General features: G+C 71.5%; 86 protein-coding genes and 1 pseudogene. 35 read left to right on the top strand and 52 right to left on the bottom strand.

From position 1 onward, the window contains the following. The first annotated feature begins 81 nt into the window (after nucleotides 1-81). From AN215_RS02880 to AN215_RS02900, 5 genes are all read left to right on the top strand, one after another. On the top strand, nucleotides 82-1,035 hold the full coding sequence (locus tag AN215_RS02880; protein WP_070012345.1) for an MBL fold metallo-hydrolase: 954 nt from the start codon (nucleotides 82-84) through the stop codon (nucleotides 1,033-1,035). A 222-nt stretch (nucleotides 1,036-1,257) separates the two neighbouring features. Then, nucleotides 1,258-2,280 (top strand): phosphotransferase family protein, encoded by a 1,023-nt coding sequence (locus tag AN215_RS02885; protein WP_070012344.1) that lies wholly within the window; start codon nucleotides 1,258-1,260, stop codon nucleotides 2,278-2,280. 5 nt (nucleotides 2,281-2,285) lie between these two features. Further along, entirely contained in the window at nucleotides 2,286-3,512 is a 1,227-nt protein-coding gene (locus AN215_RS02890; RefSeq protein ID WP_070031095.1) for an acyl-CoA dehydrogenase family protein, read from the top strand. Between the two features lie 301 nt (nucleotides 3,513-3,813). Further along, on the top strand, nucleotides 3,814-4,023 hold the full coding sequence (locus AN215_RS02895; RefSeq protein WP_070012342.1) for a S1 RNA-binding domain-containing protein: 210 nt from the start codon (nucleotides 3,814-3,816) through the stop codon (nucleotides 4,021-4,023). A gap of 209 nt (nucleotides 4,024-4,232) precedes the next feature. After that, complete coding sequence (locus AN215_RS02900; RefSeq protein ID WP_070012341.1) at nucleotides 4,233-4,592, top strand: hypothetical protein; 360 nt, start codon at nucleotides 4,233-4,235, stop codon at nucleotides 4,590-4,592. Between the two features lie 205 nt (nucleotides 4,593-4,797). On the opposite strand, the gene AN215_RS02905 is transcribed toward AN215_RS02900, so the two are convergent. From AN215_RS02905 to AN215_RS02920, 4 genes are all read right to left on the bottom strand, one after another. Continuing rightward, on the bottom strand, nucleotides 4,798-5,799 hold the full coding sequence (locus AN215_RS02905) for an NADPH:quinone oxidoreductase family protein (protein WP_070012340.1): 1,002 nt from the start codon (nucleotides 5,797-5,799) through the stop codon (nucleotides 4,798-4,800). A 178-nt stretch (nucleotides 5,800-5,977) separates the two neighbouring features. Then, a complete protein-coding gene (locus tag AN215_RS02910) occupies nucleotides 5,978-6,595 on the bottom strand; it encodes a TetR/AcrR family transcriptional regulator (RefSeq protein ID WP_420856207.1) in 618 nt (205 codons plus the stop codon). Nucleotides 6,596-6,758: 163 nt separating this feature from the next. Beyond that, nucleotides 6,759-8,417: an AMP-binding protein gene (locus tag AN215_RS02915; protein ID WP_420856206.1), complete on the bottom strand. Its 1,659-nt coding sequence runs from the start codon at nucleotides 8,415-8,417 to the stop codon at nucleotides 6,759-6,761. Nucleotides 8,418-8,419: 2 nt separating this feature from the next. Then, nucleotides 8,420-9,286, bottom strand: a complete 867-nt coding sequence (locus tag AN215_RS02920) for an SDR family NAD(P)-dependent oxidoreductase (protein ID WP_079122626.1) — start codon at nucleotides 9,284-9,286, stop codon at nucleotides 8,420-8,422. A gap of 950 nt (nucleotides 9,287-10,236) precedes the next feature. Between AN215_RS02920 and AN215_RS02925 the strand changes: the two genes are divergently transcribed. Together AN215_RS02925 and AN215_RS02930 are read left to right on the top strand one after the other, a co-directional pair. Beyond that, entirely contained in the window at nucleotides 10,237-10,743 is a 507-nt protein-coding gene (locus tag AN215_RS02925; protein ID WP_245694166.1) for a hypothetical protein, read from the top strand. A gap of 145 nt (nucleotides 10,744-10,888) precedes the next feature. After that, nucleotides 10,889-11,350 carry a MaoC family dehydratase gene (locus AN215_RS02930; protein WP_070012338.1) on the top strand — a complete coding sequence of 154 codons (462 nt, stop codon included), beginning with the start codon at nucleotides 10,889-10,891 and terminating at the stop codon, nucleotides 11,348-11,350. On the opposite strand, the gene AN215_RS02935 is transcribed toward AN215_RS02930, so the two are convergent. Next, nucleotides 11,331-11,999 (bottom strand): TetR/AcrR family transcriptional regulator, encoded by a 669-nt coding sequence (locus AN215_RS02935; protein WP_070012337.1) that lies wholly within the window; start codon nucleotides 11,997-11,999, stop codon nucleotides 11,331-11,333. The genes AN215_RS02930 and AN215_RS02935 overlap by 20 nt on opposite strands. A 236-nt stretch (nucleotides 12,000-12,235) precedes the next feature. Between AN215_RS02935 and AN215_RS02940 the strand changes: the two genes are divergently transcribed. Continuing rightward, nucleotides 12,236-12,859, top strand: coding sequence for a TetR/AcrR family transcriptional regulator (locus AN215_RS02940; protein WP_070012336.1), 624 nt, complete (start codon nucleotides 12,236-12,238; stop codon nucleotides 12,857-12,859). 44 nt (nucleotides 12,860-12,903) lie between these two features. Here AN215_RS02940 and AN215_RS02945 read toward each other — a convergent pair whose 3' ends face one another. Next, nucleotides 12,904-13,650: an ABC transporter permease gene (locus tag AN215_RS02945; protein ID WP_070012537.1), complete on the bottom strand. Its 747-nt coding sequence runs from the start codon at nucleotides 13,648-13,650 to the stop codon at nucleotides 12,904-12,906. A 58-nt stretch (nucleotides 13,651-13,708) separates the two neighbouring features. Continuing rightward, entirely contained in the window at nucleotides 13,709-14,701 is a 993-nt protein-coding gene (locus tag AN215_RS02950; RefSeq protein ID WP_070012335.1) for an ATP-binding cassette domain-containing protein, read from the bottom strand. 96 nt (nucleotides 14,702-14,797) lie between these two features. Between AN215_RS02950 and AN215_RS02955 the strand changes: the two genes are divergently transcribed. Beyond that, on the top strand, nucleotides 14,798-15,574 hold the full coding sequence (locus tag AN215_RS02955; protein ID WP_070012334.1) for a TetR/AcrR family transcriptional regulator: 777 nt from the start codon (nucleotides 14,798-14,800) through the stop codon (nucleotides 15,572-15,574). A 79-nt stretch (nucleotides 15,575-15,653) separates the two neighbouring features. On the opposite strand, the gene AN215_RS02960 is transcribed toward AN215_RS02955, so the two are convergent. The 4 genes from AN215_RS02960 to AN215_RS02975 all read right to left on the bottom strand — a co-directional run bounded on the left by AN215_RS02960 (nucleotide 15,654) and on the right by AN215_RS02975 (nucleotide 22,181). Continuing rightward, the gene (locus AN215_RS02960) at nucleotides 15,654-16,739 is read right to left on the bottom strand and encodes a zinc-binding dehydrogenase (RefSeq protein ID WP_070012333.1); all 1,086 of its coding nucleotides are present in this window, start codon (nucleotides 16,737-16,739) and stop codon (nucleotides 15,654-15,656) included. Between the two features lie 66 nt (nucleotides 16,740-16,805). After that, entirely contained in the window at nucleotides 16,806-18,224 is a 1,419-nt protein-coding gene (locus tag AN215_RS02965) for an aldehyde dehydrogenase family protein (protein WP_070012332.1), read from the bottom strand. A 31-nt stretch (nucleotides 18,225-18,255) separates the two neighbouring features. After that, complete coding sequence (locus AN215_RS02970; protein ID WP_079122646.1) at nucleotides 18,256-19,674, bottom strand: MFS transporter; 1,419 nt, start codon at nucleotides 19,672-19,674, stop codon at nucleotides 18,256-18,258. A gap of 98 nt (nucleotides 19,675-19,772) precedes the next feature. Then, on the bottom strand, nucleotides 19,773-22,181 hold the full coding sequence (locus tag AN215_RS02975; protein WP_079122627.1) for a molybdopterin oxidoreductase family protein: 2,409 nt from the start codon (nucleotides 22,179-22,181) through the stop codon (nucleotides 19,773-19,775). Between the two features lie 267 nt (nucleotides 22,182-22,448). Between AN215_RS02975 and hmgA the strand changes: the two genes are divergently transcribed. From hmgA to AN215_RS02990, 3 genes are all read left to right on the top strand, one after another. Then, on the top strand, nucleotides 22,449-23,804 hold the full coding sequence (gene hmgA, locus AN215_RS02980) for a homogentisate 1,2-dioxygenase (protein ID WP_070012330.1): 1,356 nt from the start codon (nucleotides 22,449-22,451) through the stop codon (nucleotides 23,802-23,804). Nucleotides 23,805-23,818: 14 nt separating this feature from the next. Next, on the top strand, nucleotides 23,819-24,571 hold the full coding sequence (locus AN215_RS02985) for a GntR family transcriptional regulator (protein WP_070012329.1): 753 nt from the start codon (nucleotides 23,819-23,821) through the stop codon (nucleotides 24,569-24,571). 167 nt (nucleotides 24,572-24,738) lie between these two features. Then, on the top strand, nucleotides 24,739-25,950 hold the full coding sequence (locus AN215_RS02990; RefSeq protein WP_171904114.1) for a type ISP restriction/modification enzyme: 1,212 nt from the start codon (nucleotides 24,739-24,741) through the stop codon (nucleotides 25,948-25,950). Nucleotides 25,951-26,127: 177 nt separating this feature from the next. On the opposite strand, the gene AN215_RS02995 is transcribed toward AN215_RS02990, so the two are convergent. Beyond that, nucleotides 26,128-26,394 (bottom strand): hypothetical protein, encoded by a 267-nt coding sequence (locus AN215_RS02995; protein ID WP_070012327.1) that lies wholly within the window; start codon nucleotides 26,392-26,394, stop codon nucleotides 26,128-26,130. Nucleotides 26,395-26,602: 208 nt separating this feature from the next. Here AN215_RS02995 and AN215_RS03000 point away from each other — a divergent pair, with 208 nt between their 5' ends. Together AN215_RS03000 and ybiA are read left to right on the top strand one after the other, a co-directional pair. Then, nucleotides 26,603-27,754: a DUF5925 domain-containing protein gene (locus AN215_RS03000; protein ID WP_079122628.1), complete on the top strand. Its 1,152-nt coding sequence runs from the start codon at nucleotides 26,603-26,605 to the stop codon at nucleotides 27,752-27,754. 119 nt (nucleotides 27,755-27,873) lie between these two features. Continuing rightward, a complete protein-coding gene (ybiA, locus tag AN215_RS03005; RefSeq protein ID WP_070012326.1) occupies nucleotides 27,874-28,440 on the top strand; it encodes a riboflavin biosynthesis intermediates N-glycosidase in 567 nt (188 codons plus the stop codon). An 82-nt stretch (nucleotides 28,441-28,522) separates the two neighbouring features. Here the strand turns inward: ybiA and AN215_RS03010 are convergent, their stop codons facing one another. After that, a complete protein-coding gene (locus AN215_RS03010; protein WP_070012325.1) occupies nucleotides 28,523-28,894 on the bottom strand; it encodes a GntR family transcriptional regulator in 372 nt (123 codons plus the stop codon). 137 nt (nucleotides 28,895-29,031) lie between these two features. Here AN215_RS03010 and AN215_RS03015 point away from each other — a divergent pair, with 137 nt between their 5' ends. After that, nucleotides 29,032-29,961 carry a GNAT family N-acetyltransferase gene (locus AN215_RS03015; protein ID WP_070012324.1) on the top strand — a complete coding sequence of 310 codons (930 nt, stop codon included), beginning with the start codon at nucleotides 29,032-29,034 and terminating at the stop codon, nucleotides 29,959-29,961. Between the two features lie 55 nt (nucleotides 29,962-30,016). On the opposite strand, the gene AN215_RS03020 is transcribed toward AN215_RS03015, so the two are convergent. Both AN215_RS03020 and AN215_RS03025 read right to left on the bottom strand, forming a co-directional pair. Further along, complete coding sequence (locus tag AN215_RS03020; RefSeq protein ID WP_070012323.1) at nucleotides 30,017-31,213, bottom strand: MarP family serine protease; 1,197 nt, start codon at nucleotides 31,211-31,213, stop codon at nucleotides 30,017-30,019. A 417-nt stretch (nucleotides 31,214-31,630) separates the two neighbouring features. Then, nucleotides 31,631-32,236: an AMIN-like domain-containing (lipo)protein gene (locus tag AN215_RS03025; RefSeq protein WP_245694168.1), complete on the bottom strand. Its 606-nt coding sequence runs from the start codon at nucleotides 32,234-32,236 to the stop codon at nucleotides 31,631-31,633. Nucleotides 32,237-32,563: 327 nt separating this feature from the next. Between AN215_RS03025 and AN215_RS03030 the strand changes: the two genes are divergently transcribed. After that, nucleotides 32,564-33,568, top strand: a complete 1,005-nt coding sequence (locus AN215_RS03030) for a lytic polysaccharide monooxygenase auxiliary activity family 9 protein (protein WP_070012322.1) — start codon at nucleotides 32,564-32,566, stop codon at nucleotides 33,566-33,568. A gap of 455 nt (nucleotides 33,569-34,023) precedes the next feature. On the opposite strand, the gene AN215_RS03035 is transcribed toward AN215_RS03030, so the two are convergent. Further along, a complete protein-coding gene (locus AN215_RS03035; RefSeq protein ID WP_245694170.1) occupies nucleotides 34,024-35,034 on the bottom strand; it encodes an esterase/lipase family protein in 1,011 nt (336 codons plus the stop codon). 271 nt (nucleotides 35,035-35,305) lie between these two features. Here AN215_RS03035 and AN215_RS03040 point away from each other — a divergent pair, with 271 nt between their 5' ends. Beyond that, nucleotides 35,306-36,133, top strand: a complete 828-nt coding sequence (locus AN215_RS03040; protein ID WP_070012321.1) for an RNA methyltransferase — start codon at nucleotides 35,306-35,308, stop codon at nucleotides 36,131-36,133. A 101-nt stretch (nucleotides 36,134-36,234) separates the two neighbouring features. Further along, on the top strand, nucleotides 36,235-36,693 hold the full coding sequence (locus AN215_RS03045) for a pyridoxamine 5'-phosphate oxidase family protein (RefSeq protein WP_070012320.1): 459 nt from the start codon (nucleotides 36,235-36,237) through the stop codon (nucleotides 36,691-36,693). Nucleotides 36,694-36,791: 98 nt separating this feature from the next. On the opposite strand, the gene AN215_RS03050 is transcribed toward AN215_RS03045, so the two are convergent. Then, entirely contained in the window at nucleotides 36,792-37,133 is a 342-nt protein-coding gene (locus AN215_RS03050; RefSeq protein ID WP_070012319.1) for an ArsR/SmtB family transcription factor, read from the bottom strand. Nucleotides 37,134-37,186: 53 nt separating this feature from the next. On the opposite strand from AN215_RS03050, the gene AN215_RS03055 reads away from it, so the two are divergent. After that, entirely contained in the window at nucleotides 37,187-37,954 is a 768-nt protein-coding gene (locus AN215_RS03055) for an SDR family NAD(P)-dependent oxidoreductase (protein ID WP_070012318.1), read from the top strand. Nucleotides 37,955-38,110: 156 nt separating this feature from the next. On the opposite strand, the gene AN215_RS03060 is transcribed toward AN215_RS03055, so the two are convergent. Continuing rightward, nucleotides 38,111-39,127, bottom strand: a complete 1,017-nt coding sequence (locus AN215_RS03060) for a DNA polymerase Y family protein (RefSeq protein WP_070012317.1) — start codon at nucleotides 39,125-39,127, stop codon at nucleotides 38,111-38,113. Then, on the bottom strand, nucleotides 39,124-42,693 hold the full coding sequence (locus tag AN215_RS03065) for a DNA polymerase III subunit alpha (protein ID WP_070012533.1): 3,570 nt from the start codon (nucleotides 42,691-42,693) through the stop codon (nucleotides 39,124-39,126). The genes AN215_RS03060 and AN215_RS03065 overlap by 4 nt, the downstream gene beginning before the upstream one ends. A gap of 258 nt (nucleotides 42,694-42,951) precedes the next feature. Here AN215_RS03065 and AN215_RS03070 point away from each other — a divergent pair, with 258 nt between their 5' ends. Continuing rightward, nucleotides 42,952-43,725: a metallophosphoesterase family protein gene (locus AN215_RS03070; RefSeq protein ID WP_070012316.1), complete on the top strand. Its 774-nt coding sequence runs from the start codon at nucleotides 42,952-42,954 to the stop codon at nucleotides 43,723-43,725. A gap of 147 nt (nucleotides 43,726-43,872) precedes the next feature. Then, nucleotides 43,873-44,895, top strand: coding sequence for an aspartate-semialdehyde dehydrogenase (locus AN215_RS03075; protein WP_070012315.1), 1,023 nt, complete (start codon nucleotides 43,873-43,875; stop codon nucleotides 44,893-44,895). A 124-nt stretch (nucleotides 44,896-45,019) separates the two neighbouring features. Here AN215_RS03075 and AN215_RS03080 read toward each other — a convergent pair whose 3' ends face one another. After that, complete coding sequence (locus AN215_RS03080) at nucleotides 45,020-46,063, bottom strand: S1 family peptidase (protein ID WP_070012532.1); 1,044 nt, start codon at nucleotides 46,061-46,063, stop codon at nucleotides 45,020-45,022. A gap of 1,010 nt (nucleotides 46,064-47,073) precedes the next feature. Between AN215_RS03080 and AN215_RS03085 the strand changes: the two genes are divergently transcribed. Continuing rightward, nucleotides 47,074-47,520, top strand: a complete 447-nt coding sequence (locus AN215_RS03085; RefSeq protein WP_070012314.1) for a cell division protein SepF — start codon at nucleotides 47,074-47,076, stop codon at nucleotides 47,518-47,520. Nucleotides 47,521-47,625: 105 nt separating this feature from the next. On the opposite strand, the gene AN215_RS03090 is transcribed toward AN215_RS03085, so the two are convergent. Further along, on the bottom strand, nucleotides 47,626-49,575 hold the full coding sequence (locus AN215_RS03090) for an MFS transporter (protein ID WP_079122630.1): 1,950 nt from the start codon (nucleotides 49,573-49,575) through the stop codon (nucleotides 47,626-47,628). Nucleotides 49,576-50,071: 496 nt separating this feature from the next. Here AN215_RS03090 and AN215_RS03095 point away from each other — a divergent pair, with 496 nt between their 5' ends. Then, a complete protein-coding gene (locus AN215_RS03095) occupies nucleotides 50,072-51,139 on the top strand; it encodes a phosphatase PAP2 family protein (protein ID WP_070012313.1) in 1,068 nt (355 codons plus the stop codon). A gap of 113 nt (nucleotides 51,140-51,252) precedes the next feature. Here the strand turns inward: AN215_RS03095 and AN215_RS03100 are convergent, their stop codons facing one another. The 5 genes from AN215_RS03100 to AN215_RS03120 form a co-directional block, all read right to left on the bottom strand. After that, nucleotides 51,253-51,474 (bottom strand): hypothetical protein, encoded by a 222-nt coding sequence (locus AN215_RS03100; protein WP_070012312.1) that lies wholly within the window; start codon nucleotides 51,472-51,474, stop codon nucleotides 51,253-51,255. A 420-nt stretch (nucleotides 51,475-51,894) separates the two neighbouring features. Then, nucleotides 51,895-52,860, bottom strand: a complete 966-nt coding sequence (locus tag AN215_RS03105; protein WP_070012311.1) for a helix-turn-helix transcriptional regulator — start codon at nucleotides 52,858-52,860, stop codon at nucleotides 51,895-51,897. Nucleotides 52,861-52,937: 77 nt separating this feature from the next. After that, complete coding sequence (locus AN215_RS03110) at nucleotides 52,938-53,108, bottom strand: hydrophobic protein (protein WP_070012310.1); 171 nt, start codon at nucleotides 53,106-53,108, stop codon at nucleotides 52,938-52,940. Between the two features lie 43 nt (nucleotides 53,109-53,151). Further along, a complete protein-coding gene (locus tag AN215_RS03115) occupies nucleotides 53,152-54,384 on the bottom strand; it encodes a hypothetical protein (RefSeq protein ID WP_338057906.1) in 1,233 nt (410 codons plus the stop codon). Continuing rightward, nucleotides 54,381-55,643, bottom strand: coding sequence for a glycosyltransferase family 4 protein (locus tag AN215_RS03120; protein ID WP_070031097.1), 1,263 nt, complete (start codon nucleotides 55,641-55,643; stop codon nucleotides 54,381-54,383). The genes AN215_RS03115 and AN215_RS03120 overlap by 4 nt, the downstream gene beginning before the upstream one ends. Before the next feature lie 295 nt (nucleotides 55,644-55,938). Between AN215_RS03120 and AN215_RS03125 the strand changes: the two genes are divergently transcribed. Both AN215_RS03125 and AN215_RS03130 read left to right on the top strand, forming a co-directional pair. Continuing rightward, nucleotides 55,939-57,018, top strand: a complete 1,080-nt coding sequence (locus tag AN215_RS03125) for a DUF8842 C-terminal domain-containing protein (RefSeq protein ID WP_070031098.1) — start codon at nucleotides 55,939-55,941, stop codon at nucleotides 57,016-57,018. Nucleotides 57,019-57,216: 198 nt separating this feature from the next. Then, nucleotides 57,217-57,501: a hypothetical protein gene (locus tag AN215_RS03130; protein WP_070012305.1), complete on the top strand. Its 285-nt coding sequence runs from the start codon at nucleotides 57,217-57,219 to the stop codon at nucleotides 57,499-57,501. A 115-nt stretch (nucleotides 57,502-57,616) separates the two neighbouring features. Here the strand turns inward: AN215_RS03130 and der are convergent, their stop codons facing one another. From der to pyrG, 14 genes are all read right to left on the bottom strand, one after another. Continuing rightward, nucleotides 57,617-59,095: a ribosome biogenesis GTPase Der gene (gene der, locus AN215_RS03135; protein WP_070012304.1), complete on the bottom strand. Its 1,479-nt coding sequence runs from the start codon at nucleotides 59,093-59,095 to the stop codon at nucleotides 57,617-57,619. A gap of 123 nt (nucleotides 59,096-59,218) precedes the next feature. Continuing rightward, a complete protein-coding gene (locus AN215_RS03140) occupies nucleotides 59,219-59,875 on the bottom strand; it encodes a lysophospholipid acyltransferase family protein (RefSeq protein WP_070012303.1) in 657 nt (218 codons plus the stop codon). Then, nucleotides 59,872-60,582: a (d)CMP kinase gene (gene cmk, locus AN215_RS03145; protein ID WP_070012302.1), complete on the bottom strand. Its 711-nt coding sequence runs from the start codon at nucleotides 60,580-60,582 to the stop codon at nucleotides 59,872-59,874. The genes AN215_RS03140 and cmk overlap by 4 nt, the downstream gene beginning before the upstream one ends. Nucleotides 60,583-60,832: 250 nt before the next feature. Then, complete coding sequence (locus AN215_RS03150) at nucleotides 60,833-61,921, bottom strand: prephenate dehydrogenase (protein ID WP_070012301.1); 1,089 nt, start codon at nucleotides 61,919-61,921, stop codon at nucleotides 60,833-60,835. Further along, nucleotides 61,921-62,283, bottom strand: a complete 363-nt coding sequence (gene aroH, locus AN215_RS03155; RefSeq protein WP_070012300.1) for a chorismate mutase — start codon at nucleotides 62,281-62,283, stop codon at nucleotides 61,921-61,923. Before aroH ends, AN215_RS03150 begins: the two co-directional genes overlap by 1 nt. A gap of 190 nt (nucleotides 62,284-62,473) precedes the next feature. Next, a complete protein-coding gene (locus tag AN215_RS03160; RefSeq protein WP_070031099.1) occupies nucleotides 62,474-63,760 on the bottom strand; it encodes a pseudouridine synthase in 1,287 nt (428 codons plus the stop codon). Beyond that, the gene (gene scpB / locus AN215_RS03165) at nucleotides 63,760-64,365 is read right to left on the bottom strand and encodes an SMC-Scp complex subunit ScpB (RefSeq protein WP_070012530.1); all 606 of its coding nucleotides are present in this window, start codon (nucleotides 64,363-64,365) and stop codon (nucleotides 63,760-63,762) included. The genes AN215_RS03160 and scpB overlap by 1 nt, the downstream gene beginning before the upstream one ends. A gap of 275 nt (nucleotides 64,366-64,640) precedes the next feature. Next, a complete protein-coding gene (locus AN215_RS03170) occupies nucleotides 64,641-65,972 on the bottom strand; it encodes a segregation and condensation protein A (protein WP_070012299.1) in 1,332 nt (443 codons plus the stop codon). A 91-nt stretch (nucleotides 65,973-66,063) separates the two neighbouring features. Beyond that, a complete protein-coding gene (locus AN215_RS03175) occupies nucleotides 66,064-66,909 on the bottom strand; it encodes a hypothetical protein (RefSeq protein ID WP_070012298.1) in 846 nt (281 codons plus the stop codon). Then, a complete protein-coding gene (locus AN215_RS03180) occupies nucleotides 66,906-68,099 on the bottom strand; it encodes a ParA family protein (RefSeq protein WP_079122633.1) in 1,194 nt (397 codons plus the stop codon). Before AN215_RS03180 ends, AN215_RS03175 begins: the two co-directional genes overlap by 4 nt. A gap of 396 nt (nucleotides 68,100-68,495) precedes the next feature. Next, nucleotides 68,496-69,611 carry an alanine dehydrogenase gene (gene ald, locus AN215_RS03185; RefSeq protein WP_070012529.1) on the bottom strand — a complete coding sequence of 372 codons (1,116 nt, stop codon included), beginning with the start codon at nucleotides 69,609-69,611 and terminating at the stop codon, nucleotides 68,496-68,498. A gap of 226 nt (nucleotides 69,612-69,837) precedes the next feature. Continuing rightward, nucleotides 69,838-71,820, bottom strand: a complete 1,983-nt coding sequence (locus tag AN215_RS03190; protein WP_079122649.1) for a tetratricopeptide repeat protein — start codon at nucleotides 71,818-71,820, stop codon at nucleotides 69,838-69,840. Between the two features lie 488 nt (nucleotides 71,821-72,308). After that, complete coding sequence (locus AN215_RS03195; protein ID WP_245694173.1) at nucleotides 72,309-72,968, bottom strand: NUDIX domain-containing protein; 660 nt, start codon at nucleotides 72,966-72,968, stop codon at nucleotides 72,309-72,311. An 18-nt stretch (nucleotides 72,969-72,986) separates the two neighbouring features. Continuing rightward, nucleotides 72,987-74,624 (bottom strand): CTP synthase, encoded by a 1,638-nt coding sequence (pyrG, locus tag AN215_RS03200; RefSeq protein WP_107374257.1) that lies wholly within the window; start codon nucleotides 74,622-74,624, stop codon nucleotides 72,987-72,989. Nucleotides 74,625-75,110: 486 nt separating this feature from the next. On the opposite strand from pyrG, the gene AN215_RS03205 reads away from it, so the two are divergent. After that, nucleotides 75,111-76,925, top strand: coding sequence for a glycoside hydrolase family 15 protein (locus tag AN215_RS03205; RefSeq protein WP_070012526.1), 1,815 nt, complete (start codon nucleotides 75,111-75,113; stop codon nucleotides 76,923-76,925). A 202-nt stretch (nucleotides 76,926-77,127) separates the two neighbouring features. On the opposite strand, the gene AN215_RS03210 is transcribed toward AN215_RS03205, so the two are convergent. Together AN215_RS03210 and AN215_RS03215 are read right to left on the bottom strand one after the other, a co-directional pair. After that, nucleotides 77,128-78,300, bottom strand: coding sequence for a beta-1,3-glucanase family protein (locus tag AN215_RS03210; RefSeq protein WP_070012295.1), 1,173 nt, complete (start codon nucleotides 78,298-78,300; stop codon nucleotides 77,128-77,130). Then, nucleotides 78,297-79,256: a glycoside hydrolase family 16 protein gene (locus AN215_RS03215; protein WP_070012294.1), complete on the bottom strand. Its 960-nt coding sequence runs from the start codon at nucleotides 79,254-79,256 to the stop codon at nucleotides 78,297-78,299. Before AN215_RS03215 ends, AN215_RS03210 begins: the two co-directional genes overlap by 4 nt. A gap of 148 nt (nucleotides 79,257-79,404) precedes the next feature. On the opposite strand from AN215_RS03215, the gene AN215_RS03220 reads away from it, so the two are divergent. Next, nucleotides 79,405-80,418 carry a LacI family DNA-binding transcriptional regulator gene (locus AN215_RS03220; protein ID WP_245694177.1) on the top strand — a complete coding sequence of 338 codons (1,014 nt, stop codon included), beginning with the start codon at nucleotides 79,405-79,407 and terminating at the stop codon, nucleotides 80,416-80,418. Nucleotides 80,419-80,488: 70 nt separating this feature from the next. On the opposite strand, the gene AN215_RS03225 is transcribed toward AN215_RS03220, so the two are convergent. The 8 genes from AN215_RS03225 to AN215_RS03260 all read right to left on the bottom strand — a co-directional run bounded on the left by AN215_RS03225 (nucleotide 80,489) and on the right by AN215_RS03260 (nucleotide 89,448). Then, complete coding sequence (locus AN215_RS03225) at nucleotides 80,489-81,655, bottom strand: glycosyltransferase family 4 protein (protein ID WP_070012292.1); 1,167 nt, start codon at nucleotides 81,653-81,655, stop codon at nucleotides 80,489-80,491. Between the two features lie 407 nt (nucleotides 81,656-82,062). After that, nucleotides 82,063-83,823, bottom strand: coding sequence for a DNA repair protein RecN (gene recN, locus AN215_RS03230; RefSeq protein WP_070012291.1), 1,761 nt, complete (start codon nucleotides 83,821-83,823; stop codon nucleotides 82,063-82,065). Nucleotides 83,824-84,059: 236 nt separating this feature from the next. After that, nucleotides 84,060-84,965 carry an NAD kinase gene (locus AN215_RS03235; RefSeq protein WP_070012290.1) on the bottom strand — a complete coding sequence of 302 codons (906 nt, stop codon included), beginning with the start codon at nucleotides 84,963-84,965 and terminating at the stop codon, nucleotides 84,060-84,062. Then, entirely contained in the window at nucleotides 84,962-85,768 is an 807-nt protein-coding gene (locus AN215_RS03240; protein WP_070012289.1) for a TlyA family RNA methyltransferase, read from the bottom strand. The genes AN215_RS03235 and AN215_RS03240 overlap by 4 nt, the downstream gene beginning before the upstream one ends. Nucleotides 85,769-85,771: 3 nt before the next feature. Next, nucleotides 85,772-86,359 carry a hypothetical protein gene (locus AN215_RS30810; protein WP_420856201.1) on the bottom strand — a complete coding sequence of 196 codons (588 nt, stop codon included), beginning with the start codon at nucleotides 86,357-86,359 and terminating at the stop codon, nucleotides 85,772-85,774. Between the two features lie 55 nt (nucleotides 86,360-86,414). Next, complete coding sequence (locus tag AN215_RS03250) at nucleotides 86,415-87,377, bottom strand: ABC transporter ATP-binding protein (protein ID WP_245694179.1); 963 nt, start codon at nucleotides 87,375-87,377, stop codon at nucleotides 86,415-86,417. Between the two features lie 62 nt (nucleotides 87,378-87,439). Then, the gene (locus AN215_RS03255; protein ID WP_070012287.1) at nucleotides 87,440-88,471 is read right to left on the bottom strand and encodes a FecCD family ABC transporter permease; all 1,032 of its coding nucleotides are present in this window, start codon (nucleotides 88,469-88,471) and stop codon (nucleotides 87,440-87,442) included. Then, the gene (locus AN215_RS03260) at nucleotides 88,468-89,448 is read right to left on the bottom strand and encodes a FecCD family ABC transporter permease (protein ID WP_070012524.1); all 981 of its coding nucleotides are present in this window, start codon (nucleotides 89,446-89,448) and stop codon (nucleotides 88,468-88,470) included. The genes AN215_RS03255 and AN215_RS03260 overlap by 4 nt, the downstream gene beginning before the upstream one ends. Nucleotides 89,449-89,750: 302 nt before the next feature. Here AN215_RS03260 and AN215_RS03265 point away from each other — a divergent pair, with 302 nt between their 5' ends. The 3 genes and pseudogenes from AN215_RS03265 to AN215_RS03270 all read left to right on the top strand — a co-directional run bounded on the left by AN215_RS03265 (nucleotide 89,751) and on the right by AN215_RS03270 (nucleotide 92,545). Continuing rightward, a complete protein-coding gene (locus AN215_RS03265) occupies nucleotides 89,751-90,782 on the top strand; it encodes an ABC transporter substrate-binding protein (protein WP_070012286.1) in 1,032 nt (343 codons plus the stop codon). Between the two features lie 176 nt (nucleotides 90,783-90,958). Continuing rightward, nucleotides 90,959-91,312 (top strand): annotated as a pseudogene (locus tag AN215_RS28330) (siderophore-interacting protein); the annotation flags it as partial. 312 nt (nucleotides 91,313-91,624) lie between these two features. After that, on the top strand, nucleotides 91,625-92,545 hold the full coding sequence (locus tag AN215_RS03270) for a siderophore-interacting protein (protein ID WP_070012285.1): 921 nt from the start codon (nucleotides 91,625-91,627) through the stop codon (nucleotides 92,543-92,545). Nucleotides 92,546-92,730: 185 nt separating this feature from the next. Here AN215_RS03270 and AN215_RS03275 read toward each other — a convergent pair whose 3' ends face one another. Continuing rightward, complete coding sequence (locus tag AN215_RS03275; protein WP_070012284.1) at nucleotides 92,731-93,777, bottom strand: HAD hydrolase-like protein; 1,047 nt, start codon at nucleotides 93,775-93,777, stop codon at nucleotides 92,731-92,733. Between the two features lie 137 nt (nucleotides 93,778-93,914). Between AN215_RS03275 and AN215_RS03280 the strand changes: the two genes are divergently transcribed. From AN215_RS03280 to AN215_RS03300, 5 genes are all read left to right on the top strand, one after another. Then, nucleotides 93,915-95,201 carry a DUF1015 family protein gene (locus AN215_RS03280; RefSeq protein WP_070012283.1) on the top strand — a complete coding sequence of 429 codons (1,287 nt, stop codon included), beginning with the start codon at nucleotides 93,915-93,917 and terminating at the stop codon, nucleotides 95,199-95,201. Nucleotides 95,202-95,429: 228 nt separating this feature from the next. After that, complete coding sequence (locus AN215_RS03285; RefSeq protein ID WP_070012282.1) at nucleotides 95,430-96,956, top strand: pyridoxal phosphate-dependent decarboxylase family protein; 1,527 nt, start codon at nucleotides 95,430-95,432, stop codon at nucleotides 96,954-96,956. Next, entirely contained in the window at nucleotides 96,953-98,347 is a 1,395-nt protein-coding gene (locus AN215_RS03290; RefSeq protein ID WP_476755941.1) for a lysine N(6)-hydroxylase/L-ornithine N(5)-oxygenase family protein, read from the top strand. Before AN215_RS03285 ends, AN215_RS03290 begins: the two co-directional genes overlap by 4 nt. Then, nucleotides 98,347-99,009, top strand: coding sequence for a GNAT family N-acetyltransferase (locus AN215_RS03295; RefSeq protein ID WP_079122635.1), 663 nt, complete (start codon nucleotides 98,347-98,349; stop codon nucleotides 99,007-99,009). Before AN215_RS03290 ends, AN215_RS03295 begins: the two co-directional genes overlap by 1 nt. Continuing rightward, nucleotides 99,006-100,823 (top strand): IucA/IucC family protein, encoded by a 1,818-nt coding sequence (locus AN215_RS03300; RefSeq protein ID WP_070012280.1) that lies wholly within the window; start codon nucleotides 99,006-99,008, stop codon nucleotides 100,821-100,823. The genes AN215_RS03295 and AN215_RS03300 overlap by 4 nt, the downstream gene beginning before the upstream one ends. Before the next feature lie 75 nt (nucleotides 100,824-100,898). Here the strand turns inward: AN215_RS03300 and AN215_RS30010 are convergent, their stop codons facing one another. Next, entirely contained in the window at nucleotides 100,899-101,633 is a 735-nt protein-coding gene (locus AN215_RS30010) for a tetratricopeptide repeat protein (RefSeq protein ID WP_070012279.1), read from the bottom strand. Nucleotides 101,634-102,367 lie beyond the last annotated feature (734 nt).

A 102,367-nucleotide genomic window follows, 5' to 3' on the forward strand; every position in this document is an offset into this window, starting at 1 on the left:
GGGCTTCCGGGCACCGGGGCACCCCCGGACACAGGGCGGAGAGAACGAGGGAGAGAGCAGCGCATGACGTCTGCGTCAGCGATGGAGGCAGGCGGGAGCAGCGAGCCGCCGTCCCCGGATCCGTACGAGCCGGGCGAGCCGTACACCGAGCAGATCGCCGAGGGCGTCCACGCCTACGTGCAGCCCGACGGGGGCTGGTGCCTCAACAACGCGGGCTGGGTCAGCGACGGCGGGGCGGCACTGCTCGTGGACACGGCCGCCACCCACCGCCGGGCCGCGGCCCTGCGCGAGACGCTCCTGGAGAGCGGCGCACCCGCACCGTCCACCGTCGTCAACACGCACCACCACGGCGACCACACCTACGGCAACGCGCTCTTCACGCCCCGTGCGACGGTCGTCGGCCACGAGGCATGCCGCCGGGAGACGCTGGCCGCGGGCCGCCAACTCCACGCGATCTGGCCGGGCGTGGACTTCGGCGACATCGAGATATCCGCTCCGTCCCTCACCTTCCGCGACGAACTCACCCTGCACACAGGCGGGATCGAGGTACGTCTGCTGCACCCGGGTGTCGCGCACACAACGGGCGACACCGTCGTGTGGCTGCCGGAGCAGTCCGTCGTCTTCACCGGCGACATCGTCTTCAATCACGGCACCCCGTTCGTTCCCATGGGTTCGCTCAGCGGTTCGCTGCAGGCGCTGGACCGGTTGCGGTCGCTGGGTGCGCGCACCGTCGTCCCCGGTCACGGACCCCTCGCGGGGCCGGAGGTGTACGACACGGTGGAGCGCTATCTGCGGTACGTCGGCGAGCTGGCCCGTGCGGCACACGCGCGGGGCCGCACTCCGCTGGAGGCGGCACGGGAGGCGCAGCCCGGCGAGTTCGCCGAACTGGCCGAGAACGAACGGCTGGTGGCCAATCTCCACCGCGCCTACGCCGAACTGGAAGGACGTCCCCACGGCGAACCGCTCGACATGCTCGCCGTCTGGGCCGACATGGAGCAGATGAACGGCGGCAGGCCGGTCGCGTGCCACGCCTGAGTTGCGGCCCGCGCCGGAGAGCACGCGTACGGCTGCCTCCGTGCCCCCTGCCGGACGGTTCTCGCGGTCGGTCTGCGGAATGCTTCAGTGGTGGTTCTCGTCACATGCGGGGCTTTCCGCGCAGCCGGCCGCCGTTCACCCCTAGACGCCATACCGACTAGTCGGCATGATCGTGCCGAACCAGCCGCCGCCCCGCCGATCCACACCAAGGAGCGCGCACGCATGAGCAAGGAGAATCCGCCCGGGCTCGATCCCGAGCGGCTCGCCGCACATCTGGACCGGGAACGCCCGGGCCTGGTGCGGGGGCCGCTGCGGGCCGAGGTCATCCAGGGCGGCCGGTCGAACCTCACCTACCGGGTGACCGACGGTGCCGGCCGCTGGGTCGTGCGGCGCCCGCCGCTGGGCCATGTGCTGGCAACGGCGCACGACATGAGCCGCGAGTACCGCGTGATCAGCGCACTGCGCGGCACGGACGTGCCGGTCCCCGGGACGGTGCTGCTGTGCGAGGACGAGGACGTGCTCGGAGCGCCCTTCTACGTCATGGAGCAGGTCGAGGGCACCCCGTACCGTACGGCCGGTGAGCTGGCCGCGATCGGACCGGAGCGCACCCGCGCACTGGCGCTGGCGCTGCCCGACACGCTGGTGGCACTGCACTCCGTCGACCCGGAGAGCGTCGGGCTGGGGGACTTCGGGCGCCCGGAGGGCTTCCTGGAGCGGCAGCTGCGCCGCTGGGGCAAGCAACTCGACGCGTCCCGCAGCCGGGAACTGGACGGAATCGACGAACTGCACGCCTCACTGGGCGGGCAGCTGCCCGACTCCCCCGAACCGTCCGTCGTGCACGGCGACTTCAGACTCGACAACGTACTGGCGGGTGCGGACGACCGGATCGCCGCCGTGCTGGACTGGGAGATGTCCACGCTCGGTGATCCGCTGACCGACCTGGGCCTGCTGGTGATGTACAGCGAACCGCTCAACGTCCCCGACGCGCCGGTGAGTTCGACGGCCGAGGCTCCCGGGCACCCCTCGCCACAGGAGCTGATCGAGCGGTACGCGGAAGGCTCGGGGCGCGACGTGTCACGCATCAACTGGTACACGGCGTTCGCCTGGTTCAAGCTCGCGGTGATCCTGGAGGGCATCCACTACCGCTACACACTGGGCCAGACCGTCGGGCCCGGCTTCGACCGGATAGGCGGCCTCGTCCCGGTCTTCATCGACAACGGACTCACCACGCTGCGGAAGGGATGAGGTCAGTGGACTTCGCATTCGACGCCCGAACGGAAGAGCTGCGCAAGAAGCTCCAGGCCTTCATGGACGAGCACGTCTATCCGGCGGAGGCCGTCGCCGACGAGCAGCGCGCCGGTCTGGAGTCGCCGTGGGAGACTCCGCCGGTCGTGGAGGAGCTGAAGCAGAAGGCACGCAAGTACGGCCTGTGGAACCTGTTCCTGCCCGACCGCACCTACGGGGCGGGGCTGACGAACCTCCAGTACGCGCCGCTCGCGGAGATCCTCGGCCGCAGCCCGCGCCTGGCGCCGACGGCCGTCAACTGCGCCGCCCCGGACACCGGGAACATGGAGGTGCTCACGGAGTTCGGGAACGCCGAGCAGCGCAGGCAGTGGCTGGAGCCGCTGCTCAGCGGCGAGATCCGCTCCGGCTTCGCGATGACCGAGCCGGACGTCGCCTCGTCCGACGCGACCAACATCGAGACCCGCATCAGGCGTGACGGCGACGACTACGTCATCTCCGGCCGCAAGTGGTTCATCTCGGGTGCCATGAACCCCGATTGCAAGATCTTCATCGTCATGGGCAAGACCGACCCCGACAACCCGGACAGCCGCCGCCAGCAGTCGATGGTGCTGGTGCCGAGGGACACCCCGGGTCTCGAAGTGCGCCGCGCGATGCGGGTCTACGGCTACGAGGACCACTACCACGGCGGCCACGCCGAGATGATCTTCGACGGCGCGCGGGTGCCGCGCAGCAATCTCATCGGCGAGGAGGGCGGTGGTTTCGCCATCGCGCAGGCACGCCTCGGGCCGGGCCGAATCCACCACTGCATGCGGCTGATCGGCATGGCGGAGCGCGCCGTGGAGCTCATGTGCCACCGGGCGCAGGGCCGTTCGGCCTTCGGCAGGCCGCTGGCCGAGCAGGGCGTGGTGCGGGAGTGGATCGCCGACGCGCGCGTTCAGATCGAGCAGCTGAGGCTGCTGGTGCTCAAGACGGCGTGGCTGATGGACACCGTCGGCAACAAGGGCGCTCACACCGAGATCCAGGCCATCAAGATCGCCACTCCGCGTGCGGTCGTGGACATCCTCGACAAGGCGGTCCAGCTGCACGGCGCGGGCGGTGTCAGCCAGGACTTCCCCCTGGCGGAGCTGTGGGCCGCGGCCCGTACGCTCCAACTGGCCGACGGCCCGGACGAGGTGCATCAGCGCTCCCTGGCACGACGGGAGCTGAAGCGGCACGCCGCCGGCCAGGGGTGACCCCCGTCCGCGCCGCGCCGGTCCGGCGGGCCGGACCGGCGCGGAGGACCAAGATTCCCGCAGGTGCCGGGGCCGGGCGAAGCGCCCCGGCCCCGGCACCTGCTTGACGGGAGATCTCGCGTTCCTTTCAAGTGCCGCATCCGCTAAGGTCGTTCACATGACTGCCGGGTCGGCCGTGGGCCGCACACAGATCGGGTACCCGGCCGGCGTTTGATCACCGCGCGGGCGAGAGGCCCGCCCCCGTCACGAGAAGCGCGTACAGCACACGTACAGCCACTCGTGATGTGAAGGAGGTGAGTTCATGAGCTGGCAGGAATTCCTCGCCCGTCACCAGGCCGGTGACGTCATCGAAGGCGTGGTCACGCAGGAAGTGCCCTTCGGTTCCTTCGTCGAGTACGAAGGCGTGACCGGTCTCGCGTATCAGGAGTCCTGGCCCGTAGGCACGCGCGTCTCGGTCCGCATCCTGGAGATCGACCCCGAGAAGCAGCGGTTCAGCCTGGCCTCTGCCTGACGACGCTCAGGCCCGACGGTCTGGCGTGAGCGCTGCGTGACGTAGGCGCGGCCTGATGAAGCGCCGGTCCGGGGGAAGAGGACTCCCCCGGACCGGCGCCTGGCATTGTCCCTCCCCTCCTCCCCCACCGGAACTCCCGTGTCCTGCAACGGCCCATCGCGCAGCGGCCGAGAGCCGCCGCCCGCGCACACAGGCAGCAGGCGCAAGCCGTGGACCAGCCTGCCGCGGACCGTGACGGCGGGCTCGAGAACGTGCTCGGCGGCAAGGTGACCGCCACCGCGAGCCTGCCGGGCGGATTCTCCGAAGGCGTCGCCGCCCGGCTGGAGTTGAGCGACGGCCGGAGGGCGTTCGCGAAGGCCGCCGACGTGACGGCCGCCCCCGCGGAGGGCGCCACCCACCGGCGTGAGGGCGTGGTGGCGAGCCGACTGCCGTCCGGGGCGCCCGCGCCCCGGCTGCTGGGCATCCATGACGACGGTGAATGGGTGGCGCTGGTCTTCGAGCAGGCCGCCGGGGACTCCCCGTCCAGCCGTGGCGCGAGGACGAACTTGCACGCGTACTCGGCTCCATGACAGGCCTGGCTGAGCACCTGACTCCGGCACCGCGGCCGGAAGTGGCCCGCTCCGCACCGCGGTTGGGCAGCCGGGCGCGGCTCGCCGGTGATACGCGGGCGATGGGGAAGCTGGTGCAGGCCGCTTCCGGAGCCGAGCCCGTCGTCAATTCGCCCGTGCGATACCGAAGTCCCGGCCCGGGGCGGCCGGCCGCACGGCCCCACGCTCACGGCTGGATGACCACGCGCCCCGTCGTGATGCCGTCGAAGACGCGCTGGACCGCGCTCGCCCCCTCCTCCAGCGGCAGACGTTCACTGATGTGCGGCTTGACCGAGCCGTCCGCCGCCAGGGCGGTCAGCTCCTCGTGGCAGGCCTGCACCGCCGCCGGGTCCTTGGTGTTGTACAGGCCCCAGTGGAGGCCCAGGACGGAGTAGTTCTTGATCAGCGCGTGGTTGAGGCCGGGCGTGGGGACGGCGCCGCTCGCGAAACCGACCACGAGGATGCGGCCTTCGAAGGCGATGCACTTGACCGACTTCGCGTAGGCGTCGCCGCCGACCGGGTCGTAGACGACGTCCGCGCCACGCCCGTCGGTTGCGTCCTTCACGGCGGCCACGATGTCGTCCTCGCGCCGGTCCACGACCACGTCGCAGCCCAGCTCACGCGCCGTCTCCGCCTTTGACCTGCCGCCGACGACGCCGATGACACGGGCGCCCGCGGCCTTGCCGAGCTGTACGGCCGCGCTGCCCACACCGCCCGCCGCAGCGTGCACGAGCAGAGTCTCCCCCGGCTGGAGCCGGGCCCGGCGGTGCAGCCCGAACCAGCCCGTCTGGTAGCCGATGTGGAGCGCGGCGGCCTCGGCGTCGTCCAGTGCCTCGGGCGCCTTGCGTACGCTCGCCGCGCTCACGAGCGTACGTTCCGCGAAACCGCCCATGGGAAGGGCGGGCTGGGCGATGACGCGGTCACCGGCCGCGGGTGCGTCGCCCCCCGGGGTGCCCTCCGCACCCTCGCCCACGGCGAGGACCTCGCCGCACAGCTCCACGCCGGGCGTGAACGGGAACGGCGGCTTGACCTGGTATTCGCCCCGGCACAGCAGCGCGTCGGGGAAGTTGACGGCGGCGGCGCGCACCCGTACGAGCACCTCGCCCGCGCCGGGTTCCGGGTCGGGAATGTCCTCCAGCCGCATCACCTCGCGCGGCTCGCCGTTCTTGTGGACGCGCCATGCCTTCACCGGTGCTACCTCCGGAACGTAGTTGCCTGATTGTTCTTCGCTCGTCCCGCGACCGGCCGCCGTCCTGCGAGGACGGCCGCTCGCCGCGTACGGGCCCGCGTCGGTACGGGCCCGGGTGCACGCTCATACCCAGCCGCGCAGCACTGCATGACGCCTCCCGCATGACCGCGGGCCCCGGTCAGGGCCTCAGCGCCCGCAGCAGCAGGTCCGCGAGATGGTCCGCGACCTCCTGCGGCCCGAGGCGTCCGTCGGGCCTGTACCAGGTGCTCAGGTGGTGGACGGAGCCGAAGTGGTAGTCCACGACCAGGTCCGCGGGCGTGGCCGCGTTGAACACGCCGCTGCGCTGCCCCTCGGCGACCAGGTCGCGGAAGCGTTCGTGGTAATGGCGGCGCTCCGCCCGCACCTGCTTCTGCTTCTCGGGGCTGAGCTGGTGCATGGAGCGGAAGAAGATCAGTGCGTCGTCGAGGTTCTCGATGGTGGTGACGACGACGTCGGCGGCGGCCCGGCGCAGCCGCTCCTCGACGGGCTCCTGCGCGTCGGCGTAAGCGTCAAGGCGGTCCTGCTGGAGCCGGAGCAGCCGCCCGTAGATCTCGTGCAGCAGATCGTCCTTGGAGCCGAAGTAGTGGTAGAGGGCGCCCTTGGTGACCCCGGCCGCCTCGACTATCTCCTGCACCGACGTGCGGTCGTAGCCTCGCTCGGAGAACAGCCGCGTGGCGGCGGCCATCAGCCGCTGCGGTACGGGCGCGGGGGCCGGAGCCGCCTCCCCGGCCACGTCCCCGGCCGTCTCCCCAGGCACGTCCGCAGCCGATTCCGCAGCCGCGCCGGGCGCCGTGCCGCCGGCACCTCTCCTGCCGTGGGCGCCGGTGCGGGGCGCCGTTCCAGATGTGGCCATGTGCCCTCACCTGCCTCTCTCAGTGCGCCTGCTCACCGCGTACTCCGCGCCGGCCGCCGCCGTCTCGTCACTTGCCGCTGTCACCGCGGGAACGCAGTTCCCGCCGGAGGATCTTCCCACTGGTCGTCTTGGGCAGGTCGCCCAGGATCTCGATCTCGCGCGGGTACTTGTACGCCGCCAGCCGCTCCCTGCAGTGGCCGATCAGCTCCTGCGGTACGGCCGCCGCGCCCGGGCGGAGGCTGACGTACGCCTTGACCGACTCGCCCCGGTATTCGTCGCCGACGCCCACGACGGCCGCCTCCCGCACCGCGGGATGGCCGTAGAGGACGTCTTCGACCTCGCGCGGCCAGACCTTGAACCCCGAGGCATTGATCATGTCCTTCTTGCGGTCGACGACGTAGAGCCAGCCGTCGGCGTCCATGAACCCGATGTCGCCGGTGAGAAGTTCACCGCCGGGTACCGCCGCGGCGGACTCCTCCGGCCTGCGCCAGTATCCGGGCACCACCTGGGGTCCTCGTACGGTGATCTCGCCGTGCTCCCCCAGAGGTACGGGCCTGCCCTCGTCGTCGACGATGCGTACGACCGTGTCCGGTCCCGGCACCCCCACCGCCAGCGTGCCCGACTCCGGGTCGACGGGTGCCTGCCGCCCCGGCGGCACCGACGCGCACGGCGCGGTGCACTCGGTGAGCCCGTAGCCGTTGCTCAGATACGGGCCGAAGCCCGCCCCGAACTTCTCCACCAGCGCGGGCGGCAGCGGCGCACCGCCCGAGGAGAGATGACGGAAGGAGGCGAAGTGCTCACGCGTGGCGTGCGGGTGCGCCGCCAGCGCCATGTAGGCGGTGGACGGGCCGACGGTGTAGGCCGGACGGTGCTCCATGAACGCGTCCAGCACGACGCCGGCCTCGAAGCGGTACGCGAGAGCGAGGGTGCCGCGGCCGACGACGCAGGCGGACAGCTCGCAGACCATGCCGGTGATGTGGAACAGCGGTGCGAGGACGAAGATGCAGGCGCCGTCGGGCAGTTGGAGTCCCGTGTGCTGACGCTCGGCGTTGTAGGCGATGTTCGCGTGGGTGTTCATCGCGCCCTTGGGCGTGCCGCTCGTGCCGGACGTGTAGCTGATCAACGCCGTGTCGGCGCCGGTCAGTTCACGTCCCCCCGGGGACGTGCCGCCCGCTCGCGCGACCGTGAGCAGGTCGTCCGTGTCCTCGGCGGGGGCGGCTCGCTCGAAATCCAGTACGCGCGGGTCGTCCCGCGACTGCAGGTCCCGTTCGCAGGCGGTCAGCACCATGCGTACGGGCGAATCGGCCGCCGTCGCCCGCAGATACTGCTCCCAGGCTCGCTCGTCGCACACCAGCGCCGTCGCCTCGGCGTCGTGGAGCACGTGTGCGACTTCGCCTGCCTTGTACATGGGGTTGACGGGCACCACCACCGCACCCGCCTTCCACGCGCCCAGCAGCGCGAGCACGAAGTGCGGGCTGTTCTGCAGCATCAGCGCGAGCCGGTCACCGTGCTGGAAGCCCCGTCCGGCGAGGTGCGCGGCCACTCCGTCGGAGAGGGCGTCCGCATCGCGGTAGCTGACGTGGCCGTCGAAGTAGGCGAGGGCGGTGCGGTCGGGGACGGTGCGTACGGCTTCGCGGAAGGCGTGCAGCACGGTCTCCGGCGGGTGCACGGGGGCTCGCTGCACGTCGTTGAGCTGCTTCAGCCACGGCTTGTCCTCGTACGTCACCGTCAACGTGCCGTCCCCTTCGCGGCGTCGGCGGGGCCCGTCCCTGCCGCGGCGGCGTCATGGTGCCCGGCCGGCTCCCGGCCGCCGGTTGCCTCCTGGGCCTCCTGGGCGAGCAGGGACTCCAGCTTGCGCTGCATCTTGTTCATGCCGCCCAGCCAGTGGTCGGGGTCGCCCGCGCGTGCCGCGTAGAAGCCCGCGGTCTCGGGATGCGGCAGTACGAGGAAGCGCCGTGACCGCATCGCCTCGAAGAGGGAGTCGGCGACGTCCTCCGGTTCGATCGCGGTCTCCGCGAGCACCAGGTCACCGGCGGTTCCTGTCGCGGCCAGCATGTCGGTGCGTACGCCCTGCGGGCACACGGCATGCACGTCGATGCCACGGTGCTTGTAGGTCACCGACAGCCACTCGGCGAAGGCGAGAGCGGCGTGCTTGGTCACGCTGTAGGGAGCCGATCCGAGCATGGTGAGCAGCCCGGCCGCCGAGACAGTCGCGACGAACCGCCCCCGGCCCTGTTCCAGCCACCCGGGCACCAGTTCGCGTGCGGCCCGCACGTGCGCCATCACGTTGACGTCCCAGGCGTTCTCCCACAGCTCTTCGCCCGCTTCCGGGCCGCCGTGGTGCCCAACGCCCGCGTTGGCGCAGAAGGTGTCGATCGTGCCGCCCAGGGCTTCGCGGGCGACCGGCACGATCGACGAGGCGTCGCCGGGCACCGCGACGGCGCCGATCTCCTCGGCGACCGCCCCGGCCTTGGCGGCGTCGAGGTCGTTGACGGCGACCCGGGCGCCCTCGGCCGCGAAACGGCGGGCCATCGCCGCCCCGATGCCGCCGCCCCCTCCGGTGACGACCACTGTGCTGCCGCGCAAAGACTCCATCCCCGCAACTCCCCTTCGCACTCTCACTCCGGCTCTCCCCGCGGCGGCAGACTAACCAGTCGGTATGGCCGGGGGAAGAGGAGAACCGCTTCCCGGATGCGGGAGAGGGCCGGCGCCAGGACGTGACCGGCGCCGCAGGCAGGTCCGGCGCCGCATCGCTGACCAGGGACTTCACCGCCCGGGACCCGCGGGCGGGGGGCAGGTCCCGCGGCCGGCGCCCGGCACGTGGTGACGGGAGTCACCGGCAAGGGCATGTGCCCCGTGACCCCGGGCAATCATCATCAGGCCGAAGGAACGCCCGAAGTCCGGCGCCCCGGAGGCGTCTTCGAGGCGCGCGTCCCGGGGCCGCGGACGGCGGAGCCGGCGATTCCGGGAAACGTCTTCGCGAACTCCTCACCGGCCTCCGCTCACCGGCCTCCGCGCCGACCGGGAAGTCGCCCCTTGCCACCTGGCCGGCAGTTCCGAATACGGACCGAATGGGGCACCGCGCGACGGTGATCGTCTCCCTGTCCACCCGGTGGTTTCCTCTCCACCCTGCGGCAGTCATTACTCGCCGGACACCGCGCGGGAGACGTCGGCGGGAACGTTTCGGCGCCAACCGGCCGCGAGCCCGCCCTCGTTGGCACACCCGGACCGGATCATGTATCCGTGCAGGCAGAGAGCACATTTCCTCCGTGCTCCTCCACCGCGGACTCACGCGTCAGAGCCCTTCGTTGCGAGGCCTTCACGACTGATGAGAGTTCTGTGAGAAGTCATGAGAACCACGTGAGAATTCCCGCGGGGGGCGAGTGCCCGCGTGATGCGGGGGTAGTTCACGAGCCCGGGAAGGCCGGTGGAGCGGAACGCCCGGACAACCTGAAATAAATGACTTCGCAACGGGGGGATCCGATTGCGCGGCACTTACGTCATATCGCCGACGAGTCGGGTCCACTCCGTCGGAGGTGGGATGATTGGCCGGTTTCAGAGCCCTCGCAGAGCAGGTACGCGACGCAGACAGGGCACCCTCCCAGCGTCGCCAGGCGTTGCGTAAATGCCTGGAGCGCTTCGCCCCGTACGGGCACCGCGCGACGTGGCAGCACCTGTGCGCCCGCGCCGGTTTCGGCCCCGACGACCGCGAACCCGACCCGGAGCTGCTGATCGCCGCCCTCGAAGAGCTCGAGGAAGCGCGGTCGGTGTGGCTGGAGTACGAGTCGCAGGTCGCGATGCGCCGCAGAGCCGAGAAGCGCCACGGCATCAGACAGCCGGCGCCGCACGACGAATGGCACCGCCTGACGTGGGGCGGCAGGTCGCTGCTTCCCTGTGACCCGTCGACGCCGCCCACGCCGCGGCTTGCGGACGTGCTGCGCCGGATGATCACCGCCATGGACAAGGACGTCGGCAAGGACGTCCTCCGCCTTGCCGGCCGCGGCCGCGGGCTGCGCCCCGGACTCGGTTCGATGGCCGCCTCGCAGGGCTGACCCTCAACCGGCAGGACGACAGCGCCACGACAACAGCACAGGACCTCCCGCCCCCTACGGGCGTTGACACGCGCGACGACGCCGCAGCATGCTGAGCGGGCGCTTAGCAACCGGCGGCGCGACACGCATGCGGGAGGTTGTACGGATGGCGGAGCCCCGGGTCTTCACCTCGACCGACGAACTGGTGGCCGCGGTCGGCCAGGAACTCGGCGTCAGCGACTGGCTGGAGATCGACCAGAAGCAGATCGACCTGTTCGCGGACGCGACGGGCGACCACCAGTGGATCCACGTCGACCCGGCACGCGCGAAGGACGGCCCCTTCGGTACGACCATCGCGCACGGCTATCTGACGCTCTCGCTGCTGCCCGCCCTCGTACCGCAGATCATGCGCGTCGAGGGGATCCGGATGGGCGTCAACTACGGCGTGAACAAGGTGCGTTTCCCCGCGCCCGTGCCGGTCGGCTCACGGCTGCGCGCACGGGCGGAACTCGTCGACGTCACGGAGGCCGGCGGCGGAGTGCAGGTCGCCGCGAAGGTGACGATCGAGCGTGAGGGCGGCGACAAGCCGGTGTGCGTCGCGGAAAGCCTCAGCCGGTACTTCTGGTAGCGGGACCCTGGCCGTCCCGCGCACCCTGCGGGGCGACCATGCGCAGGACGAGATCGGCGTAGAGGGTGCCGATCTCGTCCGGTGTTCTGCGGCCCGAGGGGCTGTACCAGCGGGCGACGTCGATGCAGAGGGACATCACCGCGAGCGTCGTGCCGCGGATGTCGGCGACCTCGAACTCGCCGGAGGCGTCCCCGCTCTCCAGTACTCCGCGGAGGATCTCCTCGCTGCGGCGCCGCAGTCCGACGATCTCCTCGTAGTGCTCCTCGCCGAGCGCGGCCAGTTCGTACTGCACGACGCGTGCGGTGGTGTGGTGCTCGGCGTGCCAGCGCACGAAAAGCCGCACGGCGCGGCCCAGCCGTTCGGCGTCGCTGCCGCCGCCGTCCGCTGCCTCGGCCAGCACGCCGACGGAGCGCTCGTGCCCGACCTTGCTGATCTGGAAGAGGAGCTCTTCCTTGGTCTTGTAGTGGATGTAGAGAGCGGCGGGACTCATGCCCGCACGGCTCGCGATGTCGCGGGTGGTGGTGGCGTGGAAGCCGCGCTCGGCGAACGCCTCCACGGCACCCAGCAGCAGCCGCCGGGCGGCGTCCGGGGAGACCCCCTCGAAGGACTCGTCGGCTGCGGCGACCCGGGGTTCCGCTTGCGATGCCATGCCTGTGCCCTTCCCGTCGACGGTCGAACACCATACATCGACGGCTGAGCAGATGCTTAGAGCGCCCGTCACCGGGGCCGGGCGGGGGCGCGGACGGGAGTCTGCGAACGGGGGCCGGGTGCGGGGCTCGTGGGCGGCGCCCGGTCGGACCCCGGGCGGGACCCGGCGGTCCGGGAACCGGCCGCGGGAAACAATCAGCGCTAGTTTTCAGCCGCGGCCGCCCTACCATTCAACACATGGCCAGACCGTCCAAGCCGCTGCTCAGCCGTGAGCGGATCGTCGCGTGCGCGCTGGCACTCGTGGACGCGGAGGGGCTGCAGGCGGTCTCCACGAGGCGCCTCGCCGCCGAACTCGGCGTTAGCGGGCCCTCCCTCTACAACCACTTCCGCAACAAGGACGAGATCCTCGACGCCGCCGCCGACACCGTCTGCGCGCAGGTCGAGGTGTCGATGTTCGCCGACGGGACGGACTGGCGGCAGGCCCTGGTGGAGTGGGCGCGCTCCTACCGTGCGGCTCTCGGCGCGCACCCGAACATCGTGCCGTTCCTGGCGCAGGGCCCAGGGCGGCGCCCCAGCCAGTTGCGGATGGCCGACGCGGTCTTCGGCGGGATGACCGAAGCGGGCTGGCCCAAGGCACAAGCCACCCATATCGGCGCGCTCATGCGCTACTTCGTGGCCGGCTCGGCGCTCGGTTCGTTCGCCCGCGGCTTCGTCGGCGACGCGTCGCTGTACGAGGACGACTACCCGCACCTGGACCAGGCGCATCTGCTGGCCAGGCACCAACGGTGGGTCGACGACGGCGCGTTCGAGACCGGCCTGCACGCCATCGTCGACGGCCTGGCCGCCCGCTTCCCGGGCTGAACCACCGGTCCGGCCCGGGCGCGGAGCGGCCCGCGGTCGCCGCCTCAGGCGGTACGGCGGCGGAAGAGCACGACGCTGAGCACGACCGCGACCACGGTGATGCCCGCACACCAGGCGGCCGCCGTCCACGCCGCCGATCCGGCCGGAGTGCCGTGCAGCAGGCCCCGCAGCGTGTCGACGACCGGGGTGACGGGCTGGTTCGCCGCGAAGCTCTGCACCCAGCCCGGCATGGAACCGACCGGCACGAAGCCGTTGCTCGCGTACGGCAGGAACATGATCGCGAAGCTGAATCCGCTGGCGCCCTCCGGCGTCCTGGCCAGCAGCCCGAACACCGCCGCCAGCCACGAGACCGCGAACACGAACATGGCCAGCACACCGGCGATCCCGGTCCACGCGAGCACACCCGCCTGCGACCGGAAGCCGATCAGGAACGCCGTGGCCAGCACCAGCGCCGACGCGCAGCCGCATCGCACCAGGCTCGAGACGACATGCCCCGCCAGCACCGATCCGCCGGACACCCCCATCGAACGGAAGCGGTCGACGATTCCCTCGCTCATATCCCGCGTGACGCTCGTCGCCGTGAGGGCGGAGACGAATCCCGTACACATCAGCAGCACGCCGGGGAGTACGAAGTCGACGTACTGCTCGGTCGGCGTCTCGATCGCGCCGCCGAACAGGTAGACGAACAGCAGCATGATCATGACGGGCAGGATGAGGGAGGTCAGGAACCCGTCGACCTCTCTCAGCGTCAGCCGTACGCTGCGCCTCGACATCGTGAACGTCTCGTGCAGCGGCGCCAGTCGCCGGGCCTCCTCCAAGGGGCGGCCGGCCTCGCGCGTCACCGTCAGCTCAGACATGTGCGGCCTCCTCCGTGTCACCGCGCACCTGACTCTCCGCACCGCTTCCGGACGCGGCGGCCCGCCCGGTCAGCGCGATGAAGACGTCGTCGAGGGTGGCCCCGTGCGTGCTGAAGTACTCGACGGCGTCACGTGAGGGGTCGAACTCGTCGAGCAGGGCCCGTACTTGGGCCGCCGTCCCGTCCGTGGCGACGCTGAGCTTCCGCTCCTCCGCGTCGGCCGCGATCACTCGCGCACCCAGTCCGGCACGCAGCCGCCCGAACGCGGCGCGGTCGGCAGCCGTCAGGTCCAGCCTGTGCCCGCCGGCCTGCTGCTTGAGCTGAGCGGGAGTGCCGTCGGCGACGATCCGGCCTCCGTCGAGCACCGTGACCCGGTCGGCGAGCCGGTCCGCCTCCTCCAGGTACTGCGTGGTCAGCAGAACGGTCACTCCGGACCGTGCGAGGTCCGAGATGACGGACCACATGCTCTGCCTGCTGCGTACGTCGAGACCCGTGGTCGGCTCGTCGAGGAAGATCACCGAGGGTTCGCCGACGAGTCCCGCGGCGATGTCCAGTCTGCGGCGCATGCCGCCGGAGTACGTCCTGACCCTCCGTCCGGCGGCGCGGGAGAGGTCGAACCGCTCCAGCAGTCCGGCGGCGCGCGACTTCGCAGCACGCCGGGGCATCCCGGCCAACTCGGCCATCATGCACAGGTTCTCCATGCCGGTCTGCAGATCGTCGAGCGCCGCGTACTGCCCGGTGAGGCTGATCCTGCGGCGCACCTTGCCGCGCTCCCGCCGGACGTCGTACCCGGCCACGGTCGCCTGCCCGGCGTCCATCGCGCTCAGCGTGGCCAGAATGCGCACCATCGTCGTCTTGCCCGCGCCGTTCGGACCGAGGAGCGCGGCCACGCTGCCGCGCCGCACCGCGAGGTCCACACCGTCGAGAACGCGCAGCGCTCCATAGGACTTCGTCACCCCCACCGCTTCGATCGCCGTGTCGGGCATCGCGCCACCCCCTTCTTCTGCGTATGGAATACGCATTACCTACTGTGTAGGGTATACGCAGAAGAACGGTTGTCAAACGGCTCATGAAGCAGGGCGATGAACGAGAACACCACGACCGGACTGCCCTCCAGCGTCGAGCTGGCCTGGGGCTTCCGGGAGCAGCCCAAGAAGGGGCCCAAGCGTGCGCTGACGCTCGCCGGGGTCGTCGAGGCCGGTGCCGCAGTGGCGGACTCGGAAGGGCTCGGCTCGGTCTCGATGAACAGGGTGGCGGGCGAACTCGGCGTCTCGACCATGTCGCTCTACCGGTACGTCTCCGCCAAGGAGGAGCTCGTCACGCTGATGGCCGACGCGGTGTCCGGCCCGGCGCCCGCGCCCGTGGAGGACGAGAACTGGCGGGCGGGGCTGGTCCGTTGGGGCATGGAGTACGTGGCGGTCGCACGCCGCCATCCGTGGATCGCCGAAGTGCCCGTCAGCGGACCGCCCGTGACGCCCAACTCCGTCAAGTGGATGGAGGCCGGGCTGCGCTGCCTGCGTGCCGCGGGGCTGGGCCCCGGCGAACAGATGGCCGCGCTGCTGCTGATCAGCCAGTACGTGCGCAGCCAGGCGCTGCTGGAGAGCCAGCTGGCCGCCGCGATGTCGGCGTCAGGCGACACCGACGAGACCCTCCTCCCCCGCTACAGCCGGCAGCTCGCGATGCTGACCGGGCGTCAGGAATTCCCCGCGCTGCACGAGGTCCTGGACGCCGGGGTCTTCGACGGGACGGACGAGGACCAGGACGTGGACTTCCGCTTCGGCCTGGAGCGCATCCTGGACGGCATCGAGGTGTACCTCGGGCGGACACCGGACGTGCCGGACGCCGCCTCGGGACCCTGAAACGGCGGCTGCGCCGGCCGGCCCCCAGTCCCTGTCCTTCGGATCTCCGCGGGATCCACGAAGATCCAAACGACAGGCCCTAGTCGAAGACGACCAGCGCACGGCCCCCGCGCCCCGCGAGCATCGCGTCGAAGGCCGCCGGAATGTCCTCCAGGCCGATCCGCTCCGTCACCAGCGCGCCCAGGTCGAGCCGTCCCCGGCGTACGTGCTCGGCGAGCACCGGAAGATCCCGTGCCGGGTCGCAGTTGCCGTAGACGCAGCCGCTGAGGGTGCGGGCGAAGTGGAAGATCTCCAGGGCGGAGAGCCGCACCTGCTCCTCCTTGCCGCCGACGCCGACGACGGTCGTACGGCCGCCGCGCCGCGTGGAGTTCCACGCGGTACGGATGGTCTCGGCGCGGCCGACGCACTCGACGGCGACGTCCGCGCCGAAGCCGCCCGTGAGCTTCCGGATCTCCTTCGCGGTGGTGTCGGAGGCGGTCAGATAACCGGTCGCTCCCGCCCCCCGGGCCAACTCCTCCTTCTCCGGGGAGACGTCGACCGCGATCACCTCTCCCGCTCCGGCCAGCCTCGCCGACTGGATCACGGCCAGGCCGACGCCGCCCACCCCGAAGACGGCCACGGACTCCCCTGCTCGCACGCGGGCGCTGTGGTGCACCGCCCCGTATCCGGTCAGGACCGCGCAGCCCAGCAGGGCGGCGTCCGTGAGCGGCACCCCGGCGGGCAGCGGCAGCACGCAGCGGGACGAGACGACGGTCTCCTCCGCGAAGGCCGCGGAGGAGAGGCCGGGGTAGATGTCCTCGCCCGCGTTCGTGCGCGCGTAGGGGACCGTCGTCCCGGCGTTCGCGTTCACGCACAGCCACGGCTCGGCGAGCGTGCCGCAGAAGTGGCATTCCCCGCAGGAGGGCGCCCAGTTGAGGACGACCTGGTCACCGGGCGCATGCCCCTCGACCCCTTCGCCGACGGCCACGACGGTGCCCGCGCCCTCGTGGCCCAGCACGGCCGGTACGGGCTGGCGCAGCGTGCCGTTGGAGAGCGAGAGGTCGGAGTGGCAGACGCCCGCGGCCGCCAGACGCACCCGGACCTGGCCCGGCCCTGGACCGGGCAGATCGATGCCGGTGACGTCGAGCGGCGTTCCGACGGCGGAGAGTACGGCGGCGCGGACCATGTCGGGCTCCTGGCAAGTGAGTTCCGGCTGAGGAAGTGGTGCTGGGGACTGAACTCCTGAACTCCGTCAGAACTGGAGGGACTTGGTCTGCAGGTACTCCCCCAGTCCGTGCCGGCCCAGCTCCCTGCCGACTCCGGACTGCTTGTACCCCCCGAACGGCGCGAGCGGGTTGAAGCGGCCGCCGTTGATGTCGACCTGCCCCGTCTCCAGCCTGCGGGCGAAGGCGACGGCCTCCTCCTCGTCCTTCGCCCAGACGGCGCCTGCCAGTCCGTAGACGCTGTCGTTCGCGATGCGGACGGCGTCGTCCACGTCCTCGTACTTCAGGATGGACAGCACCGGGCCGAAGATCTCCTCCCGGGCGATGGTCATCCCCGGCGTCACGTCGGCGAAGACGGTCGGGCGTACGTAGCAGCCCTCCTCGTATCCCTCGGGAGCGCCGGGGCCGCCCGCCGCGAGCCTCGCGCCCTCCTCGACGCCCTTGGCGATGAAGCCGGTGACACGTGCGTGCTGCTTGGCGTTGACGACGGGCCCGATCCGCGTCGTCTCCTCCTTGGGATCGCCCGGCACGTACTTCCCGACGGCCTCGGCGGCGATGCGCACCGCCTCGTCGTAGTGCTCGGAGTCGACGAGCATGCGGGTCCAGGCGCTGCAAGTCTGGCCGGAGTTGGCCATGACGTTGGCGACGCCCTTGTTGACGGCCTTGGTCAGATCCGCACCCGGCAGGATGACGTTGGCGGACTTGCCGCCCAGTTCGAGCGCGACGCGTTTGACGGACCCGCCCGCGGCCGAGCCGATCTGCCGTCCGACGGCGGTGGACCCGGTGAAGGAGACCAGGTCGACGCCCTCGTGCGCGGCCAGCGCCTGCCCCGCGACGGGGCCGAAGCCGGTCACGAGATTGAACACACCCGCGGGCAGGCCGGCTTCGTGCACGGCCTCGGCGAACAGCTGGGCCACGAGCGGCGTGTCCTCCGCCGGCTTGAGCACCACGGTGCACCCGGCGGCGAAGGCGGGGGCGGCCTTGGCGACGATCTGATGCAGCGGGTAGTTCCACGGGGTGATCGCGCCGACGACGCCCACCGGCTCGTAAAAGACACGGGAGTTGCCGATCTCCTCCTCGAAGGGGTAGTCGGCCGCCAGCTTCGCGTAGCTTCCGCAGACCGCGACCGGCACACTGGCGTGCACCGCCTGGGAGAAGGCCAGCGGGGAGCCCAGTTCCGCGGTGACGGTCTCGGCGATCTCCTGGTGGCGGGCCTTGAGGACGTCGTGCAACGCGCCCAGCAGCGCCGCGCGTTCGGCGGGCGGGGTCGCGGCCCAGCCGGGGAACGCGGCGCGCGCGGCCCGAACCGCCGCGGCCACGTCGTCCGCACCGCCCGCCGGCACGGTCCCGATGACGGTGCCGTCCGCCGGATTGGTGACTTCGAGCTTCTCCGTGGCCGCCGCCGGCCGCCACGCGCCGTCGATGTACATACCGTCGTGTGCCTGCATGGACCCAAACTAGCGCCGCTAGTTTGAGGTGTCAGTACGGCGGCGGGTGCCGTGGGTCACCCGCGGCCCCGGCACTCCCCGTTGGCGACGGTCGCCGCCCTCCCGCCGCGGTCACCGTCACCGACGCCGTCGCCGTCTGGGTTTGCGTCGCGGTGTCCGTGGGGGTGTCCGTCGGGTGTCCGTCCCGGGGCGCGACGACGTGGCCGCCGCCGCGCCCGTCGCGGTGCCCTGCGGGGTGTGCGTCCCGGTGGCCCGTTTTCCGCCCCGCACCTGCCTCGGACGTACGGGCCCGTACCCGCGCGGCCGTCCCCGCGGCCCCCATCAGCACGACCCCGAGCAGCACGAACGGCGCGGCGGCCCCGCCCGCCCCCGCGAGCAGACCGGCGCCGGCGGGAGCGGCGACCTGGCCGAGCCGGTTGCCGGTCAGCCGCAGCGCCAGCGCCGTCGACCGTGCACTGTGGGGCGCGGCCTGTACGACCGTGCTCATCGTCAGCGGCTGGCCGGCCCCGAGGCAGAACCCGAGCAGCACCAGCGCCGCGGCGAGCGCCCACACCGGAACCGGCACGGCCAGCAGCACGCACAGCGCGCCCGCGGCGAGGCAGCTGAGGACGAGCAGCAACTGCCTGCCCAGCCGGGCCGTCATCCGGGGAAGCACGAGACGCGACAGCACGGACGCCGCGGCCCGCAGGCTGAGCAGCAGACCCACCACGCCCGGTGCGATGCCCCGCTCCTCGCCGACGACCGGCAGATAGGCGGTGAGGACGTCCGTGGTGGAGAGGACGGCGAGGGACGCGAAGATGCCCGCGGGGACTCCGCGGGCCCGCAGGATGCCCAGGACCGGCACCGGCGCGGAGGGAGCGGACGGTGCGGAGGGCGCGGACCGAGCTCCGCCGTCCGCGCGGTCACTGCCGTGGGTGCGCCGGGCGGCACGGCCCTCGATGCGCCACAGCGTCGCGTACGAGCAGAGCGTCAGCACCCCGGAGCCGAACAGGGCGATGGCGCTGCCGTGTTCACCCGGTCCTGGCCCGCCGGCGGACGCGCCCGCGCCCGCCCCGCCCACGAGCAGGCCGGACAGCAGGGGCCCGATGAGCTGGCCCATGGAGCCGCCGACGGTGAAGTGCCCGAAGTTGCGGTCGTACTCGTCCGGGCCGCTCTGCCGCGCCACGAGCGACTGCGCGCCGATCATGAACACCAGGTGCCCGAGACCCAGCAGGGTGCTCCACGCGGCGAGGAGGACGAGGGAGGGCGCCGTGGCCGCCAGCGCACATCCGGCGGCTATGACGGCGGCCCCGACGGGCAGCAGCGGAGCGCACCGCCGCGTGTCGGTGCGCCGCCCGAGCGGCACGGCGACGACCAGCGGCAGCAGCGCGAAGGCCGCGGTGATGACGCCGACGGCACGGGGACCGGCGCCGAGTTCCAGCGCGTGGTAGGACACGGCGGGCCGCGCCATGCTCACCGCGCCCTGCAGGAAGGTGAAGGAGACGATCAGGCGCAGCAGCCAGCGGCGCGGCGGCACGGGGGACGGCTCCTGGGGCGGAGGCGCAGGAGTCACCCGGAACCCGGAACGGCTGCGGCTCCGGCAGCGGCGTCAGCAGCGTCAGAGTCCCCGGCCGCTGCGGAACCGCCCGCCGCCCCAGGACCGCCAGCTCCGGCAGGCGCCACCCGCACAGGGAATCCGTTGAGCACCGCGGTCCCTGAGAGCGGGTCCAGCAGCTTTCCGTCCAGGAGCTGGTTGACGTTGACGCCGGGGTCCCCTGCGGCGACCCGCATCCGCGTACCCGGCCGGTCGTGGCCCCAGCCGTGCGGCAGGCTGACCACGCCCGTGCGCACCGCGTCGGTCACCTCGACCGGTGCCGTCACCTCTCCCCCGTCGCCGGTGACGCGTGCACCGGCGCCGTCGGCGAGGCCGAGCCGTGTGGCGTCGTCGGGGTGGACCTGGAGGGTGCAGCGGTTCGTGCCGCCGCGCAGGGCGGGGACGTTGTGCATCCAGCTGTTGTTGGAGCGCAGATGGCGCCGCCCCACGAGCACGAGGCTCTCGCCCGAGGTGCGCCGCCGCAGCGCCGCCCGCAGCCGCGGCACGTCCTCACGGACGGGCTCCGGGCAGAGCTCGACGGTGCCCGAGCGGGTGCGCAGCAGCTCCGGCAGCCTCGGGCGCAGGGGCCCCAGGTCGATGCCGTGCGGGTTCTCCAGGAGCCTGTCCAGGCTGAGCCCTTCCGGGTCGGTACCGAAGCCCTCTCCGTACGGGCCCAGGCGCAGCATCATGTCCAGGCGCCGCTCGACTCCGTCCCGTCCGGTCAGCTGCCGCGCGAGCTCTTCCGGGTCCTTGCCGTGCACGGGCGAGTCCGGGTCGGCGGCGGCCTTGCCGAGCGTACGGGCGATCACGGCGTCGTCGACGGTGTGCGCCGGGGCGTCGGGGGTGCCGGCGAGGCAGAGCAGCAGCCGCGCCATGATCTCCGACTCGTCCGGCTCTCCCTCCTCACGTGCGACGACGGCGCGGGTGTAGCGCACCTGGTTGTGTACGGGCAGCGCGTTGAAGGCGAAGTCGAAGTGCGGGGTGCGGCTGGGCCTGGCCGGCGGCAGCACGACGTCCGCGTGGCGGGTGGTCTCGTTGAGGTACGGGTCGAGGCTGACCATGAACTCCAGCCCGGCGAGGGCCGCTTCCAGGCCTTCGCCGTCGGGTGCGGAGAGCACGGGATTGCCGGCGAGGGTTATCAGGGCCCGTACCCGGCCCTCGCCGGGAGTGGTGATCTCCTCGGCGAGGGCGACGACCGGGAGTTCCCTCTTCGCCTCGGGGTGCCCGCTGACCCTGCTGTGCCAGCGTCCCAGCTCGAATCCCCTGCCCGCCGCGGCTCCGGCTCCGGCCGGGCGCGGCCGCCGTGCGGTGGCGGAGAGCGGGAACATGGAGCCGCCGGGCCGGTCGAGATTGCCGGTCAGCGCGCTGAGGACGTCCACGAGCCAGTTGGTGAGGGTGCCGAACTCGACGGTGGAGGAGCCGACTCGGCCGTAGACGGCGGCGCGCGGTGCGGCGGCCAGCTCGCGCGCGAGGGCGCGGATGTCCTCCGCGGGGACGTCGCAGGCGTCCTCGACGGCTTCCGGCGTGAACTCCCGGGCCAGCTCCCGTACTTCGCCGACGCCGCTCAGGTGCTCGCCGAGCTCCCCCGTGTCGGTGAGCCCTTCGTCGAAGAGCACCTGCACCATCGCCATCAGCAGCAGCGCGTCGCTGCCCGGCCGGATCGGCACATGCCGGTCGGCGAGCTTCGCGGTGCGCGTACGGCGCGGGTCGACGACGGTGATGCGGCCCCCGCGGCGGCGCAGCCGCTTCAGCCTGCCGGGGAAGTCCGGGACGGTGGCGAGCGATCCGTTGGACTCGACGGGGTTGGCGCCCAGGATCAGCAGATGGTCGGTGCGGTCGATGTCGGGCACGGGTATGGCCTGCGGATCGCCGTAGAGCAACCCGCACGAGACGTGCTTGGGCATCTGGTCGAGGGTGCTGGCCGTGTAGAAGTTGCGGGTGCGCAGCGCGCCGAGGAGCTGCGGCGGGTAGAGGGCGCCGGCCATGGTGTGCACATTGGGGTTGCCGAGATAGACCGCGACGGCGTCGGCCACGCCGTCCGCCAGCACGGGGCCGAGTCCGGCGGCGACCGCCGCGAACGCCTCGTCCCAGCCGGTCTCCTTCAGCTGACCGTCCGCGTCGCGCACCAGCGGGCGGGTCAGTCTGTCGGGATCGGCGTCGAGTTCGCCGAACGACGCGCCCTTCGGGCAGACGAAGCCGTGGCTGAAGACGTCGTCGCGGTCACCGCGTGCCCTGGTGATCCGTCCGTCCTCGACGGTGACGGTGAGACCGCATGTCGCCTCGCACAGCGGGCAGATGCGCAGCCCGGTGCCGGTCTCCTCAGGGGTGCGGGCGCCGTCGCGGACGGCTCCTGCGGACGTGTCGGGCGTACCGGTCGCGGTCATCGCGCTCCCTCGGACCGTGCTGTGTCACTCCGTGCCGTGAACTGTAGGCCCTGGAAGCGGGACTTCGCCCGCGAGGCCGGTGAACGTGACACGGGTTACGGGCACGACCCGGCGCGTCCGGGCCCGGTCCGCGCTCTGCGGAGTCCGCGGGAGAGCGCGCCCCGGCGCGCGCGGCCGCCGCGGTCCGGCCTCATTGACGCGGGCACCCCTTATTCCTATGGTCATGTACAGGAATTCAGGGGGATACATGAGCGGCGGGAGCATCCGATGACCCTCGGCACCGGTGCCGGCAGCGGCAGGGCGGACCAGGAGCAGGCACGCAAGACGGCGCAGGGGCTCAGCCACCTCTCCGGCTTCGGCAACCAGCACAGCAGCGAAGCGGTGCCCGGCGCGCTCCCCGTGGGCCGGAACTCCCCGCAGCGCGCCCCGCTCGGCCTGTACGCGGAGCAGCTCAGCGGCACCGCCTTCACCGAGCCGCGCGCACACAACCGCCGGTCCTGGCTCTACCGCATCCGCCCCTCGGCCGCCCATCCCCGCTTCCGGCGCACCGGCAACGGGAGCCTGCGCAGCGCGCCCTTCACCGAGGCGGAGCCCGACCCGAACCGGATGCGCTGGAACCCGCTGCCGGACCCGCCGCAGGGCACCGACTTCGTCGACGGGCTGTGGACGCTGGGCGGCAACGGCGACGCGGCACAGCGCAGCGGAATGGCCGTGCACCTCTACGCCGCCGGCGCCTCCATGACCGACCGCGTCTTCTGCGACTCCGACGGGGAACTGCTGATCCTCCCGGAGCGCGGCGGGCTGCTGCTGCACACCGAGTTCGGGCTGCTGAGAGCGGAGCCCGGGCACATGGCGCTGATCCCGCGCGGGGTGCGCTTCCGCGTCGTACTGCTGGAGGAGCAGGCGCGCGGCTACATCTGCGAGAACTACGGACAGCCCTTCACACTGCCCGAGTTGGGCCCGATCGGCGCCAACGGCCTCGCCAACCCACGGGACTTCATGGCTCCCGTCGCCGCCTACGAGGAGGACGGCGCGGACCGGCCGGTGGAGGTGGTCAACAAGTTCTGCGGCAACCTCTGGACGGCCCGCTACGACCACTCGCCGCTGGACGTCGTCGCCTGGCACGGCAACCACGTCCCGTACGTCTACGACCTGCGCCGCTTCAACGTGATGGGCACCATCAGCTACGACCACCCGGACCCGTCGATCTTCACCGTGCTCACCTCGCCGTCCGACACCCCGGGGCTTGCCGCTGTGGACTTCGTGGTGTTCGCGCCACGGTGGCTGGTCGGTGAGGACACCTTCCGCCCGCCGTACTTCCACCGGAACGTGATGAGCGAGTACATGGGCCTCATCGAGGGCGCCTACGACGCGAAGGCGGAGGGCTTCGTGCCCGGCGGCGGCTCCCTGCACAACATGATGTCCGCGCACGGACCGGACCGGGACACCTTCGAGCGGGCGAGCTCGGCCGAGCTGGAACCGCAGAAGATCGACGACGGCCTGGCCTTCATGTTCGAGACGCGCTGGCCGGTGATCGCCACCGCACAGGCGCTGGAGGCTTCCCATCTGCAGTCCGGGTACGACGACGTGTGGCAGGGTCTCCAGCGCCAGTTCCGGCCGTAGGTGGGGGTGTTCCCGTGTCCGTCTTCGCTCCCGACTCGCTGGAGCTCAACCGCAAGCTGCCGCTGTGGTATCAGGTCTCGCAGTCGCTGCGTGCCTCGATACTCGGCCGTACGCCGCAGGCACCCCTGCGGCTGCCGACGGAGGAACGTCTCGCCGAGCACTACGGGGTGAGCGTGCTGACCATGCGGCAGGCGCTGAAGGAGCTGGAGGCGGAAGGGCTGATCTCCCGGCACCGCAGGCGCGGCACCTTCATCGAACCCGACGCGTGCAGGGCGAGGCCGGTACGGCTGCTGGGCTCGGTCGACACGATCGTGGCCCAGCAGTCGGGCGACCTCACGACGCTGCTGGGGCACGGGCCGGCCGCGCTGCCGCCCGAGCTGGCCGAGCACTTCCCCGGAGTCACGGAGGCCACGGCGTACCGTCGGCTGCGCCGCGACCGGGACAGCGGCGAGGCGACCAACTGGGCGGAGAACTTCATCCATCCCCGCGTCGCCCCGCGCATCGACCCCGCCGACCTGGAGCGCGGCTGGCCGATGACGAAGGTGCTGCGCGACGGTGTCGGCGTCCGGATCAGCCGGATCACCGACACCGTCGAGGCACGGCTGGCCGACCCGGAGACGGCGAAGCTGCTGGACGTGCCGCTGCTCAGCCCGATCCTGCACTACACGGGCGTGACGTACGACGAGAACGGGCAGGCCGTGGACGTCGCGCTGATCCACTACCGCGGTGACCGTTTCTCCTTCTCGGTGACCGTCCAGGCCGACTGAGCGCGGCGGAAGGGCAGTTGGCCTCCCCGCCCGTGGCATGCCGCCGGCGCCGGTGACACGCGCCCCTGACGGCTGTGGGTGCCCCCTCGTAGCATCGAGCGGTGAGCGACGACGGCACCGGCAACCAGGACGCACATCCCGGCGACGCGCCTCTGCTCGACGAGGTGATGCCCTGGTCCGTCGCGCCGCTGCGCCTGGGCCGCGGATGGGTCGCGGGGCCGGACGCCGCGTCGCTGCGCGCCCGTTGGAACGCGCTGATCCGCACCGGCGACGAGACCGCGCGTTCGGCCCTGTTCGCCCCCAGCCGCTCCCGTACGCTGCGCAGCGCCGTCGCGCCGCTGCCCGGGATGCCGGCGCACGACGGGCGACTGGCGCGGGAGCACGGGGGCTGCCCGGAGCCGGTCCCGGTCCTGCACGGTCCCTACGACCACCAGTGGCTGATCCCGGACCACCGGCTCATCGACGCGGCGCGCCCGCAGCTGTGGCGGGTGAGCGACGCGTATCAGACGCACCTGGTGGAGACCGCGCACGACCAGCGGCATCCCGGGCCGCTCTTCACCTTCACGGCTCTGCTGCCGGACGGGCGGACGCACGCGGGACGGCCGGGTCGCATCCGCCCGCTGTACCGGCGCCCCGGCGGCCGTGAACCCAACCTCCTCCCCGGCCTGTTGGAGCATCTCGCCGGCCGGCTGGGTGTGCCCGTGACGCCGCAGGACGTGCTCGCGTGGACCGCCGCCGCGGCCCGGCCGGGGCCCGGCGGGCGGGCGGTGCCGCTCACTTCGGATCCGGAGCTGTGGCGGAGCGGAGTGGCGCTGGGCAGCCGCATCATCCGGCTGCACACGCGGGGCGCACGGTTCGCCGGCGTGGACGGCGGCGGGCGCCCGCGGCTGCCCGGCGGCCGACGCCCGTATGTGCGGGCCCCGTTGCCCACCGCGGCGCCGCCGCCCGAGGAGCTCGTACACGACGCGGAGGAGCGGACGCTGCATGTCGGGGACGGACGAGTGTCGCCGGTGGCGCGGGCGGCCTGGGAGTTCGAGGCGGGCGGCGGGCGCGTGCTGGAGGCCTGGTTCGCCGAGCGTGCGGCGCCGCCGCCCGAAGCAGCGGGGACCCTCGCGGCCGTACGGCCCCGGAGCTGGCCGCAGGAGTGGACGTCGGAGCTGCTGGAGCTGATCACGGTGCTGACGCTGCTGGACGGACTCCGCCCGGAACAACGGGACTTGGCGCGGGCGCTGGAATCCGGCACGGCGTCCGGCGGGGGAATCGGCCGGACGGGGCTCGACCGCGCCGGGCTGCTTCCGGTGCCGCCGCGCTCCCGCCGCCCGGCGTCGGTCCTCGACGTACCGGAGGAGGGCCCGGACGGCCAACTCGCACTGCTCTAGCGGGAGTCGGGACCTGAGCGGGGCCGTCGCGGGACCGCCCGTACGCGGACGGGGCAGCCACGGAGCCCGGCACACACGACCGTGGGGCGGCGGCCGGCGAACCGGCCACCGCCCCGAGGTCCAGGGATGGGGTCTCCCCGGGCCGAAGGCGCAGGGGAACTGTCTGCGGAAGGAAGCTCAGCCGCGACCGCCGAAGAGCGTGCGGCGCAGTTTGCGCAGCGGCGCGAACAGCGAGACGCGCGTGCCCCGGACTCCCGTCCGGCTCCGCGCGGCATCTCGCCGGGTGATCTCACGCATCAGCGAAGTCGCTTCTTCCGTCTCACCCTGCGGCACGGCGGGGCCGGCGAGCACAGCCAGATGCCGGTCCAGGCGCGAACTCGTCGCGCCCGTACCGCATTTGATCGCAGGCACTCGCGCCCTGCCGCTCATTGTTATCTGTTCCATGACTCTCCCCACCCGTACGAGGGCACGAGGCCCGGGCACAGCAACCCTAACGCCCGACTGCTCCACCCGTGTATCCCGGTCACAGGATTCACCTGCCCCACAGGCGCGTTGACGAACATCCGGGACGCCCTGTGATACGTATCCGTGTCCCGCCCCACGGGCGGAAACGTGCGTGCGCCGGGGCACTCGATGCCGGATCATGTGAGCCATGTCAGCACAGCCCCGCAAGCCGGCCGCCACCGACAGGAGTGAGATTCTGACCTCTCCGACCCGTCCGGAGCACGCGATTACTCCGTACCTGACCATCGACGACACCGACTCGCCGTCCGACGTCATCGACGCCCTCTTCCTGGGCCGCTTCACCAACGGGGAGCAGCCCTACTCGCGCAGTCGCTCCGTCGACCGGGTCAAGAAGGGCCGCACACTGCTGCCTTCGGAGGCGACGGTGCTGCGCGAGGCGCGGGACGACAGCCGCAGCACGGTGCTTGCCGAGGGCGAGGGCTGGACGGCTCTGGTCTCACGCTGGACGCACGGCGCGGACGTCACGGTGACGGCGGTCAGCGGCGAACTCGCCCAGAAGCGCCTGGACGAGGCGGTCAAGGACGCGGAGGACGAGCCGGAGCGCCAGTCCGACAAGGTCTCCATGGGCTTCTGGTACCACTCGCCCATGCGCGGCCCGCGCCGCACCACGCGTGCCATCACCGCGGGCACCTGGCAGGAGGTGCGTCCCAACTACACGGCGCGGGTGGCCGGCGCCATGGACGGGCTGATGAAGGTCACCCCGGACGAGATCTCCGGGCGGCTGCTGCTGCTCCACGGTCCGCCGGGCACGGGCAAGACCTCGGCTCTCCGCACGCTCGCCCGTTCGTGGCGCGACTGGTGCCAGGTGGACTGCGTCCTCGATCCGGAGCATCTGTTCAACAACATCGGCTATCTGATGGACATCGCCATCGGCGCCGACGACGGCGACTCCGACGACCGGCGCTGGCGGCTCCTTCTCCTGGAGGACTGCGACGAGTTGATCCGCGGCGAGGCGAAGCATGCCGCGGGCCAGGCGCTCTCCCGGCTGCTCAATCTGACGGACGGTCTGCTCGGCCAGGGCCGCAACGTGCTGGTGGGTGTCACCACGAACGAGGACCTGGAGCGGCTGCACCCCGCGGTTGTACGGCCGGGCAGATGCCTGGCCCGTATCGAGGTCGGCGCGCTCAGCCGCTCCGAGGCGGTGGGCTGGCTCGGTTCGGAGGAGGGCGTGGGCCGCGGAGGCGCAACCCTGGCCGAGCTGTTCGCGCTCCGCAAGGGCACCTCACCGGCCGCGGTTCCCGCGCAGAACGACCGCGAGGGCTCCGGCCTCTACCTCTGAGGCGGGGTGCGCGCGCCCCGGCGTGAGTGTGACGGCACATCAAGTGCGGCGGCACCACGCCGGTGCCCGCACCTGATAAAGGGTCGAACGATGCGGCTCTGCGCTGCCAGAATCACGCCATGGTCGATAACGTCGCTGAACTCGCTGAGCGCACCGCACGCGGTGAGCGCTTCAAGTACCTCTACTTCTGGGGCCATCGGCCACGGCGGGACGGCGGCATCGGCAAGGGCTGCCTGAGCCAGTGGTGGCATGCGCCCTTCGAGGCGGAAGGCGTCGAGTACGCCACGGCCGAACACTGGATGATGGCCCGCAAGGCCCGTCTGTTCGGGGACGAGGATGCGGAGCGGCGCGCGGTCGCCGCCCGTGGCCCCAAGCAGGCGAAGGCCGCGGGCCGCTCGGTGCGCGGCTTCGACCAGGCCGTGTGGGAGCGCGAACGCTTCGCCATCGTGGTCGAGGGCAGCCTGCGGAAGTTCGAGCACCACGGCGAGCTGCGCGAGTTCCTGCTCGGCACCAACAGCCGCGTGCTGGTGGAGGCGAGCCCGCTGGACCGGGTGTGGGGAGTCGGCCTCGCCGCGGACGACGAGCGGGTGCGTCACCCCTCCCAGTGGCGCGGGCAGAACCTGCTGGGGTTCGCGCTGATGGAGGCCCGCACGAGGCTGCTCACGCGGACGGGCACACCGACGTAGCGGGGAGCCGGGCGGGACCGGCCGCCTCCCCGCATCCCGCACGCCCGTCAGCCCTCGACGCCCGTCATCCCCGCGTCGCCCGTCATCCGTACACCGCGCGCAGCGCGTCCTCGACCGCGGCACGCGCCGCTTCGCGGTCCAGGCCCAGCCTCTTCGCCCGGTGCGCGTAGGACTGCGCCGCCTCGGACGCCTCTCTGGCCGCGGCGTCGCCCGCCGCCGCCACGAAGGTGCCGTGCCGCCCCCTGGTCTCGATGACTCCGTCCGACTCCAGCGCCCGGTAGGCCTTGGCGACGGTGTTCGCCGCGAGCCCCAGCTCGCCCGCCAGCCCGCGCACCGTCGGCAGCTTGTAGCCGGTGGGCAGATCCCCGCCGCGCGCGCGGGCGGCGATCTGGGCGCGGAGCTGCTCGTACGGGGCTTCCGGCGCGGCAGCGTCGATGGTGATCTGCAACGGCACGTGTTCTCCGGTCTGTTCGCGGTTTCTCTTGTGAAGTCGGGGACGCGCGCGCGGATACGCGTGTGCGGTGCCGATTCTCCCTCAGGGCAGGAAAAATCAGAGGCGGCGCCACAGAACGCCGCGTAGCGTGCCGGGTCATGACGCCGAAGGTCACTGTCGAAGCCTTCCACCCGCGTGACGCCGGAGCAGTGGCCGAGGTGAGGCGCGCGGCCGTTCCGTATCTGGTGTGCACGGCCGAATCGGTGGCCTGGGAGGCCGAGTCCGGGCCCGTCTCGGGGCGTACCCGCTGGCTGGTCGCGAGGGATTCCGGCGGCCGTGTCGTGGGCTGCGCGGACACGGGTCTGCTCATCAGCAGCTCCGAGCCGGGGCACGGCTATCTGCACACGGCTGTGCGCCCGGACGCCAGAGGGCTGGGCGCGGGTGCCGCGCTGGCGGCCGAGGGGGAGGCATATCTGTCCGGGCTGGGAGCGGACCGCGCCTGGACGTGGGTCCCGGACGACGGCAACTCCCCCGGTTTCGCCGAACACAGGGGCTACGTACGCGGCCGGCGCGCCTGCTTCCTGGGGCTGGACCTCGCACGGGCCCCTCTTCCCGCTCTGCCCGAGCCGCTGCCCGAGGGCGTCGAGCTCCGCACGGCGTGGGATTTCGCCGGCGACCGGCGTCCGCTGTACGAGGCCGACTTGGAGTGCACCGCGGACGAACCCGGCGACGTACGGCACGGGTTCGTGCCGTACGAGGACTGGCTGCGGCTGAACTGGGACCGCCCGGACATCGACCACCGCCTCACCTCGGTCGTGCTGGTCGGCGGTGAGGTGGCCTCGTACTCCGTGGCTCAGACGGACGGGCGCGAGCGCTACTGGTCGGGAATGACCGGCACCCGGCGCGCCTACCGCGGCCGCGGCCTCGCCCGGCTGGCGAAGCTCGACTCGCTGCGCCGTTCCCGCTCCGAGGGCCGCACACGGGCCTTCACCGGCAACGACGCGACGAACGCGCCGATGCTGGCTCTCAACCGGAGCCTCGGCTATGTGCACGCGGCAACCGAGTGGCGCTATTCCAAGGCGCTGTGAGCGGACGCCGGACCGGAGTCCCCACGTCTCGGCTCAACAGCACCGGCGCCCCGGCTCAGAGCGCCGAACGGTTGCCCGTGTCGACGGGCCGGCTGGTGGCGGCACCCTCGCGTGCGTGCCGCTGCACCTGCTCCGCGGTGAGCGCGTAGCCGGTGTCCGAGTCGCTCGTGGAGCGGGCGAAGATCACTCCGAGGACCTTCCCGTCCTTCGTCAGCAGCGGTCCGCCGGAGTTGCCGGGGCGGACGGTGGAGCGGATGGCGTAGATGTCCCGGGTGCTGAGTTCCTGGCCGTAGATGTCCTGTCCGCGCGCCTCGACGCGCTGGGCGACCGCCGCGGCACGAAGATCGAGGCTGCCGTTCTCCGGATAGCCGGCCACGACGCCGGGCGCTCCGCGGGACGCGTTGCCCGCGAAGTCCAGGGCGGGTGCCTCCAGACCGGGCACGGCGAGCACGGCGACGTCGGTCTTGGGGTCGAAGTGCACGACCTTCGCCTCGTAGCGGGGGCCGACGCCGCCGACGCGTACGGTCGGGTCGTCCACGCCGGCGACCACGTGCGCGTTGGTCATCACACGCTGATTCGTGTAGACGAACCCGCTGCCTTCCTGGCCTCGGGCGCTTCCGTCGACGTCCGCCACGCCCTCGACCTTGACCGAGCTGCGCTTGGCGGCCTCGGTGGCGGCCGGGGTGACCGAGTCGCCGGACGGCTTCGCGACGGAGGTGCCGGGTTCGTGCTCGAAGGGGTTGAAGACCGGCGGGAAGCCCGCTGTCGTGAGCGCTCCCGTGGCGTCGGCGAACCAGGTGGCGGCCTGGTCGGGCATGCGGTCCTGGACGGTGCCGAGCACCTGGGAGCCGCGGATCGTCTCGTTCAGAGTGGGTGAGGGCGACACGGACAGGGCGCTCGCCGCGACCCAGCCGACCACCAGCACCGCGATCGCGTTGACGGCCACTCCGCCCGCGCCGTCCGCCCAGCGCACAGGGGTCCAGCTCAGCGCGTCACGCAGCCGCCACCCCAGCGGGGCGGCCACGGCCTGGCCCAGCGCCGCCGGTACGAGCACGGTGAGAAGCGCCACAATGGTGGCCTCCGTGGTGCCGGGATGCACCTTGTCCAGCACGAACGGCAGCGCCCACACGCCGACCACCGCGCCGCCGACGAAGCCGGCCAGGGAGACGAACCCCGCGACGAGACCTCGCTGATAGCCGGAAACGGAGAAGACCAGCACTGCGAGCAGCAACAGCACATCCAGCAGGTTCACCGCACACCCCTTCTCGCCCCACTCGGGTTACTCATCGTGCTCACGTTGCGGCCCTGTCCTCCGATTGTGCCTCGGCCGTCCTCCGCATCTGCCCCTGGTCGCAGAACACACGCGAAACCGAGCAGGGTTGGTTCCGTATCACGTACGCGGCACGCACGGTATGCAGCTGTATGCACCCATTTGCACGGGCGTGCGCAGGCGTGCCGGTGCCGCAGACGTCGTGGCGTGCTCTTGAACCAGGGGAGCCACTACGGCCGGGCGCAGGCTCGTGCCGCTGCGCGACGAGGGGTGTGTCGTCCTCGCGCAGCGGCGGGCACCTGTCACCGCCGGCACGATGCGTGCCGGAACGCACCGGCGAGCGGTGAAGTCCCGGCTGCCGGACGGCGGTTCAGTCCGTGCAGCCGGGAGTCGGGACGGTCAGCGCGGAGCCGCCCAGGTGTGAGCGACGTCGATGACGATGCGGTCGCTCAGTTCGAGGACGCGGAAGGGCAGCCGGGCCCTGACCCCGAGGCCGAGCTGGGTCGTTCCCTCGTAACTGGCGCCGAAGCGGGCGTCGCGGAAGGTCTTGTAACCCTTGAGGTTCACACCCGGCAGCGACTTGCCGCCCCGGCCCGGATACGTCGCCTCGTAGGTCTCCGGGTCGTAACTGGGCGCCGACGCGACGATCTCCAGGATCGCGCCTCCGTTGATCTTGATGTGGTTGCCGGAGCCGTCCTGGTAGAACTTGTCGACGTACCGGACCTGGTAGGAAGCGGGATTCGCGGGCATGCCGGGACGGATGTCGAGAACCATGCGGTCGTAGCAGTCGTGCCGCCCGGTCCGTACATCGGTGAGCGAGCGGTCACCCGTGCCCGTGCCGGTCTTCGGCAGGCTTCCCCAGGTGACGCCGCAACTCGCGGCGGCAGCCGAGGTCTGCGAAGCAGCCGCGGTGGTTCCGGGCCCGGCGGCGGTGGCCACCGACATGGTGGTCAGGAGCCCCGCACTGGTGAGCACTGCGATGACGAGCAGCCTGGTGTGTCGCATTGGAGGCCCCCTTGTGGCGCAATTGCTGTGGCAAGAGGCTAGACACATGAAACCGTGCTGGAGTTGTACAGACACGTACACAACAGAATCGAAGCGGTAAAACGGACGCACGGCACACATCGATGCGCCCCGGGGTACGCGCCTGAGCCCCCGCTTACCACGGCCTTAACGCCACCATAAAGATGGGCAGTTGGGGCCTTCGGACGTCGAACGGGCAGTTGAGCGCGGCTAGCGTGCTGCACACCGCATCGGCCCGGCCCGCCTGGCACCACCGGGGCGCGCGGGGCAGGCGGCACCCGTACGCCCCCCACTTCCAGGAGCCCCAAGATGTCCGCTCGTCGCACGGTCGCACGCATATCAGCTCTCGGAGCCGTGCCCATCGCGCTCTCCATGGCCCTCGCGGTTCCGGCCGTCGCACACGGTTCGATGACCGACCCCGTCAGCCGTGTCTCCGCCTGCTTCGCGGAGGGACCGGAGAACCCGAAGTCCGCGGCCTGCAAGGCGGCCGTGAAGGCAGGCGGGACCCAGGCCCTCTACGACTGGAACGAGGTCAACATCCCGGACGCGGCGGGCAAGCACGAGCAGATCATCCCGGACGGAAAGCTGTGCAGCGCGGGGCGCGCCAAGTACAAGGGCCTCGACCTGCCGCGCAAGGACTGGCCGTCGTCGAAGATGACCGCGGGCGAGCACTCCTTCTCGTACAAGGCGACGGCCCCGCACAAGGGCAGCTTCGAGCTGTACATCACGAAGACCGGCTACGACCCGTCGGAACCGCTGAAGTGGTCGGACCTGGAGTCCAAGCCGTTCGCCAAGGTCAAGGACCCCAAGCTGGAGGGCGGCGAGTACAAGTTCAAGGGTGAGGTGCCCAAGAGGAGCGGCCGCCACCTGATCTACAGCATCTGGCAGCGCTCCGACAGCCCCGAGGCCTTCTACACCTGCTCCGACGTCACCTTCGGCGGCGGCAAGACCGCCGCCTCCGGGAGCGGGTCGCAGTCCTCGCCGCAGGCAGGCCCGGAAGCGCCGAGCGACTCGCAGATCGCCGCCGGCGCCCCGAAGTCGACCGTGGAACACGACGGACGCGGCAACCCGTCGGCCGGGGAGCACGGCGCCCACGGTTCGCACGCCGGCACCAAGAGCGCCGAGGGCGGGCACTCATCGCACAACGCCCCCGAGGTGAAGAGCTCCGGACAGGGCGACCGCCTCGCCCGGACCGGCGGCGACGACACGACGACGAACATCGCCCTCGCCGGAGCAGGCGTCCTCGTCGTCGGCGCGGCACTGGTCTGCGTCGGTGCCCGCCGCCGTGACCTCGGCCGTCGCAGCAGCAGCTGACGATGCACATGGGATGCTGCTACGAGCAGGACCGGGACGAGACCTGCGTGGCCTGCGGGGAAGGTGAGGCAGGGTGGAGCATGCGGAGCCGCCGGCGGCGACGCGGGAAGTCACTTCGGAGGCCGAGCTGCGAGAGCTGCTCGGCGACCGCGCCCCGCGCGCGCCGCGGAAGGTCCGGAGCACGCTGCACCCGCTGGACAGGGAGTGGCCTGCACACTCGCCGCTGTCTCTGATCGCCGCATCGGTGGGAGCCGGAGGCGCTCCCGGGGCGGGCGAGTCCGTCCAAGGCGCTGGAACGCCTGGACGCCCCGCCGGAGTTGCCGGAGAGCGCTACGGGCCCGCGTACGCGGAGAAGCGCTGCCAGTGGTGATGTGACACGCACCGGGGCCGTGCCGCCGTCCTCGAACGGCGGCACGGCCCAGTGTTCGTGTGCCTGTTCGCGTCCTGCTCTGCCGCTATGAACTGCAGGTCGTCGGCTCGGCGTTGGCGGGGTCGAGGGCGTTGGCCGTCTCGTGGAACGCCAGCTTGTCGAAGAGGCCGATCGCCAGGTGTTCGGAGATGTCGGCAGGGCACAGATCCTGGAGCACGACGTTGTTGACGTCGGGCCCCTCGAGGAACTGCGACTTGTAGGGCGTCACGATCTCGTCGTACTTCGTCGCGATGACCGTGTACTTCACGCCGGGCAGGGTGTCGCCGCCCTCGTTGAGGCGGGCCATGAACTCCGAGCCCCGCTTCTGCTGCATCAGCGACGGCGCGAGCCCGTCGATGACGTCACCGAGCGGCGGCAGCAGGTCGACGAGCTTGGTGAGCCCGCTCAGCGTGGTGCCGTGGTTGCTCGGCGCGATGCCGACAAGTGCGTTCACCTTGTCGGCGCCGCCGAGGAACTTCATGTAGTAGCGGGGCATCATGCCGCCCTGCGAATGACCGACGATGTCGACCTTGTTGGTGTCGCTCGCCTCCAGGACCTTGTCGACGAAGGTGCCGAGCTGGGCGGCGGAGTCCTCCATGGGGCCGAGACCATAGAGCAGCGGAACGCCGTTGTACTGGCCGTAGTCGAGGGAGAAGACGCAGTAGCCGCGCTTCTTCAAGTAGGGCGCCAGACCGAGCCAGTTGGACACCGCGTTGCCGCCCGTTCCGTGCACGAGCACGACGGGGCGCGGGTGTTCCTTGGAGGGCTTGCAGTCGTAGTCGTTCCAGCCGCCCTCCGACGACGAGGCCGGAGCCGCCGGCTTGCGGGCCGATTTGTCGGCCAGCAGGGCCTGTCCGGCGGCTCTTTCCTCGGACGACGGGTCCGAAGTGCCCTTCGAGTCCGGCGAGTCCGCCGTGGAGGAACCGGACGCTGAAGATCCGGGCTCGGAGGTCTCGGACGCCGAGGCGCCCGACGCCGTGAGTGGGAGCGCCGTCATGACGATCGCGGCCGCGGCGGCGATGGCGGGGGTGGCGGGGTGCTTCCAGGACAGTTTCACTGCCGTCTCCTCGTGGGGGTGAGGGGGACGTTGATTCCTGTGGCGCCTCGTGGGGTCTGCGTGACAGGTGTTGTGTGGGGGGTGATGTGGGGGTGTGGGGGGTGGTGCACAAGTGACGGTGAAGGTGAGGCAGGCCACATTGACGAAGCCACGTCAATTAACGCAGCGGTAACTTTGGAGTGCCATAAGCGGGACTGTGAAGATTCGGTGACCGTCCCGGCGCCGTGTAGGCTGCCGCGGCGGCACGAAGTCACGAGCGGGAGGAAGTCCGGTGATTTTGAAGATCACCACCCGCAACGCCCGCTTCCAGCAGTGGCAGTCGCTGCTGTCCAACCGGAACAAGCGGCAGCGCGCAGGGGAGTTCCTCGTCCAGGGAGTCCGTCCCATCACGGTCGCCGTCGAACGCGGCTGGCCCGTACGGGCGTTGATCCACTCCACCCGGAAGCCGCTGTCCCGCTGGGCGGAGAACCTGGTGCGTGAGGTGCCGGCGGAGCGGATCGCGATGGCTCCCGAACTCCTCGCCGAGCTGGGCGGCAAGGACGAGACCGCCCCCGAGGTCGTGGCGGTGCTCGGGATGCCCGAGGACGATCTGTCCCGCATCGGCGTGGACGACGGCTTCCTCGGCGTGCTCTTCGACCGTCCCGCCGGCCCCGGCAACATCGGCACGGTCATCCGCTCCGCGGACGCCTTCGGCGCCGGGGGCGTGATCGTGACCGGTCACGCCGCCGACGTCTACGACCCCAAGTCGGTGCGGGCCAGCACCGGTTCGCTCTTCGCACTTCCGGCCGTACGCGTGCCCTCCCGGCGGGAGGTCGTGGAATGGCTGGAGGAGCAGCGGGCTCACGGGCTGCCGGTCGCGGTCGTCGGTACGGACGAGAAGGGCGACACGGACCTCTTCGACTGCGATCTGACCGGGCCCGTACTGCTGCTCGTCGGGAACGAGACCGCGGGCCTGAGCGCGGGCTGGCGAGAGGTGTGCGATCACACGGTGCGCATCCCGATGGCCGGCTCCGCGAGCTCGCTCAACGCGGCCGGCGCCGCGACCGCCGTGCTGTACGAGGTCTCGCGGCAGCGCATCGCCGCCGCACGCCGGAGCTGACCCCGGCGCCCGCCGCGCTCCGTACGGAGACTCGGGCCAGGCCGGCCGGTTCCGCGGGTCCGCTGCGGAATGGCCGGTGTGCCGGGGTGGTTGCTCACATCATGACCCGACGTCCCGGACCTCGCGTCCTGTCCGAAGAGGCACTTTCCGAGCTGCTGGGCGCCCGGCACTTCAGCGTCCTCGCCACCGGCAGGCGCAGCGGCCACCCGCATCTGACCACCATGGTGCACAGCTGGGACCCCGAGGCCCGCATCGTGCGCTTCTTCACCACCGCCGGCCGCGTGAAGGTGAGGCACCTGCGGCGCGACCCGCGTGCGGCCGTGCACGTGCAGGGCGGCGACGTGTGGACCTTCGCCGTCGCCGAGGGCGAGGCGGAGGTCTCCGAGATCACGACCGTGCCCGGTGACGCCATCGGTCTGGAGGTGCTGGCGATGCTTCCGGAGTCGATGAGGCCCGCGGACGAACGCGCCTTCCTGGAGCAGCTGGTGGACGAACGCCGGGTGGTCATCCGTCTGAGAGTGGACCGCATGTACGGAACGGCGCTCGACGTCGACGGCTGACATGCTCCGCACCGTGAACCCAGGCGCCCTGACCGGGTACTGCCGGTTGTCATGTCACTCCGCCGACATCCGGCGCGGACTCGGTAGCCCGGCGCCGGTCAGGTCCCGGCGAGGCCGACCCGTGCGCCGATGTCGTCGCGGTGGGCTGCGCCGAGGACGGCGTCAAGCAGCCCTGGGAAGCGGGCATCGAGGTCGTCGCGGCGCAGCTCGACGAAGCATCGGGTGCCTTCCTGCCGGGTGCGGGTGACACCGGCGTCACGGAGCACACGCAGGTGATAGCTGAGGGTGGACTTGGCCACCGGCGCGCGCAGTTCGCTCCATCCGTGTTCGCGGTCGTCGGCGAGTACACGCAGGAGGCCGACCCGGACGGGGTCGTTGAGCGCCCCCATCACGCCGGTGAGGGTGATCTCGCTCGGAGTGGGGTGCCACGCCTGTTTCATGTGATCATGGTACATTGTTCGATGTTTCACGAACGTAGAACAATGAGGGGCCGATGACCATCGAATCTCCCGCAGACCTCGCCGGCCGCGTCGTCATCGTCACGGGCGCCGGATCCGGCATCGGCCGTGCCGCAGCCCGCGCCTTCGCTCACGCCGGCGCCCGTGTGCTGGGCGTCGGCCGCCGCATGGACGCCCTCGAGGAGACCGCCGCCGACTCCGCCGCGATCGCCTCCCACTCGGCCGACCTGAGCGACCCGGCGGCACCCGGGGAAGCGGTCGGCGCCGCGCTCGACCGCTGGGGACAACTGGACGTTCTGGTCAACAACGCGGGAGCCACCAAGCTCATGCTGCTGGCCGACACCACCGCCGAGGGCGTCACCTCACTGTTCGGCCTCAACGTCGTCGCACCCAGCCTGCTGGCACATGCGGCGCTCCCGCATCTGCGTCAGAGCCGGGGCTCGATCGTCAACGTCTCCAGCACCTACGGCCACCGGCCGCTGCCGGGCGCCGCCCACTACGCGGCCTCCAAGGCCGCACTCGAACAGCTCACCCGCAGCTGGGCGGTGGAGCTCGCGGCCGACGGCATCCGCGTCAACGCCCTCGCTCCCGGCCCGACCGAAAGCCAGGCCCTGGCCGCCTCCGGACTTTCCGGGACGACCATCGAACAGATCAAGCAGGAAGAAGCCGCGCGGATTCCCCTCGGCCGTCGCGGCGATCCCGACGAGGTCGCCGACTGGATCCTGCGCCTGGCCGATCCAGCCGCCACCACCTGGCTCACCGGGCAGATCCTCACCGTCGACGGCGGCCTGGAACTGACCTGACGGTCCTCGGCATCCCGGGAGACCGCCTGATGAGCCACGTCCCACCGGCAGTCCCTGCGCTCACGACGGCACGCGATGCGAACCGCCGGACGCAGCAGCCCTGTTGGGGTGATGCGACACGGTGCTCGGCACGGTCACGGACGCGGGAGAACGGCCCTACGCCGCGTCCAGCAGCCCCGCGGGGTGCGCCGCGGAAGCGCCGAACCGCAGCCGTGCCCGGTCCGCCGCCGCCTCGGCACGTCTGGCCTTCTCCTCTCGGGGGTCCAGGGAGAGCTGCAGGGTGGCGAGTTCGGCGGGCATCAGCTCCTCGGCACGCAGGGCGACCGCCCGCACGCGGGCCCGCTGCAGCCCGAGTCCGTCGTGCAGGGCATAGGCGAGAGCGGTCAGCGCCGGTGTGTGCGCTGTGGGTTCGGCGAGCGTGCGGGTGCGCGTGGTGACGGAGCGGTCGGCGTAGCGGACGGTGAGGGTCAGCGCACGGGCGGCCTGCCCGGCGGTACGCATGCGGAAGCCCAGTCCGTCGGCGAGGGCGAGCAGTGCGCGGCGACGCGCGACCGTATCGAGTTCGTCGCGGGCGAAGCGGAGTTCGGCCTTCTCCGAACGTGCCGGTTCACCGGGAACCACCGGCGTCGGATCGATGCCGCGGGCGCGCTCGTGGAGGAGGCGTCCGGTCTTCGCGCCGAGGATGCGCTGCAGGGTGGCGGGGGCGGCGCCGGCGACACGGCCGACGGTGTCCAGACCGTACGAGCACAGGGTGCGTGCGGTCACGGCGCCGACGCCGTGCAGTGCCGCGACGGGTCTGCCGGCGAGGAAGGCGGCGGTCTCCTCCGGGTGCACGGTCCGTACCGAGCCGGCGGGCCCGGAGTGCGCGGCCATCCGCGCGAGCAGCGGGTTGGCGGCGACGCCGACGGTGCAGTCCGTGCCGTGCAGGGCCAGCGCACGGAGGCGGATGAGCCGGGCCAGCCCGGGCGCGTCGCGGTCGAAGTAGCGCAGCGCGCCTTGTACGTCGGCGAGCGCGGCGTCGGGCGGCAGCGCCTGCACGACAGGCGTGAAGTCGCCGAGGAGACCGAGGAGGCCGGAGAACTCCGGGCTCTCCTCCTCCGCGCGTCCGGCGGCCGTCCCCTCGAAGCGGACGTACAGCACGCGGAGTCCGGGACTTCCGGCTGCTTCGCTCATCCCGCGCTCCCCGGGCTGGAGTGCCACAGCTTGCGCAGGGCCTGCGGGGAACCCGCGGAATCGCCGGGCGGGCGCAGGTCGGCCCAGGGGTGCATCTCATATCCCTTGGCCACCTCGACGGTGCGGCCGCCGTCTCCCTCGGCCACCTCGCCCTGCCCGGACCCGGGTTCCTCTCCCCCGGGCGGCTCCGCCAGCCTGGCGGCCACCGCGTCCAGGCCGCCGGTGCGGCGCAGTCCGGCCAGTTCGGCCAGGTCCCATGCGGCCGATCCCACCACGCTGAGGCTGCGCGGCCCGCGGCGCTGCACCACTCCCCTCACCAGCAGCAGCCAGGAGTGGAAGACGGTGTGCGCGCAGGCGGCGTGCGAATCGTCGAAGAAGGCGAGGTCGACCAGTCCGGTGCCGTCGTCGAGGGTGCTGAAGATGACGCGCCGGCCGGAGCGGATCGGCGGGGTCTGGGTCGCGGCCTTGGCGCCGGCGACCAGGACCGTCTCACCGTGCCGGACGTCGCGCAGCGCACGTGCGGAGTGCGCGCCCAGCTCCCGCAGGAACGCGGTGTGATCGTCCATGAGGTGCCGGGAGGCGTCCATGCCGAGTACGCCGAGTTCCGCGCCCAGCCGCTCGCCGTCGTCGAGGTCGGGAAGCCCGGCCGGCTCGGGTACGGCGGCGTCGCCCAGCGCCAACTGCCCCTCACGAGCGCCCTTGCCGCGCTGCCGGCGGTGCAGTTCGGCGATCTGCAGCAGCAGGTCACGCCTGTTGCCGCCGGGGGCGAAAGCATCCAACGCCCCCACCTGGGCGAGCTTTTCGGCCACGGGACGTGACGGCCGCGCCCGACGCCAGAGGTCGGCCAGCGAGTCGTAGGGCTGCTCGGCGGCGATGCGTTCCGCGTCCGCCTCGCTGATGCCTTGCACTTCGGAGAGTGCGAGACGCAGTCCCCACAGGTGCTGCCCGGCCTCCGGAACGGCCGCGTCCTCAACTCCCTTGGAATCAGACACCAGTTCGATCCGATAAGCGGCCGACGACCGGTTCACATCCAGCGGCAGCACCGGCACCCCGTGTCTGCGCGCGTCCGCCAGCAGCAGCCGCTTCGGGTACATCCCCGGATCGTGCTCCAGCACCCCCGCGTAGAAGGCCGCCGGATGATGGGCCTTCAGCCACGCCGACTGGTACGTCGGCACGGCGAAGGCGACGGCATGCGCCTTGCAGAAGCCGTACGAGCCGAACGCCTCCACGATCTCCCAGGTGCGTTCGACGGCCTCGTCCGCGTAACCGCGCCGGGACGCCTCCTGCGCGAACCAGACCCGCACCCTCCCCTGCCGCTCGCCGTCCGAGAGCGCGCGCCGTGCCTCGTCGGCCATGGCACGGCCGCATCCGGTCATGACGGAGACGATCTCGATGATCTGCTCGTGGAAGACGACGACGCCGAACGTCTCGCGCAGCGCCGGCTCCAGGTCCGGGTGCGGATACGCGGCGGGCCGCCGTCCGTGCCGCGCCTCGATGAACGGGCGCACCATGTCGGCGACGACGGGTCCCGGCCGGAACAGCGAGATGTCGACGACGAGATGGTGGAAGCTCTCCGGCTGCAACCGCCCTACCAGGTCGCGCTGGCCCGGCGATTCGATCTGGAAGCACCCGAGCGTCTCGGCGGAGCGGATCAGCGCGTACGTACGCGGATCGTCCCGGGGCACCTCGTCCAGCACGGGACGGCCGCCCCCCGCCCGTTCGATCTCGGCGACCGCGTACGCCATCGCGGACTGCATCCGCACTCCCAGCACGTCCAGCTTCAGCAGCCCCATCTCCTCCACGTCGTCCTTGTCGAACTGCGACATGGGGATGGGCGCCGCCCCCTCGTCCGGAGGACCGAGCGGAATCTCGCCGCTCGTGGGCACGACGGGTGTACGGGCGCGGAGCGAGGCGTCCGAGAGCAGCACTCCGCACGGGTGCATGGCGATACCGCGGGGCAGCGCGTCCAGCGACTCGACCAGGTCCCAGAAGCGGGGTCCGTACCGCTCGGCGTCCACGCCGCGCAGCTCGGGGAGCTCATCGAGGGCGGCACGCGCGTCACGCGCCCGTATGTGCGGGAACGACTTGGCGAGCTTGTCGGTCCCGGCGGGGTCCATGCTCAGCGCGGCGGCCACGTCACGGATGGCGTGCCGCACCCGGTAGGTCTCGGGCATGGCGACGGCGGCGACGCGCCCTTCGCCGAAGCGGTCGAAGATCGCGCGGTAGACCTCCAGCCTCCGCGCGGACTCCACGTCGATGTCGATGTCCGGCAGCGCGGCGCGGCGCGGCGAGAGGAACCGCTCCATGAGGAGGCCGTGTTCGACGGGGTCCGCCTGTGCGATGCCCAGCAGATGGTTGACCAGCGACCCGGCGCCCGAGCCGCGTGCCGCGACCCGTACGCCCAGCGCCCTCGCGTCCTCGACGACCTGCGCGACGGTGAGGAAGTAGGAGGAGAAGCCCAGGCCTTCGATGATCCGCAGCTCGTGTTCGAGTCTCTCCCAGCGCTCCCGCTGCCCCTCGTACCGCCGGGCGACCATCCCGGCCGCACACCGCGAACGCAGCACGCGCTCGGCGCTCCTGCCGCCGCCCGCACCGACCAGCCACGGCTCGGGGAAGTGCACATGCCCGATGCCGATGTCCTGCTCCGGGTCGACGCGGCAGTTCCCCGCGGTCTCCTCGGTCAGCGCCAGCAGCCGGTTCGCGGTGTCGCTCCGGTAGCCCGCGGCCTGAGCGATGCGCTCCGCGGCCGACGCCATGGCCTCCGGTCCCTTGAGCCACCGCTCCCCGCCGTCCAGTCCCTTCCGTGGATCGATGGGGACCAGGCGGCGCGCGGCGTCCAGCACGTCCGCGACCGGGCCCTGGCTCGGGTCGGCGTAGCGCACCCCGTTGGCCAGTACGGGCGTCACCCCCTGCTCTGCGGCGAGCCCGAGCATCCGCGCGGACTCGCGCAGCGGCACGTGCCCGGCGACCTCCAGCCGCAGCGCCCGCGTACCAAAGATCTCCCGCCAGCCGTCCAGGTGCCGTGCCGCGCGGTCGGGACGTCCGGCGGCGAGCGACCGGCCGACGTCGGAGTCGGGGCCGAGCAGCACGGTCAGCGCGTCCTCGTGCGTGCCCGCGGCCCTTCCCCTGCCGGACGCCGAGGCGCCTCCGACCGCGGCCAGGTCCTCCCACTCCAGCAGGGGGCGCTCACCGCCGCCCGCGTGCGCGGCGGTGACCAGCCTGCACAGCCGGTCCCATCCCTCGGCCCCCTGCCCGGCGAGGAAGACGACACGCTGCGCCGATTCGTCGATGAAGGCACCTCCTCTGACGGGAGTACGGCGGCGGCGCACCGCGCTCCTCTCCTCCGGCCGCTCCGCCACCGCCAGATCCACCCCGTACACCGGGCGTACGCCGGCATCCGCGCTCGCCCGTGCGAAGCGGACCGCTCCGGCGAGGCCGTCCCGGTCGGTGAGCGCGACGGCGTCCATGCCGCGCTCCGCGGCGCGGCCGGCCAGCGTCTCGGGATGCGAGGCCCCGTATCTCATGGAGAATCCGGAGGCGACGTGCAGGTGCACGAATCCCGGCATCGCACGCACCTCCCGCCGCATCCGCACCTTGCCTGTCCTCGGTACACCCACCATAGACCAGTTTGTCGAACTCGCGTTCGAACGATTCGGGTGACGTTTCCTCGCAGCTCACCGGCGGTACGCGACCAGTGCGCGGCCACGCGGGCAGGGCCCGGGACCAGCGGTCGGCGGGGTGTCCGGCCGGAGTCCGGGACAGCGGGTTTCCGCGCCGGGAGAACCGCTCCCGCCACCGCGCACGGCGGTGTCACGATCGGCTCCATGACCCTCGAACGCGTTGCCGTGCTCTCCGACATCCACGGCGTCCTGCCCGCCCTGGAGGCGGTACTGGCCGAGCCGGACGTACGGGCCGCCGACGCGGTGGTGCTCGCGGGGGATCTCCTCGCCGGGCCGCAGCCCGTCGAGACGCTGGGACTGCTGCGCGATCTCGGCGACCGGGCCGTATGGATCAGCGGCAACGCCGACCGCGAACTGGTCGAACTCGCCCGCGGGGACGCGGGCAGGCCCGGCGCCGGCCCCCTGCCCATGGACGCGTGGGCGGCAAGGCAGCTGGGCACGGCGGACATCGGATTCCTGGCAGGGCTGCCGCCGACCGCACGCCTGGAGGTCGCCGGGCTCGGCCCGGTGCTCTTCTGCCACGCCACCCCACGCGACGACGCCGAGGTGGTGCTCGTCGACTCCCGGCCCGCGCGCTGGGCCGAAGTGCTGGCAGACGTGGACGCGGACGTACGGGCGGTGGTGTGCGGCCACACCCACATGCCGTTCGTACGGCTCACCCATGGGCTGCTGGTCGTCAACCCCGGGAGCGTCGGGATGCCGTACGGACGCCCCGGCGCGCACTGGGCGCTGCTCGGCCCCGGCGATTCGATGACCCTGCGCCGGACCGTGTACGACTACGCGGCGGCCTGCGCCCGCATCGCGGCCGAGTCGGCGTTCGAGGGTGCGGCGGAGTGGGCGGAGGAGTACGTGCACGCGCGCAACAGCGCCGAGGACGCGCTCGCCGCCTTCGGGCCGCTCGACGGCCGTGCCCGCTGATCACGGCCGCGTGTGACCGATGTCAAAGAAGTGGCCGACCGTAGAGGCGGCAGGGCAGGGTAGAAGAGCCAGCGCCCGGCCCGTGGGCACACCGCAGACGGGCAGGGCCCGGACCCACTCGCACAGGACATGCACAGAAGGAGCCCCATGAGGATCGGGATCGTCGGAGCCACCGGCCAGGTCGGCAGCGTGATGCGGGAGATTCTGGCCGAGCGGAAACTCCCCGTGGAGCAGCTGCGTCTGTTCGCCTCCGCCCGTTCCGCCGGGCGCACCCTCCCCTGGCAGGGCGGGGAGATCACCGTCGAGGAAGCGACCGCCGCCGACTACTCGGGTCTGGACGTCGTGCTGTTCTCCGCCGGCGGGTCGACGTCGAAGGCCATCGCGGAGAACGTCGCCTCGCAGGGCCCGGTCGTCATCGACAACTCCTCCGCCTGGCGGCTCGACCCCGAAGTGCCGCTCGTCGTCTCCGAGGTGAACCCGGACGCGGCCAGGCGCCGCCCGAAGGGCATCATCGCCAACCCGAACTGCACCACCATGGCCGCCATGCCCGTGCTGCGTCCGCTGCACGACGAGGCCGGGCTCACGGGTCTTGTGGTCGCCACCTATCAGGCGGTCTCCGGCAGCGGTCTGGCCGGCGTCGCGGAGCTGAACGAGCAGGCGGGCAAGGCCGTCGAGAGCGACGCGACGCGGCTGACGTTCGACGGCGACGCCGTGGACTTCCCGGAGCCGGACAAGTACGAGCGTCCGATCGCCTTCAACGTGCTGCCGATGGCCGGTTCGATCGTCGACGACGGCCTGGACGAGACCGACGAGGAGCAGAAGCTCCGCAACGAGAGCCGGAAGATCCTCAACATCCCCGGCCTGAAGGTGTCCGGCACTTGCGTGCGCGTGCCCGTCTTCACGGGCCATTCCCTCCAGGTCAACGCCCGCTTCGAGCGGCCGGTCACGCCGCAGCGCGCGCGTGAACTGCTGGCGGCGGCACCGGGCGTGGAGCTCTCCGACATCCCCACGCCGCTCCAGGCCGCGGGCAAGGACGCGAGCTACGTCGGCCGTATCCGCACCGACGAGACCGCCGAGCACGGCCTCGCGCTCTTCCTCGCCAACGACAACCTCCGCAAGGGCGCGGCGCTGAACGCCGTGCAGATCGCGGAGCTGGTCGCCGCCGAGTGAGCTGACACGGGCGAAGCCCCGTAGACGGAACGACGGAACCCCCGGGCCGTGCCCGGGGGCTCCGCGTGTGTGCTGTGACGCTGGTCAGTGCGGGATCACACCGGACGCGTCAGGTGCCGGGACTTCAGGGAAGCTCCGCACCCGAGGCCTCGAGGGCCGTCGTCACCGGCTGGAAGAAGGTCTCGCCGCCGGAGGAGCAGTCGCCGCTGCCGCCGGAGGTCATGCCGAGAGCCTTGTCACCGGCGAAGAGGGAGCCGCCGCTGTCGCCGGGCTCGGCGCAGACGTCGGTCTGGATCAGACCGTTGACGGTGCCCTCGGGGTAGGAGACGGAGGCGTCCACGGCGCTGACCGTGCCGTCGTGGACCTGGGTGGTGCTGCCGCTGCGGGTGACCTCCTGGCCGACCTCGGCCTCGGCAGCCGCCGTGATCTCCTGGGTGCCGCCGTCGTAGAGGTTGACCGAGCTCGGGTGGTCGACCTCGGCTGTGTACGTGGCGATGCCCCAGTCGGCACCCGGGAACTCGCCGTCGCCGCTCTCGGCGATCGGCTCGCCGCCCTCGCTCTCCGACCAGCTGGCGATCGCGGTTGTGCAGTGGCCCGCCGAGAGGAAGGCAGGCTCGCCGTTCAGCGTGACGTTGAAGCCGAGCGAGCAGCGTCCGCCGTCGCCGTGGATGGCGTCGCCACCGGCGATCTTGGTGGTGAACTCACCCGCGCTGCGCTTCAGTTCGACCTTGCTGCCCTCGGCCTTGGCCTGCTTCTTCAGCTTGGCCAGCTTCTCGCCCTTGACCGTCTTGTCGGCGGTGATGACGACCTTGTTGGACTTCACGTCCACGGCGCGGGAGGTGCCGGTGACGTCGTTCTTCGTCAGGGAGTCCTTGACCGACTTCAGCTGGGCCATCGTGTGCTGGACGATCTTGGCCTCGGCGCCTGCCGCCTCGACCTTCTTCTTGGCGGCCTGGTCCGTGACGTTGACGACGAGCTTCTTGGCCTTCGCGTCGTAGAACGAACCGGCGTCACCCTTGACGTCCGACGTGAGCTTCGAGGCGAGCTTCGAAGCCGACGTGCTGGACAGCGTCTTGAGGCTCGGCGAAGCCTCTTCCGCAGCGTTGGCTGTCGACAGGGTCAGCGATCCGGCGACCAGCGCTGCGACGCCCGCGCCGGCTATGACCATCTGCCGCTTCGATATCTTCTTCAACTCTGAACCTCCAGTGGGGGGTTGAGGCCGCCCTTGCATTTGAGAGGACAGCCCCGGAGGGAAGTACGGACACAGCCTTCCTTGCCGGCTTCCGCGGCCGAAGGAAGGGCGCGTCCATGCCAACTCGTACCCACGAGTATTACGAGAATCGCTGTTACCGCACAAGGCCGAGTAAGCGACGGCCTGTGAAAAGTCGCACCGTTGCAGGTCGACCGTACACAGCACAACTCAACCCGTCGATCCCTTGTTTGAACGCAAGGGGCGGCAACAGGGAGGAACATGGCTCCAACTGGCACAACAAGCGTACTTGTCCCGTTCTGTCCACCGATTCCTGTCTGAGATACGGGATTTCTTCCAGAGCCGGCCAGGGCTCTTCCGGAACGGTCGGGAATTCCATCGCGCGCCGTTGTTCCGCGCGTTCACCGCCGCTTTCCGGCCACCATCCGCAGGAGTACTCCGGCCCGTTACCGGCTCCCTGCGGCACCTTGCTTCGCTTCACGGCCACCGGATGTCACAGGCGGCCTTCACCGCCGGACCGCGCTCCGGCAGTGGCGGCCGTACGGAATTCCCCCAGGCCCATGTCAACGCGGCTCTGCCGCCCGGAACATGGGCCGCGACGGCCCGGAGGGGATTCCGAACACCCCTTCTCCGCCTCCCTGTTGACCCCTCGCACAGTGTTTCGTACGCGTCGCACAGCGGCATCACACTGGCGGCAGGTCACCATGGTGTGCGGGGCCATCCGCACCCGTCTGCTCTCCCGCCCGCACCGGCGGGGGCGCGCACGACTTGCACACCGTCACCACGCGTGCCCCACAAGTTCCTTGACCCGGCACCATGAGTTCTGCACCAGTAACGTCACGAAACCCGTACTGGGCATGTATCCACTTGGCGCAACATCCGCATCATGGACGACCATAGAGATGCGGACTCCCGGGGGGGAGCTCGAAGTGACTGCGGACGGACCGCGCAGAGGAGAGGAGGCGTCCATGGGATCGGTGCGCAAGGCGAGTGCCTGGCTGGGCCTCGTCGACGACAGCGAAATGCGTTACTACGACGACGACTACGCCGAGGGGCCGGAGCCCGGTGACGCCGCCCAGGAGCCCTGGGTCACGGACCCGCGGATCCGGGTGACGGCGGAGGCCGCTCAGGATCAGGGCACCCGGATCGCGACCGTCACGCCCGACGGCTTCCGCGATGCGCGCGGTATCGGTGAGCTGTTCCGCGACGGGGTTCCCGTCATCATCAACCTCACGATGATGGAGTCCGCGGACGCAAAGCGCGTCGTGGACTTCGCCGCCGGTCTGACCTTCGGGCTCCGGGGGTCCATCGAGCGGGTCGCGACGCGGGTGTTCCTGCTGACGCCCGACGACTACAGGATCGTCGGCAGCGAGAACCGCCGCGCCGCCGAGGGCGGCTTCTTCAACCAGAGCTGACACGGGCCGAAGGCGAAGTCGCCGTCCTCCCCCGGAGGTTCGACACCGGCGGGCAGCAGGCCGGCGCCGTCGGTCCGCGCGCCGTGAAACCGTGCGCGGACGGCGTCACGGGCGGGTGATCCCGCTCGGCAGAAGGTCGTTGCCGCCGCCGTGCTCCTGCTCGTGTCCGCGATCGTGACCGCTCTCACGCCGATGGCCGTCGCCGTTCCCGCGGCCCTCTCCACTGCCGTTGCCGTTGCCGTTGCCGTTGGAGGATTCGGCCGACGGGGACGGCGGGGGAACCGCTCCGGCCCGCTCCCGGCTCCCGTCCGCCTGCCGCGGCACTCGCTTGCGCACGGAGTGCGCGGGCGCGCTTCCCTCACCGCCGTCGGTCTCCCGGGCGGCACGGGTCACGGGCTCCTGTCCGTCCGCTCGGCCCTGGCCCGCCCCGTCCGCGGCGGTGCTGCCGTCCGCGGCGGTCTCCTCATCCGCCTCGCCGGGAACGCCGGTCTCCATGGTGCGCGGCAGCCTGAGCGCCGCCAGCACCCCGAGCAGCAGCAGTCCGGCGCTGGCGATCAGCGTGACGTGCATGCCGTGGACGAAGGCCTCCCGCGCCGCCGACCGGAGCGCGTCCCCCGCGGGATCACCGAGCCGCGCCGCGATGCCGTACGCCTCACCCAGCGAATGGCTCGCGTCGCCCTTCGCCGCGGCGGAGACACCGGGCACATCGCGCACGCCCGGCGCGTACGCGGCGTTCATCACGCTGCCGAGCACCGCGATGCCCATGCCGGCGCCCAGCTGGTAGGCCGTCTCCCCGATAGCCGCGGCCCCGCCGGAGCGGGAGGGGGGCGCCTCGTTGAGCATCGACTCGTAGCAGCCGAAGAGCGTGGTCTCCAGACCGAAGCCCAGCAGCACGAACCCGCCGACGAGCAGCACCGGCCTGTCCTCCTGACCGAGGCCGGTCAGGCAGAGCACGGCCGCGATCGTGAGCAGGAATCCGAGGCCGACCATGCGCCGCGGACCCAGCAGCCCCAGCAGCCGGGAGCCGACGAGCCCGGCGGCGATGGCCGCGAGCGAGAGCGGCAGCAGCCGCAGGCCGGTCTGCAGCGGCGAGAGACCGAGCACGAGCTGCAGGTACTGGGCGGCGATCAGCGCCAGCCCGACGAGGGCGAGCACGGTGAGCACGATGCAGCCCACCGCCGTGCCGAAGGCGCGGCGCGCGACGGTACGGACGTCGATGAGCGGGTACGTGCGCCGCCGCTGCCTCCGTACGAACACCCCGAGCAGGGCCAGGCCGGTGAGCAGCGGCACGGCCGTGCCCGGCTCGAAGGGATGGCCGGCCCCCGCGTGCTTGACGCCGAGGATGACGCCGAAGAGGCCGCCCGCAGCCACGACGGCGCCGAGCAGGTCCCACGGCCCTTCACGGGTGCCGGTGGACTCGGGAAGCAGCCAGCGCCCGACGAGCAGCCCCGCGGCCATCAGCGGAAGGTTGACGAGGAAGACCGAGCCCCACCAGAAGTGCTCCAGGAGCAGGCCGCCGACGAGCGGCCCCACCGCGGCGCCGACCGCCGCGACCGCGCTCCAGATGCCGATCGCGAGGGCCCGCTCACGGCGGTCGGGGAAGACGTGCCGGAGGATCGACAACGTCGCGGGCATGATCATCGCGCCGCCGACACCCAGCAGGGCCCGTGCCCCGATGAGCATGCCCGGTGTCTGTGAGTAGGCGGCCAGGGCCGAGGCGACCGCGAAGAAGGCGTAGCCGAAGAGCAGCACCCGGCGCCGTCCGACGCGGTCGCCGAGTGTGCCGAAGAGGATCAGCAGGGAGGCGCAGACGAGCGGGTAGGCGTCCACGATCCACAGCAGCTCGACGGAGCCGGGCCTGAGCTGTTCGGAGACGGCCGGCACCGCCACGTGCAGCACTGTGGCGTCGATGGCGACCAGCAGCAGACTGGCGCAGAGGACGACGAGGACGGTCCACCGGTTCACTCGGGGCCCGGCGCCGGCGAGGGGCCGGGCAGCCCCGTGCGCGGGAACGTCCGCCGCCTCTCCGGCTCCGGCCGTGGTCGTGCCGGACATCTGCGCACCTCCTTCTCGCGCTCGCGCCTTCGGTACGTGGGGGATCACCGGGCCCGCTGCCGACGTCTGCCCCGCGAGCGGGGCCGGAACGCACTGCTGCCCGGCACGGAAGGACGAGTGGCCGTCAGGGTACGCGAGTCTGCCAGGCGACCGCGTGGCGGATCTCACCCGCCGTCCCACCTGCCCCGGAGGCGGCACACGCGTGCCGCACCTCCCGGCCCAGGAGCCCCGCTGCGTCAACTCGCGGGCCCGGAACGGGAATCCGGCGGGAAAAGAAGAACCGAATTCCCCACCGACCGGCGGTGAACAGAATTTCCGGAGCGTGTTGGCCGCCCCCGCGTGCGCCCGCACCCGGAATACGGTGTCTAAACCCCGGATAAGCTGCGGGAATTCACCTGCACAAACGCCTCGGTGAGACACACTCCACATCACATCGTCATCACGAACGCCCGTCGCGTGTGCGGTCAGCTTCCACAGCCGTTGTAACGTCGACTGGGTGCGTACCGACCGACTGCTCGCCCGGCTGGAACAAGAGCCCGAGCGACCGAGCAACCGCGATGTCCCGCGGATGAGCCGAACCCGCAAGCTGTTGTTCGGCACCACCTCGGCGCTCTATGCGGTGATTGTCGTCGCCGTGCTGATCCGGGCAGATCTGGTGCGGCTCGACTGGCAGGTGATGCTCTTCAGGCCGTACAAGCAGTGGCCGGAAGTGCACGAGTTCCTCGACTACTTCGTCGTCCTCGGACAGCGCGGCCCGACCGCGGTACTCGTCGCCGCCTGGCTCGGCTGGCGGTCGTGGCGGCAGCGCACACTGCGCCCGCTGCTGGTACTCGGCACCGCGCTGCTGGCGCTCAACGTCACTGTCGGGGCTGTGAAAATCGGCCTCGGCAGACTCGGGCCGCACTATGCGACCACCGTCGGATCTGGCGAACTCTTCGCCGGCGGAGACATATTTCCCTCAGGTCATACGGCCAACGCCGTTGTGACCTGGGGCATTCTGGCTTATCTCGCCACCACGCCACGGGCCCGCAGGGTGCTGTCGGTGGTCGCCGCGTTCTTCGCCCTCGGCGTCGGCGCGACAACCGTCTACCTCGGCACCCACTGGGTCAGTGACGTGCTGCTCGGCTGGGCGGCCGGACTGCTCATCCTGCTCGGGCTGCCGTGGGCCGAGCCCGTCATCGCCTGGGCGGAGGACCGCATCCAGGCATGGAGGGACCGCCGGCGCACCGCGAGTCCCGGCGGCCGCCGTCTCGTGCCCTCGCCGCTCTCCCCCGTCACGCGGCAGTCGCTGCTGCCTTCGCGCCGGGGTCTGCCGGCCGAGGAGATGGCGGTGCAGGACGAGGGCCAGCACGGCGAGACCGCGGTCATCGCCGGCCGCGCCCCCGCCTCGTCCTCGTCGGGGACGGGCATCGGGGCGGCGAGGCTGTACCACCCGGCCGGACGTCAGCACCCGCTGCGGGCCGAACGGGCGCCGGTCAGCCCTCAGCCGCCCGTCGGGCCGCGCCGCCAGTACTCGGACCGCTCACTGCCGCGCACAGCCCATCTCGGGCCGCGCGGCAGGTAGCCGGAAGCCCGTAAGCCGACAGCAGGCGGCCCCGGTGCCCTGAAGAAGGGCACCGGGGCCGCCTGCTGTGCTGCGAGGCCGCGCCGCGCCTGCGGGGCCGCCTCGCCGCGGGATCAGCCCTTCCAGCAGCGCACGACGTTCCCCGTGCTCTTCTCGACGGCGAAGTTGAGCCGTCCGCTCAGATACTCCATGGTGATGATCGCGTCCGGCGGCAAAGACCGCACAGTCGCCCAGCCACGTGCGTACGCGCGTTCCTCGGCCGCTTCCGCCGAGAGCCCCACGTAGCTCTCCGGGTCGTCCTGCGGGTTGTCCTGGGCTGCGGATTCCGGTGCCATGCCGCCACCGTACCGCCGGAGGTCCCCGCCGTATCGTCAGCTCGTCACACTCTTGTCACAAGCTCCACGACGCGCCAGACCGTTCACCGTGTCACTCGTACGGGGCTTGTACGGAACTTTGCATTCTGACCCTTCTGCGCACGGATTCATTCGCCCGAATTCCCTCGCGGACGTGCCGTCAGAAAATGCCGGGCCCCCGTCAATTCCTCCCCGGGACTGTGATCCGGTAACACTGCGGAGGCGTGCGGAACTTGTGCGTCGCAACCGCTTGCACAATTCCGGCGTAACGAGCCTTTCCCCGCCGCTCCCTGCCCCGTACGGTGATCCGCTCCGTACGACGGGCAGCCGCGGCGAAGACAAGAGGAGCGGGCGGCGGGAAGGAACTGGCGGCAAGAAGCGGCAAGAAGGGGAAGGAAGTCCTCAACTTCCGCCGAGGGCACGGTCAAGCCTGTCGCGCAACGTCCTGACCTGCGAGAACAGCCCTTCTGGTGCGCGTACTTCGAAGTCGAATCCGAGCATCAGAATGTAAGGAAGGATCACTTCAAGCGAGGGCCCGCCGGTGCGCAGCAGACAGCTGTGCTCGTCGACCGCCTCCAAGGTGCCCGTGGACAGCGTGACCACCTGGGCCGCCCGCTCGACCGGCACCCGCAGCAGCACCGTCACATGCTCCGCGAAGGCCCTGACGGCCACGCCTTCGGACACCCACGCCGCCAGGTCCTCCGCGGGGCCGGTGCGGGGAGCGAACCGGGGACCGTGCGGCGGTGTGAGCGTGATGCGGTCGACCCGGAAGGTGCGCCAGTCCTCCCGCTCGGTGTCCCACCCGACGAGATACCAGCGCCGGTAGGTGCTGACCAGCCGGTGCGGTTCGACGATGCGCCGGCCGGTGGTGCCGTCGTGTGTCTCGTACGAGAAGCGGAGCTGCTGGTGATCGCGGCAGGCGTGGGCGAGTTCGGTGATGAGGGACGCCTCCACGGCGGGCCCGTGGTGCGCACGTGTCATCGGCACGGTGTAGGCGTTCAGCGCGTTCACGCGGCGGCGCAGCCGGTGCGGCAGCACCTGTTCGAGCTTCGCCAGCGCACGCGCGGAGGACTCCTCGATGCCCTGGACGCCGCCGCCCGCGGCACCCCGCAAGCCGACGGCGACCGCCACGGCCTCCTCGTCGTCGAGCAGCAGCGGGGGCAGTTCGGCACCGGCGCCGAGCTGGTAGCCGCCCGCCGTACCCGTACTGGAGTTGACCGGGTAGCCCAGGCCACGGAGCCGCTCGACGTCCCTGCGGACGGTGCGCGGGGTGACCCCGAGCCGTTCGGCGAGTTCGGCGCCGGACCATTCGCGTGGGGACTGCAGCAGCGAGAGCAGGCGCAGAAGCCGTGCCGATGTCTCGACCATGGGACTGAGTCTGCCACCTGTTGCGGACACCTTCTGTCCGCAACAGGTGGCAGACTCAGGGCGTGCTCTTCAACCGGCTACCAGCGGTACCAGCGGGCCCTCTTGCCTCCTGCACTCGTCGAGCGGAGCAGGAAGCCGAGCAGCCAGATCACCAGAACCGCAACGGCGATGTACCACAGCACCTCAAGCGCGAAGCCGAAGCCGAAAAGCAGCAACGCCAGGAGCAGTACGAGCAGTACGGGAACCATCGGGCAACACCTCCTGGCACGACGGGTGCCCCGCTGGGGATTTCTACACCGCTTCCGCGCAACTCACCCGCACCGACAGGTCGTTGTCGAGCGTGTAGTACGGCCTGACCGAGTGCACCGCGCCTTCCTCGCCCGTGACCCGCTGCGGCGGATAGCTGAAGATCTGCTTCTTGTCCGGAACGTCGTCGAGTATCCGGGCGATACGGACCGGCTCTTCGTCCGCGGACGGACGCAGCCACAGGTTCCACACCCGGCGCCCGGACGGCAGCGCGTCCAGGGGCAGCCGGACCGTGAAGCCCGGCCCGGCTTCCGCGCCTGGTGTGCGGCTGCTGTTCGTACCGGCGCCCGTACCGGCATCGCCGGTGCCCTCTACCCGCGCTTCGCCGTCCAGGGTCAGCGGTACGCGTACGGGCGCCTCGGCGGAGTCGCGCGGATGCGCCTCCAGGCATGCGGTGTCCGAGAGGCCGGCACCGTAGAGCCTGCCCCGCAGCACCATGCTCCCGTCGACCACGCGCAGCGGCCCCGCCTCCGCGTGGGGCCAGCGCAGCCATGAACGGACCGTGAGATTGCCGAGCTTGGTGGCGTAGGGGATGCGCACGCCCAGCCAGGTGCGGCCCTCGCGGGGGACCCGGTCGATGAGGGAACGCAGATCGTGCACTCCGGGCAGCAGCCGCTGCGGCTCCTCGCCCGCGAGGGCGAGATAGGCGTCCCAGCGCCCCTCGGGAAGGGTCATGATGCTCGGCAGCACGGCCCGCATGAGGGTCCCCCCAGGGGGCACGTCCCGGCCGAGCGATGGGGAGAAGCGAGGAGGAGTGCCCTCCGCCTCCGCGGGACCGAGCGGCAGCCGTACGGTGTCCGCCGGGCCCTCGCCGCCGCGCAGGCGCAGCAGCAGCGCCGCGTCGGCAGGCGGGCGTGCCGCCTGCCTGCCGGTCAGCCGCACGTCGAAGGTGAGGCCTCCGGCGCGGTCGGCGGTGCAGTCGGCGCGCGCACGTACGACCTCGGGCTCGGCGGCGGAATTTGCGGAGGGCGCGGCGTCGGCGGTCGTGCGGAGTCCGTTCTTCCCGGCGTTCGCCGCGGTCCTCGCTTCCCTGGCCGTCCGGCCCGGCCTGCCGGCCTTCTTGGCCTGCCCCCTCTTCGCCGGCCTCTCCGTTCTGGCCTTTCTCGCCGCGCGCCCGGCCGGAGCCGGAGCAGCGGCCGGTGCCGAAGCGGCCGTGGCCACCGCCGGTGCCTGGAACGCCCCCGTGGTTCCCGGGGCGCCGGTGACGTAGCTGGTCATGCCCGTCCTCCCTGCAGTGCGGGTCTCACGCCCTTGAGGGCGTAGTTGGCGGCGTCCTTGACGGCGTAGGCGCCGCCGAGCAGTGCTCCGCGTGCCCTGTGCACGGCGCCGCCGCGGCGGTTGACGAGGGCGGTCAGCAAGTCCTCGTAACGCGCGCCCACTTGCGCCGGGTCGAACCGGGACGAGGCCGCCAGCGCAGCCCGGCTCATACGCTGCCGCAGCGCGTCGTCGTTCATCAGCCGCAGCAGCGCGCCCGCGATCGCGGACTCATCCCCCACCGGCGCCAGAAGCCCGTCGACACCGTCACGGATGATCTCACCCGGCCCGTGCGGACAGTCGGTCGCCACGACCGGCAACCCGCACCGCATCGCCTCGACAATGGTCATCCCGAAGGACTCCAGACTCGACGTGACCGCCCCGATCGCACCCTTGGCCCACTCCGCCTCGATCGGATGCGCCGGCCCCATCAGGAACACATGGTTGTAGAGACCCAGTTCATCGATCAGCAAACGCAGCTTCTCCCGCTCACGCCCGCTGCCGTAGATACGCAGACCCCAGTCGGGCCGCTCGGCCACAACCCTGGCGAAAGCACGTATCAACACGTCATACCGCTTCGCCGGAGCAAGCCGCCCCGCCGCCACAACCCACTTCCCCGTGCCGTCCGCAGGACGGACGTCCGGTTCGGGAACGCTGTTGGGCAGCGCCTCGATCCGCACCCCCGGCAGCCGCAGAATCCTGCGGTAATCACGCGCGTCGGCCTCCGTCACCGTCGTGACCGCATCCAGCCGCGGATACGTACCACGGAGCATCAGCTTCAGCCGCGCCGGATGCGTGGCAAGCGTCAAATGCTCCTGCCCCACACGCGCCGGACCCCGGCGGGTCTGCCGGGCGATGTGCGCGTTGAGCCCCGGACGCGTGCCGATGACCACATCGGCAGCCGTGGTCCGCAGATCCTCACCGATACGCCGGTCGGTCAGCGGACTGTACTGCGGAAACCGCCCGTCACCACGCGGGAACACCCGCGCCGGCAGGGCATGTTCCGGATCGCCCCCCTCATAGCCGGAGCTGTGCCGACGCATATCCACCAACGACCGCAGCCGCACCCGCGGCCCCGGATCGAAGAACGGCCGGTCCCGGTACCGGAAGACCGACACAACCTCCACCTCATGCTGTTCGGCCAACGTCCGCGCCAGATTGAACGTCGTCCGGATCGTTCCCCCCATACCAAACGCACTATTGATCAAAAACGAGATGTGCATTCTGCCCCGACTCCCACCCATATCGAGCGTTCGTTTCCCCCAATTGCCCATCAGTCACTGGCTAGACGGGCGTGGAACGGGGATGGTTGGCCGCTATCGAGGCTTTGTTCCAGAAGAGTTCCGACATCGTGAAGAAGATTCGGGAACTTCCTTCGCCGATCCGGCGTCTGAGCGGTCCCGGCCCGGTCCTGCCCGGCGGTCCGATTCCGCACCAGCTCACGCGTGACCGGGACCACGGCTCCCCCGTTGTTCATACGGACAAGAACCGAACGCCCAGGGAGCCCCCGTGTCCCCCATGCTCGATGTCAGCGACGACGTACGCGCCGAGATCGGCGATGATGAAGCCAACCGGCTGCTCGCGGGCGACAACGCCCCGGGCAGCTACGACTGCACCTCGTGCCGCGCTCCGGGCGACACGGGCCAAGTCCGCACCAGCACCGTCCTGTTCGTCGGCGACGAGACGGCGGTGCTCGCCTTCGCACACGCCACGTGCATCCCCTCCCAGGTGGTCAAGGTCACCGAGGAGGAGGTGCAGGGCGCCGTCCGTACGATCACCGCCGACGCCGCGGCCGCCGCCCAGACCGCGTCCCCGGGCAGCGCCGGACCGGCACACAGAGCCGTCCCCGCGCACGCGTCTCCGGTGGCACCGCCAGCAGCCCCCGGCGGTGCCACCGCGCCTCCCGCCGGCCACGCTCCCGTCACCGGCCCGGGTGGCCCCGTCGGGCCCGGAGGTCCCGTCGGTCAGGGCGGTCCCGTCGGACCCGCAGGTCAGGGAGGTGCGATGGCCCCGGCAGCCGTGCACACCCCGGCGCACACGCCCTCCTACGGCCCCGAGTACGCCCAGGCGCCGGTCCCCGGCCCCGCCCGACCGGCCGCCGCCACGCAGCAGCCGGCACCGGAGCGGGCGGTGCTCGGCGTCACCTGCGGACAGGTCCTGATCGAGGACACGGTGTACGCGGCAGTCGTGGTGGAACCCACGGCCCGCATCGCCCGCCCCGGTTCGGACGGACAGGGCGACGACTTCCTGCCCCTCCTCGTCGAGCAGGGCTTCCTGCCGGTCACCGGCCTCACCCAGGCCCCGGCACCCGTACCGGGATGGTCGGTGCTCGTCGCCATGGGCCAGCTGCACGCGATCCTGCAGCCGCCCACCGGCAGCAGCGTCCAGCAGAACATCTGGTGGCAGGCGCACCAGGCGCTGCCCGTCACGGACGGATGGCGCAACTCGGCGAACCAGAGCAACACGGTGCTCGTCTACGCCGCTCCCGTCGGCGCCATCGGGCAGCAGCCCCGTGAGGACCTGCTCCGCGAGGCGCTGGTGCAGGCAGCCGCCCAGGGCGTGCTCGTGGGTGCGGCCATGCCGCTCGCCGGGGCCTGACGGCGCAGCGGGGAGCCAGGGCGTGCGGATTCGCACGCACGGTCCACGGCACACCCCTGCGAACAGGTCATTCGACGCACCGCCCCGCATCCGCGGGGCGGTGCCGTCGTTGGCCCAGACGTGCAGCCTTACGAACCTTCCCGAGCTCCCCGTCCCTATCGCGACCACGGCAGAGGCCCCGGCCTGGGCATTCCGGCCATGCGGCCCAGCCACGACGGCCCCGCCGACAACGCCTCCTCCACACCCATCTACGACGCCCTGTACGCGGAGTACAGCAGGCTCTTCCGTACGCTTCCCGGCGACCGCACGGGCGAGGAGGAGCTGCGCTTCGAGGGCTTCGGCACGGTGCACGGCACCGGCACCGGCAGCTGGGGCGGCGACGGCTGGCGCAGCGACGAATGGCCGAGCCAGTCGCTGCCGCGGCACGCACTCCGCGTACCGGCGGCTCTGCCGCCCGGCCCGCGCGACGGCCAGGCGTACTGACCTTCCCTGCCTTCGGCGGGGGTGCCCCCACCTGCCTTCGGCGGGCGTGCCCCTGCCCGGTCCCGGCGGCCGTTCCGGGGCCGGGACCGGGGGCCTCGCAGGCCCCCGGTCCCCGTTACTTCTTCTTGCCGCGCTTCTCCCGCACCCGCACCGACATGTGCACCGGCGTCCCGTCGAATCCGAACTCCTCGCGCAGACGCCGCTCGACGAACCGCCTGTAACCCGCCTCCAGAAAGCCCGAGGCGAAGAGCACGAACCGCGGCGGACGGGTGCCCGCCTGCGTCCCGAAGAGGATGCGGGGCTGCTTGCCGCCCCGTACGGGGTGCGGGTTCGAGGCGACGATCTCACCGAGGAACGAGTTCAGCTTCCCCGTCGGCACCCGCGTCTCCCAGCCCTCGAGTGCGGTCTCGATGGCGGGCACCAGCTTCTCCATGTGGCGCCCCGTGCGGGCGGAGATGTTCACGCGGGGCGCCCAGCGGACCTGCACCAGGTCGCGCTCGATCTCCCGCTCCAGATAGAAGCGGCGCTCCTCGTCCAGGTTGTCCCACTTGTTGTAGGCGATGACGAGCGCCCGTCCTGCCTCCACCGCCATGGTGATGATGCGCAGGTCCTGAACGCTGATCGCCTCGGTCACATCGATCAGTACGACCGCGACCTCGGCCTTCTCCAGCGCTGCCGCGGTGCGCAGCGACGCATAGTAGTCGGCGCCCTCCTGCAGGTGCACACGGCGGCGGATGCCGGCCGTGTCGACGAACATCCAGCTCTTCCCGGCCAGTTCGATCAGTTCGTCGACCGGGTCGCGGGTGGTGCCGGCCGTCTCGTCGACGACGACGCGCTCCTGCTTTGCGACCTTGTTCAGCAGCGAGGACTTGCCGACGTTCGGACGGCCGATGAGCGCGATCCGCCTCGGGCCGCCGGCTCCGCCCCTGCCGAAGGTCTGCTCCGGCGCTTCGGGCAGCGCCTCCAGCACGACGTCGAGCAGGTCGCCCGTGCCGCGTCCGTGCAGGGCCGAGACGGGGTGCGGTTCGCCGAGCCCGAGCGCCCACAGATAGGTCGCGTCGGCCTCCCCGTTCGGGCCGTCGACCTTGTTGGCGCACAGCACGACGGGCTTCCCGGCCTTGCGCAGCATGCGTACGACGGCCTCGTCCGTGTCCGTCGCACCGACCTGGGCGTCCACGACCAGCACCACGGCGTCCGCCGCCTCGACGGCGAACTCCGCCTGGGCCGCGACGGTGGCCTCCATGCCCAGCACGTCCTGCTCCCAGCCGCCGGTGTCCACGAGCTTGAAGCGGCGGCCTGCCCACTCCCCCTCGTAGCTCACGCGGTCGCGGGTCACGCCGGGACGGTCCTCGACGACGGCCTCACGGCGGCCGAGGATCCGGTTCACCAGCGTCGACTTGCCGACATTGGGTCGCCCGACGACGGCCAGCACGGGCAGCGGGCCCTGCGAGGCCTCCTCCAGGGCGTCCTCCACCTCCTCGGCGTCGAACCCCTCTTCGGCGGCGAGCTCCATGAACCGGTCGAACTCGGCGTCGCCGAGCTCACCGTGGTCGTGCCCGGGCTCGTACACGCCGTGCTGTTCCTTCTCGTCCATGCGTTCTCGTCCTCGTCGTTCATGTTCAGGTGGTCCGCCGCCGTGCGGATGCTCCGCGCGGCGGCTGCTGCAAGTCTGCCGGGACACGGCCTGCGGATGCCGGGGGCCGGACACCGGTTGCCGTCAGCGTCCCGTCTGCCGCCGTGCGTCGGCCAGATGGTCGGTCAGGTGGCGCTGGATGCGTACGGTCGCCTCGTCCAGCGCCGCACGCGTACGGCGACCGCTGCCGTCTCCCGCCTCGAACGGGTCGCCGAAGACGACGTCGACACGGCTGCGCACCGCCGGGAGAGCCTTCACGAGGCGGCCCGGACGGTCGTTGCTGCCGAGCACCGCCACCGGAACGACCGGCGCCCCCGAGCGTACGGCGAAGTAGGCCAGACCCGAACGCAGCGAGGCGAAGTCGCCCTCGCCGCGGGTTCCTTCGGGGAAGATGCCCATCACGCCTCCCCGCTCCAGCACACCCAGGGTGCCGGTGACGGCGGCCCTGTCGGTGCTGCCGCGGTCGACCGGAATCTGACCGATGCCGCGGAGGAACGGGCCGAGAGGGCCGATGAACGCCTCCTGCTTGATGAGGAAGTGCACGGGCCGCGGGGAGGTCCCCATCAGCATCGGGCCGTCGACGAAGTGCGAATGGTTGACGGCGAGGATCGCGGGCCCGCTCGGCGGTACGCGCCAGGCACCCAGCACGCGCGGACGCCACAGGCCGTGCATCACGCCCAGGCCGATCCGGCGGCCGGCCGCTGCTCCTCGCGTGCCGGGCGCGGAACCGGTCGATGTCACTTGGAGATCTGCCCCGCCTTCGCCTCGGCCTTCGCGGCGGCGGCCTTCCCGACGAGCGTGACGACGCACTCGACGACCTGCTCCAGCGTGAGCTGGGTGGTGTCCACCTCGACCGCGTCGTCGGCCTTCTTCAGCGGGGACGTCTTACGGCCGCTGTCGGCGGCGTCCCGCTTGATCAGGGCCTCCTGGGTGGCCGAGAGGCCCGCTGCGTCCTTGCCCTTCAGCTCCCCGCTGCGGCGGGAGGCGCGGGCCTCGGGAGACGCGGTGAGGAAGATCTTGATGTCGGCGCCGGGGAGGACGGTCGTGCCGATGTCCCGGCCCTCGACGACGATGCCCCCGGCCGCTCCGGCCGCGATGGAACGCTGCAGCGCCGTGATCCGCGTCCGCACCTCGGGGACGGCGCTGACCTGGCTGACGGCCGCGGTGACCTCCTGGGTGCGGATGGGACCGGAGGCGTCCGTGCCGTCGACGGCGATGGTGGGGGCGGCCGGGTCGGTGCCGGAGTCGATGACGGGCCTGGCCGCGGCGGCCGCGACGGCAGACGCGTCGTCCACGGGAACGCCGTTCGTCAGCATCCACCAGGTGATCGCCCTGTACTGCGCGCCCGTGTCCAGGTAGCTGAGGCCGAGCTCGGAGGCGACGGCCTTGGAGGTGCTGGACTTGCCCGTGCCGGAGGGGCCGTCGATGGCGACAATCACTGCAGACACGCTGTGGGGGACCTTTCTCGAACACGGGCAGGGACGGCGCCGGCCGTACCGGCCGCGGGGACAAGGCTACCGGCTCGGATGAGGGCGTATTCCCGCCGCCCTGACACGGACTGCGCGGGTTCGCGGCCGCTGCCCACGGCGCCGACGGACCCCGGCACGAACTGGGCAGGAGGGTCCGGCACCGGCACTCCTGGTCACCGCTGCGGCGAGGCATGTGGAAGTGCCGGCGCCGCTGCCGGCACCCGTGCGCTCACTGCTGCCGGAGCGACCAGCCACGGTCGCGCAGCGCCGCCTCCAGCGCCGAGGCCGCGCCTGGCTCGACCATCAGCTGCACATGGCCGGCCTGCTGACCCGTCGCGTGCTCGATGCGTACGTCCTCGATGTTGACGCCGGCGGCCCCGGCGTCCGCGAAGATGCGGGCCAGCTCCCCCGGCCGGTCGCTGATGAGGACCGCCACGGTCCGGTACGCCGCCGGTGCCTGGCCGTGTTTGCCCGGCACCCTCGCCCGGCCCGCGTTGCCGCGGCGCAGCACGCTCTCGATGCCGGCGACGCCGCCGCCCCGCTTCTCCTCGTCGGCCGAGCCGAGCGCGCGCAGCGCCCGTACGGCCTCGTCGAGGTCGCCGGCCACGTCGGCGAGGATGTCCGCGACCGGGCCGGGGTTCGCGGCGAGGATCTCCACCCACATCGCGGGGTCGGAGGCGGCGATGCGGGTGACGTCGCGGATGCCCTGTCCGCACAGGCGTACGGCCGTCTCGTCCGCGGCCTCCAGGCGGGCCGCGATCATGCTGGAGAGCAGCTGCGGGGTGTGCGAGACCAGCGCGACGGCACGGTCGTGCGCGTCGGCGTCCATCACGACGGGGACGGCGCCGCACAGCGCGATCAGTTCCAGCGCGAGGTTGAGCACCTCGGTGTCGGTCTCGGTGGTCGGCGTGAGCACCCATGGCCGTCCCTCGAAGAGGTCGGCGGTGGCGGCCAGCGGCCCGTTCTGCTCGCGGCCGGACATGGGGTGAGTGCCGAGGTAGCCGACGAGGTCGCCGCCCGCTTCGAGCAGCTCACGCCGTGGGCCGCCCTTGACGCTGGCCACGTCGATGCACGCCCGGGCAAGACCACGGCGCTGCACGTCCGCCGTCACGGGGGCCACGTGCGCCGGCGGTACGGCCACGATCGCGAGGTCGACGGAGACGTCCGGCTCACCGGCCGTACCCGCCCCGAGCGCCGCGGCCGTACGGACGCGTTCGGGGTCGAGATCGCTCAGGTGCACCCGCACGCCGCGCCCGGTGAGGGCGAGCGCGGCCGAGGTGCCGATGAGACCCGTGCCGACGACGAGAGCTGTACGCATTACTGGGCGATGTCCTTGCGGAGTTCGGCTGCTGCCCCGAGGTAGACGTGGTTGATCTGCGACTTCGGCACATCCGACTCGACGTGCGCCAGCACCCGCACCACGCGCGGCATGGCACCGGTGACGTCCAGTTCCTGCGCGCAGATCAGCGGAACGTCCACGATGCCGAGCTTACGTGCGCCGGCCGCCGGGAAGTCGCTGTACAGGTCGGGGGTGGCCGTGAACCAGACGCTTATGAGGTCGTCCGAGGTGAGGCCGTTGCGCTCCAGAACGCTCGTCATCAGCGCCGAGACCTGATCGTGCATGTGGCCGGATTCGTCCCGCTCCAGCTGGACGGCTCCCCGTACCGCTCGTACCGCCACCTCTGCTCCGCTCCTGCCCGCCGTGATGCGCTGTGCCCGGCTGCCCGTCCGCTGCCTGCCCGGCTGCCGCCGGCCGCTGACAGCGTAGATCGCCGGGGGAAACGCCCGTCGGGGCGGCCCGCACACTGAGACGGCCGCACGCGAGGACGCCGGCACCCATGGGCGCCGGCGTCCCGTGGGACCGGCCGGCTCAGAGACCGACCTCGTTCATCAGCATGCCGACCTCGGTGTTGGTCATGCGGCGCAGCCAGCCCGACTTCTGGTCGCCGAGCGCGATGGGCCCGAAACGCGTACGGACCAGCCGTTCCACCGGGTAGCCGGCTTCCGCCAGCATGCGGCGGACGATGTGCTTGCGGCCCTCGTGCAGGGTGACCTCCACGAGGTAGTTCTTGCCGGTGTTCTCCACGACCCGGAAGTGGTCGGCGCGGGCGTGGCCGTCGTCCAGCCGGATGCCGTCCTTCAGACGCTTGCCGAGGTCACGCGGCAGCGGGCCCTGGATCGCTGCGAGATACGTCTTCTTCACCCCGTAGCGGGGGTGGGTGAGCCGGTGGGCCAGCTCGCCGTGGTTGGTGAGAAGTATGAGGCCCTCGGTCTCGGTGTCGAGCCGGCCGACGTGGAAGAGGCGGGTCTCCCTGTTCTGCACGTAGTCGCCGAGACACTGGCGGCCGTCCGGGTCCTCCATCGACGCCACGACGCCCGAGGGCTTGTTGAGCGCGAAGAAGACATGCGACTGGGAGGCGATAGTCAGCCCGTCGACCTTGATCTCGTCCTTGTCGGGATCGACGCGGAGGCCCTGCTCGACGACGACGCTGCCGTTGACCTCGACCCTCGCCCGCTCGATCAGCTCCTCGCAGGCGCGGCGCGAGCCCATGCCTGCGCGGGCCAGCACCTTCTGCAGCCGCTCGCCCTCCTGCTCGCCGAAGGTCTTCGGCAGCTTCCGGGCCGGCTTGGTGTGCCGGGCGCGGTTGCGCTCCTCGACCTGCGCCTCGTACTCGCGGGGGCGCGAGGGCGCGGAGGCGTTCCGGGCGCGGGCCTTGGGGGCTCCGCTGCCGGTGACCTTGCGGGGGCCGCTCTTCGCCGCGTTCTTCGCCGCGACGCTCCTCGCGGCCGCGCCGCGCGCCGCGGGAGTCCTGGGGCCGCTCTTCGGCCCGCCCTTGGATCCGCTCTTCGGACCGGCATCCGGGCCGGCGCCCTTGCGGCCGCTCCCGGACCCGGCCGCGGACGGCTTCTTGCCCGGCGCCTTCGGCCCGCCCCTGGACGCGCCCTGCGGGGACTCCCCGCCACGTCCGCCGCCGCGGGATCCCGGCTTGCCGCCGCCCGCGGGGCGCTCCCCGTCCTTGCCGTAGCGACGCTCCTCCGGGCGCGGGCGGTCGGCCCGCTTCGGCCTGCCTGCGCCCCCTCCGGCCGGGCGGGGGGACTGCCTGCCGCCCACGCCCCTGTTCTTACGGTTCCCGCCGGTGTTGCCGCTGCTTCGCATCAGTGTTCCGTCTGCGTTCTGTCGTGGACTTCGTCGCCGCTGTCATCTACGTCGAACGACGGCATGCCTTCCTGTGAATCCCCCTCGACGGCGTCCGCTTCCGGAAGGAAGGGCGCCAGCTCCGGAAGCTCGTCCAGGCCGCGCAGGCCCAGCCGCTCCAGGAAGTAATGAGTCGTCGTGTACAGGATCGCACCTGTCTCGGGTTCCGCGCCCGCCTCCTGCACCAGCCCCCGCTGCAGGAGCGTACGCATCACGCCGTCGCAGTTGACTCCTCGTACGGCGGAGACGCGTGAACGGCTCACCGGCTGACGGTAGGCGACCACGGCGAGGGTCTCCAGCGCGGCCTGAGTCAGCCGTGCCTGCTGCCCGTCGAGCACGAAGCTCTCGACGGCCTCCGAGTACTCGGCCCGTGTGTAGAAGCGCCAGCCCTCGGCGACGAGACGCAGTTCGAAGCCGCGCTGCTGCCGGTCGTACTCGTCGGCCAGTTCGCGCAGGGCGTCGGAGATGTCGCGGCGCCGCCGCTGCAGCACCTTCGCCAGGTGCTCCTCGGTGGCGGGCTCGTCGACGACCATGAGCACGGCCTCCAGAGCGGGCTTCAGCTCCAGCGCGGCGACGCCCTCCGGGTCGGTGCCGGGTTCCGCGTCGGTGCCGGGCTCCGGATCGGTGCCGGACTCCGCGTCGGTGCCGGACTCCGGCTCCGGATCGGCGCCGGGGTCATGGCCGTCGGGAGCTTCCGGGCCGGCATCAGAGGGGCGGGCGCCGGCGGGGAGGGCGCCGGAGTCCGCGCCGGCTGCCGCGACGCCTCCGGCAGCTGCCGCCTCGCGCACCGGCTCGTCCGCGGCGTCCGCCGCCGCCTCCTGGATCTCGTACGTCTCCTCGCTCATGCCTGCATCTCCTCCTGAGCCTCGGGCTCCTGCCGGGACTCCGGCTCCTCGTCCTGCGGGCCGGGCTCCTGGTCGAACTCGTCCGTGACCAGAGGCTCCTTGCCGTCCTCGCCACTCCACCGGACCATGAGCGACCCCAGTGCCTCCTCCTGTTCGAGGTCGACCGCCCGCTCCCGGTAGAGCTCCAGAAGGGCGAGGAAACGCGCGACGACGGTCAGGGTGTCCGGAGCGTCCTGGGTGAGCTGCTGGAAGCTGATCTCGCCCAGCTCCCTCAGCCTGGCCACCACCACCTCGGCCTGTTCGCGCACGCTCACCAGCGGTGCGTGGATGTGCTCGACGTAGACCTGCGGCTTCGGCTTCGGCCGCATCGCCTTCACCGCGAGCCGGGCGAACCCCTCCGGGCCGATGCTGATGGCCACTTCGGGCAGCAACTCGGCGTGGTGGGGTTCGAGACCGACCGTACGGGGATGGCGGTGCGCCTCCTGCGCCATACGTCCGGCGAAGATCCCCGCGATCTCCTTGTACGCCCTGTACTGCAGCAGGCGGGCGAAGAGGAGGTCGCGGGCCTCCAGCAGCGCGAGGTCCGCCTCGTCCTCGACCTCGGCCGCGGGCAGCAGCCGCGCCGCCTTCAGATCGAGCAACGTCGAGGCCACGACGAGGAATTCGGTGGTCTGGTCGAGATCCCAGTCGGGGCCCATGGCGTGGATGTACGCCATGAACTCGTCGGTGACCTTCGAGAGCGCGACCTCCGTGACATCCAGCTTGTGCTTGGAGATCAACTGCAGGAGGAGGTCGAAGGGGCCTTCGAAGTTGTCCAGCACGACCTTGAACCGCCCGTCGTCGGGCTGCTCTTCGTCCGGCCGTCCCTCCGGCTTCGGCAGGTCGACGGCGGCGGCGCCGTCCGCGGCGGAACCGGGCTGTTCCGGTGCGGGCGCGGGGTCCGGCCCGGCCTCGGGTTCGGGCGCGGGGTCCGGCCCGGCCTCGGGTCCGGGCGCGGGGTCCCGGGCGGGTTCCTGTGGGGCCGGTACGAGTTCGGGTTCGGGCTGCGGCTCCGGCCCGGGCTCCGGTGCGTGCACACGCTCCGGCTCCGGTTCAGGCTCCCGTTCGGGCTCCGGCTCCGATGCGGGTTCCGCGTCAGGCTCCGGCTCCCCTACGGACTCCGGCTCCGGTTCCGGCGTGGCTCCTGGCGCCGGAACCGGCACGTACGGCGCGGCCTGCTCCCCGCCGGGGTCCGCCACTCCCGAAGGCGACGACGTACCCGGCCCCCGCCCGAGGCTGCGTCGGGCGGTACGGGGTCTCGTGTCGGCGTGGTCGTCAGGACTGGGCATCGCGGGGCAGCGTACTGGGGAGGAGCCGGTCAGGGCGTTCCGGCTCACTCATGTGCCCGCGCTTTCGGATGTGGTGGCGCACAGGAATGTTTCAGCGCCCCCGCAGCCGCCGTACGAGGATGCTCGCGTCGCCCCGGGACTCCAGGTCCGCCAGGACCACGGCCACGGCCTCGCGCACGATGCGGCCGCGGTCCACGGCCAGCCCGTGTTCACCGCGCAGCACCAGCCGCGCGTGCTCCAGGTCCATCAGCTCTTCCGCGGAGACGTAGACGGTGATCTTCTCGTCGTGCCGTTCGCGTCCGCTGGGGCGGCGGTTGGCGCCGCGTGTCCCCGTCCCCCTGCGTGCCGAACCACCTGCCGGCTGACGGCTCCTGGGCTCGGCCGTCCGCGAACTCTTCGGCTGCTGCGGGGACTTCGCACCCGGACCCGCTGCCTGCCCTGCTTGTACGGGCTGCCCGGGCCCGGTCTGGCGGGACGGGGGCTCCGCGTTCCCCGCGCCCGCACGGCCGCTGCCGCCCGCGCTCTGCGGCGCGCCCTGGCCGGGCACCGTACGGCGCTGTGCGGTCTTCTGATCCTGTGCCTCGCCGCCGTCGGGGCCCGTGTGCTCGCTGCCGCTTCCGGTGCCGGTGGCACCGCGCGGAGCCGCACCGCCGTCCGCGGCGGGTTCACCGCCCTCGCCCGCGGCGCTGTGCTCGCGGCCTCCGCCGTCGTCGCCGGGCGCGGGGGCGTCGCCGTCACCCGCGGAGCCGTCGGCGGCGTCGTCCGCCGCACCGGTGGAGTCCTGTTCGCCGGCCGGTGCCGGTACCCGGGTCGTCGAGGGTGCGCTCCTGGCCGGGGGCTCCTCACCGTTGGCGTGGTTCTGGTTCGCGGGGGACGACGGCTGAACCGCTGAGCCCCCGGTCGTACGGAACAGTTCGTCAGCTGCAGGAAGACTCACTCGGCGTGGCACCGGGCGAGCACCTCCCTGGCGAGCTGGCGGTAGGCGGCGGCGCCGACGGAGTTGGAGGCGTACGTCGTGATGGGCTCGCCCGCGACGGTCGTCTCCGGGAAGCGGACGGTGCGGCCGATGACCGTGTGGTAGACGTTGTCGTCGAACGCCTCGACGACACGCGCCAGAACCTCACGGCTGTGCACCGTGCGCGAGTCGTACATCGTCGCCAGGATGCCGTCGAGCTCCAGCTCCGGGTTGAGCCGCTCCTGGACCTTCTCGATCGTCTCGGTCAGCAGGGCGACGCCGCGCAGCGCGAAGAACTCGCATTCCAGCGGCACGATCACCTTGTGCGCGGCTGTGAGCGCATTCACGGTCAGCAGCCCGAGCGAGGGCTGGCAGTCGATGACGATGAAGTCGTAGTCGTTCAGCAGGGGTTGAAGCGCGCGCTGCAGGGTCGACTCGCGGGCGACCTCGCTCACCAGCTGGACCTCGGCCGCCGACAGGTCGATGTTGCTCGGCAGCAGGTCCATTCCCGCCACGGCGGTCTTCAGCAGCACCTCGTCAGGCGCGAGGCCGCGCTCCATCAGGAGGTTGTAGACCGTGAGTTCGAGCTCCATCGGATTCACGCCCAGGCCCACCGACAGCGCGCCCTGCGGATCGAAGTCGACGAGCAGCACGCGCCGGCCGTACTCCGCGAGCGCCGCACCCAGGTTGATGGCGGAGGTCGTCTTGCCGACGCCGCCCTTCTGGTTGCACATCGCGATGATCTTCGCCGGGCCCGGTTCGCTGACAGGTCCGGGAATCGGGAAGTACGGCAGCGGACGCCCGGTCGGGCCGATCCGCTCGCGGCGCTGCCGTGCGGCGTCGGGCGCGAGGGTGGCCGCGTACTCGGGGTCGGGTTCGTAATCCGCGTCCGGGTCGTAGAAGTGCCCTTCGGGCAGCTCGCCGTAGGGGACGCGGTGCGGGTCACTGTAGTCGGCGAGCTCGGCGGACTCGTCGCCCGCGGAGTTGCCGGCCATGGCGTTCACTTGGCGGCCGTCCATGCTCTGTTGGGCTGTCGTGGTCGGTGATGCGTTCTGGCGGGTGGAGAAGGTGCGGACAGCGACGGAGCCGACATCCTCGGACCCCGAGGATTCCTGGCCCCGCGCAGGTGCTCCTGGTTGACCACCCCCGGGAGAAAATGTCGACTCATTCACAAGTCGTCCTACCTCCTTGGTGACCAGGAAACTTCTAGACAGGTCAGCGTGACACCATGCCGACGATTGGCGACTCTATGGCGTGTCGGGCGTCCTCAGCAACACAATCCACCGGAGACGGCACGATGTGTCGAGGTGCGAACACTCCGCTGTCAAGGGGCAATGTGGGTCACGGCCCCCCGGCGGGAGGCACCGCGGGCCGGCCCTCCAGGGCCTGAACGGGGCGCTGTGGCCCCGTGGTTGAGCCTCTGTGGCCACCCGGGAGGCGTCCTGGAACAGCCCCCTGAACTGCGTCACCGGCCCTGCGCCGCGGCGGCGGAAGCAGAGCCGGTGACATCCGGTGACATGCCTTCAGCGGCAGTTCAGCGGCATTGACTTGCGCGGTTGACGTGCGAATCAGCCGAGCAGCGTGCCGAGTTCACGGCTGTCGAGACCGTGCGCCGCGGCGACGGGTCCGTAGAAGACCTCTCCGTCATGGACGTTGAGCCCCTTGGCGAGGGTCGTGTCCCGCCGAAGGGCGTCCCGCCAGCCGCAGTTGGCCAGTTCCACGATGTAGGGAAGCGTGGCGTTGGTCAGGGCGTACGTCGACGTGCTGGGCACGGCGCCGGGCATGTTGGCGACGCAGTAGAAGACCGAATCGTGCACCTGGAAGGTCGGTTCGGCGTGTGTCGTCGGGCGTGCGTCCTCGAAGCAGCCGCCCTGGTCGATGGCGATGTCGACAAGAACACTTCCCGGCTTCATTCGGGAGACCAGCTCGTTGCTCACGAGCTTGGGCGCCTTCGCGCCAGGGATCAGCACGGCGCCGATGACCAGGTCCGCCTCCAGGACCGCACGCTCCAGCTCGTAGGCGTTGGAGGCGACCGTGCGCACCTTCGTGCCGAAGATCTTGTCCGCCTCGCGGAGCTTGTTGACGTCCTTGTCGAGCAGTGTGACGTGGAAGCCCAGCCCGATGGCGATCTGCGTGGCGTTCCACCCGGAGACGCCACCGCCGATGACGACGGCGCGCCCCGCCTGCACGCCCGGCACACCGCCGGGCAGCACACCGCGCCCGCCGGCGGAACGCATCAGGTGGTACGCCCCGACCTGGGGAGCGATACGGCCGGCGACCTCGGACATCGGGGCGAGCAGCGGCAGGCTGCGGCTGCCGGTCTCGACCGTCTCGTAGGCGATGGCCGTCGTGCCGGACTCCAGGAGGGCGTCGGTGCACGCCTTGGATGCGGCGAGATGGAGATAGGTGAAGAGGGTCTGGTCCTTGCGCAGCCGCCCGTACTCCTCGGCGACCGGCTCCTTCACCTTCAGCACCATGTCGGCCGTGGCCCAGACCTCGTCGGCGGAGCCGAGGATGGCGGCCCCGGCTGCGACGTATTCCTCGTCCGGGATGGAGGAGCCGAGTCCGGCTCCGCGCTCCAGGGTGACCTGGTGTCCGTTGCGTACGAGTTCGTGCGCCCCGGCCGGGGTGATGGCCACGCGGAACTCGTTGTTCTTGACCTCGCGGGGGATGCCGACCTTCACGTCGATCACGGTCCTTGACTTCGGGTTGTTTCGGAAGCGCCCGCACCTGTGGGCGCGGGAGGCATCCGTGGCGCACATCCCGATACGGCAGCCCATGGAGCACATGGGAGATATATGCCGGTTGTCGCCTGGACGGCCACGGCTCAGCCAGTCTAATGAAGGATCGCGCGCTGTCCAGCCTTACAAACAAGCAATTTTTTCTGCCTTGGCTGATGATTTCTTAGGCCTACTCCATGTGACCCGTCAGGTTGTGCGATTTCAGCAGCTCCTCGGCGTCCTGACGGTGCCTTCTGCCCGCCCGTACGTCGCCGGTCCGGTCGCACGCGTCGGCGAGTCTGAGCAGCAGCGCCGCCCGCAGCCGGCCGTCCTCCGCCTCCCGCGCGGCCTGGAGGGCCTGCCGGCATACGCGGACCGCCTCCTGAGGACGCCCGGACCGCTCGTGCACCCTCGCGATCTCGGCCAGCGCACGGGCATGCGCCCCCGCGTCGCCCAGCCTGCGGAAGTTCGCCGCCGCCGCGCGCCACTCGCGCAGCGCGTCACCGAAGCACCCCGCGCCGGTGTGCACGGCGCCGAGCCGCCCGTGCAGCCGGGCCGCAGCGGCACGGTCGTCCCGGGCCTGGTGGTGGGCGAGGGCGCGGCCGTACCAGTCGGCGGCGCGTTCCAGGTCGCCCATGTCCTCGTACGTGGATCCGATGGATTCCAAGGCCCGGGCCGCGGCCGGGTGGTCCTGCGTGACGCGTGTCTCACGCCCGGCGCTCCCCTCGCGCCCGGTGCGCTCACGCGCGCCGCCCTCCCCCTCACGTGCCGTGTCCAGCGCGGCCCGGTAGCGCGTGAGGGCCCGCGTATGCCTGCCCGTACGAGCGTCCAGGTCGCCGAGGTTGAGCAGCGCCGCGGAGCGCTCGCGCTGCAGGGCGGCGCGTTCGGCGACGTCCAGGACGAGTTCGTGGAGCCGGTAGAGCTCGGGGGCGGCCTCCTCGGGCGAGCGGTGCGCGTCGAAGGCGCGGGCCAGCGCGGAGATCAGACGCCGCGCGAGGCCGTCGAGCCTGCCGCCGCCCTCGGCGACGGCGAGCCTGGCGGCGGCCAGTATCGCGGGACGCCGGGCCTCCAGCCACTCGCGGGCCTCGCGGCGCGTGCCGAAGCGGACCGAACGCGGCAGGAAAGCCAGCCGCTTGCGGGCCTCGGAGCCCTCCGGCTCGGTGATCGCGTGGCACGCCCTCAGCTGCCGTACGGTCCGCTCCAGCATCCGCGCACGCGCGAGCACCGTCTCCTCCGGGCCCTCGTGCTCGGCCAGTTCGGCGCGCAGCAGCGGGTCCAGGCAGCGCGGCACGGCGTAGCAGCCGGGTGTGTGGGTGCTGGTGCGCAGCAGCCCGAGCCGGAGGAACTCCGCCAGGATCTGCCGGGCGGCGGCCACGGAGCAGCCGGCGAGCGCCGAGGCGGTGTGCGCGTCGACGAGGCCCTCCGGGGCGAGGGCGAGCATCCGCAGCACACGGGCGGGCGGCTTCGTCAGGGAGCGGGCGACCAGGCGGAAGGCACGCTCCAGCGCGTCTGTCTCCGGCAGCTCGGCGAGCCGCTTGGCGGCGTCGGCCACGGAGAGCTTGGGCCGCGCGGCGAGCCATCCGCCCGCGAGCACCAGGGCGGCGGGCAGGTGTCCGCAGGCCTCGGCGACGAGTTCGGCGCTGCGCGGGTCGACGGTCGTACGGTGCGGGGCGCCGGCACGCGCGGCGAGCAGCGACACGGCGGCGTCGCGCCCGAGTCCTCCGACGGTGCAGGGCCGTACGTCCGGCACTCCGGTCAGCGGCCCGGCGGAGACGGCGACGACGAGGCAGTCGCGGGTGTCGGGCAGCAGGTCGAGGACCTGCTCGGGCAGGGTCACGTCGTCCAGGAGCAGCAGCACCCGGCGCCGTCCCAGCTCGGCCCGGAGGGTCTCGGTGAGTTCGTCCTCGTCGGCGCCCGCGGGGACGGGGTCGGGGCCCAGCGCGGCGAGCAGGTCGCGCGCGGTGCGTTCGGTCGGTACGGGGGTGCCGCCGGGCTCGGTGAGCCGTGCCCGCAGGACGCCGTCGCCGTACCGGGCGGCGGCCTGACGTGCGAACGCCTCGGCCAGCGCCGTACGTCCGGACCCGGGCCTGCCTGCGACGAGGAGCACGCGGCTGTGCGGCGAGGGACGCCCGGAGAGGGTGTGCAGACCGGCCCGCTCCATGTCGGCCCGCATCTCGGCGAGTTCCTTCTCGCGGCCCGTGAAGTGACCGCCGGGCGCGGGGATCCGGGTGGTTCCGGAAGGACCGGTGCCTTCGCTGCCGCCGGAGGTGCCGGTGGCTGCGGCGCTTCCGGAGGTGCCGGTGGAGGTGCCGGTGGAGGGACCGGTGCCTTCGTTGCTTCCGGTGTCCCCCGCGCTTCCGGTTCCGCCGCTGTTCCCAGCGTCTCCGGTGCCCCCCGCGTCTCCGGTGCCCCCGGCGTCTCCGGCTGTCCCCGCGGGCTGCACCGCTTGATCCGTCACGGGCCACGCTCCCGTCCACCTGCGTCTGCGCGTACGAGCCCCCGCCGCAGCCGCGACCGGGAACGCACAGAGCGTAGTTCACCGCAGGCAGCGGTACGCGGTGCCCGCGCCGCAGGCACCGGGCTGCGGACGACTCCGGTTCAGCACCCGCCGCGGGCCCCCGGCACGGGCCCTGGAGGAGCCCAACCCGCCCCCGCCGGACGCTACTTCTCGAAGGGACGCGCAGGCCACGGCGCGTCGGCCTCGCGCAGCGAATCGAGTCCCGGTCCGGAACGGGCGGCGACCAGGGTCATGACGCCCACCACCAGGCAGTTGTTGTGCAACTCCCCCGCCAGTACGCCCCGCACCAGGTCAGGCACGGGCACGCGCGCCAGCTCCATCTCCGCCTCCTCCTCGGAGACTTCGTAGCGTTCGCCCTCGGCGGCGCCGACCCCGCGCGCGAGGAAGATGCGTACGGCCTCGTCGGAGCCGCCGGGGGTGGTGTAGACGTCGGCGAGCACGCGCCAGTCCTCGGCCTTGACGTGGGCTTCCTCGTACAGCTCGCGCTGTGCGGCGTGCAGCGGGTTCTCACCGGGGACGTCGAGGAGCCCGGCGGGGATCTCCCAGAGTTTCTCCCGCACGGGATGCCTGTACTGGCTCAGCACCAGCACCCGGTCCTCCTCGTCGAGGGCGAGCACGGCGACCGAGCCGGGGTGCACCTGGTAGTCGCGGCGGACCACCGAGCCGTCCGGCATGACGACGTCGTCGGTGCGCACACCGGTCTTCTTGCCCTGGAAGGGCGTTTCGGTCGCGGTGACCTCCCACACCTCGGGAGCGTCCGCGACGTGCTTTCCGGGGTGCCCCGGCAGCATGCTTTCCGTCATGTCTGCCTCCGCCATGCCTCAGCCCTCGCCCTGCTGCCGTGCGACCGCGGCGGCGACCAGCCCGGCGAAGAGCGGGTGCGGGCGCGTGGGTCGCGAGCGCAGCTCGGGGTGGGCCTGGGTGGCGACCAGGTACGGGTGCACCTCGCGCGGGTATTCCAGGTACTCCACCAGCTTGTTGTCGGGCGAGGTGCCGGAGAAGAGCAGGCCGGCCTTCTTCTCCAGCTCGCCGCGGTAGGCGTTGTTGACCTCGTAGCGGTGCCGGTGGCGTTCCTCCACGTACGGTTCGCCGCCGTACACCTCCCGCACGATGGAGCCCTCGGCGAGCTTCGCCGGGTAGAGGCCGAGCCGCATGGTGCCGCCCATGTCCCCGTCGCCCGCGACGATGTCGAGCTGCTCGGCCATGGTGGAGACGACCGGGTGCGCCGTCCCCTGCTCGAACTCGGTGGAGTTGGCGTCCTCGATGCCGGCCAGGTTCCGTGCGGCCTCGACGACGATGCACTGCAGACCGAGGCAGAGGCCCAGGAGCGGGATCTTGTTCTCCCGGGCGTAGGTGATGGAGGAGAGCTTGCCCTCCACGCCGCGCTCGCCGAAGCCGCCCGGGATGCAGATCGCGTCGCAGTCACCGAGCTGTCTGCGGGCGCCCTCGGGGGTGCGGCAGTCGTCGGAGGTGACCCACTTGACCTTCACGCGGGCGTTGTTGGCGAAGCCGCCGGCGCGCAGCGCCTCCGTGACGGACAGATAGGCGTCGGGCAGGTCGATGTACTTGCCGACGAGTGCGACGGTCACCTCGTGGTCGGGGTCGTGCACCCGGCGCAGCAGGTCGTCCCACTGCGTCCAGTCCACGTCGCGGAAGGGCAGGTCCAGCTTGCGCACGACGTAGGCGTCCAGGCCTTCCGCGTGCACGACCTTCGGGATGTCGTAGATCGACGGGGCGTCCTTGCAGGCGATGACGGCGGAGTCGTCCACGTCGCACATCAGGGAGATCTTGCGCTTGATCGAACGGGGTACGTCCCGGTCGGCGCGCAGCACGATCCCGTCCGGCTGGATGCCGATGCTGCGCAGCGCGGCCACGGAGTGCTGGGTCGGCTTCGTCTTCAGCTCGCCCGAGGGGCCGATGTAGGGAAGCAGTGAGATGTGCACCACGAAGACGTTGTCCCGGCCGACCTCGTGGCGGACCTGGCGCACGGCCTCCAGGAAGGGCAGGGACTCGATGTCGCCGACGGTGCCGCCGACCTCGGTGATGACGACGTCCACGTCGTCGGTGGCCATGCGGCGGATGCGGTTCTTGATCTCGTTGGTGATGTGCGGGATGACCTGCACGGTGTCGCCCAGGTAGTCCCCGCGCCGCTCCTTGGCGATCACGGAGGAGTAGATCTGCCCTGTGGTGACGTTCGCGGAGCCGTCAAGGTCGACGTCGAGGAAGCGCTCGTAGTGCCCGATGTCGAGATCGGTCTCGGCTCCGTCGTTGGTGACGAACACCTCGCCGTGCTGGAAGGGGTTCATGGTGCCCGGATCGACGTTCAGATACGGGTCCAGCTTCTGCATGGTGACGCGCAGGCCCCTCGCCTTGAGCAGCGCGCCCAGGCTGGAGGCGGTGAGCCCCTTGCCGAGTGAGGAGGCCACACCCCCCGTGACGAAGAGGTGCTTGGTCGTCATGGACGTGGGCGGCAAAGCCAAGAGGTGCTCCCGTGGTAGCGAGGTGGGTGCGCACCGGCACCCCGACCTCGGTACGCAGGGCTGCGCAGCGGATGTTCAGGGGTACCGTCGCTGCGGCTCGGGGGGCTTTCCGTGCCGGAGATTCGAGGACGAATCCGGGAACTCTCGCCCACCGGTCCACGGGCCACCAGGGTATCAGCGACCCTCCGGGGGTGTGTCTCGCCGTGTGTGCGACTGCGTCCGGCATCACAGCTGAGCGGCTTCGCCGAGGCCCTCGCACTCCCCTACGGTGAGGGCATGGTCGCACCTGGTGAGCGGCTCCGCGCAAGCTCACCGGGTCGGCTCATCCGTACTGGCTAGAGCATGGGCGGGACGCCTGCGCTCCGTCGTATCCTGCTCGGACGCTCGATCGGACACATGATTGAGCTGGACGGAAATCCGCAGGTCATCGCACGTCCCACGGGGCGAGCCACAGTTCGACTGGAGATATACGTGGCTGGGCGCATCGAAGATTACGCACTCATCGGGGACATGCAGACAGCAGCCCTGATCGGCCGGGACGGCTCGGTGGACTGGCTGTGTCTGCCGCGCTTCGACTCCCATGCGGTCTTCGCGAGCCTTCTGGGTACGGAAGAGCACGGCTGCTGGCGGGTGGGGCCCGCCACCACGGGCGGTGCGGAACCGCCGAGGGCGGACCGCCGGCGTTACAGCGGCGACTCACTCGTACTGGAATCGGAGTGGGACACCCCGCGCGGCACGGTCCGCGTCATCGACTTCATGCCTCCCCGCGAGCAGCACGCGCCGCAGCTGGTGCGGATCGTGGAGGGCGTCAGCGGCCGGGTGCCGATGCGTTCGGCGCTGCGCATGCGCTTCTCCTACGGCTGGGTCGTGCCGTGGGTGCAGCAGATCGAAGGCCGCACGGTCGCGGTCGCCGGCCCCGACTCGGTGTGGCTCGACACCGAAGCCGAGACCTACGGCAAGGATCTGACCACCTACTCGGACTTCACCGTCGCTCCCGGGGAACGGATCGCGTTCACCATCAGCTGGCAGGCGTCGCACAAGAGCCCCCCGGCCGAGCCGGACGCGGAGGCGGCGCTGGAGGCGACGCAGAGCTTCTGGAGCGAGTGGGTCGACCACTGCACGTACCACGGCCCCTACCGCGAGGCGGTCGTACGGTCGCTGATCACTCTGAAAGCGCTGACGTACGCCCCGACGGGCGGCATCGTCGCCGCCCCGACCACCTCGCTTCCCGAGTGCATCGGCGGCATGCGCAACTGGGACTACCGCTACACCTGGCTCCGCGACGCCGCGATCACGCTCTCCTCCCTGCTGCGCACCGGCTACCACCAGGAGGCGCTGGCCTGGCGCGAGTGGCTGCTGCGCGCGGTCGCGGGCGACCCGGAGAACCTGCAGATCATGTACGGAATCGCCGGCGAGCGGGAGTTGAGCGAGGCCGAACTGAACTGGCTTCCGGGGTACGAGAATTCGACCCCGGTACGGATCGGGAACGGAGCCGCGGGCCAGCTCCAGCTCGACGTCTACGGCGAGGTCACCGAGGCCCTGCACCTGGCGCACATGACGGGTCTCTCGCGCAACGACTACGCCTCGCTGCTGCAGCTGAAGCTCATCGGCTACCTGGAGGACCACTGGGACGAGCCGGACGAGGGCATCTGGGAAGTGCGCGGCCCGCGGCGCCACTTCGTGCACTCCAAGGTCATGGCGTGGGTGGCGGTCGACCGTACGGTCAAGCTGATCGAGTCCGGCGACGTGGACGGCCCGCTGGACCGGTGGCGGGATCTGCGCGACGAGATCCACCGCGACGTGTGCGAGAAGGGTTACGACAAGGAGCGCAACACCTTCACGCAGTCCTACGGTTCACGCGAGCTGGACGCCTCGCTGCTGCTGATCCCGCAGATGGGCTTCCTGCCGCCGGACGACAAGCGCGTCATCGGGACCATCGAGGCGATCCAGCGGGAGCTGTCCACGGAGGACGGCTTCGTGATGCGCTACCCGACCTCCCAGCTCGAGGCCGACAACGTCGACGGACTCCACGGCGAGGAGGGCGCGTTCCTGGCGTGTTCCTTCTGGCTCGCCGACGACCTGGCGATGATCGGCAGGGTGGAGGAGGCGCGGAAGCTCTTCGAGCGGCTGCTCTCGCTCCGTAACGACCTGGGACTCCTCGCGGAGGAGTGGGACTCGCGGGCGCAGCGCCAAGTGGGCAACTTCCCGCAGGCCTTCAGCCATGTGCCGCTGATCGACACGGCGCTGCGGCTGACGGCGTCGGGCGCGTACAGCGGCTGACCGTCCGGAGCGGCCGCGGAGCGCGGCGCACTCGGACGCAACCACGCCCGCTGCCCGGCGACAACCGGCAGCGGGCGTGGAGGTGAGGGACGGGTTCCCCCCGGGGTCCTGACGGCCCCGGGGCACCCCACCGAGCCGCACGGCCCGGTGGGGGACCCCCCGCTGGCGGGGTTGCGGAGGGTGCTCCCGTTGGCAGATTCCCTCAGAACGGGGTCAGCGTGAGCGTCATTTCGCTGGCCCCGCCGTCTTCGATGTACGAGGCGAACCCGGCGACGTCGTCGAAGGCGAAGCCGTAGGCCTTGCCGTCCTCGGTTGCCGCGTGCATGGCCTTCACGTACTCGTGGACGACGTCTCCCTTGTAGAACTCCGCGGGGTCGGTGGTCGGCTGCTCGGCGATCGAGGCGAGAGTCGACCGGTTGAACGCGGCGCCCACGATGGCAGCCACCGGACCGGTCGTGCCGTCGTTCGGGGCGGCCAGCTCGCCGTCGCAGAAGAGGATGTCCTTCGTGCTGGGCTTGTTGAAGGAAACCTCGCCGGGACCGGTGAAGGACAGCTTGTCGCCGCTGACCTTGCCGGTGAACTTGCCCGCGTTGGTGGTGACGACCAGTTCCTTGGAGGAGTAGGTCTCCCACACTTTGTCGGTGTACGCGTCGAAGAAGCTCTCCGAGAACTTGCCTTCGCCCAGACCATGGCCGGGGGCGATGACGCGCTTGTCGTCGATCACCAGGTCGCCGAAGCCCTCGGCGCCCTTGACTGCCTTGAAGACCTGGTCGCGGCCGCCCTGCTTCAGGAAGCCGGTCTTCTGGTCCTTGTCGCCCTTGAGCTGGATGCCCAGTGGCACGCTGAACATGTCGACCATGGTGGTGTTGCAGTACATCGCGCCGCCCTTGTATGTGAACTCGGCGCAGTCGTGCATCACGTTGAAGTTGGGGTCGCCCGACACCCAGCCGGCCGGGTAGGCCAGCGCGGCCGAGCCGTCGCCGCCCTCGACCGCCTTGATCTTCAGCTTCTCGCCGCAGGCGACGTAGATGCGGCCGGACATCTCGGGGAGCTGGAGCGTCGTCGCCTCGCCCGTGAGCGGGATGGCGTAGTCGGTGAAGCCGTCACCGCCGTTGTCGCCGACTGAGACCGGCTTCAGTTCGCCCTCGGGGGTGACGCGGACCTGGTTCTTGCCGTCGTTGCCCACGATGTAGACGTGGACCGACTTGCTGTCGAACTCACCGCTGTTGTTGACGATCTTCAACGACAGGGGCGCGGCGGCCCTGCCCGGCTTCTTCCGTGTGACTCCGCCGGCCTGGGTCACCAGGAGTCCGGCCGCCGGTGCGGCGATGGCGGTCGCGGCGGCACCGCGGATGAGGGACCTGCGGCTGATCACTTGGAGGCACCTCCGGTGCTCTCGACGGACACGTAGTCCACGGTCAGGGAGTGGCCGGACTCGGTGGCGGCCGTGGGGGTCTTGGAGCCCGCGACGCCGTCGGGGAAGGCGCCGCCCATGGCGAGGTTCAGCAGGATGAAGTGGCCGTGATTCGTGGCGTCGGCCCAGGTCTTGGCGTCCATGTCCGACTCCTTGACGGAGTGGAACTGCTCACCGTCGACGTACCAGCGCAGCTCTTCGGTCCCGCCGCTGCGGTCCAGTTCGATCGCGTACTCGCGGAATTCGCCCTTGCAGTCGCCGGAGCAGTCGCGCGCCTTGCCAATGCCGGTCGTCTCGTTGCACGGACCGCCCGGGTTGACGCCGCAGTGCAGCACACCGTGCGTGGTGTTCTGGCCGTTGACGTTCTCCATGATGTCGAACTCGCCCACACCGGGCCAGTTGTGGTAATTCCCCCGGTACGCGTCGCCCAGGGTCCAGAAGGCCGGCCAGTAGCCGAGTGCCTTGTCGCCCGAGACGTTCGGGAGTTTGAGGCCCGCCTCGATGCGCATCTTCCCGCCCTCGGGGGCGGCGAAGTCGGTGCGCTGGGTCTCGATGCGCGCGGAGGTCCAGTTCTCACCGTTCTTCTTGGCGGTGATCTTCAGGTGCCCTTCACCGTCGAGCTGGATGTTCTCCGTGCTGTCGGTGTACTCCTGGATCTCGCCGGTGCCCCAATTGTCGGGGCCGCCCGGGTAGCTGTGCCCCTTGTCGATGATCCAGTCGTCGCCGGAGGGGAGGGATCCGGCGTCGCCGTCGAAGTCCGTGCGCCAGACCTCCTCCAGGGCTGCCGCCTTCTTCTGCGCCTTCGCGGCCGTGCCGCCCTCGTCGGCCGCCGCGTACGGGGCCACGCAGGTCCCGATGGCGGCGACGGCCGCGATACCGGCAAGTGCCCAGCGCCGTCTGTCGCTCTTCAAGAGCATGACTTACGCTCCTCGTTGGTGGGGGGTGAGAGCGCTCTCACGTCATGGGCAGCACAGTACTTCAGAACGCTCATTGGTCAAGACCTAGGTAAAGAAAGAGGAGTTGTCTGTGCACACTTTCCGCGGATCCCGCCCGACCCTGGAGGCCGTGGCGTCCCACGCCGGGGTCTCGAGGGCGACGGTGTCGCGGGTGGTCAACGGGGGTCCAGGCGTCCGCGAGGAGGTCCGTGAGAAAGTGCGGCACTCCGTCGAGGAGTTGGGGTACGTACCCAACAACGCGGCCCGCACCCTCGTCACCCGGCGCACCGGTGCCGTCGCCGTCGTCATCGCCGAGCCCGAGAGCCGCGTCTTCGCCGACCCGTTCTTCGCACAGCAGTTGCGCGGTATCAGCCGTGAACTGTCCGATCACGACACGCAGTTGCTCCTGATGATGCTGGAGCGGCAGAAGGACTACGCACGCATCGGACGGTATCTGTCGGCCGGGCACGTCGACGGAGCGCTCATGTTCTCCCTGCACGGCGACGACCCCCTGCCCGCGATGGCGCTGCAGACCGGACTGCCGGCGGTCTTCGGCGGCAGGCCCGGCTGGCCCGGCGCGGAGGACGACCCGGATCTGCTGTACGTCGACACCGACAACAGGGGCGGGGCACGGCAGGCCGTTGCTCATTTGCAGGAGCGAGGCCGCCGCACCGTAGCCGTGATCAACGGCCCCCTCGACCAGACCTCCGCCCTGGACAGGCTCCACGGCTACTGCGACGCCCTGGGCATCGGGGCACACGAGGCAGATCCGTCACTCGTCGCACAGGGCGACTTCACCGCCGAGGGCGGCGAGCGTGCCATGGCCCGGCTGCTCGACGTCTCCCCCGGTCTCGACGCCGTCTTCGCCGGGAACGACCTGATGGCCTCGGGGGCGCTCCGTACGCTGCGGGCCCGGGGACGCAGGGTGCCCGACGACGTCGCCGTGGTCGGCTACGACGACCTGGAGCCGGCGGCGTGGGCCGAGCCGCCCCTGACGACGGTGCGCCAGGACGTGGAGGGCATGGGCGGGATGATGGCGGAGCTGCTGCTGCGCCGTATCGGGCTGGCCGAGGAGAGCGTGGACGCGGCGCCCCCCCGGCCCGTCGTCACACCGGCCACCCTGGTCGTACGCGACTCCAGCTGAGGGGTGCGGGAGGACGGACGGGTCCGGGGGCGGTCCCGGCCCGCGGTGCGTTCCTGGCCTGGCCTGGCCCTCAGGGGCGTCCCTCGCAGGCCAACTCGTCGTAGACGCTGAGGACATGGGCCACCGTGGCCTCCTCGCTCGGCCACTCCGCGGCCCGGGCCCAGCCCTCGGCGGCGAACCGCTCACGGCGCACGGGATCGGCAAGCAGGCCGGCCACGGCGGCGGCGAGGGCGGCCGGATCGCCGAAGGGAATCAACTCAGCCGCCTGGCCGACGAGTTCGGGCACCCCGCCGACCGCGGTGGCGACCAGTGGGACCCCTTCGTGCAGTGCCTCCTGTGCAAGCAGCGGCCGGCCTTCCCAGCGCGAGTTGAGGAGCGCGACGTCGGCGCCGGCAAGCAGTTCGAAGGCGTCCTCACGCCGGCCCAGCAGCCGTACGGGCAGCCCTTCGTCGTCGATGCGCCGCTGCAGCTCCGTCCGCTGCGGCCCTTCGCCCGCCACCGCCAGCAGCGGCTGCGGATCGAGATGCCGCCAGGCACGGGCGGCGGTCAGAGCCGTCCCGTAACCGTGACGGTCGTCGAGGCGGCCCACGGAGAGGACCAGCGGGCGCCCCACAGCGCCCACTTCGGCGCGCGACTTGTGGCGCCCGCGGCTCTCGACCGCCGCCCGGGGCTCCAGCGGGGTCTCGTCGCGGCCCGGTCCGGGAAGGACGACGGGTGCGAGCCGGGCGTCACGTGCGCCGCGCCGCCGTGCCCGGTCCACGAGGTCTGTGGTGACGGCGAGAACGACCGAGGCGCTCCGTGCGACCCGCCGCTCGATCAGCCGCCGAACTTGCGCCCGCGCGCCCGACGCGTGCCCGCGGTGGTGCCAGGTGACGACGAGCGGCACCCGGCGGGCGCGGCCTGAGAGGGCCAGCGTGGTGAGGGCCAGCAGCCCGGCGCGCACCCCGTGTGCGTGCACCAGGTCGGCGTCCGCGCACAGGCGCCGGAGCACTGCCGCGGCCTCCGGCTCGCTCTGGGCGGGGAGCGGCGCGAAGTGGGCCCCGGCACCCCTGAATCCGTACACCGCCTCCGCGCCGGGCGGTGCGCAGACCGTCACCCGCAGTCCGCGTGCCACGAGCCCCTCGGTGAGCGAACGCACATGCGCGCCGGTGCCGGCGCTCGCGCCGTCCACGACCTGGAGGGCGTGCTGCGGCCTGCCGACGGCGGACGGCGGGGGCGACGTGGGGGGAAGGCTCACAGCCGGTCGAGCTCCAAAGCGGTGTCGGGGTCGGTTTCGGTCTCGGGATCGGTCGGTCGGTCTTGTTCGGTCACGGTCACGGGGTCGGTCTCGGACGGGGCTGCACGAGGCCGGCGGCGGGCTCGAACCGGGAAGTGGTCCGGGTGGACCGGATGGTGCGGGGCGGCCCGCAGGTGTGGGCACGGTACGGTCACGGGCCGCGCCCAGCATGCCAGCCGGTACGGGGCTCACGGCACCGCGCCCGGGCCGCCGGTGCGGCACGTCGCGCCCGTACGGTACCGCTATCACTCACCCGGGTGACCTCGCCGGGCCTCAGTGCGACCGGGGGGCAGGGCGCGTTCCGGGAGCAGGGGTACCGGCACGGGCATCGGCGCGGGCGCGGGTGCCACTTCGACCGCCGTCCGGCGTCAGGCGCCCGTACGGGCCGCTTCCAGCAGTTCCTCCGCGTGGGCACGGGCCAGTTCGGAGTCCTCCTGCCCCGCGAGCATGCGGGACAGCTCCCGCACCCGGGCCTCGCCCTCCATGGCCTGTACGCCGCTGTGTGTGACGGAACCGTCGTCGGTCTTCTCCACGACCAGATGGCGGTCGGCGAACGCGGCGACCTGCGGAAGGTGCGTGACGACGACGACCTGTGCGGAACGGGCCAGCCGCGCCAGCCTCCGCCCCACCTCGACCGCCGCCTTGCCGCCGACTCCCGCGTCGACCTCGTCGAAGAGGTACGTCGGCACGGGGTCCGCACCCGCGAAGACGACCTCGACGGCCAGCATCACGCGGGAGAGTTCGCCTCCGGAGGCGCCCTTGGCGACGGGACGCGGCTGCGCCCCGGGGTGAGGTGCGAGCAGCAGCTCGACCTCGTCGGTGCCGTGCGGCCCGAACGCGACGCTGCGGCCGTCCAGTTCGAGCCCGGGGGCGCCCGCCGCGGCGTCGCTGCGCCTGAGCGAGAAGGAGACCCTGGCGTGCGGCATCGCCAGTTCGGACAGCTCCTCGGTGACGGCGTCCGCGAAGCGCTTCGCCGCGTCCGTACGGGCGTCGGTCAGCAGCTGTGCCAGACCGGTCAGTTCGGTGACGAGGGCGTCGCGCTCGGCGGTGAGTTCGCCGATGCGCTCGTCGTCGCCCTCGAGTTCGGCGAGGCGTGCGGCGCTCTCCTCGGACCAGCTGAGTACCGACGCGATGTCCTCGCCGTACTTCCGGGTGAGCTGGGCCAGGGCCGCGCGGCGCTCCTCGACGGCGGCGAGGCGCAGCGGGTCGGCGTCCAGATTGCCTGCGTATCCTGCGAGTTCGCCCGCCACGTCGCCCATCAGGATGGAGACCTCGCCGAGCCGGTCGGCGAGCGAGGCGAGCGCCGGGTCGTGGGCGCGCTGGGCCTCCAGGGCGCGGTGCGCGGCCGAAACGAGCGCCGCCGCGTCGGAGTTCTCGGGGCGCCCGGAGTCCTCGGGGTCGCCCGCGAGGGCGGCGTGTGCGGTGCTGGCGGCCGACGCCAGGGCCTCGGCGTGGCCGAGGCGTTCGGCCTCGGCGGCGAGTTCGGTGTCCTCGCCCGGCCGCGGCTCCGCCGCCGCGATCTCCTCGAGGCCGAAGCGGAGCATGTCCGCCTCCTGCGCGCGTTCCCGCGCGAGGGTGGTGATCTCGTCGAGTTCGCCGCTCACCCGGCGCAGCCGCTGGTACGCGGTGGACCACTGCCCGAGCGGCACGGAGACGGACTCGCCCGCGAAGCGGTCCAGTGCCTGCCGCTGGCGTGCCGGGCGCAACAGCCCCTGCTGGTCGGTCTGTCCGTGCACGGCCACGAGGTCGTCGCTCAGCTCGGCCAGCAGCCCCACGGGCACGGAACGGCCGCCGACGTGCGCACGTGAGCGGCCTTCGGCGGAGAGCGTGCGGCTGACGAGCAGCGCCCCGTCGTCGAGTTCGGCGCCGGCTTCGCGCGCGCGGACGGCCGCGGACGCCTCCGGCGGCACGACTATCCGCCCCTCGACGACGGCCGCGCTCTCCCCCGCCCGTACGAGGGCGGCGTCGGCCCGTCCGCCGAGCAGCAGCCCGAGGCTGGTGACGACCATGGTCTTGCCCGCTCCGGTCTCACCGGTCACCGCGGTGAAGCCTGGGGACAGTTCGACGACAGCGTCGTCGATGACGCCCAGGGACCTGATCCGCATCTCCTCCAACACGGGTACGACCATACGCAGTCCACGGAGGTACCCCCACCCTCCCCCGGAGACTTCGCCCTGGGTGGGGGTCTCCTGGGGGCACCGCCCGGGAAAGCCAGGGGGAGGAGCGAGGGGGAGTACCCCCAGGCCCGGACGGCCCCGCTCGTACGGGCGCGGAAGACGGCGCGCAGACGGCATGCAACGGGCACGGAGCGAGGAGCGGAAACGGCGCGGAGCGCTGCGCGGACGCGGCGTCGGAAGGGTGCCCCTCAGTTGGGCGCGCCGCGCCAACCGGCCACCGGCAGCGCGAACTTGGCGACGAGCCGGTCCGTGAACGACGCGTGGTGCAGCCGTGCCAGCCGCACCGGAACGGAGCCCCGGCGCACCTCCACGCGGGCGCCCGCGGGCAGCTCGACGCTGCGCCGTCCGTCGCACCACATCACACCGTGCGGCGTCTGCGGCTGCACCTCCACCGCGAGCACCGAGTCCGGCGCTGTCACCAGCGGCTTGGCGAAGAGCGCGTGTGCGCTGATCGGCACCATCAGCAGCGCCTCCACCTCGGGCCAGACGACGGGGCCGCCGGCGGAGAAGGCGTACGCCGTCGAACCCGTGGGCGTGGCACACACCACCCCGTCGCCGCCGAAGCGGGAGACAGGACGGTTGTCGACCTCGGTGACGACCTCCAGCATCCGCTCGCGGGAGGCCTTCTCCACGGACGCCTCGTTGATGGCCCAGTCGTGGTGCACGATCCGCCCGTCGGTGCGTACGAGCACGTCGAGCGTCATCCTCTCCTCGACCTCGTAACCACGGGTCACGACCCGGTGGACGACCCTTTCGAGGTCGTCGCGCTCGGCCTCCGCGAGGAACCCGACCCGCCCGAGGTTGACGCCGAGCATCGGCACGCCGGACGCGCGGGCGAACTCGGCTCCGCGCAGCAGGGTTCCGTCGCCGCCGAGCACGACGATCAGCTCACAGCCCTCGACCGCGTCCTCGGTGGAGGGGACCCTGTGCACCGGTTCCGGCAGCGGCAGGTTCGTGGCCTCCTCCTCCAGCACCCGCACGCCGATGTCCTTGCGCAGCAGCCCCTGTACGACCAGTTCGGCGCTGCGTACGGCGGCGGGGCGGCCGGTGTGGGCGAGCAGGAAGACCGTACGGGCGTCACTGGCTGTCGTCATTTCGGGCCCTCCGCCACAGCTCGCTCGACATCGGCCGCGTCGATCCCGGGTGCACCGGCGCGCAGCCACAGAAAGTACTCGACATTTCCGGACGGACCGGGCAGCTGGCTCGCGGTCACTCCCAGCGCGCCGAGTCCGTGCCCGGCTGCCTGCCCGGCCACTGCGAGCACCGCCTCCGCGCGCAGTGCGGCGCTGCGCACCACGCCTCCGCTTCCCAGCCTTTCCCTGCCGACCTCGAACTGCGGCTTGACCATGAGTACGAGGTCGGCCCCGGGTGCGGAGCACCGGACGAGGGCGGGGAGCACGAGGCCCAGCGGGATGAAGGACAGGTCGCCCACGACAAGGTCCACGAGGCGGCCGTCCACGTCCTCCGGCGTCAACTCGCGTACGTTCGTGCGGTCCTTGACGGTGACACGTTCGTCGCTGCGCAGCGACCACGCGAGCTGCCCGTATCCGACGTCGACGGCGACGACCTCCGCCACGCCGGCGCGCAGCAGCACGTCGGTGAAGCCGCCCGTCGAGGCGCCGGCGTCCAGCGCGCGGCGCCCCTCGGTGCGCAGGCCGCGCGGCCCGAACACCGCGAGGGCGCCCGCGAGTTTGTGCCCGCCGCGGGACACGTACTCGGGTTCGGAGCCGTCGTCCCGTACGACCACGGCGGCGCTGGTCTCCACCTGGGTGGCGGACTTCGCGGCGACGTTGCCGCCGACGGTGACCCGCCCGGCCGCGATCAGTTGGCTGGCGTGCTCGCGCGAACGGGCCAGCCTGCGGCGCACCAGCTCCGCGTCGAGTCGGCGTCGGGGCAAGAGTCAGCTCCGGGGGTACTGAGGCCCGGGCACGGGACGTCCGTGGCCGTGGCCGTGGGAGGAGACGGGCGCGGAGCCGGGGGCAGGGGCGGGCCGCGGTGCGGCGGCCGGGCCCGGGGCAGAGGCCTGCCGGTCGAGGCCCGCCAGCGCCTCGCGAAGCCCGCGGTGCACGTCCTCGTACACCTCGAGATGGCCCGAGACCGCGAGATGGTCGGCGTCCTCAAGACGTCTCAACTCGGCGTCCACGGGGGCGTGTCCCGTCAGCTCGACGTGCAGGCCCAGGGGGCGCGGCCCGTCTTCCTCCTCGTCCTGCTGCTGCTCCGGCTCCGCGTGCGGCGCGTGCCCGTCCGGCCCGCCGGGTGCGGGCTCCGCGTGCGGCACGCGCTCCTCGGGCTCCCCGTGCACCTGCTCCGCGGACTCGTCCGGCTCCGCCGCCCCGAAGGGCTCCGCCGCCTCCGGCTCCGCCTCCTGCGTGGGCTCCTCCGCCGGCTCCCCCGAGGACCAGGGTTCCACCGGTTCCGCCGTGCCCGCCCGCTCCGCGGGCTCTCCGTACTCCTGTGCCGGCAGTGCTCCCGGCATCGGCTCGCTCATGCCCCCGACGCTACCGCTTCCGACCTGCTGCCAGGCCCCCGGCTGTGCGCGGTGCTCAAACTCCCCGGGCCGCGCTCGTATTCTTCCTCGCAGCCGGTACGACCAGCGGCGTGCCCGACTCCGGATCCTCGATCACCCGGCACGGCATGCCGAAGACGTCCTCCACCAGCCGCGCGGTGACGACGTCGTCCGGCACGCCCTCCGCGACCACCTCGCCGCCGCGCATCACGATCAGGTGCGTGGCGTAGCGCGCCGCGTGATTGAGGTCGTGCAGCACCGCGACGAGCGTGCGGCCCTCCTCCTCGTGCAGCCGCGCACACAGGTCCAGGACCTCTATCTGGTGGGCGATGTCGAGGTACGTGGTCGGCTCGTCGAGCAGCAGCAGCGGCGTCTGCTGCGCCAGCGCCATGGCGATCCACACGCGCTGCCGCTGGCCGCCGGAGAGTTCGTCGACGAAGCGGCTCTCCAGGTCCCGCACACCGGTCGCCTCCATCGACTCCCGCACCACGCGCTCGTCCTCGCGCGACCACTGCCGCAGCAGGCTCTGGTGCGGATAGCGGCCGCGGCCCACCAGGTCGGCGACGGTGATCCCGTCGGGGGCGACCGACGACTGCGGCAGCAGCCCGAGTGTGCGTGCCAGCTTCTTCGCGGGCATGCCGCCGATGTCGGCGCCGTCCAGGAGCACGGACCCCGCGGCGGGACGGAGCATGCGCGAGAGGGCGCGCAGCAGCGTGGACTTGCCGCACGCGTTGGGGCCGACGACCACCGTGAAGGACCTGTCGGGGACGGCGACGCTGAGCTGCTCGGAGACGGTGCGCTGGTCGTAGGCGAGAGTGAGGCCCTCACCGGTGAGCCGGGCGGCGCCGCCGTCCGCACCTCCCCCGGGTGCGGCTCCGCGCTGTTCGTCCGCGGCGTCGGCCTGTCCGGGCCCGGCCTTCACGAACTCCGGTGCCGTCCGCGCGGTTTCCTCGTGCGCGGCGCGCCGGCCCGTCTCCTGCGTGGTGTGCTGACTCGTCACGGTCGCCGTCCTCGCAGTCCTGCTCGTACTCGTACCCACACTCGAACTCGCATTCCCGGTACTCATATCCGTCCCGCCTTGCGCTCCGTCGCCAGCAGCCACACCAGATAGCCGCCTCCCAGCACACCCGTGACCACGCCCACCGGCAACTGGTGTGCGCCGAAGGCCCGTTGGGCCGCGAAGTCCGCTGATACGAGCAGCGCGGCGCCCATGCACATCGAAGACAGCAGATTCGGCCCCGGCGCCTTCGTCAGGCGCCTCGCCAGCTGCGGCGCCGTCAGCGCCACGAAGGCGACGGGGCCCGCCGCGGCGCACGCGAGGGCAACGAGCAGCACCGCCGAGCCGAGCAGCACCAGCCGCACCCGCTCCACGCGTACGCCCAGGGCGCCCGCAGCGTCGTCACCCATCTCCATCATGCTCAGTGCGCGTCCGCACCCGATCAGTACGACCGGCACCAGCACCGCCATGGCGGCGAGCAGCGGTGCCGCGTCCCCCCAGCCGCGGCCGTCCAGGCTGCCGGTCATCCACAGCACCGCGCGCCCGGCCTCGGTGATCTGGGCCTTGGTGAGGAGGTATCCGTTGACCCCGGTGAGCATCGCGGCGACGCCGATACCGACAAGCACCAGCCGGTAGCCGTGCATGCCCCCGCGCCACGCCAGCCCGTACACGACGACTCCGGTGACGACGCCCCCGATCAGCGCACCCCCGGCGAGCGCCGCACTGCCTCCGCCGACGATCACGATCGCGGTCAGGGCCCCGCTCGAGGCGCCGTAGGTGAAGCCGAGCACGTCGGGACTGCCGAGCGGATTGCGCACCACCGCCTGGAACACGGCGCCCGCCAGCGCGAGGGCGGCCCCCACCGCGAGTGCCGTGGCCGTACGGGGGAGCCGCAGCTCGCCCACGATGAAGGCGTCCGCGGGATCGCCCTGCCCGACGAGCGCACGGATCACATCCGCGGGGGCCATCGGGTACTCGCCGCTGCCGATGGCCAGTACGCCGACGGCGAGCGCCAGCACCACGCAGGCCGCTCCCATGACGGCCGCCCGCGGCCGGAAGGTGACGGAGTATCCGCCCGCCGTACGTATCACGCTCATGCCTGGGCCACCCGCCTGCGCCGCACGAAGTACAGGAAGAACGGCCCGCCCAGCACGACGGTCACGATGCCCACCTGCAGCTCTCCCGGCCGCCCGAGCACACGGCCCAGCACGTCCGCTCCGAGCATCAGCACCGGCGCGAGCAGCACGCAGTACGTCAGCATCCAGCGCAGGTCGGGGCCCGTGAGGGAGCGCACCATGTGCGGCACCATCAGGCCGACGAAGACGATGGGCCCGCACGCGGCCGTCGCCGCCCCGCACAGCAGCGTCACCGCCAGGATGGCGACGCCGCGGGTGAGTTCGGGACGTGAGCCAAGGGCGCGTGCGGCCTCGTCCCCGAGCGCGAGCGCGTTGAGCGGACGGGCCAGGGCGAGGGCCAGCAGGACACCGGCGAGTACGAACGGCAGCGCCTTGATGTTGATGTCGTCCTGCGCACGCGCGAGCGAGCCGACCGTCCAGAAGCGCATGCGGTCCAGCGACGCCGTGTCCAGCAACTGCACCGCGCTCACATAGGAGATGAGCGCCGCGTTCAGCGCCGTACCGGCGAGGGCGAGCCGTGCCGGGGTCGCCCCCCGGCCGCCGCCCACCGCGTACACGGCCACGGAGACGGCGGCGGCACCGGCGAACGCGAAGCCGATGTAGCCCGTGTAGCCGGAGACCCCGAAGAAGGAGATCGCGGTGACGACGGCCGCGGCGGCACCGCCGTTGATGCCCAGCAGGCCGGGATCCGCCAGCGGGTTGCGGGTCAGCGCCTGCATCACTCCGCCGGCGAGGCCGAGCGCGGCACCTGCGAGCAGGCCCAGGACCGTACGCGGAAGGCGCATCTCGTGCACGACCGAGTACGACGGCGAGGCCGGGTCGGTCAGTCCTTGCAGCACCTCGGAGAGCGAGAGCTGCTTCGCGCCGACGGCGATGCTCAGCGCGAGCACGAGCAGCAACAGGCCCGCGGCGCCGAGGAGTCCGGCGGTGCGCAGCATGAAGCCGGTACGGCCGCCGTCCGCCGCGGGCCTGCCGCTCCGGGCCGGGCGTTCCGCCTTGCCGGCCTTGCCCGGCTCTCCCGTCTGCCCTGCCTTCGGGGACGGTCCGGCGTCGGCCGGCTCAGAGGGCGGTGAACTGCCCGATGTCTGGCGGGACTTGATGAGAGTCACGTACCGGCTCCGGTCGGGGACGGAGGCCTGAGGGCCCCCGGCCACTGGACAACAACGACTTTGGTTAGGTTAACCTAACTCGACATCGGCCCACAGCCGACCGTAGGACACCGAGAAGAGAAGGCTCTGTCATGCCCCATTCGTCCGCACGCCCTACTCTCTCCCGCCGCGGCCTGCTGGCCGCAGGCGGCGCCGCGGGTCTCGGTGCGCTGCTCACCGCCTGCGGAAGCGACGGCGGTTCGAAGTCCGCTTCGGACAAGGGCGGGGGCGCCTGGTCCTTCACCGACGACCGGAAGAAGAAGATCAGCCTCGACGCCGCGCCGGAGCGCATCGTCGCCTACGTCGGCACCGCCGCCGCCCTGCACGACTTCGGCGCCGGTGACGCGGTCGTCGGCGTGTTCGGGCCCACGAAGAAGAAGAACGGCGAGCCCGACGTCCTGGCCGGCGATCTGAACGTGAAGAAGCTGGAGATCATCGGCAACGCCTTCGGCGAGTTCGACATCGAGAAGTACGCGAAGGTCCGCCCCGACCTGCTCGTGACGAACATGTACGTCAAGGACGCCCTCTGGTACGTGCCCGAGGAGAGCAAGGCGAAGATCCTCAAGCTCGCCCCGTCCCTTGCGCTGAAGACGGCCGAGACGTCCATGCTGGATTCCATCAAGCGCTTCGCCGAACTGGCGGAGTCCCTCGGCGCCGACCTCAAGGCGAAGCGCGTCACCGACGCCAAGGACCGCTTCGAGAAGGCCGCCGAGAAGCTGCGCAAGGCCGCGAAGGCGAGCGGCGGACTGAAGGTGATGGCCGCCTCCGGCGCCCCCGACCTCATGTACGTCTCCGACCCGTCCGCCAACGCCGACCTGCGGTACTTCAAGGAGCTCGGCGTCGACATCGTCGTCCCGAAGAAGATCAGCAAGCAGGGCTTCTTCGAGGAGCTGAGCTGGGAGAACGCCGACAAGTACAAGGCCGACGTGATCATGCTCGACAACCGTACGCAGGCGCTCCAGCCGGCGGCTCTCAAGTCCAAGCCGACCTGGTCGGACCTCCCGGCGGTCAAGGCGGACCAGGTCACGACCTGGGACGCCGAACCCCGCTTCTCCTACGCGGGCGCCGCACCGCTGCTGGAGCAGCTCGCCAAGGCGGTCGAGGACGCGAAGAAGGTCAGCTGAGCGGCGGCGGGACGGCGGCCGCCCGCCGTCCCGCACCGCAGGGCACCGCGTACGCGCACAGCGGCACCGCACCGTGGACCGGCACAGGCCACCGGCACACAGGCACCCCGCAACGCCACGAACACCCCGCACAAGCACCGCGCACGGCACGGCCCACCCGGGAGGAGAACCGCAGCATGAGCACCGCAGCCCCCGAAGCCCCAGCCCGCACCGTCCCGTTCGAGTTCTTCGACACGCACGTCGTACGGACCCGCCGGCTCGGCCCGACGATGCTGCGCATCACCTTCGGCGGCGAGGCGCTGCGGCACTTCACCTCCGGCGGGCGCGACCAGCGCTTCAAACTCTTCCTGCCGCACCCGGGGCAGGACGCGCCGGTCGTACCGACGGACGCGGGCGACGCGTGGTTCACCGTCTGGCGGTCGATGGACCCGTCCGTGCGCGGGATCATGCGCTCGTACACGGTCCGGGAGCAGCGCCGCTTTCCGCAGCACGAGCTGGACATCGACTTCGCCCTGCACGGCGTCGGCGATCCGGCCGACGCCGCCGCCGCGGGCTTCGTACCGGCCNACGACCTGGGACGCCGAACCCCGCTTCTCCTACGCGGGCGCCGCACCGCTGCTGGAGCAGCTCGCCAAGGCGGTCGAGGACGCGAAGAAGGTCAGCTGAGCGGCGGCGGGACGGCGGCCGCCCGCCGTCCCGCACCGCAGGGCACCGCGTACGCGCACAGCGGCACCGCACCGTGGACCGGCACAGGCCACCGGCACACAGGCACCCCGCAACGCCACGAACACCCCGCACAAGCACCGCGCACGGCACGGCCCACCCGGGAGGAGAACCGCAGCATGAGCACCGCAGCCCCCGAAGCCCCAGCCCGCACCGTCCCGTTCGAGTTCTTCGACACGCACGTCGTACGGACCCGCCGGCTCGGCCCGACGATGCTGCGCATCACCTTCGGCGGCGAGGCGCTGCGGCACTTCACCTCCGGCGGGCGCGACCAGCGCTTCAAACTCTTCCTGCCGCACCCGGGGCAGGACGCGCCGGTCGTACCGACGGACGCGGGCGACGCGTGGTTCACCGTCTGGCGGTCGATGGACCCGTCCGTGCGCGGGATCATGCGCTCGTACACGGTCCGGGAGCAGCGCCGCTTTCCGCAGCACGAGCTGGACATCGACTTCGCCCTGCACGGCGTCGGCGATCCGGCCGACGCCGCCGCCGCGGGCTTCGTACCGGCCGGCCCCGCGTCCCGCTGGGCGGCCACGGCACGCCCTGGCGACCGCGTCACCATCCTCGGTCCCACCGTGGACGACAACGGCGGTGTCGACTTCCGTCCCGCGCCCGGCACCGACTGGGTACTGATCAGCGGTGACGAGACGGCGCTGCCCGCGGTCGCGGGCATCCTCGAATGGCTGCCCGCGGGCACACCCGCCAAGGTGTGGCTCGAAGTGCCGCACGCCGAGGACATCCAGACCCTTCCGACGGCCGCCGACGCCGACATCACATGGCTCGTGAGGGACAACACCACCGACCCCCGCACGGACTTCCACCTCGCCTCGGTCGCCTCGGCCCAGCTGCCGGACGGCACGCCCTACGCGTGGATCGCGGGCGAGGCCGGAACGGTCAAGGCGCTCCGCCGCCACCTGGTCGGCGAGCGCGGATTCGACCGCAAGCGGGTCAAGTTCACGGGCTACTGGCGGATGGACACGACGGAGGAGCAGCTCGTCGAGGAGGCCGTGGCGGCCGCTGCGGGCGCCACAAGCGAATGACGTGACACGGGCCGGGGGCCACCCGGGGGGGGCGACCGCCGGACCGGGACCGGCAACGGGACCCGGTCCGGCGGCCCTCGAAGCCCGCCTCCCCCAAGTCCCGCCTCCCCCAAGTCCCGGCTCCCTCAAGTCCCGGCCCTCTCAACGTCCGGGCGCGCGAGGCTCCGGCCCCTCGAAGCCGTCCCTCAGAGTCCCAGCCGTGCAAGGGCCTTGTCCGGCTCCAGCCCGCATCCGCCGTCCCCCGCCGCCGTCCAGGCCGCGCCGCACAACGCCCGCAGCCCGTCCAGCACTTCACCCTCGCCGTCCAGCACCAGCTCACCCTCGCCCGCCCTGGCAGTCCAGCCCCGGCACCCGAAGCCGGCTTCCGCGTCTCCAGTCAACTCCGGCTGCTCGCAGGCCAGTTCGCGCAGGTCGCGTGCCACGTACGCAGGGCGGTGCCCGGGCGGCGCGGCCAGCAGCTGTGCCGCGTCCGTCACCCCGGTCAGTACGAGCAGCGAGTCGACACCCCCCACGTGGGCGCCCTCGATGTCGGTGTCCAGACGGTCACCCACGACCAGAGGCCGCTCCGCTCCCGTACGCAGGATCGTCTCCCGGTGCATCGGCGGCCGCGGCTTCCCCGCGATCTGCGGCTCAGGAGCCTCACGCATCCACCGGGTCGCGATCCGTACGACCTCGACCGCCGCTCCGTTGCCGGGCAGGATGCCACGGGCGCCCGGGATCGTCCTGTCCGCGTTCGAGGCGAACCATGCGGCTCCGCGGCCGACGGCCACCGCAGCCTCGCCGAGCCGTCCCCACTGCAGCTGCGGGCCGCCGTAACCCTGTGCCACGGCGGCCGGTTCGTCGTCGGCCGAGTCGACGACGGTCATCCCCTGCTCGCGCAGCGCCTCCCGCATGCCGTCCCCTCCGATGACGAGGACGCGTGAGCCCGCAGGATGCTGCTCGGCGACGAGGCGTGCCACGGCCTGGGCCGAGGTGATCACGTCACCGGCGTCCGCGGGGACGCCCAGGTGGCTGAGGTGCGCGGCGACGACAGCGGGGGTGCGTGAGGCGTTGTTCGTCACATACGCCAGCCGCATGCCGGCCTCGCGCGCCTCCTCCAGCGACCGCACCGCATACGGGACGGCGTCGCCGGAGACATACACCACACCGTCCAGGTCCAGCAGCGCCGTGTCGTACGCCTCCCGCAGCGCCCGGCTGCTCCCGGAAGGCCTCGTGCGCACAGTGCCCGCCATGGTCTCTCGCTCTCCTCGCAACGGTCGCTCTTCACGGCCGGTCCACGGCCGGCTCCCCGATCATCCCGCGCTGCGCCGGGGGTCAGGCTCCGCCCCCGGGCGGACCCCGGGTCCGGACCCCGGAATAACATGCGGCAATGACCGATGACGGCCTCCGGCTCACGCCCTTCCGCGGGCTGCGTTACGTGCCCGGGAAGGTCGGCTCGCTCGCCGCGGTGACCTCGCCGCCGTACGACGTCGTGGTCCGCCCGGACGAGCTGCGGGAGCTGGAGACGGCCGACCCGTACAACATCGTCCGGCTCATCCTGCCCCAGGCCGCCGACGCGGGCGGCAGGCAGGCCAAGGCCGCCGCGACGCTGCGCAGCTGGCTCGCCGAGGGCGTGCTGGCGCCCGACCCGCGGCCGGCGCTGTACGTCTACGAGCAGCGCCGCGGTGACCTGCTGCAGCGAGGCCTCATCGGCGCTCTGCGGCTCTCTCCGCCCGAGGAGGGCATCGTCCTGCCCCACGAGGGCGTGATGCCCGAGATCGTGGAGGACCGTGCCGCGCTGATGCGGGCCACGGGAGCCAATCCGGAGCCGCTGCTGCTCTCCTACCGCGGCGACGGCACCGTGACGGGAGCCGCCGCCGTCATCGAACGGGCCACGCTCCGCACTCCGTTGCTCTCCACCACGACCGAGGACGGCTTCTCGCACCGTCTGTGGTCGCTGACCGACCCGGCCGAACTCGCCGAGGTCGACGCAGACTTGTCCGGCCGCCGCGCCCTCATCGCGGACGGGCACCACCGCTGGGCGACCTACCTGCGGCTGCGTGACGAACACGGCGGAGACCTCACGGGCCCCGCCTCTCCCTGGGACCACGGTCTCGTCCTGCTCGTCGACACGGTCCGGCATCCCCTGCGCGTGCAGGCCATCCACCGTGTGCTGCCCAGGCTGCCGCTCCGGCAGGCCCTGCGCGCCGTGGAGTCCGAGGGCGCGTTCCGCGTACGCGACCTCGGTACGCCGCCGTTGCGGCAGGCTCTGCGGACGCTGGAGGAGACCTCCGGCAACGCCTTCCTCCTCACCGACGGCGGCGGCGCCTTCCATCTGCTCCACGATCCCTCGCCCGGCCTGCTGGAACGGTGCCTCGACGCCGCCCGTCCGGCCTCCTGGCGGCAGCTGGACGCCACGGTGCTGCACTCCGTGCTGCTCGACGAGGTGTGGCGCGTGCCCGACCGTCCGGAGGAGATCGGCTACATCCACGACACGGCGGCCGCCGTCGGCAAGGCGGCCCAAGTGGGCGGCACAGCCGTGCTGATGAGGCCGGTACGGGAAGAGGTCGTACGCGAACTCGCCGAGCAGGGCGTGATGATGCCCCGCAAGTCCACGTCGTTCGGCCCGAAGCCGGCGACCGGCCTGGTGCTGCGCGTCCTGGACGAGGACTCCTGACGAGGGCTCCCGAGGAGGCTCCCGACGCCGCGGGAGCCCTCACGTAGCGCATCGGCGAAGCACCCGCCCCGGGCCCTGCCGCACCCGCCGTGCACCCGTGTGCACCCGTGTGCACCACCATCTGCCCACCCCACCCGCCCTGCTCCCATCACGACATAGTTAGGGTAGCCTTACCTCACCGCACTCCCCGTGCGGTGCAGCCGATGCCTGCGTCAGGGAGGACAGTTCATGAGCAGCAGGTCACACCTGCTCAACGACAGGACGGTGGAGCACTACAGGCGCTCCGTCACAGAAGGAGTCGGACGCGTCGCGGAGAAGATCGCCGGCGCCGACCGCCCGTTCACCGGAGTCACCCCGTCCCAACTCGCCCCCACCGTCTCCGGCATCGACCTGGAAGCCCCTCTGGGCGACCCGGCGGCCGCCCTCGACGAACTGGAGAACGTCTATCTCCGTGACGCCGTCTACTTCCACCACCCGCGCTACCTGGCCCACCTCAACTGCCCGGTCGTCATCCCGGCGGTGCTCGGCGAGGCCGTGATCTCCGCCGTCAACTCCTCGCTGGACACCTGGGACCAGAGCGCGGGCGGCACGCTGATCGAGCGCCACCTCATCAAGTGGACGGCGGAACGTATCGGCCTGGGCACCGCGGCGGACGGCATCTTCACCAGCGGCGGCACGCAGTCCAATCTGCAGGCCCTGCTCCTCGCCCGCGACGAAGCCTGCCGCCTGGTCGAGAAGAACTCCGCGACGCCGCTGCGCAAGCCCGAGATCCTGCCGCGGCTTCGCATACTGACCTCCGAGTGCAGTCACTTCAGCATCGAGAAGTCCGCGACGCTGCTCGGCCTGGGCCCCGAGGCCGTCATCTCGGTGCCGTGCGACGAGGACCGCAGGATGCGCACCTCCGCGCTCGGCGCCGAACTCGAGCGGTGCGAGCGTGAGGACCTCGTGGTGATGGCGGTCGTGGCCACCGCGGGCACCACGGACTTCGGAAGCATCGACCCGCTGCCCGGCATCGCGGACCTGTGCGAGCGCGCCGGTACGTGGATGCACGTGGACGCCGCCTACGGCTGCGGACTGCTGGTCTCCCGCCGGCGCCACCTCCTGGACGGCATCGAGCGCGCCGACTCGGTGACCGTGGACTACCACAAGTCCTTCTTCCAGCCGGTCTCTTCGAGCGCCGTGCTCGTACGCGACCAGGCCGCCCTGCGCCATGTCACCTACCACGCGGACTACCTCAACCCGGCGCGGATGGCCGAGAACAACATCCCGAACCAGGTCGACAAGTCCATCCAGACCACACGCCGCTTCGACGCACTCAAGCTGTGGCTGACGCTGCGCATCATGGGCGCCGCGGGCGTCGGCGAACTCTTCGACGAGGTGGTGGACCGTGCCGCGGACGCGTGGCGACTGCTGCGCGAGGACCCTCGCTTCGAGGTGGTCACCCGGCCCCAGCTGAGCACGCTCGTCTTCCGCTATCTGCCGCCCGCGCCCGCCGGCCGCTCCCTGACGGACGAGGTCAACCTGCACGCGCGGCACGCCCTTTCGGCCTCCGGTGAGGCCGTCGTGGCCTCGACGGTCGTCGACGGGCGGCACTACCTGAAGTTCACGCTGCTCAACCCCGAGACCTCCCTCGGCGACATCGCCACGGTCCTCGACCTCATCGCCGAGCACGCGGGGCGCTACCTCACCGAACGCCCGGGCGCTCCCGGCACCCGGCACCCGGACCCGGAGCCGGTCCACCCCCGCGCCAGCTGACCGCCTGCCCCCGGAATCCGGAGACTCACGTGGCAACCCCACAAGACACCACCCACGTCCACGACTTCACGGCCATTGGACTGGGCCCCTTCAACCTCGGCCTGGCATGCCTTACAGAACCCGTCGGTGAACTCGACGGGCTGTTCCTGGACGACAAGCCGGAGTTCGACTGGCATTCGGGAATGCTGCTCGAAGACAGCACCCTGCAGACGCCCTTCATGTCCGACCTGGTCACCCTGGCCGACCCCACTTCGCCGTACTCCTTCCTCAACTACCTCAAGGAGACGGGCAGGCTCTACGCGTTCTACATCCGCGAGAGCTTCTATCCGCTGCGCGCCGAGTACAACGACTACTGCCGCTGGGCCGCCGGAAAACTGGGGTCGGTGCGCTTCAACAACCGTGTCACGAGCGTCGAGTACGACGAGAGCGAGGAGCTCTACCTCGTCCGCGCCGACGACCTCGCCGCCGGGGAGCAGCGCACATACCGCAGCAGGAAGATCGTGCTCGGCACCGGCACGCCGGCCCACATACCCGACTCCTGCCAGGGCCTCGGCGGTGACTTCATTCACAACTCCCGCTATCTGGACCATAAGCAGGAGCTCCAGAAGAAGAAGTCCGTCACCGTCGTCGGCAGCGGCCAGAGCGCCGCGGAGATCTACTACGACCTGCTCCAGGAGATCGGCGGCCACGACTACCACCTGACCTGGGTCACCCGTTCCCCGCGCTTCTTCCCCCTCGAATACACGAAGCTGACGCTGGAGATGACCTCCCCGGAGTACGTGGACTACTTCTACGGACTCCCGCAGGCCACCCGGGACGAACTCGTCACCTCGCAGAAGAACCTCTACAAAGGCATCAACACCGAGCTGATCGACGCCATCTTCGACCTGCTCTACCAGAAGAGCCTCCACGGCCCCTGCCCCACACGGCTGATGACCAACACCGCCCTGACGGACGCCTCCTACGACGACGGCTCAGGCGCGTACACCCTCGGCCTCCGCCAGGAGGAGCAGAAGCAGGACTTCACCCTCACCACCGAGGGTCTGATCCTCGCCACCGGCTACCGCTACCGCACACCGGAGTTCCTCTCCCCCGTCGCGGACCGCATCGACTGGGACGAACAGGGCCGGTTCGCCGTCCGGCGCAACTACCGCGTCGACAGCGGGGACACCCCCGGCCGGGAGATCTACGTGCAGAACGCCGAACTGCACACCCATGGCTTCGTCACACCCGACCTGGGCATGGCCGCCTACCGCAACTCGTGCATCATCCGTGAACTGCTCGGCCGCGAGTACTACCACGTGGAACGCTCCATCGCCTTCCAGGACTTCACCGCACCGGTACCGGGCGCGGCACCGGCCACGACCACAGGGACGGAGGCTCCGTACTGATGAGCAGCACCCCACGCACGAACGACGCCGGGACCGGCGCCACCGTGCACACGCGCACCGACGCCCGGCTGGGCCGCTTCGACCTGCGCCCCGTCGACCCGGCGGGCGACGCCGAGCTGCTGCACAGCTGGGTCACCCACCCCAAGTCGGCGTTCTGGCTGATGCAGGAGGCCACACTCACGGACGTGGAGCGGGAGTTCATGGGCATCGCCGCCTCCGCGCACCACGACGCCTATCTCGGCTTCCACGAGGGCGAGCCGCGCTTCCTCATGGAGCGCTACGACCCGGCACACGTCGAGCTGAAAGGTCTGTACGAGGCACAGCCGGGCGACGCCGGCATGCACTTCCTGTGCGCACCCACCGACTCCCCGCTGCACGGCTTCACGCTCGCCGTGATCACCACCGTGATGGAGATGATCTTCGCGGACCCCGGCACCCGCCGAGTGGTCGTCGAACCGGACATACGCAACTCGGCCGTGCACGCGCTCAACGAAGCGGTCGGCTTCCGGATCGAGCGCACCATAGCCAAACCCGAGAAGGACGCCTACCTCAGCATGTGCACCCGGGAGCAGTTCGAGGCCGCCCGCCAGGCCGGCACGACCGGTGAGACCGGCCAGACCCGCGAAACGAGCGGGAACGCAGGAGGGACGAAGAGCCGATGACCAGCCCCGCCTCCCTCTCCCCCCGCGATGCCGTCTCCCATCTCACGCCCGAGCGCTGGGACTTGGCGAACCGGTTGCTGATTCGCAAGGCACTCGCCGAATTCACCCACGAACGGCTCCTCACCCCTGCCCCGCTGACAGCGAGCGAGCATCCGCCCGGCGGCCGTTACGCGGTCCGCAGCGACGACGGGACCACCGAATACCGCTTCACGGCACGGCAGTTCGCCCTGGACCACTGGCAGATCGACAGCGGCAGCATCACCCGTCACCGCGACGGTGACCAACTCCCGCTGGACGCCCTGGCGTTCATCACCGAACTGCGCGGTTCCCTGCGGCTGGGCGAGGAGATCCTGCCCGTCTATCTGGAGGAGATCAGCTCCACCCTCGCCAGCACGGCCTTCAAACTGGCCCGTACGCCCGTGAGTGCCGACCGCCTGGCCCGCTCCGGCTTCCAGGAGATCGAGGCGGGCATGACCGAGGGCCACCCCTGCTTCGTCGCCAACAACGGCCGCCTCGGCTTCGACGTCGCCGAGTACCGCGCGTACGCCCCCGAAGCCGGCGCCCCCGTACGGCTGATCTGGGTTGCCGCCCACCGCGACCACGCCACGTTCACGGCATCGGCCGACCTCGGCTACGACAAGCTGCTGCTCTCGGAGCTGTCCGCACAGACGCTTCGCCGCTTCTCGGCCGCCATGCACGAGGAGGGCCTCGATCTGGAGGACTACTTCCTCATCCCCGTCCACCCGTGGCAGTGGTGGAACAAGCTGTCCGTCACCTTCGCCGCCGAGGTCGCACACCGCAATCTCGTCTGCCTCGGCCACGGCGACGACGAACACCTCGCGCAGCAGTCCATCCGTACGTTCTTCAACGGCACCAGCCCCGGCAAGCACTACGTGAAGACCGCCCTCTCGGTCCTCAACATGGGCTTCCTGCGCGGCCTTTCAGCCGAGTACATGAAGGCCACGCCCGCCATCAACGACTGGCTGGCGCGTCTCATCGACGAGGACGAAGTGCTGCGCGAATCGGGGCTCGCGGTGCTCCGCGAATGTGCCGCCGTCGGCTACCACCCCGCCCCGTACGAAGCCGCCGCCCCCAAGGGCTCCCCGTATCTCAAGATGCTCGCGGCACTCTGGCGCGAGAGCCCCGTTCCGCTGCTCGCACCGGGCGAACGGCTGGCGACGATGGCGGCACTGCTCCACACCGACGCCGAAGGCGGCTCCCTGGCCACCTCGCTCATCGAACGCTCCGGCCTTGACGCCGTGACGTGGCTGCGCAGGTACCTGGACACGTATCTCACGCCGCTGCTGCACTGCTTCTACGAGTACGACCTGGTCTTCATGCCGCACGGCGAGAACGTCATCCTCGTACTCGACGAGGACGGCGTGCCGAAACGGGCGATCTTCAAGGACATCGCCGAGGAGATCGCGGTGATGAACCCGGAGGCGCAGCTCCCGCCGGAGGTCGAACGCATCCGCGCCGACGTTCCCGAAGAGATGAAGATCCTCTCCCTCTTCACGGACGTCTTCGACTGCTTCCTGCGCTTCCTCAACGGCATCCTCGCCGGCAACGGCACTCTGGACGAGGACTCCTTCTGGTCGGCGGTCGCCGACTGCGTCCGCGACTACCAGAAGTCAGCACCTCACCTGGCCGAACGCTTCGAGCGCTACGACCTCTTCGCCGGCAGCTTCGCGCTCTCCTGCCTCAACCGCCTCCAGCTGCGCAACAACCAGCAGATGGTGGACCTGCAGGACCCGGCGGGTGCTCTGCAGCTCGTCGGCGAACTGGACAACCCGCTGGCACGCTTCGCGCCGTAGTCCCAGCGACTCCGGCGGTACGACCGCGAGGAGGCGGGAGTTCCGACAGACTCCCGCCTCCTCGCATCCTCTGTGTCACTCCGCGGAGCGGGCCCCTGGCCCTTCCTCGGCGGGCTCGTCGTCGGCTTCGGGATCGAGGGCGTCGACGAACTCCACCCCGTCCAGCTCCGCCAGCCTGTCCGAAGCGTCCGTGGAGCCGCTCTGATCGGCATCCAGCGCCTTGGCGAACCACTCCCGGGCCTCGTCCTCACGCCCCACCTCGAGAAGAGCGTCGGCGTACGCATAGCGCAGCCGGGCAGTCCACGGCTGCTGGGAACTGGACGCCAGTTCCGGGCTCTGCAGCGTCACCACGGCAGCCTCGGCCTGGCCCATGTCCCGGCGGGCTCCGGCCGCGACGAGCCGCATCTCCACCTGCCCGGCCTTGTCCAGCTTCTGCACCTCGGGCTCGCCGGCCATCGCGAGCGCCTTCTCCGGCCGGCCCATCCCGCGCTCACAGTCGGCCATCACGGGCCACAGGTGCTGCAGCCCCGTCATGCGGCGCGCGGCACGGAACTCCGCCAGCGCCTCCGCGTACTTCTCCACCGCGTACGCCGCGAAGCCGGTCGCCTCACGCACCGACGGGACACGGGAGGCAAGCCGCAGCGCCACCCGGGCATAGCCGTAGGCCGCCTGCGGATCCTCATCCAGATACCTCGCCACCATCACGAGGTTCTTCGCGACGTCCTCCGCGAGCGTCTTCGGCAGGCTCATCAGCTCCTGCCGGACTTCCTTGTCGATCTCGGCGCCGGTCACGTCCTCGTCGATTGGCAGCCGCCTCGGCGCTTCCCGGTCATGCCGGCGGTCGTCCCGGCGCTCGTCGCGCCCGCCCCGGCGGGCGGGCCCGCCGCGGTCGTCGTCGCGCCGCCCCCGGAATCCACCGCGCCGCTCGCGGTCGTCCCGTCCGCGGGACCCGCTCTGACCGTAGGGGCGCCTGCCACCACCACCCCGCTCGTCGTCCCGGCGAGGTCCACGCGGCCTGTCATCGTCCCGGCGCCCCTGGCGGGGACCGTCGGAGCGGCGGGGGCCCTCGGAGCGGTTCCTGTCCGGCCGCGCTCCGCCATCGCGCCGGTCCCCGCGGTCCTGCGACCGTCCGCCCCGGTCACTCCCCCGCGAGTCACCACCTCGCGGCCTGTCCCGGTCCTTCCGTTCATCACGCCGATCGCCTCGACGTCCGTCGTCCCGCCTGTAACCGCCCCGTCCACGGCTCTCTCCACTGCCCGCGCGGCCGTCGCGCTTTTCCCCACGGGGCCGGTCATCACCGCTCCGCGGGCCTGACTGACGAGGACGACGCTCAGGCCGATCGTCGGACGATTCGGTGGACATCGGCATGACTCCTGTCTGCAGTACGAGGCCATTTCTTCGGCACCCGCACATATCGCATTACTCGATACTCGAAACAAAAAAAGCCCGTGGCTCGCAGCGCATGCACGCTGTGAGCCACGGGCTCTTGAATGATAGTTCGGCGGTGTCCTACTCTCCCACACGCTCCCGCATGCAGTACCATC

The sequence above is a fragment of the Streptomyces abyssalis genome (assembly GCF_001751365.1).
Classification (GTDB): domain Bacteria; phylum Actinomycetota; class Actinomycetes; order Streptomycetales; family Streptomycetaceae; genus Streptomyces; species Streptomyces abyssalis.

What these genes read in the sequence shown, in the direction of transcription:
- AN215_RS02880 (WP_070012345.1), top strand. Translation starts at nt 82, where the DNA reads ATGGAGGCAGGCGGGAGCAGCGAGCCGCCGTCCCCGGATCCGTACGAG.
- AN215_RS02885 (WP_070012344.1), top strand. Translation starts at nt 1,258, where the DNA reads ATGAGCAAGGAGAATCCGCCCGGGCTCGATCCCGAGCGGCTCGCCGCA.
- AN215_RS02895 (WP_070012342.1), top strand. Translation starts at nt 3,814, where the DNA reads ATGAGCTGGCAGGAATTCCTCGCCCGTCACCAGGCCGGTGACGTCATC.
- AN215_RS02920 (WP_079122626.1), bottom strand. Translation starts at nt 9,286, where the DNA reads ATGGAGTCTTTGCGCGGCAGCACAGTGGTCGTCACCGGAGGGGGCGGC.
- AN215_RS02930 (WP_070012338.1), top strand. Translation starts at nt 10,889, where the DNA reads ATGGCGGAGCCCCGGGTCTTCACCTCGACCGACGAACTGGTGGCCGCG.
- AN215_RS02935 (WP_070012337.1), bottom strand. Translation starts at nt 11,999, where the DNA reads ATGGCATCGCAAGCGGAACCCCGGGTCGCCGCAGCCGACGAGTCCTTC.
- AN215_RS02940 (WP_070012336.1), top strand. Translation starts at nt 12,236, where the DNA reads ATGGCCAGACCGTCCAAGCCGCTGCTCAGCCGTGAGCGGATCGTCGCG.
- AN215_RS02950 (WP_070012335.1), bottom strand. Translation starts at nt 14,701, where the DNA reads ATGCCCGACACGGCGATCGAAGCGGTGGGGGTGACGAAGTCCTATGGA.
- AN215_RS02955 (WP_070012334.1), top strand. Translation starts at nt 14,798, where the DNA reads ATGAACGAGAACACCACGACCGGACTGCCCTCCAGCGTCGAGCTGGCC.
- AN215_RS02960 (WP_070012333.1), bottom strand. Translation starts at nt 16,739, where the DNA reads ATGGTCCGCGCCGCCGTACTCTCCGCCGTCGGAACGCCGCTCGACGTC.
- AN215_RS02965 (WP_070012332.1), bottom strand. Translation starts at nt 18,224, where the DNA reads ATGCAGGCACACGACGGTATGTACATCGACGGCGCGTGGCGGCCGGCG.
- AN215_RS02970 (WP_079122646.1), bottom strand. Translation starts at nt 19,674, where the DNA reads ATGGCGCGGCCCGCCGTGTCCTACCACGCGCTGGAACTCGGCGCCGGT.
- AN215_RS02975 (WP_079122627.1), bottom strand. Translation starts at nt 22,181, where the DNA reads ATGACCGCGACCGGTACGCCCGACACGTCCGCAGGAGCCGTCCGCGAC.
- hmgA (WP_070012330.1), top strand. Translation starts at nt 22,449, where the DNA reads ATGACCCTCGGCACCGGTGCCGGCAGCGGCAGGGCGGACCAGGAGCAG.
- AN215_RS02990 (WP_171904114.1), top strand. Translation starts at nt 24,739, where the DNA reads ATGCCCTGGTCCGTCGCGCCGCTGCGCCTGGGCCGCGGATGGGTCGCG.
- AN215_RS02995 (WP_070012327.1), bottom strand. Translation starts at nt 26,394, where the DNA reads ATGGAACAGATAACAATGAGCGGCAGGGCGCGAGTGCCTGCGATCAAA.
- AN215_RS03000 (WP_079122628.1), top strand. Translation starts at nt 26,603, where the DNA reads ATGTCAGCACAGCCCCGCAAGCCGGCCGCCACCGACAGGAGTGAGATT.
- ybiA (WP_070012326.1), top strand. Translation starts at nt 27,874, where the DNA reads ATGGTCGATAACGTCGCTGAACTCGCTGAGCGCACCGCACGCGGTGAG.
- AN215_RS03015 (WP_070012324.1), top strand. Translation starts at nt 29,032, where the DNA reads ATGACGCCGAAGGTCACTGTCGAAGCCTTCCACCCGCGTGACGCCGGA.
- AN215_RS03025 (WP_245694168.1), bottom strand. Translation starts at nt 32,236, where the DNA reads ATGCGACACACCAGGCTGCTCGTCATCGCAGTGCTCACCAGTGCGGGG.
- AN215_RS03030 (WP_070012322.1), top strand. Translation starts at nt 32,564, where the DNA reads ATGTCCGCTCGTCGCACGGTCGCACGCATATCAGCTCTCGGAGCCGTG.
- AN215_RS03045 (WP_070012320.1), top strand. Translation starts at nt 36,235, where the DNA reads ATGACCCGACGTCCCGGACCTCGCGTCCTGTCCGAAGAGGCACTTTCC.
- AN215_RS03050 (WP_070012319.1), bottom strand. Translation starts at nt 37,133, where the DNA reads ATGAAACAGGCGTGGCACCCCACTCCGAGCGAGATCACCCTCACCGGC.
- AN215_RS03055 (WP_070012318.1), top strand. Translation starts at nt 37,187, where the DNA reads ATGACCATCGAATCTCCCGCAGACCTCGCCGGCCGCGTCGTCATCGTC.
- AN215_RS03060 (WP_070012317.1), bottom strand. Translation starts at nt 39,127, where the DNA reads ATGAGCGAAGCAGCCGGAAGTCCCGGACTCCGCGTGCTGTACGTCCGC.
- AN215_RS03065 (WP_070012533.1), bottom strand. Translation starts at nt 42,693, where the DNA reads ATGCCGGGATTCGTGCACCTGCACGTCGCCTCCGGATTCTCCATGAGA.
- AN215_RS03070 (WP_070012316.1), top strand. Translation starts at nt 42,952, where the DNA reads ATGACCCTCGAACGCGTTGCCGTGCTCTCCGACATCCACGGCGTCCTG.
- AN215_RS03075 (WP_070012315.1), top strand. Translation starts at nt 43,873, where the DNA reads ATGAGGATCGGGATCGTCGGAGCCACCGGCCAGGTCGGCAGCGTGATG.
- AN215_RS03080 (WP_070012532.1), bottom strand. Translation starts at nt 46,063, where the DNA reads ATGGTCATAGCCGGCGCGGGCGTCGCAGCGCTGGTCGCCGGATCGCTG.
- AN215_RS03085 (WP_070012314.1), top strand. Translation starts at nt 47,074, where the DNA reads ATGGGATCGGTGCGCAAGGCGAGTGCCTGGCTGGGCCTCGTCGACGAC.
- AN215_RS03090 (WP_079122630.1), bottom strand. Translation starts at nt 49,575, where the DNA reads ATGTCCGGCACGACCACGGCCGGAGCCGGAGAGGCGGCGGACGTTCCC.
- AN215_RS03100 (WP_070012312.1), bottom strand. Translation starts at nt 51,474, where the DNA reads ATGGCACCGGAATCCGCAGCCCAGGACAACCCGCAGGACGACCCGGAG.
- AN215_RS03105 (WP_070012311.1), bottom strand. Translation starts at nt 52,860, where the DNA reads ATGGTCGAGACATCGGCACGGCTTCTGCGCCTGCTCTCGCTGCTGCAG.
- AN215_RS03110 (WP_070012310.1), bottom strand. Translation starts at nt 53,108, where the DNA reads ATGGTTCCCGTACTGCTCGTACTGCTCCTGGCGTTGCTGCTTTTCGGC.
- AN215_RS03115 (WP_338057906.1), bottom strand. Translation starts at nt 54,384, where the DNA reads ATGACCAGCTACGTCACCGGCGCCCCGGGAACCACGGGGGCGTTCCAG.
- AN215_RS03120 (WP_070031097.1), bottom strand. Translation starts at nt 55,643, where the DNA reads ATGCACATCTCGTTTTTGATCAATAGTGCGTTTGGTATGGGGGGAACG.
- AN215_RS03125 (WP_070031098.1), top strand. Translation starts at nt 55,939, where the DNA reads ATGCTCGATGTCAGCGACGACGTACGCGCCGAGATCGGCGATGATGAA.
- AN215_RS03130 (WP_070012305.1), top strand. Translation starts at nt 57,217, where the DNA reads ATGCGGCCCAGCCACGACGGCCCCGCCGACAACGCCTCCTCCACACCC.
- der (WP_070012304.1), bottom strand. Translation starts at nt 59,095, where the DNA reads ATGGACGAGAAGGAACAGCACGGCGTGTACGAGCCCGGGCACGACCAC.
- AN215_RS03150 (WP_070012301.1), bottom strand. Translation starts at nt 61,921, where the DNA reads ATGCGTACAGCTCTCGTCGTCGGCACGGGTCTCATCGGCACCTCGGCC.
- AN215_RS03160 (WP_070031099.1), bottom strand. Translation starts at nt 63,760, where the DNA reads ATGCGAAGCAGCGGCAACACCGGCGGGAACCGTAAGAACAGGGGCGTG.
- AN215_RS03170 (WP_070012299.1), bottom strand. Translation starts at nt 65,972, where the DNA reads ATGCCCAGTCCTGACGACCACGCCGACACGAGACCCCGTACCGCCCGA.
- AN215_RS03190 (WP_079122649.1), bottom strand. Translation starts at nt 71,820, where the DNA reads ATGCGGGCCGACATGGAGCGGGCCGGTCTGCACACCCTCTCCGGGCGT.
- AN215_RS03195 (WP_245694173.1), bottom strand. Translation starts at nt 72,968, where the DNA reads ATGACGGAAAGCATGCTGCCGGGGCACCCCGGAAAGCACGTCGCGGAC.
- pyrG (WP_107374257.1), bottom strand. Translation starts at nt 74,624, where the DNA reads ATGACGACCAAGCACCTCTTCGTCACGGGGGGTGTGGCCTCCTCACTC.
- AN215_RS03215 (WP_070012294.1), bottom strand. Translation starts at nt 79,256, where the DNA reads ATGCTCTTGAAGAGCGACAGACGGCGCTGGGCACTTGCCGGTATCGCG.
- recN (WP_070012291.1), bottom strand. Translation starts at nt 83,823, where the DNA reads ATGGTCGTACCCGTGTTGGAGGAGATGCGGATCAGGTCCCTGGGCGTC.
- AN215_RS03235 (WP_070012290.1), bottom strand. Translation starts at nt 84,965, where the DNA reads ATGACGACAGCCAGTGACGCCCGTACGGTCTTCCTGCTCGCCCACACC.
- AN215_RS30810 (WP_420856201.1), bottom strand. Translation starts at nt 86,359, where the DNA reads ATGAGCGAGCCGATGCCGGGAGCACTGCCGGCACAGGAGTACGGAGAG.
- AN215_RS03255 (WP_070012287.1), bottom strand. Translation starts at nt 88,471, where the DNA reads ATGAGCGTGATACGTACGGCGGGCGGATACTCCGTCACCTTCCGGCCG.
- AN215_RS03260 (WP_070012524.1), bottom strand. Translation starts at nt 89,448, where the DNA reads ATGCTGCGCACCGCCGGACTCCTCGGCGCCGCGGGCCTGTTGCTGCTC.
- AN215_RS03265 (WP_070012286.1), top strand. Translation starts at nt 89,751, where the DNA reads ATGCCCCATTCGTCCGCACGCCCTACTCTCTCCCGCCGCGGCCTGCTG.
- AN215_RS03270 (WP_070012285.1), top strand. Translation starts at nt 91,625, where the DNA reads ATGAGCACCGCAGCCCCCGAAGCCCCAGCCCGCACCGTCCCGTTCGAG.
- AN215_RS03275 (WP_070012284.1), bottom strand. Translation starts at nt 93,777, where the DNA reads ATGGCGGGCACTGTGCGCACGAGGCCTTCCGGGAGCAGCCGGGCGCTG.
- AN215_RS03280 (WP_070012283.1), top strand. Translation starts at nt 93,915, where the DNA reads ATGACCGATGACGGCCTCCGGCTCACGCCCTTCCGCGGGCTGCGTTAC.
- AN215_RS03285 (WP_070012282.1), top strand. Translation starts at nt 95,430, where the DNA reads ATGAGCAGCAGGTCACACCTGCTCAACGACAGGACGGTGGAGCACTAC.
- AN215_RS03295 (WP_079122635.1), top strand. Translation starts at nt 98,347, where the DNA reads ATGAGCAGCACCCCACGCACGAACGACGCCGGGACCGGCGCCACCGTG.
- AN215_RS03300 (WP_070012280.1), top strand. Translation starts at nt 99,006, where the DNA reads ATGACCAGCCCCGCCTCCCTCTCCCCCCGCGATGCCGTCTCCCATCTC.